Here is a 112857-nt window from a genome sequence, read left to right as displayed (position 1 = left end):
GACCGACACCATCGGCCTGTTCGCCATCAGCATGAACGAGAAGGAGAACGCGACGCGGATTTATCAGAACAGCTATTTCGCGCCCTTTATCGACGCGGTAGTCGATATCTCCAACTCGCGGGGATGCTATGTGCTGATCCATACCGTGTATGCGCCAGGCGACTTTCTCAAGGTCAAGCAGGCGTTTCTCCAGAAGCGTATCGACGGCGGCATTATCGTCGGAACGCAGAAGGACATCGATATCGTCAAGGAAATGGTCTCGCTTGAGGCGCCGCTCGTCCTGATCGATTATGATATCTCGGAGATTATGGCGGAGCATCTTGACAAGAATCATCTGGCCATCGTCAACTCCAAGGATTATGAGGGCACCACGGAAGCGATCGAGTATTTGATCGCTCTCGGCCACCGGGATATCGGCATTATTCAGGGCAGCATGAGCACCTACTCCGGACGGGAGCGGTTCGCGGCCTACAGCGATACGCTGGGCAGGCACGGCCTCGCCGTGAACGAGCGGTTCATTCTTCCCGGCGAATTCCTGAAGGAAAGGGCTTACGCGGAGGTCGTCAAGCTGCTGGATTCGGGCGAACCGCTGCCGACGGCGATCTTCAGCAGCAACGATGATATGGCGATCTCAGCCATTGAAGCGCTTGCCGAGCGCGGCATCTCCGTGCCCGAGCAAATGTCCGTCATCGGCTTCGACGACGTCCAGCTCGCCGCCCGCATTCACCCGAAGCTCACCTCCGTCCGCCTGCCGATCTTTGAAATGTCCAAGGCGGCGGTAGACAAGGTAATGGAGCTGTGCGATTCCCGGCAGCCAACCTTCAGCACCTTCAGCTTCCCGGCGCGTCTGATCGAGCGGGATTCCTGCGCCCGCCCCTTCGTGGACCGCACGCAGGATGACGAACTGGCTTAAGCTAAGCGATACGGTTGATCACTTGATGACCGCAGTACCGAAAGGAAATCCGGCCACCCGGAAGACCGGGTGGCCGGATTTCCGGCGCAGGGGGTGTACCGCCACCCCTTTAACTTTCGGGAACTTTTTCACCTCAAAATAAACGCGCGTTCACAAATGAAAGGGGATTCTTCTGATGAAATTCGGAACCTTTGACGACAATCGCAAGGAATACGTAATCAACACGCCCAAAACGCCTTATCCCTGGATCAATTACCTGGGCAACGAGCAGTTTTTCGGCCTGATTTCCAATACCGCCGGCGGCTACACCTTCTATCGCGACGCCCGCCTGAGAAGACTGACCCGCTACCGCTACAACAACATTCCGCTCGATACAGGCGGACGCTACTATTACCTGTATGACAACGGCGATTTCTGGACTCCGGGCTGGATGCCGGTCAAGCGCGATCTCGACTTCTACGAATGCCGCCACGGCCTCGGCTACACCTCCATTACCGGTGAGCGGAACGGCATTTCCGTGACCCAGCTGGCTTTTGTCCCGATGGGCTACAATGCGGAAGTTCACCGTCTCGTCGTCAAGAATACAGGATCTGTGGAGAAATCGGTTAAGCTGTTCTCCTTCGCCGAATTCTGTCTCTGGAACGCCCAGGACGACATGACCAACTTCCAGCGCAACCTCAGCACCGGCGAAGTTGAAGTCAAGGATTCCGTCATCTACCACAAGACCGAGTACCGCGAGCGCCGCAACCACTACGCCTTCTACTCTGTCAACCGCCCGCTCGACGGGTTCGATACGGACCGCGAGTCCTTCCTCGGCATGTACAATGGCCTGGATGCGCCGCAGGTTGTCGCAAACGGCGAAGCCTCGAACTCCGTCGCCAGCGGCTGGTCGCCGATCGGCTCCCATGCCCTGAATCTGACATTGGCTCCGGGAGAAGAGCAGAGCCTGATCTTCGTGCTCGGCTACATCGAGAACGAGGAAGAAGACAAGTGGGAAGCGCTGAACGTCATCAACAAGAAGCCGGCGCTTGCCATGATCGAGCAGTTCGCCACCGACGAGCAGGTTGACGTGGCTCTGGCAACCCTCGCCGCCCATTGGGACGGCCTGCTGTCCAAGTACCAGATCCAGAGCGGCGACGACAAGCTGAACCGCATGGTCAACATCTGGAACCCGTACCAGTGCATGGTCACCTTCAACATGTCCCGCTCCGCCTCCTACTTCGAATCCGGCATCGGCCGCGGCATGGGCTTCCGCGACTCCAACCAGGATCTGCTCGGCTTCGTGCACCAGATTCCGGAACGCGCGCGGGAACGCATTCTCGACATCGCCGCCACCCAGTTCGAGGACGGCAGCGCCTATCACCAGTACCAGCCGCTCACGAAGAAAGGCAACAACGAGGTCGGCACCGGCTTCAACGACGACCCGCTCTGGCTGATTCTGGGCACCGCTGCGTACATCAAGGAGACCGGCGATGTCAGCATTCTCGATGAGCAGGTATCGTTCGACAGCAATCCGGACAACACGGCTACCCTGTTCCAGCATCTGAAGGTCTCCTTCGAGCATGTTACGAACAACCTGGGGCCGCACGGCCTGCCGCTCATCGGACGCGCCGACTGGAATGACTGCCTCAACCTGAACTGCTTCTCGAAGGAACCGGGCGAATCGTTCCAGACGACTGCGAACATCGAAGGACGCGTAGCGGAATCCGTATTCATCGCCGGCCTCTTCGTCTTTGTCGGACCGGACTATGCCCGGATCTGCCGGATGCGCGGCCAAGAGGCTCTGGCGACGGACGCCGAAGCGAAGATCGAAGATATGCGGCAGACGACGCTGACCCACGGCTTCGACGGCGACTGGTTCCTGCGCGCCTATGACCACTATGGCGAGAAGATCGGCAGCAAGGAGAACGAAGAAGGCCAGATCTTCATCGAGCCGCAGGGCATCTGCGTTATGGCCGGAATCGGCGTGGAGGGCGGCCAGGCCGAGAAGTCGATGACCTCCGTACAGGAGCGCCTCGACACCAAATACGGCATCGTGCTTCAGCAGCCGCCATATTCCAAGTACTACCTGAACCTTGGCGAAATCTCCACCTACCCGCCGGGCTACAAGGAGAACGCGGGCATTTTCTGCCACAACAATCCGTGGATCATGATCGCCGAAACCGTTCTGGGACATGGCGACCGGGCATTCGAGATCTATTCTAAAATCGCTCCGGCCTACCTGGAGGACATCAGCGATCTTCATCGCACCGAGCCTTACGTTTACTCGCAGATGATCGCCGGCAAGGACGCTGTGCGCCACGGCGAAGCGAAGAACTCCTGGCTGACCGGAACGGCCGCCTGGAACTATGTTGCCATCACTCAGGCCATCCTCGGCATCCAGCCGGACTTTGACGGCCTGAAGGTCGATCCTTGCATCCCGGCCGAGTGGGACTGCTTCGAAATCACCCGCGTCTTCCGCGGTGATACGTACGTCATCCAGATCAAGAACCCTAACCATGTCTCCAAAGGCGTGGCTAGCCTGACGCTTGACGGCGCGGCTGTGGAAGGCAACATTATCGCTCCGGTGCTTGACGGCGGCGTTCACCAGGTCGTCGTAGAGCTCGGCTGATCGCAGCATTTCTGCACCTATTACCTATAGCTTGTGCCAAGGAGGCCGCCGGAATTCCGGCGGTTTTTTTGCAATACGAAGAATGCATAAGCAAGTGGTAATGAATATACATATACACGGTCATACGTTCGCATTATAATGAGAGCAGACTACTCCAAGAGGAGCGTGACCCTCATGAAAGAACGCATCATTGTGCTATCGGACTGCCAGAGCTTCTACGCCTCCGTGGAAAAAGCCTCCCAGCCCGCCTACCTCGGCCGGCCGCTCGTCGTCGCCGGCGATCCCGCCCGCCGCAGCGGCATCGTGCTGGCCGCATGCCCGCTGGCCAAGGCGCGCGGCGTCACTACGGCGGAGGCGCTCGGCGAAGCGCTGGCCAAATGCCCGGACCTCGTCGTCGTCCGGCCGCGGATGCAGCAATACATCGACGTCTCCGCCCAGATCACCGCCATTCTGCGCACCTTCAGCGACATGGTGGAGCCCTACTCGATCGACGAGCAGTTCGTCGATATAACCGGCAGCCTCGCGCTCTTCGGAAGCGCGGAGGAGATCGCCGCCGCCATGCAGGAGCAGATCCGCACCGAGACCGGCGTCTATGCCCGGATCGGCATCGGCTACTCCAAGGTGACGGCCAAGATGGCCTGCGATCTGTGGGCCAAGAAGTCGGACAACGGGCTGTTCACCCTGTCCCGGGACCTGCTGCCCTCCCGGCTGTGGCCCCGGCCTATCGGAGACCTGTTCATGGTCGGGCGCCGCATGGCGGCCCACTTCGACAGCATGGGCATCTTAACGATCGGCCAGCTGGCCGAAATGCCGCTGGCCGAGCTGAAATGGAAGATGCGCGAGAAATTCCGCAAGCGGTGCGACATCGACGCCGAGCTCTACTGGCGGATCGCGAACGGCATCGACGACAGCCCCGTACATACGGACACGTACGACGCGCCGCCGAAGAGCGTCGGCCACCAGATGACGCTGCCCCGCGACTACCGCAGCTTCGCCGAGATCAAGGTGGTGCTGCTGGAGCTCTGCGAGCTCGTCTGCCGGCGCTGCCGGAGCCTCGGCATGAACGGCTCCGTCGTGTCCGTCGGGTGCCAGGGCGCAAGCTTCGAGGAGCCGACCGGCTTCTCCAGGCAGACCACCCTGCCCGATCCCTGCAACGCCACGAACCTTGTCTACGAGGCCGCCATCCGGCTGTTCCGGCTGCACTGGGACGACCAGCCGGTGCGCCGGGTCAGCGTCACGCTGTCGGGACTGTCCAGCGAGATGGAATACCAGCTCACCCTGTTCGAATCCAGGCCGAAGTACCGCGAGCTCGAGCGGGCAACCGATCTCCTGAAGAGCAAATACGGAGACGCCATTATCGGCAGAGCTTCCTCCTTCACCGATTCGGGGCAGCTCAGGGACCGGGCCGGCAAAATCGGCGGACACTATAAATGATGAAAAAAAGGCGAATTTTCGAACTTCGACTTGATCTTTTGAGCTCCTCCGGGCACAATCAATATATAACACCCAAGGGGAGGATTAAGAAGGCTTGGACAGTCCCGAGAACAACACCGAAAACAACAACATCTATGAAATTATAGATTTATGCCTGCTCGCCGGCAAAATCATGCTGCAAAACGGCGCGGAGACCTACCGCGTGGAGGACACGATGACGCGCATGGCCGCGGCTCTCGGCTTTCCCGGAGCGCACAGCTATGTGACGCCGACAGTCATCCTGTTCACCACGAGCCGGACGGAGCAGCCGAAGCTGTTCCGCATCGCCGAGCGCACGACCGATCTGCAGAAGGTCGCCCAGGTCAACGACATCTCGCGCCGGCTGAGCCAGCGGAAGCTGACCTCGGCGCAGGCGCGGGAGGAGCTGGCGGCGGTCGATGATTCGGCGCATGCCTATCCGGCCTGGCTTCGGGTCGCCGCGGCCGCGCTTGCGGGCGGCTGCTTCACCATCATGTTCAATGGCCGGTACAGTGACGCTCTGCCCGCCCTGTTCGTGTCGGGCATCGGCTACGCGGCGGCGGCCTATCTGCAGAGGCTGGCGCAGATCCGGTTCTTCGCGGAGCTGACCGCTTCGATTCTGATCGGTCTCCTCTCTTATCTCGCCGTTCAGGCCGGCATCGGCGCGGAGACGGACAAAATTATTATCGGCTCCGTTATGCCGCTCGTGCCGGGGCTGCTCATTACGAACGCGGTCCGCGATCTCATGGCCGGCCATCTTATTTCAGGGCTATCCAAGGGTGCGGAGGCGTTTCTGACCGCTTTTGCCATTGGAACCGGGATTGGCCTCGTGCTGTCCTTTGTTGCTTAAGCTTTATGGAAAGAGGAATATTCTTATGATTATGATCGTTCAGCTCCTGACCAGCTTTATCGCTTCCGCCACCTTCTGCATTCTCTTCAACACGCCAAGACGCATGCTGCTTCCTTGCGGTCTGGCGGGCATGCTGGGCTGGATGGTCTACCTGCTGCTAAGTCCCGATTGGAAGCCCGTGGTGGCGACCTTCTTCGCCACGGTCATCGTGGGAGCTGTGAGCCAGATTTTCGCACGGGTCTTCAAAATGCCCGTTATTATCTTCAGCGTCGGCGGCATCATCCCGCTCGTTCCCGGCGGTCTTGCCTACGACGCCATGCGCCGGTTCGTCGAAGACGATTACATCACCGCCCTGCAGGTTGCCGTTCAGGCGCTGCTGCTCTCGGGAGCCATTGCCGCCGGCCTTGTGCTCAGCGAGGTGCTGGGGCAAATGTTCCGGCGCAGAAGAGTATAAACCAAGAAGAAGCAGAACGGACGGACGGCCGCCATGCTTCTTTTTTTTTCATCATAGAGCAATAGCAATACAGCAGCTTATTTGACCGCCACCGCGCAGATGACCGCTCCTCCAAGCAAGCCCTGAACGACCGGGACGTTCAGTTCGTGATGCATATTCCACAGGACTTCTCGGAGAGCCTTGCCAAGCAGGTACGGCAAATGGAAAGCGTTCGGCCCCCTTCAGGGCATCAATCTGATTATCTCTCTGATTGCTCCGCTGGTCGGGGTTAGCATTTATTTTGCGGTACATGGCTATGGAGCGGAAGCGTTCTTCAAGGTCTGGATGACTCATTCGCTGGAAATGTTCACAGCCATCGAATTCACCATCATCTTCTGCATGCTGGCCGGCCAGGGGGGCATGCTGCTCAACATGCCTCTGCTGCTGACCCAGTCGATCAGTGCCGGTTCGGTCATGACACGGGACATCATGCCGGGATATTACAAGTTCATCAGCTATATTTCGCCTATGTATTATTCGGTTCAGCTGGATTACAATACACTATTCGGCGGAGGGAAATCGGCCGAGTTCGTAATTTCTCTCACGCTTATCGCCGCTGCGGCGCTTGTGCTGAACAGCATCATTCATCTCGTCAGCTCGATTACGTCCGTTCGCTGAAATAGCGTTAACGCACCGGAACCGGCCCAATGCGGCTGGCTCATGCGGTTGGACCGTCCAGTCGGCTCATTCGGTGTGCTCAACAGAAGACAAGGCTCCTCGGCGAACAAAAGGCAGTCAAGGCTTGTTACAAGCCTGTGACTGCCTTTATTGATCATAGATTCGGAGGAATAAGACCTTTGCCGATAACGTTCGCCGACACCGGCTTTTTGCCGATTTCTCTGGACCAGACGGATAATTGCCCCATATGGTGAATCTGGTGAGCAATCATATGGCGCATAACCTCGCCCCAGGTGTCCACCGCAACCGTTCCATCCGGCTGAGGATCATGAAACGGGTGGCTCTCCAGACTGTCATTCCAGGCGTATACAAACGACTCGACTTCCGGACGAAACTCGCGGTCCAGCTGACGGACCTTCTCCAGCGTGCTGTAGCCATCAAAGCTCTCCTGAAAATCCGGCTTGCCCTGCAGGACGCGAACCCAGCTCCACTCCACATCGACAACGTGAAAAAGAGTCTGAAGAATGCTTCCGACACCGCCTGTCCGGCGGCGAAGAAGCTCAGCTTCGGCAACCTCCTCGCACCACTGGTACCACTGCTCCCGGACCATCCAGTTATAACGAAACATCACTTCCATGTCTATCCCTCCGTGTTGTTCAGGCTTAGGCTTTGGCGGTGGCGTGATGGCGAATCCAGGACAGCGCGAGCGTTCCCTCGCCGGCATGAATGCCCGCGACCGGAATGAACGGCATAATCTCCGTCGCCATGCCCGGCGCCATCTCCCGGATCTCTTCATCAAGCCGCTGCGCCTCTTCGACGTTGCCTGCGTGCATGATGCAGACCTCCCGGATCAATGCGGCGTCTTTCTTTAAAATATCGAGGAGCCTGTTCTTCGCTTTCTTAAATGTGCGGATTTTCTCTTCTACAAACACTTTGCCGCCGTCAAACTTCAGGAGCAAATGAATGCGCAGCAGCTGCCCCAGCACAAGCTGGGGACCGGACACCCGTCCGCTGCGATGCAGCCGGGTCAAGCTGGACGGCAGCATATAGAATGACATATTGTGGATCAACTGCTCGATACGATCCTTAATCTCTCTGACATTCAGGCCCATTTGATGCCAATGCACACCGCTCGTGATCATTTCGCGCAGCGGGTAAGCACCGACCTTCGAGTCGATCCCCGTGACCGGGGCCTCCGCGATTTCAGCAGCCTGCATCGAAGTATTAAAGGTGCCGCTCAGCTCGGAGGAGCAGTGAATGGCGATGATTTGATCGTATTTATCCTTCAGCGATTCGTACAGCTCGATAAATTCTCCGATGGGAGGCTGCGAGCTGCCCGCCTGCTCATGATGGCGCATCCGGTCATAGAACTGCTCTGCCGTAATATCGATATTCTCCTTGTAGCACTCGCCGCCGACAATCAGGCGCAGCGGGACTACATAGACATGATTGTCCTTGGCAAAATCGGGATGAAGCGTGCTGGTGCTGTCTGTTACCCAGGCGATGGATGTCATTCGTAACCTCACTTCTCTCTTCTTGGAGTCGGATCATGGCATGCACGAGAAGCCGGTGACAACAACAGACACCAGAGTACGCGCTTACCTTATCCGCAGAAACCGCTTTAGCTGAGCCAAAACGAAAGGTGCGGATGCGGCCGTTCGGGGCGGTTCGTTAATGGCCGCCGGCCACCAGCTTCTGGTAGACGACGATGTCGAGCCACCGGCCGAACTTTTGGCCGATCTCCCGGTAATACGCGCTTTGCTCATATCCGTTTCGTTCAAAAAACTGCCGGCTCGGCCCATTCTCTGAGCAGATGGTGGCCACAAGGGAATGAAAGCCGTTCTCGGCGGCCTTCTGCTCGATAAATTGAAGGGCGGGGCGGCCGATTCGCCGCCCCGTCGCCTCCGGCTTCAGATACACGCTGATCTCCCCGGTGACGTCGTAAGCCTGTTTGTTTTTGTGCCGGGTGATCAGAATATAGCCCTGCATTCTTTCGTCCTGCATGACCGCATAAGAGGCGAAACGCGAATCGCCGTGCAGGGTGTTCCGCGTCATCTCCTCCACCGTCAAAGGCTCCGTATGAAAAGAAACGGTCGTATGCTTTACATAATGATTGTAAATTTCGGTCGCCTCGGCCATATGTTCGGGGCCGATTGTGACAAAAGACAGTTCTTCGGGTTCCATCCTCTAATCCTCCCAAATGGATGTTTCTAGCTGATCCATGAAGCGCCGCAATCCGGCGGCCGCTTTGAAGCTTAGCGCTCCGTCCTCGAACATCCGCTGCACGCTGTCGCGCTGCTCCTGGAAAGCCTCCAGCTTCCCGAGAAACTTGCGGCTTTCCTCCAGTTCCGCCAGCCCTGCCGCCGGCACGCTCTCCAGGCGGTCGATCATCTGCCCGTACTTGGCCGCCACGATCTCGGAGTCTCCCCGGATCTCCGGGTCGTCCTCCCGCTTGACGGCATCGACCGCAGCCCGGCACATCTCGATCCGGGCGCGGCGCACACATTCGGCGGACGAAGCGATGGCGCCGCTGCCTTCTCCGGCGCCCTCTCCTTTGGCCTCCGGCGCCTTCGTGAACAGGCGTGCGAACATCCGGCCGAGCTCCCCAAGCGACTGCCGGAACTGCGAATCGGCATCCCGGGCCAGGAACGCTTCCTTCCGGTCCAGGAATTCGAGCATTGCCCGGCCCGTGTCGGCGGGAACGCTCCCCTCCTCCATCATCGCGAGGAGCTTGCTCCGCTCGGCCTGAAGTCCCGTCAGCTTCGCTTTGGCGCGCTGACGCGCGTGTTTCTCCGCCTCCGGGGAGAGAACCGGAAGCCCGCCGGACCCAAGCAGCCCGGCGTAGACGCTGGCCGCGTCGCCCTGCACTGACGGGACAGGCGTGCCGGACCCCTGCTCTCCAGCAGGTCCGCTGCTCATCGCGGGTGAAGGAGAATACGCGCCGTTCTCCAAGGCGCCATTCTCAGCCACCGCAGCCCCGCTCAGCGCCGGGATGCCGGGACCGAGACTGCGGGCCGCCAGCCCAGCCATACCCGCTATCGCCGCCATTCCGGCTGCGGCAGCTGCTGCCGAGCCGCCCTCTTCCCCCTTGAGAATGGCAACGCATTTCTTCTTGATCTGCGAGCTGATTACCTGGTCGCTCTCCTCCTGCACTTCTTCCTCCTTGCCTGCCATCAGCGGAAGCGCAATGCTTGCGAGCAGCAGCGTCGCCAGGATGACACCTGCGGCGAGGAAGATAATGAGGTCGCGCTCGGGAAAGCGCGAGCCGTCATCCAGATAGAGCGGAATCGAGAAGGCGCCCGCCAAAGTCACGGCTCCCCGGACGCCAGATACGGAGAGAAGCGCGAGCCCCTTAAGCTGAGGCCGGCTTCGCTTGCCGTTCTTGGCGTTGTTCATGACGGCGAACGCGTATACCCACAAGAAGCGCAGCACGATCAGCAGCGCCGTAATCGCCAGCACATACAGGAGGACCGTCGTGTTGTCGAAGGCTTCATCCCGGAGAATAACCGACGCCACATCCGGCAGGGAAACGCCCAGAATGAGAAACACCAGGCCATTGAGAACAAACAGCAGCATGGACCAGATGCTGGCCGACACGAGCTGCAGCTTGTACTGAGGCGAGGTGGTACGGTCCTTCTCCACCGCATGCACGATTCCCCCGGCCACAACGGCCAAAATGCCCGAAACGCCGATTTCCTCGCTGACGAGATAGATCAGGAAAGGGGTCAAAATCTGGAGAAGCACATGCATCGTGACATCCTCCATGCCGAGGCGCTGGAGCAATACGCTCAGGCGTATTAGCAGAAAAGACAGCACCGCTCCCGCCAGCAGCCCGCCGGCTGCGATGAGAATAAAACTCCCCACCGCATGAGAGAAGGAGAACACGCCGGTTACGGCAGCAGCCACGGCGAACTTGAACGCCACCAGGCCGGAAGCGTCGTTCATCAGGGACTCGCCCTCGAGAAGCCGGTGCGTCCCTTTGGGAAGATGCACTCTGCCGGCCAAGGCGCTTACCGCCACCGCATCGGTCGGAGACAGGATCGCCGCAAGGGCGAAAGCTGCCGCAAGCGGAATGGACGGGATCATCCAGTGAATCGCATAGCCCGCGACGACAACGGTCGCGAAGACAAGACCCAATGCCAGCAGCAGAATCTGGGCCCGCAGGTTCCACAGCTCGTCCCGGGGCGTCCTTCTGCCGTCATTGTACAGCAGCGGAGCGATGAAGAGCACGAAGAACAGCTCCGGCTCCAGCGACAGATGTATGCCCACCGGCGCCGCCGCTGCGAGCGCCCCGAGCCCGATCTGGATCAGCGGAACAGGCACAAAAGGAACGAATCGGTTGATAATCTTCGACAGACCGATCAGGACAAGAAGAAGCAGCACTAAGCTGAATAGTTCCACATCACCATCTCCATCTCCATCTATAGATTGTTTGTATTAATAATACACCAAGCTAATGTATCCAGAAAATCAGGCAAATTTATTCCTTGACAAAATTATATATTTGTGTTATAATATATAATTTATCTATTGATTTAACCCTCCGATTCCGTTAAGATAAACTCTGCTTTTATCTTAACGTTTACGGGAGGATGAAGAATGAGAATTGCCGAAGGGCTGGAGATGCTGGAGATTGAAGCGCAGATTATGGGCGGAAGCGAGCGGATTTATCCCGTGCTGATGTGGGACGACGAGCATGTCATGCTCGTCGATACCGGATATCCGGGCATAACAGAGACCTTCCAGGCGGGATTTGCCGAAGCAGGAGTGGCCTGGGACAGGCTGGATACCGTCCTGATTACCCATCAGGATCTGGACCACATCGGCGGCTTACCCGCTATATTGGAGCAGCGGCCTTCCATACGGGTGCTGGCCCATCCCCTGGAACGCCCTTATATCGAAGGCGAACGGATGCTGCTGAAGCATACGCCCGAAGCGATTGCGGCGGCGGAGGCCATGCTCCCTCCGAATGTGCCAGCGGAATGGCGGCGGGCGTTCCTGCATGTGCTCTCCCATCCGCCGCGGGCCAGAGTCGACGCGGAGCTGACAGACGGTGAGGTTCTGCAGGTGGCCGGCGGCGTCACCGTGATCACGACTCCAGGGCACAGCCCCGGGCATGTCAGCCTGTACCACGACGCAAGCGGAACGCTGGTCGCCGGCGACAGCCTGACCGTTAAGGACGGCGAGCTGCATGGCCCCGATCCGCGGGCCACACCGGACATGCCGGCGGCGCTGGCCAGCTTGCGGCGATATGCCGGACTGACCATCCATACGGTCATATGCTATCACGGCGGCCTCTACCGGGGAGATGCCGGGAAGCGAATCGCCGAGCTGGCGGAGGGCAAGTAGGGAATCGGCCGCCAACGGCCACACGGCGCGAAGAACTTCATCCATATAAGTCGAGGTCGCCCAAGCGCTCCAGCCGATGCGAATACCAAACCAATGCCGACATCATATCAATGCCAAGGCAATGTCAAACCAAAGCCAAACAGCCATTTCCCGGCAGTACCGGGAAATGGCCGCATTTATATAAAATCCGCAGATAAGTTAAGGTTGAATCTCCTGTCTGGCTTGGCGCCATTTGTCATTCCAATGATCGAATTCACCCTGCAGGTTCCTGGCGACCGCCAGCTTCTGCACGATATCCCCGCTCCATAAATCGAAGCCCGCTTTGGAAGCAATCGTATATTAATCGCTGTCCAGCTCGATGTTCTCCATTAAAGCGGGTTTGGCGGCGAGGAACTCCTTCAGTTGAGGAAGGGACGGCTCTCTCGTCTTAACCGTCGGGATGAATCCGTTATCGTCGGCGTAGCCCGACTCCTCCAGCAAATACTTGAACCAGGCTTTTGCGGTCTTCATGTTCTTGCTGTTCTTGTTGATTACAAACCAGGCGTCGGAACTCATCAACGCGCTCAGTTTCCCGCTGTCCGATGTCGGAAACGGCTTGAACCCGATGTCCTCCGATTTTACATTCGTGCCGGATGTGCTCAGGATCTGCGGAATGACCCAATTCCCCAAATACATCATCGCCGCTTTTCCTTCGGCAAGCTCCTTCTTGGATTCCTCCCAATGGTTCGTATAAAGATCCGATTCCGTATAACCCTTCTGGATCAGATGCCGGATTATGCCGTAAGATTGTCCGACCGGATTGTCCTCCTGGAACGGGGAATCGGATGTGGTCATGAAATTCAGCACCTTGGCATCTCCCTGAATGACAGGCGCCATATTGACGCCCCACTGCGGCAATGTCCAGCCCGATGCGTAATTCACGTATACCGGAGTGATGCCGGCCTGCTTCAGCTTCTCACAGGCTTCATAGAAGGCGGTAGGCGTCGCCGGGAATTCCTTGATGCCCGCCTTCTCGAAAGCCGTCTTGTTATATACGAGTCCGAGTGCCGAGACACCGACCGTAGCCGCATAATGCTTATCCTCGAACGTCTTTCTATTATTATAGTAGAGCTTGTCCGTCAGTCCCAAATCATCGATGGGCTCAAAATATTCGGGCAAATTCTTGTCTTCCAGATCTCCCGGGAGAAGCAGCACATCTCCATAATCATTCGTCAGTATTTTGATCCGGATATCCGTATCATAATTCTTCATCACCGATACTTTCACATCCGTAACCGCCGGATATTTCTTCTTGAATCCTTCAATATAGCGGTCCATCATCCCGGAGTCCACCATTTCCTGCCGGTTCGTGATAAAAGTAATGCTGCCGCCGACTTCTGCCGAAGTCCCGGTTGTCTCCTGCTGCTTAGTTACGGTTGTCGTATTGCCATCACATCCGCTTATTGTCAATCATGCGGTCACACCCGGAAGGACACCAGTGGTTCCTTCAGGTAGACGGACAACTGATCCAGCTCTGCTGAGAGCTCTACAAGGCGGGCGTTCATGCCCACCTGTTCCTCGCAGACCGTCGCCACCTGCTGGGAGGACGCGGCTGTCTGCTCCGACACGGAGCTTACATTCAGAATGGTCTCATTGAGTTTCCGCTGCGCCCCGTTCAGCTCAGACACCGTATCGGCTACTTGAGCGGACCGGTTGTTGAGCTCCTTCATTCGTTCCTTGACCTGCGACAGGATCGATGAGGTCTCATTGACGGTCTCCACCTGCGACTGGTACAGCGGATACAGGCCGGTTAGAGTGTTGACGGTTGCGCCAACCTCTTCCTGGATTTTATGTGTAATGGTCCCGGCCACTTCAATCGACCGCTTGGTCTGCTCGGCCAGATGGCGAATCTCGTCCTGGCTATGTACGGGAACACGGACGGTCCCATCGACGCTTCATTGAGCCTGTCTTTAAGCCGAACCAGAGGTTTGGCGAACAGCCGGACCATAATATAACCGAGAATAATGGCAATTACCGCAGAAGCGGCAAGCGCGATATAGACGAACACCAGAATCCGGTTGGCGAGGCTCAACAGATCGCGAATCGGCATCTGCCCGGTCAAATACCAGCCTGTTACACTTGATTGGCTGTAAATATTCAGATTATCTTGTCCCGCCGTGTGTTCCATTGTGAATGCTCCTTGCAAGGCGCTGTTACCGCCTTCAGCCTCCGGCAGCACAAAAGAAGTGGGTTTGCCGACTTCTTCGGCCAAGCTTGAATAGACCACCTGCCGGGTCTCAGGATCGAATACCGTTATATCGGGACTACTCTTGGAAGACATCAGCTTCACTTCACCAAGCGGTTTGGACAGGGCATCCGAGTTAATTTCCACAAGCACGATCGCGATTGGCCCCGAATAATCCCTCAGCACCCGGGCATGCCCGATGCTGGACTGTCCGGTTACAAACGTGGAGGAAGCAGGGAGCCAGATGGCTTCGCCTTTGGTCTTGACCGCCTCCTTGAGCCAACTCTGCTTCGGAATAGAGCTTAAAGTTTTGTCAACAGACGATGCGACAGCCTTGCCATCCAGAGTGAACAGCGTCACTGAGCGAACCATCTCGTTGGAAGAAGCTGTATGCTGTAAGTAGGAGGTAATAGCCTTCTGCTGATCCAGATAATCCAGAGAGTTGGAGCCTGATGATACAAAAGCCCGCAGCTGGCCCAGAAAATCCGCATCGGCAATAAATTGCACCGAAAAATCGCGGTATCCGCCCAAAATCAGATCCACGTTCTTCCTGGTCTCATTCAATGTTTGTTCAGCGGAATCCGATACTTCTTCCACAATGGCATTTTTGGAAATCCGGTAAGCATTCCACCCCAAGACGCTGACAATGATAAATACCGATGTGAAAAAGAACAGGAACAGCTTGATCCCTATGCTCTTCCTGGGATTAAAGCGTCTAACTATGCTCGTCCATCCCTTTTTCGTTTCAATCATTCCCTCATGTCTCTTCATATTTGCCCCCCTTATTTTCTATAAAACTCTGTGTTGTTTCTTTATCGGCTTCCAAGTATTCTGATTCAATAGTCCTATATTGTAAATTTCTAGTCCTCTGTTGCGTTTCTTTGCTCCATCAGTATTAGGACTGCGGCAGATGCACAAAAACACCGATGCGATCCATGGATTGCTCCATGGATCGCCCGGTGTTTGCGCAAATGTAATATGAGCTGTCTGGCGAGCGGCCCGAACCCGTTCGGCAGCCGCTTCCTCATTCAAATGACTCGTTTACCGACGTCCCGTTCATCCGTGTTCAGCGTTCGGACCCGACAGTGAACCGTTCGCGAATATGCGCCGGACGCTCGATTTCGTCGGCCACGGCAACCGCATAATCCTCATAGCTTACATAACTTTCTCCCTCGGAATTGAGCAGCAGCCGGTCCTTCCCCGTCTCGTAAGCGCCGGTCCGGCGTCCAAGGGCAAAATTAGCCGATGGACTGATAAACGTCCAATTCAGGCCCTCAGTTCCCCGCAGAATATCCAGATTCTTGGCCTGGTTCAGCGCTATCGGCTTGACGAAATCCGGGAACCCGGGCGTATCAACTACACGGATTGTCTGTGCTTCGTCGGCATATAGACTTCCGGCTCCGCCTACCACGATTAGCCGGATATTCGGCGCATCCTTTAGCGCCCCGATCAAAACGTTGCCGGCCTCCACGTGAAGATGTTCCTGCCCCAGAGGCGCGCCAAAGGCGTTGACAACGGCATCAAATGGGGTGAGGTCTTCCGCGGTCAAGTCAAAAACGTCCTTCATGATAACCCCCGCCCCGCTGTCTGCGGCGCTGCCGGCTTTGCGTACAATTGCCGTTACGTCATGCCCCCGTTCCAATACCTCTTTTACAATCCGACTTCCTGCCTTACCATTTCCTCCGATTACTGCTACCTTCATAATTATAATTGTCCCCTTTACTCGTGATTAAGCCTGCAAGCCTTATGCTGCGACCAGCCGTATTCCGATATGCCACGGATCGTAAACCCCTGGTTCTCCTTCAAATTCCGTGAGCTCGAAGCCGGCATCCACCAGCCGCCGCAGCACCAGGCTGCGATCCTCTTCACTTGGAAGCTGAATCGTGAAATAGTCGATGCCCGGTGCATTCGGCGATGCCGGCTTCGCTCCCTCTCCGGCCCATACGTTAAGACCTATGTGATGATGGTATCCTCCCGCCGATACGAACAGCGCAGAGCCGCCGTACCGGGCGACAAGCTCGAACCCGAGAACTCCGCAGTAGAAGTCTTGGGCTTTCTTAAGATTGCCAACATGGAAATGCACATGCCCGATAACTGTACCCGCCGGAAGACCGTTCCACTGGAGTCCCTCGGAATCGGCAAGCAACCCCTCCACGTCCACCGGGTCGGTTCCCATCACCACATGCCCCTCCAGATCATACTGCCATGTATCGCGCGGGCGGTCCCGGTACAGCTCGATGCCGTTGTTGTCGGGGTCCTGAATATACAGCGCCTCGCTGACGAGATGATCGCCCTGGCCGATCTCGATTCCAGAAGCAATAAGATTGCGCAGCACAAGCCCAAGGGATGGACGATCCGGCAGCAGGATGGCGAAATGATATAAGCCCGCTGCCGAACGGCGGCGCTGTCCCTCGCCTTCCCCGACTTCCCGTAGGATCAACAGCGGCGAGACGCCGTCTGCTGTCAGCTCAGCTCTTCCTTCCTCTCTCCGCAGCACCCGAAATCCGACAGTATCCTGATAAAAAGCCAACGAGCGCTCCAAATGGCTTACCCGAAGCTGTACCGCTCCCAGTTTCAGCCCCTTCGGCAGAACTTCCGTTGTATGCATTACGCTTCCTCCTTCATGTGTCGTTGTATCATAGCTTCTCCAATTGCATGCCGCATCATCATGTAACAAACATAGTTACAAACTAACTATAATTAGTATAGCAGGTATCCTAAAGTTTGTATAGTCGAATTCTTAATACAGTCTGCTGCCTCTGGAGAGTAGCATAAATGCGCAGCAAAAGACCCCTCCTTCAGCTTGAAGGGAGGGGTCAAAGATTGTTAAGACTGCTGGGGCCAGCTATTTCTCGGGTCGTATTCGACATCTGCCCGGGCTTACCGGCGACTACAGATGATCTGAATCGGGCTCAGCCTCCGGCAGCAGCAGCATGGCTGGGAAACTGTCTCTGAAGCTCGATTGCGCGGCATACCTGCCGCCCATTGGCCGCCAACTAAATAAAGCTGTCAGCCAGACTGCGGAACACAAGCTGTTCTCTGAATTCTTCAAGAGTTAACGAATCGGAGAGGTCTTCTTTTCTAACGATCACGATCTTCTGCTCATTCGCAGACAAGTGAAAATAGTTGTCGTCAAATATCGCATCGCTGCCGTTCAGATCGAGCTCAATGAACATCGCAAAGGCTGTGGAGCCGACAATCAGCTCAAAATGCTCCTCTTCCTCTTTGACGCTAACAGACAATTTGGCGGGTTGAAGCTTGAAATGCTTGGCCGGTACAAAAATGGTCTTGCCCGCGCTAAGCGTATGCCCGTCCGATTCGAATGCATATTCCAGGTAGTGGGATCTCAGTTGATCGACCGAGCTCAGCACATCGCTGAAATCGAGCGTTTGGCAGGCGGCTGCGGACAGTCCGGCCGCTGTTGCCCCGATCTCTCCCGATTGAATGACAGAGGAGGCTGAATCGCGAAGCTTCCAGACCACTTTGCCCGCCACATCGTCCAGTGTTTCATTGTTAATATGTAGAGAGACCCGGCTTCCTTCTTCCTCCGCAGAGATCAGCACCGGGGAGTAGAAGCGTTTGGCCGTATAGTGCAGCGCCTTCCATCTTCCGTGATAATCGACGCTGGCCCATGAAGCGACCGGCCAGGAATCATTCAGCTGCCAGTAGATGGCCCCCATGCATCTGCCCCGGTTCCGTCTCCAGTGTTCAACCCCGTAGCGGACGCCTTCGGCCTGAATGAGCTGAGATACATACAGAAAGGATTGAAAATCCTTTGGCATTTTAAAATACTGGGACACATAATGAATCATCGGCGACAGGCCGTCTTCATGCTTCTGGTGATTTTCCATTACAGCTGAGAAGACGTTCCGGTCCTCCGGAAGCGAGAAAGCTTCGACCGTCTTGATGGACGGGAAGGATTGCAGCCCGAATTCGGACATGAACCGCGGATTCCGTTTGCGGAAATCGGTGAACGGCTCGCGCCCATGCCAAATGCTCCAATCATGCATATCCCCGAAGTCCTGGCTGTTCGGACGGTCAAATCCGCCGAAAGAAGAAGGGGAAGCGAGTCCTCTGGTACGTAATTGCCGCCCATAGCGAAAATTTCAAGCCCGTTCACGCAGTAAGCGAAGGATTTGCCCCATTCGTCTCTCTGCTGGTTGACCGTAACGGTGCGAAGCCCGATTCTAAACGCACGTTCATCCAGAATGGCGCCATCGCTGCAAATTTGAACCCGGATCTGATAAAGCGGCTGTTTCCCGAACCCGCTCGGCCACCACAACTGCGGCTGCGCAACATGGAGATCCAGATACCCGGTCGTTTCCGACATGGGGAACTGACATGAAGACAAACGCGCACCATCCGGATCGGTCAATTCAAAACGCACCTCGACCGGGCTCTCCGGCTTGTACTCCAGCCCCACTTTAACATTCAGGTCTACACCCTGGTCCCCCTTATGCTGCTGTGTTACATAGACTTCATCAATACGGGTATGGGACAGGGCAATCAGCTTCACCGGCCGCCAAATCCCCATGTCTGGCAGACTGGGACCCCAATCCCACCCGAACATGAAGTGAGCTTTGCGCAAATAAGGAAATCCCGGAGAGCCATTGACGGACCAGATCGGCTGGGCTTTCGATTTCTCACGGATATACTTCAGCGGCGAACGAAAGATGACGCCAATAGTGTTCTCGCCCTCGCAGATGAATGGCTTAACGTCAAACTCGTAGGTTCTGTGCATGTTATCCGTCCGGGCGATTTCCCGGCCGTTGAGCCGGATTTCAGCCAGTGTATCAAGCCCTTCGAAGCGAAGAACGATCCGCTCTTCGGTCAGGAATTCGGCGCCAATCATAAAGCGCTTCTCATACTCGTAATCATACTCGGACAGCTTGACCGCTTCCTGGTCATTCTCCCGGTAGAAAGGATCTTCCATCTGTCCGGCGTTCAACAAATCACTATAGACCGAGCCCGGAACGGAAGCTTCCGTCCACTCGCTCTGGTCAAGCCGCTTCATCGACCAGGCTCCGTTCAAATCCAAAATATTCATCTCGAATGTCACTCCTGGATCGCAATGTATCATTTTAACCTCTTTCAGCAACAGTCTATCAGAGAATCATATGAAATACTTGTCTTGAACGCTCATATAATGGAAATCTACACATACACCGCTGCATCCCACATGGGTCCGAATACCGAATCCCATCTGTTCACCGTTCCTTCGCTCAGCTATGCCTCTCCCATCCACACCCATGATTTCTTTGAGCTGTTCCTGGTGACCCAGGGGAAAGCCCGCCATATCGTGAATGATGCCTGCCAGCCGGTAACCGTAGGCACGCTTGTCTTTATTCGTCCGGAAGATATTCATTATTATGAACGGGATGGAGACCATGACTGCGAATTCATCAATATATGTTATACCCGGGAAGCGATGAATCATGTTTTTACTTTTCTGGAAAAAGCTATTGATCCCCAAAATCTGTTGGCCACTGTGCTGCCCCCTGTTACCGTTCTTCCGGCGAGCGAAACGGAACGTCTGAAAGACCGGCTTGAACGGATTCGCCTTGTTCCGGACAAGCCACAGGCTGCGGGACTGCTGCGGGCTATGCTGGCCGAGCTGCTCACGCTGTTCTTCTGGAAGCAGCAGCGTACGAGGGAAGATGCGATTCCGCCCTGGCTGGAAGATCTGCTGCTGCAAATGCAGCGGAAGGAGAATTTCGTCGAGGGGGTTCAGCGGATGTATGAGCTATCGGGACGCAGCCCCGGACACCTGAGCCGGGTATTCCGGTCACTGCTTCACACTACGCCGGTTCTGTATATCAATCAGCTTCGGCTGGACTACGCCAAGTACATGCTGGCCACCACCGATCTCGGTATTATGGACATCGCGCTCTCAGCCGGATTTAATAACCTTAGCCATTACTATCATTTGTTCAAAAAGGAATACGGACTGACCCCGCTTGCTTACCGTTCTCTTCATCGTTAAGCTGTTACGAAAAAAAGCATCCGCTCCGTATGCCGGAATGGATGCTTCATGTTGATCTTCATACAGGAAGCTGCGACGAGATTTGGGCGAGCGTTACCTGCTGCAGCACATCCTCCATCGCCTGCTGGGCCATAAGGAACACCGGGATAATCGCCCCTGCTATATTTTGGCCAACCGGACATTCCGGGCTTGGGTGCTCGTGCACAGCGAACAGCGACCCTTCGCCAACGGCATCCACCGCCTGGTAAATTTCCAGCAGTGTTATCTGTTCCGCCGGCCTGGCCAGCTTCGCTCCCGCAATTCCCGGCTTCACTTCGATCAGTCCCGCTTTGCCGAGCATGCTGCTGATCCGGCGGATAACGACCGGATTGGTGCCGACGCTTCCGGCGATCCAGTCCGAGGTGTTCCGCCCTTCCCTGTTGGTGTCAATCAGGGCCAAGATGTGGATGGCGACCGCAAATCGGGTGCTGATATTCATAACAAACTTCTCCTTTGCCTAGTCAATCATTTGAAACCATCATAGTTACGTTAAGATTTGTTGTCAATCCCGGCGAGGATCGCAGCCGTCTGGGGTCCGTATTTGCGGGATAGACGCGATTTGCCGAGATTGGATTTCACAATCCGGATAACGGCGGGATCATCCAGCGAAGCCAGCCGGGACAGCAGCTCAAAGCCCGCTCCCGGCTCGGCGGCTGCCATTACGCTCAGCGCATATTCCAGCCCCTTGCACAGTACGCGGAAGGGTTCCGCTTTGCGCTCCGGTCCGGTTACCTCCACAATGCTCTCCGTGATTTCGCCCGCCAACCCCAGCGCATAGACCGCCGCCTCCCGGTCCTTAAGGAGCGGCGGATGGGCAAGAGCCGCAACGATCGCACGCTGCTCCAGCAAGCTCGCACCGCTCTTCCACTGCGCAAGCACATCGGCGAGCAGCCCGAAATCCGCCTCGCCGATGCACTGAAGGCCCATGGCCGCCGCCTCCCGCGTTCTCCAGCGGGAATCATTCGCAGCAGCGCGAAGAATGGAGGCGATCTCCTGCCTCTGTGCTGGAGACGCGAAGCTGTAATGAGCGCCGAGCGTAAGACAGGCGCAGAACGGCAGGAATTCGCGCGGATCGCCGGTCCCAGCCTCCGCAGATGGCAGCCGCGCCCAATCGGTCAGCATGTCCCACCATTCGCCAGACATGCCGCTGTGAGCAAACCCCGACGCGAAGCGCCCCGCAAGCTCCAAGTTGCCTCTGGGGCCGGGCAGGCGGCTTTCAGCGGTCAGATAAGCCTCCAGCTTCTTCCGATCATCCGGCCCAGGGGACATCTCCAGCGTCATGAACTCTTCGCCAGACTTGCGCTCCGCCCGGCTCATTGTTCTCCTCCGTGGAGGACAATGTCTACTCCCTGCAGCTCGTAAGGATAATCAATCTGCTTCTTCACAGCCCGGGCGGCCTCTTCACCCGCGAGAAGTCCAACAACGTACAGCCCGAGATCGATCGAAGTCGAGACGCCCCCGCCTGTGATCACACGGCCGTCATGCACAATCCGGGCATTGCCGACTTCCCGGCAGTACGGCTTCAGCAGTTCGGAGGCGTTAGGGTGGGTTGTCGCTTTCTTCCCCTCCAGCAGTCCCGCCGCTCCGAGAAGCAGCGATCCGGTGCAGACGGAGACGATCCATTTCGCCTCTCCGGCACCCTTCAGCCAGGAGATGAAGTCCTGATCATAGCGCAGACTCCGGGTACCCCATCCGCCGGGCACAAAGACAAGATCATACCCCGACAGATCCGGAAGCACCCTGCCGGGCCTGATCTCAAGCCCCTGATCATCCTTGACCGAATCGGATGCCGCGCAGACATCCCATTTAAGTTCGGCATAGGACTCGAAATGCCGCAAGCGGATGACAACATCATAGAAACCCGCAAAATCCAGAAAGGTGACTCCGTCAAATAACACGAACGCAATGTTCATCCCGAATAACTCCTTTGATATTTTTGGTGAAAAAATATACAAATGAGCATTTTGCATTTATCCAATAAAGCGATTCCAAAGCCAAGAATATATGGACCGTAACAATTGTATCTGCCTATATATTCCATCTGCGGTTATAATCGAATTATGCAAAATGCTGAAATAAGAGCCATGAACACAATACTGGGTGTAAACGCACAAGGAGGCTTATGTATGGATAGTCTGGAGGAACTCCGGAACAAGCTTGAGGAGCATGAGGTGGAATATGAGCTTCTCACCCACGAGCATACGGCCCGGACCGCGCAGGAAGGGGCGGCGATGCTGGGTATCGAACTGGGCCAGACGGCGCCGACGCTTATTGTGAAGACGCCGGAAGTGTATCTGGCGCTGATCGTCTCCGGCGAGCGCGGCCGGGTTAACCTGGAGGAGGCGGCAGCGCTGATCGGAGCGGCCTCGCTGCGGATGGCAAGTCCCCGGGAAGTGCTGGAAATTACGGGGTATGAGGTCGGCTCCGTTCCTTTTGTGCTGCAGCTGCCCTGCATCCTGGACCGCAAGCTGCTCCGTCATGATTACGTCTACGGCGGCACAGGCAAGGCGGGCACAACCCTCAAGCTGCACCCGCTCGCGCTGGAGACTCTTAACGAAGTGATCGCTTACCTCGATTAAGGCTTCGTCAGAATGATCGGCCGGCCTTTCGTTACAATTATCGTGTGCTCGAACTGGGCGACACGGCTGTTGTCCGGGACGGTCAGTGTCCATCCGTCGCTCTGCTGATCCACGTATTCCGCGCCGGTCGACAGGAACGGCTCGATTGTAATAACCTGATTCGGCTTCAATACCGTGGTCTCCCGCGGATTGAAGTACGGCAGAATTTCATGGGGCTTGTCGTGAAGGGATTTGCCAATGCCGTGGCTGCACAGATTGCGTACGACACGGTAGCCGCGTCGGCGGGCCTCCATCTCCATCGCCTTCCCGATTTCGTTCACGCGCATGCCCGCACGCAGATGGGAAATGACGGCAAGCATCGTCTCCTCAGTGCTTGAGCACAAATGCTGAAGCTTCTGATTGTACGGCGGAAGCTGAAACGACACCCCCGAATCTCCGAAGTAACCGTTCAGTTCAGCGGAGACATCGATATTGATCAAGTCACCGGCCCGGATCACTCTCGGTCCCGGGATGCCGTGCGCTACCTCTTCATTGACGCTGATGCAGGTGTCGCCCGGGAAATCATAGGTTTCCCTTGGAGCTGATTTGGCTCCGAAGCTGCGCAGAATATCCGCGCCGATCTGGTCAAGCTCCAGCGTTGTCATGCCGGGCTTGACGCTTTTTTTCATTTCGGCGATGGTGTGGCCGACCACTCTTCCCACCGCTTTTAGTCCTTCCAAATCCTGTTCTGTCTCGCTTATCATCGTGTTCATCCTTTCTACTCTGCTGCCGGCCGCAGCCGGCTTACCGGACTCTCCCGGTGGCAATGGCAGCGGCATAATCATGTCTGCCGTTCTTCTCCGCCATACAGGCGGCCGACTGCCAGTCGTACGCAATTAGTCTATGCTCCGTCACCCAGCCCGCTTCCGGATTTCTCCGGACCAATACGTAACTGGCGCAGGTTGTTCCCGATTCCATGACATGGGGGAACGGCAGCTCGTCCTCGTATGCGGGGAGTCCTACGCTTCCCGCATTGACAGCCCATCTACCGTCCGGCATGATAATCCTGCGGTAGACGTGGCTGTGTCCGCAGAAAAAGCCCTGATCCCCCAGGGACACCAGCTCATTCTGAAGAGTCAGGCCTGTTTTGTACGAGACGCCGGCTTCGGTTACTTCCTCAAGAAGGTATGTCTTGTTGTCATCAGGGGTTCCGTGGCAGAACAGCAGCCCGTCTTGTCTCCACAAAGGCTGATGCTGCGTGATCCAGTCCTCCATTTCGGCATCAAGCAGCGGCTTGACATGCCTATAGGTCGGGGACTCCGAATGTTCTTCCAGCAGAGCTTCATCGCAATTCCCCATAATATGGACGGCACTGCCGAGCCCGGCAAGCAGCCGGTAGGTTCCGATCGGATCGATTGGCCCAAAGAGGCTGTCGCCAAGGTTGATGACAAGCTCCGCCCCGCAAGCCTCCGCATCCTGAAGTACCGCCCTCAGAGCCGGCGAGTTGCTATGTATGTCGGAAATGACCGCAAGAGTACCGTTCAACAACCGATTCCCCCTCCCGTATACGTCACCTTTCATTATAACAGTCTATTCCGTCAAAATCGAAACCACATATGCAAGGATAAACGCCTGACGGCGTCCTTTAGACGCCATGCGTTTACCGAGAAATAGAAGACCTATTATAAGCAACAACTTATAATGACTTATATTTCGAAAGTCCCCGGCTGTCAACGATAACCGGGGACTTGCAGCAAAGAATCACAGCACTAGCGGACACCAGCCGCCTGAAGCCATGCTTCGGTTATGAGGGCATGTCCCGCGCTCGAAGGATGCACACCGTCGCCCGCCCAGTAAGCGGGAGCGGCTTTCATGGAAGCCGCTGCGAACAGTCTATCCAGGGGCACCAGCTGTGCGCCGTATTCCCGCGCAAGCTTCCGGACAACATCAATCTTTGGATTGAGGTCCTCTCCCCAATCCCGGTCCAGGCCTTCTACCGGCAGCACGAAGGGTTCAATCAGAATAAGCTGCGCATCAAGCGCTTCGCGCGTCCGGTCAAGCAGCAGCCGGTAGTTTCGTTCATACTCTTCCGCCGTCGTCTCCTCGCCATAGTTGTACCGGCGCCAGGTGTCGTTAACACCGATGTAGATCGACACCCAGCTCGGCTTCAGGGCGATGCAGTCCTTCTCCCATCGGCGGACAAGATCGATTGTGCGGTGGCCATTGATACCCCGGTTGTAGAAGGTCAGGTTCTTGTCCGGATACAGCATCCCCAGCTTCGCAGCCACCATCAGCGGATACCCGTGTCCCAGCGAGCCTGGATCCCGGTAATCGCGTCCAACGTCGGTAATGCTGTCGCCAATAAACAGAATTACATCATTGCTCTTGAACGGCATCGCTTCATTCCTCCCCGTTATTTCAAGTAGCCGTCCCAATAGACGAGCCCGCCTGAATAGTTATAGTAAACATCGTGAACATAAGATTTCTGAAGGGCATATGTCTTGAAATAGTGCAGCGGAATAATGACCATTTGATCCATCAGCAATTGTTCGGCCTGGCGGTACAGCTTCATTCGGGCCGAGGGATCGGCGGTCTGCATGGCGGAGCGCATATAGGCGTCGTACTGCGGATTGCTCCAGCCGCTGTCGTTGTCGGTGCTCCATGAGGTGAATATCTCCAGAAATGAGGCAGGATCATTATAATCCGCCGACCAGCCGGCTCTGGCAATGTCGTAATTCAGCGCCATGCGGTTGCTTAACAGCTCTTCCCACGGCTGCTCCTCCATATTGACTTCAATACCGAGGGTCTCTTCCCACATTCTGGTGACAGTAGAAGAAATATATTCATTACCTTCATTATAGATTAGCGTCGTCTCAGGGAACTTCGTGAGTCCCTCCTCCTGAAGACCTTTCTTCAGCAGCTCCCGCGCTTTGGCGGTGTCTTCCTTGAAGTATGCGGCTGTGGCCTCTTCGCGGAACGGTTTCTTGGCGCCCAGGATGCCCGGTGGAACAAAAGCATACGCTGGTGTAGCGCCCGTAACCTGCTCTCTGACAATACTCATAGCCAAGGCCCGCCGGATGTTGACATTGTCAAACGGGGGCTTGGTTACATTGAAGACAAAATAATACGTGCTGGCCGGATTGTAGGTATGCGCGTCATTCCTCATCGTCTTATCCAGGCTGGAGGGGTAGATATTCAATTCGGAAGCCTGCGACCAGTCGATCGAACCGTCCTTATAGCTCGCTAATTCCTTATCCGGATCATTCTGTATGCCAATCCGAACCTGCTTGAAATGAACATCCCCGGCGGAGAAGTACGCTACGTTCTTGGTCAGCACAATCTCTTGGTCTTGCACCCATTTGGTCAGTGTAAAAGGGCCGTTGCCGACGAACGTTTGGGCAGATTCCGCCCAATTCGGGTTCTTCTTGACGACGGCCGGATTGACCGGGAAATACGATCTTGTGGCCGCCAGCTGCAGGAAGTAAGGCGTACGGCTGCGAAGCGTCACTTGAAGAGTAGCATCATCCACCGCCTTAACGCCGATTTGTCCGCTGTCCTTCAGCTTGCCATTATAGTAGTCCTCTGCACCCGCCAGACAAAAAAGCATGTAAGCCTGCGGCGAGCCTGTAGCGGGATTCAGCACTCTTTTCCACGCGTACTCGAAATCAGATGCCTTCACCTTCTGTTTGTTAGTCCACACAGCGGCGCTTCGCAGCTTGAAGGTATAGGTCTTCCCATCCTGGGAAACCGTCCATGATTTGGCAACCGCCGGCTGGATTTCACCATTCTTGCCGGTTCGCACAAGCCCCTCCATAATCCCCCTTATCACTACGTCGCTGGTGCTCTCCGCAGTAAGCGCGGGGTCTAGTGAAATCGGATTCGCGTACAGGTTAAAGCGAAAAATCTGCTCCCTTCCCGCAGCCCAGCTGTCATGTGCAAGTCCTGTCATCACAACAAGCAGACAGAGCACCCAGGTTATGATTCTCTTAATCACCGAACTCCCCCTTTTTTATCATGCAAATACAAATACTGTATGACACCAGGGAGATTTAGGCAATAGAAAAAACAAACTTGCAGGATGTGCGGGAAATATCATTGACTACACCAAATCACTGTGATATGTTTACTAAGTAACTAATAGTAAGTATGTTAACTTAATAAATCAAATTAGTTTTTGTGGAGGTCCTAATCAATGAATACGCAAGCCGCCAACCCTTTCCTGGATATCGTCCAAGCCCGCCGCTCCGCCATGAATTTCGTGGAAGGCATCGCCATTCCGCAGCAGGAGCTGGAAGAAATATTCTCGCTGACAAGACTGGCGCCATCCGCCTATAACCTGCAGCATGCCCGTTATGTCGTCGTATCCGATCCGGCTGCGAAGGAACGCGTCCGGGACAGTGCTTACGGCCAATACAAAATCCATACCGCTTCCGCTGTCATCGCCGTGATCGGGGACATGCATGCTTACAAGCAGGCTCCGGAAATCTATGACGGGTTGAAGCTGCTGGGTGCGATGTCGCCTGAAGAATACGACGGAACGATGAAGGCGATCAACGACGCCTATGAAGGCAACGAGGCCTTCCAGCGGGATGAAGCGATCCGGAACGCCTCTCTGTCCGCCATGCAGTTCATGCTGATTGCCAAAGCCAAGGGCTGGGATACATGCCCGATGATCGGCTTCGACCCTGAAGCGCTTAAAGAGACGCTTGGCCTGCCGGACAACCAGGTTCCGGTTATGCTGATCACGATCGGCAAGGATAACCAGCGCAAAATCAGACCCCGCGGCTACCGCAAGCCCGTTAATGAGTTCGTGGATTTTATCTGATAAGCAGCGGCTGGTGAACTCGATTCATTCCAGATGCGTCAGATACCCGCTTTAACCGAATATGTCTGTAAAAAAACACCCCCTTTCGCAGGAGCTTGGACAAGCTTCCGCGAAAGGGGGTGAATTGATTTAGGCGCGGGCGTTCATCCGCAGATGCCGACAAGCCGCTAGGCGGTTGCGAATTGGCTGTTGTAGAGCTGTGCGTAATACCCGCCTTGACGAAGCAGTTCGTCGTGGGTGCCGCTCTCCGCAATGTCTCCGTCCTTCATGAACAGAATCAGATCGGATTCCCGTATGGTGGACAGCCGATGGGCGATCACGAAGCTGGTGCGGCCGTCCATCATGCGGAGGAACGCCTTCTGGATGACGATCTCGGTCCGGGTGTCGATGCTGCTGGTTGCCTCATCCAGAATCAGCATCGGAGGATCGGCCAGCATGACGCGTGCGATGGTCAGAAGCTGCTTCTGGCCTTGCGACAGGCTCTCGCCGGAACCGCCAATCACGGTATTATAGCCGTCCGGCAGACGCTTGATGAAGCCATGAGCGTTCGAGGCTTTCGCTGCGGCTATGACCTCTTCGTCCGTCGCATCCGATTTGCCGTAAGCAATATTGTCCCTCACGCTGCCTCCGAACAGCCACGTATCCTGAAGCACCATGCCGAAACCGCGTCTCAGACTATCCCGTGTCATTTCCCGGATATCCGTACCGTCGATTACAATGCTTCCTCTGTCTACATCATAGAACCGCATCAGCAGATTGACGAGCGTCGTCTTGCCGGCGCCTGTCTGTCCGACGATCGCAACCCGGGTTCCCTGCTTCACCGTCAGGCTGAAGTCCTTGATCAGCGGACGCTGCGGATCGTAAGCGAAGCCGACCCGTTCGAAGGCGATCGTTCCCTGCTGCGGCTCCCGGTCAAGCGCGTCAACCGCATCCGGAGACTCCGGTTCCAGATCCAGAATGGCGAATATCCGCTGTGCGGAAGCAGTCGCCGACTGAAGCTGCGTCAACACGCCCGTAATTTCATTGAAGGGCTTGGCGAACAGATTGGAGTATATCAGGAAGCCCGTCAGATCGCCCACGCTGAGCCGGCCTGCGATGATAACAAGGCTGCCGATTATCGCGATCACGGAGAAGGTAATATTATTCACGAGCCGGGTAGTCGGTCCCGACAGGGAGCCGTAGAACTGGGATTTGACCCCGGCCTCGTACAGCTCGTCATTCAGCCGCTCGAAGCGTTCATAGGTCTGGTCTTCATAATGAAAAGCCTGCACGATTTTTTGCCCGCCGACGATCTCCTCGACATAACCGTTGAGACCGCCAAGCACTTTGGCCTGATCCCGGAACAGCTGCTGGGACCGGGTCGTGATGAACTTCGCCATATAGTAGGAAGCCGGAGCGGACACCAGCACGACCAGCGTCATCAGCGGACTGATGTACAGCATCAGAATCACCGCGCCAGCGATGGTCACAATGCCGGTGATCAAGGTCTGGAAGCCCTGAAGCAGTCCGTCCGAGACGGCGTCCATGTCGTTCACGAACCGGCTGATCAGGTCGCCCTGCGGATGATTGTCGTGAAACTTAAGCGGCAGGACGCCCAGCTTGTCGAACAGCTCGGTGCGCAGGCCGTTCACCGTCTCGTAGGCAATCCGGTTCGTGAGATAGGTCAGCAGCCAGCCGAGCAGCGATCCAGCCGCATAGATTGCCGCCAGCGCGCCGATTATCGCCAGGAGCGAATGAAAGTCCACCTTCCCGGGACCGACCATGTGATCGACGGCCCGCGAAATGAGAAGCGGACCTACAAGGCTGGCGACGACGCTGAGTACGGCGCACAGCGCAGCCAGTATGGCCTGCGCCCGAAACCGGGCTGTATATGAGATGATTCTCTTCCAAGTCTGTGTTCCGTTCATCTTGCCGCCTCCTCTCCGGTCAGCTGGGAATTGCAGATTTCCCGGTAAATCTCGCAGCTGCCGAGCAGTTCTTCATGCCGGCCCATGCCGGCGATAGCCCCGTCGTCGAAGACGATAATCCGGTCAGCCTGCATGACGGTGCTGACCCGCTGGGAGACGACAAGCGTCGTCTTCCCCGCGCGGCTCTCCTTCAATGCCCGCCGGAGCGCCGCGTCCGTGGCGAAATCCAGAGCACTAGAGGAATCATCAAGAATCAGAATTTCCGGATTTCCGGCAACCGCCCTGGCGATCGTCAGCCGCTGCTTCTGTCCGCCGGACAGGTTCAGCCCGCCTCTTGCGACCGGAGTATCCAGCCCTTCCGGAAGTCTGGAGACGAACTCCTCCGCCTGGGCGATGGAAGCAGCTTTCCGAATCTCCTCATCTGTGGCATCAGTCTTGCCCCAGCGGATATTATCCGCGATGCTGCCTGTGAAGAGCACGGCTTTCTGCGGCACGATACCGACCAGCTCCCGGAGCTGCCGGAGCGGGTAATCCTTCACATTGACTCCGTTCACCCGAATTTCACCCGAGTAAGCCTCGTAGAAGCGCGGAATCAGCTGAATGAATGTCGATTTGCCGGAGCCGGTGCCTCCGATCAGCCCAATCGTCTCTCCCTGCCGAATCGTGAGCGTAATGTCACTCAGTGCAAGCTCGCTGCCTCTGCTGTACCCGAACGATACGCAGTCAAATTCGATGGCCGGAACGGAAGAGCCGGAGACGACCGGGAAGCCGGCAGGCTTCGCCTGCCAGTTCTCCTGCGGGTCTGCGATGGAGCTGACCGTGGAGAGAACCTCGTTCACCCGGGCAAGCGAGGAATTCGCCTTCGTGAAAATAATGACCAGATTCGATACGACAATCAACGCCAGCAGAATCTGGGTAACATAATTAATAAATGCGATGATTTCACCCTGAGACAGCCGGCCGGCGTCAATATGCAGGCCGCCCACCCACAGAATGGCGAGAATGGCGGCATTGACCACAAGCGAGGTCAACGGACTGAGCAGCGCCGAAATGCGTCCGACCCGCAGCGCCGTGGACATCACCTCATCCGAGGATTCGGCGAACCGTGCACGCTCCTTGGCCCGCTTGGCAAATGCCCGGATGACCCGGATGCCGGAGAAGTTCTCGCTGAGCACCTGCGCGATCCGGTCCAGCTTCTGCTGGTAAAGCCGGTACAGCGGAGAAGAACGCGAGATGATCCAGTAAATAAGCACACCGAATACCGGCGCCGCCGCCAGCAGGATCAGCGACAGCCGCAGGTCGAGGAACATCGCCATGATGATGGCGCCGATGACGATGAACGGCGCGCGGATGACGAGCCGGATCAGCATCGCGACCGCAAGCTGCAGCTGGTTGACGTCGCTCGTAATCCGGTTGATCAGGGACGGCGTCCCGAATCGGTCCAGCTCGGCGTAGGACAACGAGGAAATATGCTTGAATATGGCGTTCCGCAGCCGGGTCCCGAAGCCCTGGGACGCCCGGGAGGCCGAGTATTGGCACACCATCGAGCATGCGAAGCCGAGTATGGACATCAGCAGCATGAGGCCGCCCATCCGGTACACATAGGACGAATCATGGCCCCCGATTCCCTTGTTGACGATCAGCGCGACGATTGTCGGCAGCAGAAGCTCCAGAATCGCTTCGAACAGCTTGAAGATCGGCCCGATAATCAGTTGCTTGCGATAAGGTTTAAGAAAGATCGATATTTTATTCATTGCCTGCACTCCACCCATTGGATTCTCACTTCAACACCGTTATGATTATGACATATCCAAATCCATATTAATAATATTGGATTCGTATTTGTTCCATACTTTTTTCATATCTAAAATTCCAAGGGATGAGAGATTACATGGATTTGAGACAGCTTAAATATTTCCTGACGATCGCGGAGGAAGGACAAATCACCTCCGCAGCGCGCAAGCTGCAAATGGCTCAGCCTCCCCTGAGCCAGCAGTTGAAGCAGCTGGAGGAAGAGCTGGGAGTGCAGCTTGTCCAGCGGGGTCCCCGCAGCATCCGGCTGACCGACGCCGGAGTTATGTTGAGAGACCGGGCGAGGCAGATTCTTGAGCTGGCCGACCGGACTGCCAGGGAGCTCGGCGAGCATGTCAAAGGGATGACGGGGACGCTCTCGATCGGAACGGTGTCATCGTCCGGCTCGGCGCTTTTTCAGGACCGGCTCAGCGAGTTCCATCGTGCGTACGAAGGCGTGAAATTCGACATTCATGAGGGGAACACCTTCAAAATCCTCGACCTCCTGAACCGGGGCATCGTGGAAATCGGGATAATCCGCACCCCCTTCCACGCTTCCAGCCTGGAATGCCGGTATGCCGAATCCGAGCCGATGATCGCCGTCATGACCCGCGAGCTCGCGTTCGCAGAGAGCCGTTCTTCCATCGAGTTCGGCGAACTGAAGGACCGGCCGCTTATCATTTACCGCCGCTTCGAGCAGCTGATTACGGACGCCTGCCTGGAGAACGGCTTCGAGCCGGACATCTTCTGTATGAACGACGATGCCCGGACGACACTGACCTGGGCCGGATCGGGCCTCGGCATCGGAATTGTCCCGAGATCCGCTTTCGGACTTGTAAGCCGGGACAATCTGCTCTATAAAGTAATTAACAGCGATTCGCTGCGGACCCGGATTGCCGCCGTACGGATGAAAGGAAGATTCAGTTCGGCGCTGGCCGACCATTTCTTCGAGAGGTTTGGAGAGTAGAAAGGTCTTGGATGAATCCGCTGATCAGGAGGGATTGCACATGGTTCCGTTCATCGTACTGATTGCGTCTTTCGTGCTGCTCCGTCTCTTGGGCCTGCTCGGCCTGGACTACTTGGACGAATGGCAGCATCCGCTGCAGATCGCCTGTGCGCTCATGCTGATCACGGGCGCCTCTGCCCACTTCGGACGGCGGCGCGCCGATCTCGTCGCGATGGTGCCGCCCTCATTATACAAACCCGGCTTCATGGTTACGCTCACCGGCTGTCTCGAAATTGCGGGCGCCTCCGGCTTGCTCATTCCACCGATTGCCCAGTCCGCCTCCTGGTGTCTGGCGATTCTGCTGATCGCCATGTTCCCGGCGAACGTTCATGCGTCGCGGATGGGGCTGAGCATCGGCGGCCGGCCGGTCCCGGCTCTTGAGATCCGCCTGCTCATCCAGCTTCTGTTCATTGCCGCTATCCTTATGGCGGGCTGGCCGGAGCAATGAGCGCCTCTATATTAGACATGCTTCGGTTATGTCCGTGGACCGATCCGTAGAAGGGAATCGACCCGAAGAAGCCTGCCTCGGGGAACGTTCGTCTTACCGCGGCCGGCGGCCGGGTTACATTACAATTGCTTACATATCATGACCCCTTCTTAAGGGCGACACGGCTTCGTCCATTGTTGCAGCGGATGCGGTTGTGCTAAATTAAGGAAAGCGAAACGACACTCATATCTTTCAAGAGGACAGGTGAACAAATTGCAGAAATACGGATTCTCCAGAGTGGCCGCCGCCTCACCCGAGCTGCGGGTGGCCGACTGTTCGTTTAATGCGGGTAAGATCAAGGAAGCAATTGACCTGGCCCGTCAGAGCCAGGTGGAATATCTGGTGCTGCCCGAACTGAGCATAACAGGCTATACCTGCGCGGATTTGTTCATGCAGCGGCGTCTGCTGGATTCCGCGCTGGATGCGCTGCGGGACATCGCAGCCTATACAACCGGACATGACATAATCGTCATTGCGGGTCTGCCGATCGATATCCGGGGCCGTCTCTTCAACTGCGCCGCCGTGCTGCAGAATGGAAGCATTCTCGGAATTGTACCCAAGACCTGCATTCCGGGCTATAGCGAGTTCTATGAGCCCCGCTGGTTCGCGGGCTCCGAGGAGCTGGAGTCGAAGACGATCAAGATTGACGGAGCGGAGATTCCGGTCGGCGCCGACCTGATGTTCGTCTGCGAAGCAAGCAATAATCTGGTCTTCGGCGTGGAGATTTGCGAGGACCTATGGGTTCCCATACCTCCGAGCAGCCGGCTCGCCCAGGCGGGCGCGGTGCTGCTGTTCAACCCGTCGGCCAGCAACGAGCTGGTCGGCAAGGCCGACTACCGGCGCCAGCTCGTTTCGAGCCAATCCGCTTCCTGCGTAGCGGCCTATGTGTATGCCGGCTCCAATACGGGCGAATCCACGACGGATGTCGTCTTCGGCGGACATTCCATCATCGCCGAGAACGGCGTAACGATTGCGGAATCGGAACGGTTCACACATGAGACCCGGCTGACCTACGCCGATATCGACATTCCGAGAATCCAGTATTCCCGGATGGTGATGGGCACGTTCCGTGCCGGCAAGGGAGCGGGCGATTACCGCGAAATATCCTACTCCAATCCGGCCCCTTCGGACGTTGAAGTCCGGGAGCTGGCACGCAGGGTGGTCACCAATCCTTTCGTGCCCGGCAACCCGTTGCAGCGGGACGAGCGCTGCCAGGAGATTATGTCCATCCAGACCTCCGGCTTGATGAAACGCATCCGCCATATCGGCACGAAGCAGGCGGTCATCGGCATCTCCGGCGGTCTTGACTCCACGCTGGCGCTGCTCGTGGCCGTGCGGTCCATGCAGCTGCTCGGCCGTCCGGCGAGCGACGTACTGGCCGTGACGATGCCCGGCTTCGGCACGACGAACCGGACCTACGACAACGCCGTCGGCTTGATCAAGGCGCTCGGCGCAACCATGATGGTCGTGGACATCAAGGCGGCGTGTCTGCAGCATTTTGAGGACGTCGGCCATGACAAGGACGTTCACGACCTGACCTATGAGAATGTCCAGGCCAGAGAGCGCACGCAGATTCTGATGGATCTAGCCAACAAGAACGGCGGCATCGTCATCGGCACGGGCGACCTGTCCGAGCTGGCGCTTGGCTGGTGCACCTATAACGGCGACCATATGTCGATGTACGGCGTCAACTCAGGGATTCCGAAGACGCTCATTAAGTACGTCGTCCAGTGGTACGCCGATCACGAAGCGGATGAGACCGCGCAGAAGTATCTGCATGACATCATCGCGACCGGAATCAGCCCCGAGCTTCTGCCGCCTTCGCCTACCGGCGAGATCGCGCAGCTGACGGAGAATATTCTCGGCCCGTACGATGTGCATGATTTCTACCTGTACTACATGCTTCGCACTGGAGCGCCGCCGGCCAAAATTCTGTATCTGGCCGAGCACGCCTTCAAGGGCATTTTCACCAGAGAACAGCTGGTGCAGTGGATTCGCGTCTTCTACGGCCGCTTCTTCTCCCAGCAGTTCAAGCGCTCCTGCCTCCCTGACGGCCCGAAGGTCGGTACGGTCAGCCTGTCGCCGCGCGGAGACTGGCGCATGCCAAGCGATGCTTCCGCCGCTCTGTGGCTGAAGGAGATTGAGGATCTGTAACGCAGCAAGCCGTACCTACATGTGAATAACGGATTCCGTATTGAGGTGCAAAGAGGTCAACCGATAAGCGTTCTTGCAGCAAATTGGCAATTAATTTTGGTAATTAATTTAGCAGAAAAGCCAGCCGATTATGGCTGGCTTTTTGGCATATAAATTGGTCATTGCAATGAATATTGAATTCAAAGGGAGATTTTTAGTGATCATAGTTTCACCGCCCAAACCCTAATTCATTTCCGTCCAAGTCCTTAATTGTAAATTTTTTAGTGCCCCAGGGTGTATCAAACAAAGGTTCAATAACCTCAACTTTGTCCTTTAGCCTTTCCCAAAGCTCCTCTACCTCATCAACATTAAAATTAAGTCTGCCATAAGATTTTTCACCCTTCACTTCCATTATCGCAAAGGTTGCACCTTCCTCTGATATAAAATCATAACTCAACTTTCGCAGAGCCAAAATCGCTTTAAAGGCAGATACAACAAGGACTTAAACGCATTTGGATAGGCGTCTTGACGAAAATAGAAAAACACCCCTTCGTTTGGTAAAGTGAGAGTGACGAGCAATCACTACCACACAGAAGAGGTGTCTTCTCTATGATAGACCAACAACAGTCACTGGATCAACTGCCAAATGAAATCAAGCCAGCTTTTCAGGAATTGAACGTGCTGAAACACTTGCGTGCGGCGGGTTTCAAGAAGAAGTTCGGCTTTACCTGCGCTTACTTGTTCCGTCTTGTGTTCCTGCTGCTTTTTCACCAGAAAAACTGGTTTCGGCTGCTAGAAAGCAACAAAGCCGAAGCGTTCCCCGCCAAGGATGCGATATACCGATTCTTGAATCACAGCAGCTATGCGTGGCGGCGATTTTTATTCTTGCTGAGCGGCGAAACGATCGCGCGAATGGAAGCCTTGACTTCGGTGAACCGCGTGACCGCGTTCATCTTCGACGATTCCATGTTTGAGCGTAACCGGAGCAAAGCGGTCGAGATGCTGGCGCGGTTCAAGGATCATGCGACCGGCGCGTTCTACAAAGGGTTTCGTATGCTGACCATGGGTTGGTCCGATGGCCATTCCTTCGTCCCTGTGGACTTTGCACTGCTGAGTTCCTCGAAGTCCGCCATCAACGGCATGTCGGATGACATCGACAAGCGTAGTCACGGATACAAGCGCCGGCAAGAAGCGCTGTGCTCGGCCCCACAAGTGATCGCGGCCATGCTGGATCGTACGATACAAGCTGGCCTTTCGGCCTCGTACGTCCTGATGGACAGTTGGTTCACGCATGCGCCGCTGATTGCGGAAGTTCTCCAGCGCAAGCTGCAAGTCATCGGCATGGTGAAAAACGATAACAAGCGCTATCTCGTGGACGGAAAGCGACTCAGCCTCAAGGAACTGTACGCCGCTGCACCGCGTGTGGAGGAAAAGAACCGCAACATTCTTCGCTTAATCCAAACGGAGCTCGCACCGGGAATCCCGGTGAGGCTCTTGTTCGTTCGTCATCGTTCCAAGAAAAATGAATGGCTGGCTCTTCTTTCGACCGACCTGAGTTTGACCGCTCAGGAGATCATCCGGGTTTACCGGATGCGCTGGGACATAGAGGTCTTCTTTAAGTGCGTGAAATCGCTACTGCGCTTGCAAAAAGAGTTTCAGGGCCGCTCGTACGATTTGCTCGTCAGCCACACCACTGTAGTATTTTCGCGCTATATTCTGCTCGCTTGGCAGCATCGGCAGAGCACAGATTCTCGCTCGTTTGGCGGTTTATTTTATTTGCTATGTGACGAAGTCGGAACGCTCGATTGGGTGAGCGCTTTACAACAGTTGCTCGAGTTGATTCAAGAAGTGGCCTCGCAAGCGGGCAAAAAACTTTCGTCCCTGATTGGGCGTCAACTCCAGCATTGGATTGCCGCTTTGCCCAGTTACATCAAGGCTTATCTACCGATTTCAAGCTGCGAAAGTTGAGATCATAATAAGTAGGATTTTCAGGCGGCCAGCCACTATCATATTCAAAACCTAAAATTTCTTCATACCATTTTAAAGCTTGATTAATATCGGACACATTTATTCTTACATGATTAAGTCTTGTTTTCATAAATGCCCTCCCTCGATTAAAATCAGCTTTAATGCACAATACCTGACAACGTTTCTTGTCGCGTACATTAATCTACGGTTTAGCGCCTCATGAATTTATGTATAAAATAGGACTTGTTGTCAAAGAGGTTAGACATGGTGGGTTGGAATAAGCGTGGCTAATGTGATGTGAGCGGCTGGCACGGCATCATGGTGTCCGAGATAAAGAGCTGAACCGCTCATGCGACAAGTTAAAATACTTCCCAATTAGCGTCGTTCGTGAGCGTATCGAGCCTCTTGGAATCGACATTTCCACCTTGATTGAGAAAATGGAGAAGGGCAAATTATTAGCCATTCTCCACAATAAAATCCGAATACCCATTTTTCATCGTATGGATCATTTCATTTATCCGCGAATACATGCATGTACGGGTACGCCCGTTATGGCAGCACATTGCCCGCCGCACGGAAAATTTCGTACCATTCCTCACGGGTCAAAGTGATCTCAGCCGCTGCGCAGCAGTCCTTCAGCCGTTCCAGATTCATGGTGCCGATTACCGGCTGCATCTTTGCCGGATGCCGGAGCAGCCAGGCGATGGCAATCGTTGTCGGCGTAACCTCATATTTGGCGGCAACCGTGTCAATAACCTTGTTCAGCTCGGGGAACTTGTCGTTGCCGAGGAACACGCCCTCGAAGAAGCCGTATTGGAACGGCGACCAGGGCTGAACGGTGATGTCATGCAGTCTGCAATAATCGAGAATGCTGCCGTCGCGGTCGATCGCGGCTTCATTTTCCATATTGACATTAAAGCCGTGTGAAATCATCTTAGCGTTGGTGATGCTGAGCTGAAGCTGGTTCGCTACCAGCGGCTGTTTCACGTATTTCTTCAGCAGCTCGATCTGCATCGGCTTCTGGTTGGATACGCCAAAGTGACGGACCTTGCCCGACTGCTCCAGCTGATCGAACGCCTCAGCCACCTCTTCCGGCTCCACCAATGCATCCGGACGGTGCAGCAGCAGAACATCCAGATAGTCGGTCTTCAGCCGCTTCAGGATGCCGTCTACCGAGTCCAGAATATGCTCCTTGGAGAAGTCGAACATGCCCTTGCGAATCCCGCATTTGGACTGAAGAATGATGCTCTCGCGAACCGAGGCGTTCATGCCGATCGCATCCGCGAAAATCTCCTCGCATTCCCCTGCGCCGTAAATGTCCGCATGATCAAAGAAATTGGCTCCTTCTTCAATAGCAGTCTTCACAAAGGCCTCAGCGCCGGACTTGTCCAGAGAGTTAATGCGCATACATCCGACTGCAACGACAGGGACTTCGAGACTACTCGTTCCCAGCTTGATTGTTCTCATGAACGCAAAATCCTCCTTGTGCCTGTTATCATCGACTCGTCTATTGTTGCACACCGGGACAGGCTTTTTCAAGCATCCGCTTTCATACTGGCATGTCCTTCATGCGGCCGGGAGGATTCGGCGATTCGCCACAAAACATTCAGCCAACCTTCAGTCCATTTTAAGAAAAATATAAGCTCCATCTATTATTATTAACGCATCGGAACCGTTCCAGCGCAACATACCCCGAGGCCGGCGGGAACAGACAAGCCCCGAAGCTTCAGCCTCAACGCCAAACCGTCGTTCTAATCCGACAAAGGTTATGGACGATTGCATCGCGATCTCCGCTCTCACGCAGGGCCGGACCTGGTCCGGATGTTCCTCTTCTCCCTCTGCGGGGGAGCTTTACTATTCGGCTTTCGAATCAGCACGCCTTCCTTGTGAACCCTATCCATGCTCAATGTTTGCTATACGACAAATTCCAGCTATTGACTTGCAATCCGGGGAGATGGTAATCTTTTAGCCATAAAAAGAGCTTTGAGGAGACTTCCATTTTGAAGAAAGTGACCATGAAAGATATTGCGCTCCAGGCCAACGTCTCCGTTGCAACGGTCAGTTATGTGCTGAACAATGTGAACAACCAGACGATTCCCCAGAAGACACGCCTGCAAATTCTTCAGATTGCGGAAGAGCTGCACTACATCCCCAATTTGGCGGCCCGCTCGCTGGTCAATCAGAAGACTGGCCTGATCGGTATTCTCGTCAACGAGACGCCCGATATGCCATTTTGGAAACGCTACGCGCACTCCTCCTTTATCCAGGCGCTGGAGCGTCGGTTAACAAAGGCTGGTTATCACGCGCTGCTGTATTCACTCGATGCCGACCGGCCTTCGCTGGATATTATTCTGGAACGGAAGCTGGAAGCGGCATTTCTGGTTGATGTCCGCGAGGAATATTTCTATACGATTTCCGGACATTTTGTGGAGGGCGTTCCCCTGATCCTGATCGACAGCCTTATCGACGATAAGCTGTTCAAGCAGGTCGTCTATGATTTCAGCGCGGCGTTTCAGCAGCTTCTGCCGGTGGCCGATTCGGAGACTTGTCTGATTACGGAGTCCTTCAACAATGCCGGACTGAACCGCTATATCCAGGACAGTGTTTCTCTCTCTGGTGAAAATGTCTTTCAGGTCCGCAATCCGGAAGAGCTCAACTCGGTCTTGAGTCTTGCGAAATACCGCCAGGCCATCATCGTCAACGAGTTCATCGCGGCCTATGCGGAGAAGTCGGGAGCATTCGGGGAAATGGCGGCAGTGTGCACATGCGGGTGCCGGGAGCTGCTGGGAGCCGGGATTCGTACTTTCGAATTTCGGGAAGACAAAGCGCAAGCATCCTTTGATCTCATGAGTTCTTTGCTGGATGAACCGTCAAGCGGCACAAAGAAAAAAAATCGTATTTATATCGGCTAATTTTTTTTAAGCACTCACTTAAACGATTAAGTTATGGAGGTAGATGATGATGAACGAACCTGTACTCAGCCAATCACAGCCGGTGGAAGGTCAACCCATTTCAGCCCTATGGCGCAACCGCCGGTTTTTGTTCTTATTGGGCTCCTTTGCTGTATCGATTTTCGGGAGCACATTTCACAGCATCGCTCTGAATTTATGGGTGCTGCAGACAACAGGCAGCGCCACGATGATGGCCGTTATCACGGTGTCCAATTTGCTGTTAAGCTCATTTCTGGGATCGATAGCCGGTACGTTCGCCGACCGTTGGAACCGGAGGACCATTATGCTTGTCTCGGATCTGTCTAGCGCCTGCATCGTACTTGGGCTGGCCTTCGCCATTTCCCGGCACGGCGTGCCCTTTATAGTGGTGGTGATCATGTCCTGTCTCGCCACGGTCTGCTCCCTGTTCCAATCCCCCGCCTACCAGTCGTCTATTGTCAGTGTCGTCGGTAAGGAGCATGTCCAGAAAGCTGTTGGAATCTTGAATTTGTCGGAAAATATTTGCCGTACGATCGGCTTCTCGGCCGGCGGCGTCTTCGTAACGGCCTTCGGCGCGCCGGATGCATTCCTCTTTAACGGAGCTACCTTTGTGATCTCATTTCTCCTCATTCTCGGCGTCGGGGCGATTCCCTTGGCTGCCAGGGTGAACACTCCGGCCCGGGAAGAGAGAAAGTTCTTTCAGGATTTGGCCGATGGGGTGCGATACATTTGGAGATTCCCCTTTGCCCGTTCGGTCGTCATCATGCTGCCCGTTCTGACGCTGCTGTTCATGCCGTCGATGATGCTGACACAGGTCATGGCGGTCAAGGTCTGGCATGCCAGTCCCTCTCAATTCGGCCTGATGGAAGCCTCCATCCCGCTTGGCTACATGATTGGCTCCGGAATGATTCTACTGCTGGGGTCCAGAATGAAAAGACGGGGGCTGCTCGTGATGACAGGCCTAACGATCCTCGGTCCCCTGTATGTGCTGCTGTCCATGAGCAGCAGCGCGGTCGCTGCCATCCCTGTCATTCTCCTGATCGGATTCGTGTTCTCGCTCTGCACGATGCTCATCAATATCATTCTGAGACTGGAAGTGTCCGAAGAGCTTCAGGGCCGGGTATTCGGAGTGCTCAGTTCCGTCATGAGCATTGCGCCTTCGGTGGGACTGACAGCCATCTCCTATCTGTCCGACCAGTTCGCTCCCGGTCCCGTCATGGGTGTGATCGGTCTGCTGCTATTGATGTTCGCCCTCGCCTCCTGGAGAGGATTCAAGGTCATTCGCGATTACCGCTGACAGGCTGCTGACATGCCGCTGACAGGCGGCTGACATGCCGCTGGCGGACGGTGCTGCGCATAATGGCGCTCCGAGGATGTCTGGGAACGTCTGGCAACGATCGATCCAGGCTCTGAGGATGTCTGTGACGCTCCAAGGATGCTCAGGGGATTCTCTGAGGATGCTCCAAACAGACTCCGGCGGTCCCGATCACTCGAAGATTCCCATGCTCAAGTAACGCTCGCCGGAATCCGGAGCGATGCAGAGCACGCGCTTGCCTCGGCCCAGCCTTGCCGCTTCCTGCAAGGCTGTCCATACGGCCGCTCCGCCCGACGGCCCGATCAGAATGCCTTCACGGGCAGCCATAGCCCGGACCGTAGTCAGGGCATCTTCATCGGCCACCTGAATGATCTCGTCGTAGACCTGCGTGTTGAGTATGGACGGAATGAAGCCCGGGCTCGTGCCCACCAGCTTGTGCGGCCCCGGTACTCCGCCGGAGAGCACAGGCGAGCCCTGCGGCTCGACGACCAGAACCCGCAGGTCCGGCAGATGCTCCCGGAGCGTCTCTCCGGTGCCGGTAATCGTACCGCCGGTTCCTGACGTCGCAACAAAGGAATCGAGGCGCCCTTCCATCTGCTCCAGTATCTCCACCGCCGTCGTCGTGCGGTGGATGTCGGGATTGGCCTTGTTCTCGAATTGCTGCGGAATGAAGCTGCCCTCGATCCCGCTTCCCAGCTCGACTGCCTTGGCAATCGCCCCCGGCATCCGCTCCGCGGCGGGAGTAAGCACCACCTCGGCTCCATAAGCCTTGAGCAGATTGATCCGCTCCTTCGTCATATTGTCGGGCATAACCATGATCGCCCGGTATCCTTTGGCGGCCGCGTTCATGGCTAGGCCGATCCCGGTATTGCCGCTCGTTGGCTCGATGATCGTGCCGCCCGGCTTCAGCAGACCGTCCTTCTCTGCCTGAAGAATCAGATTGAATGCCGCCCGGTCCTTGACGCTGCCGCTCGGATTGAAGCGTTCGAGCTTCACATACACCTCCGCAACATCCGGCCCGGCCAGACGGTTAAGCCGGACAACCGGCGTATCTCCAATTAACTCTGTAATATGGTTGACTACCTTCGCTCTCATACCTGACTGCATAAATAAACCTCCTCCATGCTCTCTTCACGGAGATCATTGTACTTCGCCGGAGCGCCGCTGTCGAATTTTCCGGCTTATCTGATTTATCCATGCCCTACCGGTTATGAACGCGAAAAAGGAGACCTCCACGGTCTCCCCCTTCAAACTCTCCCAGCCAAAATGACGAAATTCAACCCTCACGCCGCCGGCAGGCTGCTGCCCTTAAGCCCACCAGCAGGCAGCTAGGCAGCGGCCCTTAAGCCGACAGCGCTGCCCGTTCTCCTGCTCCTTCTCCGGACTGTTCCGCCGACCCCTGTTCTTGGGAGGAGTCCGAAGACTCCTCCGCTCCAACGTGGAACCGCTGCACCAACACTTCCAGCCCTGCCGCCAGCTCGCTGAGCGCGCCGGCGGAAGATGCGATCTGCTGAATCGCTGTCCGCTGTTCGCGGGAGGCTTCGGATACGGTATTGGTGCCGGCGGCCGTTTCCTCGGAAATCCGGGTTACCATCGAAATCGACTTGACCGTCTCGTCGGTTGCGGCGGTAATCTCCTCTATAGCGGCTGACACTTCCTGAATCTGACCGGCCAAGGAATCCACGGAGAGACGGATATCGCCAAAAGACTGCCCTGCCTTGCCCAGAATGTCAACGCCCTTGCGAACCTCCTCCGTGCTTCCGCCCATGACGCGGACAGCTTCATCGGCGTCGGATTGAATCTGCTTGGCCAGCGCTGCGATCAGCCCGGCGGACTCGTCGGATTGCTCCGCGAGCTTCCGCACCTGGTCCGCGACGACAGCGAACCCGCGCCCCTGCTCGCCAGCTCTAGCCGCCTCGATCGCCGCATTCAGCGCAAGCATCTGCGTCTGGGAGGCAATTCCTCTGATCGCTCCCACCATGCTGGCGATTTCCTTGGACCGGCTGACGAAGCCGGAAACACGCCCGTCAAGCGAATGGATCGACTCATGAATCAGATTCATCTGGCGCATGGCGCTCTGGATGGACGCATCGCCGGCGCTGGCTGCCTCTGCGGATTGAATGGACGCCCCGGAAATGTCCTGGACGCTTTCGGCAATCTGGCCGATGCCGTCCGAAATTTCCACCAGTGTCGTCATATTCGTCTTCAAGCTGCTCATCTGCTGCTCCGTGCCTTCGGCGACCCCGCTTATGATGCCCGCGATGCGCTCTGTCGCCCGCGCCGTCAGGCCGCTGTCGCCGTTAAGCTGAATGGACGAGGACGCAAGCCGCTCGGCTGACTCCTTCACCTCCCGGATCATGTCGCCCAGATTCTCGGTCATCTTGTTGAAATGTCCGGCGAGTTCACCGGCTTCATCCCGGCTCTTCACCGTAATCCGGCGGGTCAGGTCGGCTCCGCCTTCAGCGATTTCCTTCAATTGGGACGCAACGGCGCGGATCGGCTTCACAATGCGCGATGCCAGCAGCAGGGCGATAACGGCAGCCAGCAGAATGGAAAATCCGGTCAGTCCCAGGCTTAGCGCCATCGCGGTTCCGCGATGCTCGCCTGCTTCCTGCTGCTCGCTTGCAATTTCCTTGGTCAGCATGTTCTGAAATTCCGTCTGGGAGTTCACGACCGAATCCAGCGACAAGGTTATGAAAATCCGCTGCCCTTCCGGAAAATTCCCTTCACCCGCCTGCGCAAAGGCTTCTTTCAGTCCTGTCAGGTATGTATTCCAGTTCTCCTCCAGGCTCTGAATACCGGCCAGCTCCGCTTCACTCAACTTCATCGTCTTAAGCTCGGAGATTGTCTGTGTAATGGCTGGAAGCTCCGCTTCGTATGCCTCAAGATATGCCTTGCGGTCTTCATCCGTATTGCTCATGACATAACGCGAACCCGCCTCATCTGCCTGCCGGATTTGATCCGTCAGGTTCTGCACGGTCGACAGCTTGTTCCAGTTGCGGTTGGCCTGATCCGTCAGCATCGTGACCTTATTTTGAAAAAACATATTGCCAACGATTGCCAACAGGAAGACAACGATCACCGCAGTGAATCCGAAGAGGATTTTGAACCGGATACTTTTAAACATCATTCATCCCGCCTTTACATGATTGTGAATAGTTGGTGTTGCAGGGTGGTTCTAGATTTGTTAACAGCTCCAAAAAAATATCGACAATGACCGGATCAAACTGTGTTCCTCTTCCTTCGATCAGCTGGTTCGCCGCGTATTTCCGGTCATGGGGCTGCTTGCGGTATACCCTTTCCGAAATCATGGCGTCGAAGGAATCGGCCACCGCTATAATGCGGGCGGACTGGGGAATCTCCTGCCCTTTTAATCCACAGGGATACCCGGTTCCGTCAAATCGTTCATGATGATGCAAAATAATGTTCAGTACGCCTTCGCCGAACTCCGGGAACCGGCTTGCCAGGTCATAGCCCTTGGCCGGATGCTGCTTGATCAGTTCGAATTCCTCCGGGTCCAGGCTTGAAGGTTTGTTCAGTATGTATTCGGGTACCGACAGTTTCCCGATGTCGTGCAGCAGGCCGCCTATGTACAGATCGCTCCTCTCATCAAGCGGCAGCTCCAGCTCCGTGCCAATATCGACGGCGTATCGGCTTGTCCGCTCCGAATGTCCGGCATACGGGCCGTTCCACGAATCCAGCAGTTTTAGCAGTGTTTCCATCAGCTCCACACCCTTGCTTAGCACTTTTTACCTAATGCTTATATCCTAAAGGACTGTTCTTAAATTAGTCTGAAATCCGCCTGAAAGTTTGCTTAATCAGGGACAAATGTCTTATGGTGTCCTATGATGTCATTTATTTTCCATTATTTAGGATGAAATAAGAACGGCTGCACCATCCTCACCTGGAGGCGGAGAGCCGTTTTTGCTCAAAATATGGTTCCGTTCAGCCGCATCGCTGCCTTACTAGATTCCACTTATCGGCTGCTCACGCTCTCCCGCCCGCCAAAATAGTCGTCAAGCTTCGCCTCCGCCCTGTATCGGGACCAGTTCAGCGCCGTCCATTCCTGCTTCTGCTGCCTGCCGTTCTGCCATATGCCCTGCAGCCCGCTGTCCAGCATGCCGTTATGCTTCGCACTGAAGTCGACCAGCAAGGGAATCGCCTCATCGGAGAGCGAGAGCAGGTAGTCGGTATCCAACTTGCCGCTGGCTTCATAGCGGGCGATGTTGTTCGAGGCGATGACGGCGTCCATCCGGATATAGTTCATGATGAGATAGGCCGTCATTCCGAGAACAAGATAGCATTTGACGAGCGGGAAGCGCGGGATCGCGATCCGCAGAGCGGCCGCTGCCAGCAGGGCCCCGAGAAAAATCATGAACCCGTGCACCAGAAACCGGATTGTGGTGTAGCCGTAGGCCTCTTCATACATCGCGAGCCGGACATATGCAGAGACCAGCATGGCGCCCGAGCAGACCGTCAGCACATACAACAGAATCCGGACCGCCCGGTTCAACCGATCGCTCCCCTTCATCCCAAGCAGCAAAATTCCGAGCAGCAGCACAAAATTGATGCCCGATACAAGCACAAGCTCGAAAAACCCCCGGCGCGCGTATTCCGCATACGTATCGCCAGTGGGCAGCAGTCCCTGCCAGGCTCCGAACAGATAGGAGAACTGTACCGATACGAACAAAACATAGACCGTGTTAACCGCAGTCAGCACCGTCACGGCTACGACCGAATCAATCCGGAAATCCGGCAGCGTGTCCCGATACTCAGGCTCCGTCTTCTCCAGCGGTACAACCTCGGTTTCCCGGTAAGGATGCACGAAGCCTCTAAGATAACCGAAGAAAAAGACGCCGAGCAGAAGCACCCACAACGTTCTTGCAATACCTTCTCCCAATGAGATTCGAGCCAGTACATCCGGGATATGCGTCAGCACGGCATGAAACACGCCGTCAGCCGACGACAGCAGCACCAGTACAACCGCGAGCAGCGGGACGGACAAGGCGAGTCCGAGCAGCACTCTGCTCAGCACTGGGGCGTTTGCCCCCTCCCGGCGCTCCTTCCGCTTAAACCAATGAGCCAGGCTCGCCAGCTGCCGGATGTTCTGCGGAATCAAATGGTTCAGCGCGCTGGACGACAGCGCCGCCGGTCTGCCCCAGTCGGGTCTTGAATCACTGAGTATGTATGTCAGATGCAGCACAATCAGCACAGGCGCAGCCGCCTGATTAAGCATATAAAAGAATTCATTCGCGAACAGCCCGAAGGTAAGCGACAGCAGCAGAACACAAGCTGCCAAGACCGCGGACGCCGCATTCAGCGGCCTCAGCCTGTCTTTGGCGAACATCAGCATGTAGGCATAGAACAGCAGGGTGAACAGTGGAATCGACAGCCCGTACCGGTTGCCGTAGAACAAATACTGGTGTATGATCGCCAGTCCCAGCGCCGCTGCCAGAACCTTCAGTACCGCGCCTCGGCTTTCCGCCGTCTCTTGCATGGAAATCCCCTCCATTTCTTCTTCCTTCTTCTTTAGGATAGATGATAAAATAAGAATTAAAAGTGAAATAACCTTGCGTTTATTTCCTATTTTAGGCGGGGATTCTATGGCAAAGCTTCATGGACAGTATATACGGCTGAAATCCGGCCTCTCCAGAGATGATGTACAGATCACGCTGGATGAGCTGGCGGCGATTCTGGAATGCACCCACCGGAATGTCCTTCATCTTATCGGCAAAATGCAAAAGCTCGGCTGGATCGAATGGACGCCCAGCCGCGGGCGGGGACAGCGCTCCCGTCTGCGGCTGCTCGCCCCGCTTCAGGAAGTGGCAGCGGAGTCGCTGCGGGAATCGATGGACGGCCGGGGCTCACTGGCCGATACGGCTTCGCTCATCCGCTCCCTCGCCGGAACGGAAACACTCCGGGAATCTCTGCAGATCTGGCTTGCGCTGTATTCCGGGCATCATGTCGAGCGGCGGCATGACCGGGTGCTCGACACGCTGCGCCTTCCGGTGAATCAGCCCATTCAGACGATTGACCCGCTGCGGATGAATCTGCTGGCTGAATCCTTCGTGTCCAGCCATGTATACGACGGGCTTGTCCGGAGAGGTCCCGGAAGCGAAGACATTCTTCCCGGGCTTGCCCATGCCTGGGAGACCGATGCCGGGCGCACCGACTGGCTCTTTCATCTGCGGAAGGAAGTGCCGATGCATAACGGAGCGATGCTGGACGCAGAAGATGTCGCCGCCTCCTTCCGGCGTTTGATTGAAGCGCCGGAAGGACGGCTGTACAGCTTCGTACTTCGGGATATCGAAGAGGTCCGCGTACTGAACCCGCTCACTCTCCGCATCCGCCTCCGGAAGCCGAACGAGCTGTTCCTTTCTTATCTGTGCACGAGCCGGGCGGCGGTCGTTCCGCATGATCCGGAACAGGCGGCGGGGTCGCCCCGTGTCCACAGGCCAATAGGGACTGGTCCATTCAAGGTCGCGGAGTTTACCCGGGATATGTGTGTGCTGGAAGCTTTCTCGCCTTACTTCCTTGGGAGAGCGCATTTGGACCGTGTGGAGATTTTGTATATACCCTGGAGCGCAGAACCGTCCGCTGCGGAGTCCGGCTCCCCCTTCCATGTCATTCCCAATCCGAAAGACGGTCACGCAGGCGGTTGGACCCGCATCCAGCCTGAGACGCTGATCGCGAAATTTATTACCTTCAACACCAAAAAAGCGGGACCGCTAAGCGATCCCGCCATAAGAGCCATGTTGGTATCAGGGCTGAAGAACGGCACTAGTTCCGAATCGATCTCCGGATTGAACCTGACGATAGCGACCATTCCCCAGTACGCCGCAGATGCCGAATATATCGCGTCAGCGCTTGAAGCACTTGGCGTCAGCTCAGAGATCATCGCCGTGACGCCGGACGAATTCAAGGGACCGGTGCGCATGCAGGCCGATCTGATCCTGTTCTCGCTCATCCGCGACCGGGACGAGCAGCTTCGGCGGTTCGACCTGTACCGGTCGCTCGCCGAGCATACGACGCCTGAGCTCCGCTCGGAGATCGAGGCCGCCCTGCATCTGATAGCCCGTGAGCCTTCGCCGGAAATGCGGCCCGGCAGCTTCCGGCGCATCGAAGACCGGCTTATATCAGACCATCATCTGCATATTTTGTACGAGAAGCCGATGGAAACCGCTTATGTGCCGTCGGTTCGGGGCATGAGCTTCAACAGTCAGGGCTGGATCGATCTGCGGCATGTGTGGTTTCCAAGACTGCCCCTGTGAGCGCCTGGAGCGATTACGAAATGGCGGGCCGGATTGGAGATCAGCCCGGCTCCTTGCGGAACCGGGCTGAAAGAATGCTGCGCTGTGTCCATTGCGGACCTGCGTCAGCATACAGGACATCATCTGCTCCTTGCATAGCAGCATGATTATAAAAAAATCATGAAAGCAGCCTCTCGATCGCCTCGCGGCATCGCCCTTTATAGACGCCATGCAGCTCGTCGTTCTCCGACATCAGCCACTGGATCAGACAGCCGTCGATGATGGAGCGAATGACCGGCGCCGTGTCGGCCGGAGACAGGCCGGGATCGTATACGCCCTCCCGCTGGCCCAGCTCCATGATCTCCCTGCTGATACTCCCGCAGTTCGCGTAGAAGCGGCTGTTGATCTCCCGGTAGGCGGGGATGCGGCTTGCACGGGCCAGAAAATCGAGATACACCCGGTAGAAATCCCGGTTCTTCTCCGGAGACACGAAGACGGAATCGAGATAGGCGTCCATTTTGCCACGGGCCGTGGACTGAAGGCTTACCGCCGCAGCTTCTTTGTCATAGATTTTGGCGGTCAGCCAATCCAGCAGATCGACGAGCACCGCCTCTTTATTGTCAAAATAATAATGCACGACGCCTTTGCTCACCTTCGCATAATCCGCAATCGTCTGGAGTGTCACGGCATCATACCCCAGCTTCGACAGCGCCTGAAAGGATGCGTGCAGAAGCAGCTTGCGTTTTTCCTCGGATTTCTTGTAGCGAACCATTTCTCTCCCACCCGTAAAAAAGTTTCAAAACATGCCGCTGTTCATTGACAATATTATTTTGACCGGTCAGAATAAAAATTGTGACATCAAGAAATCGGCAGCATGATTATGTTCCCATACCATTAAAAGGAGCGTACCATTATGTCCCGGACCTTTCAAGCTCTGTTCGTCGACAACGCGGAGCCCTTCAGCGTGGCCGTCAAGCCTGCGGCCTTATCGGATCTCCCTGCTGGAGAAGTGCTCATTAAAGTTTTATATTCCAGTGTAAATTACAAGGATGGCCTGGCCTCTATACCGGATGGCAACATCGTGAAATCCTATCCTTTTATCCCCGGCATCGATCTGTCGGGCGTGGTGGAGAGCTCGGAAGACAGCCGGTTTCAGCCGGGGCAATCCGTGCTCGTGACCGGGTATGGACTCGGAGTGTCGCACTACGGCGGATACAGCGAGTATGCCCGCGTTCCTGCGGACTGGGTTGTTCCGCTGCCGGACGGTCTGTCGCACAAGGAAGCGATGATCTATGGAACGGCCGGATTTACGGCGGCCATGTCCATCCAGGCGCTTGAGGATAACGGCTCCTCACCGGAGAATGGCAAGGTGCTCGTCACCGGTGCGTCCGGCGGGGTCGGCGGAGCCGCTGTCGCCATGCTGGCAAAGCGCGGCTACCACGTGGCAGCGGGGACGGGCCGCATCTCGGAGACCGATTATCTGAAGTCCCTCGGCGCTTCCGAAGTTGTGTCACGGACCGACATCTACGATCCGGAAGCCAAGCAGCGCCCGCTGGACAAGCAGCTGTGGCAGGCTGCCGTCGATCCCGTCGGCGGGAACCAGCTGGCAGCGGTCCTGAGCAAGATCGCCTACCGTGGCTCAGTTGCCGTCAGCGGACTTACTGGCGGTACGAAAGTACCGGCCACCGTGCTGCCGTTCATCCTGCGCGGCGTGAATCTGCTCGGCATCGACTCCGTCTTCTGCCCCGCTGAGCTGCGCAGCCGGGTATGGAGCCGGATGGCCGGCGACTTGAAGCCGGACAATCTGGAGCTGCTCGTTGACCGGGAAATTACGCTGAATGAGCTTCCTCAGGCGCTCGCAGATATTTTACAATCCAAGACGCGAGGCCGGGTCCTTGTAAAAATTTCCTGAAGATTGCCGGAAGAGGCCCTATAATCATGATAGCTAATCCATTTTGGGGAGTGATGTCATGAGATCGCCTGCGAGAAATAATAGGGCTGCTTGCTGCGCGGTTTGGCTAGAACGAAACCGGCCGGGCAGCAGCAAGCACAAAGCCCGCCACGCTAATCCATCCGGAGAAGCATGGCGGGCTTTTATGGTTTTTAGAGCAATCCGGTGGATGTCCTCAGACCCCAGACTCCGCCTTCAACGCTCTTCCAGCCGTCACTTGAACAGCTTATGGAAAGGAAGCTCCAGAACAACCTTGCCGATCAGCTTATCCTTCTCTACGAACGGGGTATCCCACAAATGGGCGTCATAGCTGACATTCCGGTTGTCGCCCAGGAAGAAGTAATGATCCGTTGGTACGGTGACCGGGCCAAACACATAATTCATTTTGGCATTCAGATAAGGCTCTTCCACCTTCGCTCCGTTCCGGTACAAAGCGCCGTCCTTGATTTCGATCGTATCGCCGGGAAGGCCGATCAGGCGCTTGACATACAGCTTCGTTTCTCCAGCAACTGGCGGATGGAAGACCACGATGTCCCCATGCTTCAGAGTAGTAGCCCACAGCATTTTTTCCACAATGAGTCTGTCATCCACCTGAATCGTCGGCACCATGGAATCGGTTGGCACGCTCATGGCCTCCGCGACATAACTGCGGATCAGCAGCGACAACAGGACCGCGACCAGCAGGGTCGGCACCCATTCTCTTATCAGTTTCTTGAACTTCACCATATCCACCAAATCCTCCTCTGTTGATTCCTTTTACGTATGTATGACTTCTTCATACTTCCTCATTCTCTACTCTACCATAGTAGATTTGCCGATTAATTTCAAATGTCTCCCAAATCCGGAGCGGTTAGAGAATTACGCGTACAGCCAAACTGATAAACCAGGCGGCGGGCACAATCAGAAACTGAGCGAGCAGCGTGCCGACGAACCGTGAGCCCATAAGCATCATATATACTTTGCCGAGACGGCTGCGATGCTCCTGGCTGACCGTTGCTTTATCGGTAATGAGCCCCAGCTGGGGATCGATGAAGACCGTAAGCAAAATAGTAGCGATGCCGTTAATAAGCCCTGACGCTTGCGAAATCGCCATACCGTGCTCCGGATGTTTGTAGCCCGCATACAGCGTAGCCAGGACCCCCGTTGTATAAATCCCGGTGACCAGAATGTTGGTGGCAATCAGACGCTTCGGGATATCGAGATAACGGATGGCGTGCAGCCCGAGCCTGGGACGTTTCACATATTTCGGCGTATTTTTGAGCTGGGCGATTGTAACGCTTCCGAGGAGGCGGGGAACGGAGCCCTGAATCTCCAGCTTCGAGATGATGCGGGCGAACAGCGCGGTAAAGGTCGGAAACAGGCCGATTGCGATCAGCGTACCGAGTGAACCACCGAGCAGAATGATTCGCAGGTAGTTAAGAAGCGGAATGGAGGAATCCTTCTTGGCGATATCGACGATATGACCGGTAAGCGGTCCCTGAACCATATTGGCCGTCCGGGAGACAAGTACGATAATTCCCGTCAGGGATAAGGCAATCGCAATCTTGTTCATACGCACCCCGGCATACCGGACCGAGTATGACAGCGTTTCGGCGGTGTGGATAATGACAGTAAGCAGAACAGCAAAAATCAGAAATTGGGTCATGGCGGTCTCCTTCAAAATTCACGGCTCCGCAGGCGGCACAGTAGAGTCGCAGACGGAGATTCCATGATTTGGATGAAAAATCCATCTCACATTGTAGCACATTCCTCCGCTGAAATCTGTCGAAAAACGGCCGCGCAGCGACGACAGACAAGGAGTATTGAACCGGAGATTGTATATGTACACGAAGCATGAACGATACCGTAACGACCTGCTGTCCGGCAAGCAAATCCGGTTTCTGTTCCGGATGCTGGGACGAACGGGAAGCGCCTGGAGAAGAAAAACCCCGAAGCTGAATCAGTTTCAGATCCGGAACTGGGAGTATGTCGTCCGCAAGCTGAATGAGGCGCTTCTGGAGGCCCCGTCTGAGCTGGAGGCTAGAAGCTCTCTCATTTTGCGCTACGAACGGGGGATCGCAAGAGCTTCCGGCGGCGGGGCGCTAACCGGACGCGAAGCATTTGAGACGGCGTTTCATGAATTGGCGAGAATCGGCATCCAGCTGGAGCGGGATTACACGCATGCCGCCTTTGAAACCGGGCGGATTTCGAGAACATCCATGACGGAGCTGAGACGGAATATTACGTTGATGGAGCAGGATCTGAAAGGCAATACGCTGTAAAAGTTCATTAGATTTGAAAAAGACGGCACCCCAAGGATGCCGTCTTTGCGTCTTCCGTTTTTGCGTCTTCCGTTTTTGCGTCTTCCGTCTTTCCGCTTTCGCTCTATAGCAGCTCTAGATTCCCGCAATCTCCGCCGCTCTTCTCCGGGACCGGAACGTTGCCGCCAAATCAGCTAGAAACAGCACAAGCACGACCGGGAACAGCACTCCCCATACAGGCACTGCCAGCTTGTACAGGCCCGACACAAGCGGCTGAATGACCGCCAGCGTGAAGAGAGACAGCACCCACCAGTACAAAGAAAACTCCAGGCAAATATGCCCGCCGAGCTGCCAGCGCTTGGCCGAATAATCCCACCACTGATGCCGGAACAGCGCCTTCAGCATAACCCCGCTGGCGAGTTCCACTACCGAAGGCACAATCAGGGCGGCGGCGAGAAGCCAAGGCAGCGGCATCCGCAGCCCTCCAAGCGCTAGCAGCAGAACCGGAGCGAGGCCGTACATTGGCTTATAAGGACCAAGCATCAGTCCGTCCTTCCGGAACGTACCGGCCGTTGCCCAGTTATACGCTCCTTCCAGCAGCCACCCCAAGACTGAATAAATCATGAAGCAGAAGAACAGTTCGCCCGAACGCCCGTAAGCTGTTTCCTGCGCCCAGGACAGCAGGTTCAATATCAAGTTGTTCCTCTCCTTCCGGCCAGTGTTCTCACGTATCCTCATTACTGCGTCATTAGTATGACTTGAGGGTTCCTTCATTATGCGGACGCCGCTGTTCCCGAAAGCAGAAAAAAAACGGGCTGCCCCTTCTAAGGGGAACCCGTTTCACGAACAAATTAAAATATGAAGGCTTGGCTTATTTTTTCGGATACTGCTCTTTCAGGCCTGGCGACTGGATGCTGCTCTCGCTCAGCCTTCTCAAGGTTTCCAGCTTCATCTCGCTGTGAACACCGAAGCCGGAGCCGCCGTTCTTCTTCTCCGTCAACGATCCCGTGTCGGCTTCTTGAAGCTTCAGCCGGTGGCGGGCATTTCGATTTCGATCGCGCATGTTCGGGTTCCTCCTTAGGTTCAATAGGGTGGCACTCTCCATAGACTGCTGCAATCTGCATGCTGCTCTCACCGGTATATACATCCAGTATACAGGATTTGAAATATAAGAAAAGCTCCTAAAGGCGTCCTTAGAAGGTCCTGATGTTAATTCATGCGATTGTAGAATACTTACTTCTTATAGTAAAATCAGTACGAAATAGTTCGAGGAGGAACCCTATGGAATTCTATAGATTCGATAAAGAAGTTGGCAAAAGAATTTCGAAATACAATTCCGACTTTATAATGTCTCGAATTATTCAAACTGAGAAGGCTGCTCATATTGGGTGTAGTTGAGAGCGAAGAATTGAATCCTTCATCTTGTATGACTTCTAAAGAGGCATCACCAGTCAGTCTCGATCCATATTTCAATTCACCATGATGACGATTCTTTCACGAAACAACAACAGCTGCATATAAATCCGCGTAAAAAAACAGGCTGCCGCTTCAGACAGCCTGTTATTGACGTTAGTCCGGCCCAGGACCTCAGTTCTTGGGCGCTGGATCGGGATGGGAGGTTGCAGCTGGCTTGGCTTCCCATTCGTCCGCCTCGGGCTCGATATCGACCCCGTTCTCCATTTTCTTCTTCTCAGCCAGAGAGTCTCCGTCTTTATTTTCCCGGTTGCGGATGTCCGCTTCGTTCTGGATATAATCCGACATGCTATTCCCTCCTTCAGCAGTAATTAGTAATTGCTGTCGGCAACCAATCAATTCCGGATTGCCCATATCTATAGTTACCCGTTGAGGTGCTTTATAAACGGCCGATTTCGATCGCTGCCATTTAAACTGCGGAAGTGATGAAGGATGACAGCGCAGCGCCGGTTCTATGAATCCGGTCCTGAATCCCTTATCATAAGAAGAATCACCGGGTAAAGGGAGCATGACAATGAAAGTGCTGCATAAGACAGTCGATGAGGGCTGTGAGATCGTAGTGGCGGACACCGATGAGCTGTATGGGGAGAAAGGAAGGTTTCGGGTGCTTCAATTCTCGGAGGAATTGGTGCAGGGAGCGCTGGACCTCGACCGGCCGGACCGCATCGTATTCGAATATCCTAGGGCGATTCTGCATCTGATGGAATGGAATCACCCTGGATACGAGGACGTCTTCATTATAGGTCACGGGATCGGAACCTTGTCTGGAGCCATATCCGGCAAAAACGTAACAACAGCCGAGCTTAGCCAAGCGGTCGCCGATCTCAGCCGCATCTATTTCGGCAGCACCGAAGGCCGGATCGCAATCGGAGACGGCCGGAGGCTGCTCGAGCGGGAGGACGACGGAAGCTTTGATCATATCGTGCTTGATGCGTTCAGCGGAAGCGGAACTCCCCCGCATCTCATCTCCCGGGGCATGTTCGCACTTGCCGCGAAGAAGCTGAACAACCGGGGCATGCTAATCATGAATGCAGCCGGCAGGGGGAAGAATGACCGGCTGATCCGGTCGGTGCATTCCACCCTGGCCTCCGTGTTCCCGCATTCTCTCGCCTTCATCCTGCCTTCTCCCGATCCGGCGGCTCCGAAGAACGTCATTCTGGCGGGAGCGCGCAAGCCGATCGTCTTCAAGACCCGGCTAATGGCGGGCTTCACCGAAATTGTTCTTCCTCCGGGCGAACTGATCAGGGATGCAGACGAAGGACGAGCTACATTTTGACCGCGGCGATTCTCAGCCTTACATAGTCCAGAACCCACTGGCCGTCATGGAATAAACTGCTTCGGGCTTTATCGGCAATTTGGTCATAGACCGGGCCTCTTTCGCTTGCTGGAATCTCCTTGAAGAAATCGTCCGCAAGTCCGTTCAGCCAGTGCGACAGCCCGTTCTCCCCATCCTCCATAGGGGTCGGACGGTCGAAATGAACCGCATAAACGACCCGGAAGCCTTGACGCTCCAGCAGAGTGCTGTATTCGGCGATACTGGGAAAATACCAGGGATTCAGCGAAGCAGAATCGATTCCGTACTTCCCGGACAGCACCTCGCCAATAGACCGGATCACTGTGTCCACATTTCCTTTGCCGCCAAATTCGGCGATGAACCTTCCGCCAGGCTTCAGACTGTCCCATACGCAGGAGATCACCTTCTCCGCATTCTTCATCCAATGCAGTGCAGCGTTGGAGAATACCGCATCGAACGGCTCCCCGAACGCAAAATCCTCGGCATTGCCGGCAACAAACGGGATTTCGGGATACTTCGCTGCCGCTTTCCCGATCATCTCTCCGGAGAGATCCATTCCCGTTACATCTGCTCCGGCCTTGGTCAATTCATAAGCCAAATCTCCGGTTCCGCAGCCCAGATCCAGAATTCGCTCCCCTTCTGCGGGGTTCAACAAGTCAATGACGCCTCTCCCAAATTGTGATACGTACCCCAGCTTGCTGTCGTACAATTCGGATTTCCATACATGAACCGAAGCCATGAATCCCATCTCCTTATGATTGGTGTAGGGATTATTTTGGCATAGATCACTCAATAATTAAAATATATAATTTCTATCTTATTAATAGCTTCAGCCTATAAGACACTCATATTCCGATGCGCGGCGAGATCAACGATGACCTTAATCCGAATCGATACACCCCTGGAGTGCCCTGTCTATTTCGCCCGGAAAAAGAAAAGGAAGACGCTTATGGCGCCTTCCCGAATCATGAACCAACCTAGCCTATTCCTAAAAAAAGGACGCCGCGCCGCGTAATCCCATCAAAATCCGCGGTCACAACGAAAGTTGTGGTCCTGATGAAATACGCGGTCCCGGTGAAACATGTGGTCTCGGTCTCTGAATCGCTCGCCTGATTCGCGTGAGCAATCACAGCGCAGTAACAAGAACGCCTTCGGCCTCCAGTGTCCGCCGGAGCGCTGCCGCAAAGACGGCCGCGCCCGGGCTGTCGCCGTGAATGCAGACGGTGTCCGCCAGCAGCGGAACGGCGCTTCCGTCCAGCGCCGTCACCGCGCCTTCGCGGACCATCCGCAGGACGCGGCGGGCTGCCTCGCCCGCGTCATGAACGACCGCGCCAGGCACGCCGCGCGGTACGAGCGAGCCGTCCGCCATGTAGGCGCGGTCGGCGAACACCTCGCTGGCCGTGCGCAGCCCGGCCGCATTCCCCGCGGCCAGCAGCTCGCTGCCTGCCAGGCCGTACAGGACCATTGCCGGGTCGTAGCGGTAGACCGCCCCGGCAATGGCGTCGGCGAGCGGCCGGGACACCGCCGCCATGTTGTAGAGCGCGCCATGGGGCTTCACATGGCGCAGCCGACCGCCTTCCTGCCGGACGAAGGCGTCAAGTGCCCCGATCTGGTAGGTGACCAGATCGAAGGCTTCTTCGGGAGAAATCTGCATATTTCTCCTCCCGAAGCCGGCGAGGTCCGGCAGCCCCGGATGGGCGCCGATCTTGACGCCGGCAGCCAGCGCCGAGGTGACCGACCGGCGCATAACGCCGGGATCGCCTGCATGGAACCCGCAGGCGATGTTCGCCGACGTGACCTCGCGCAGCAGCTCGTCGTCGTTGCCAATCCTGTAAGCGCCGAAGCTCTCCCCCATATCGCAGTTCAAGTCGATCTCAATCATAGCCGCACTCCTTCCGCTTCTGAACAATCATCATTTCCAGCAGCTTTAATTCCCTTTCCTGCCGGATTAAGAGCGTTTCCGCCTCCCTTAGCGACACTTCTGCAAATCGGATGCGCGTTCCGGGTGCCGCCTGGGCGAGCAATGGCAGATCAACGCTGATGACCTGTGCCGCCTTCGGGTAGCCCCCGAGCGTCTGCCGGTCGGCCAGCAGCACGATCGGCTGCCCGTCCGCCGGAACCTGGACAGTGCCGTGGGAGACCGGCTCCGAGAGATATTCCTTAGGCGATTTTAGGCGGAGAGCCGGTCCCGACAACCGGCAGCCCATCCGGTCAGACTGGGGTGTAACAAGATAGCTCCCGTTCAGGAAGTCCCGGAGACTCTCCGGGGTGAAGTCTTCCCACTGCCGTCCCTGGATGATCCGGATAACGGGACTTTCCCGGTAATTCGGCAGGGCCGAGCGAGAGATTCCCCAGGAAGCAGCACGAAAAGCGCCTGTTAGCGGTTGCTCCCGCAGCGAGGAGACTACCGCCTGTTCAGCCGCCGATTCAACATCAAGTCGCTGCCCTGAGCCTGGATTGGCTGAATCTGCGCCTGGCCCCTTCAATGGAAGCTGGGTCATGCTTCCGATACGGGCTTCATCAGCTTTCGCCGTCATTTCTACAACTGATCTCGCTTCATGTTCCGCCCCTTTGCCACTGGTGTCACTGGAAACACCCGCTCCTGAATCAGAATCCGCCGATGTCTGACCAGCCCCCGGAGCGGCGGTTAACAGCCGCTTCCCTTCACGATTCGCAGCTTCTCCATACTCCGCCGAAATCAGCCCGCTCGCCGGAATCACGTCGCCCGCCCGCAGCGGCCTGCCTTCGAAGCCGCCAATGCCGGCGCGAAGATACGTGCTGCGGCTGCCCATCACGAGCGGCACGGCGAGCCCGCCCGACACCGCCACATATATCCGGCAGCCATAGACCGGACGGCGCAGTGTGAGCCGGCTGCCAGCCGCAACGATGACCGGACGCCACATCGGCACGGGCTGCCCCTCGATTTCGGGCGACATGTCCCCGCCGGTAACAGCAATGATGCAGTCCTCCAAAAACTCCGCCGCGAAGCCGGACATCGTGATCTCAAGCGCGGCGGCTCCTGCCTCATTGCCGACAAGCCAGTTAGCGGCTTTGATTGCGAAGTCATCCACCGCGCCGGAGAGGATGATCCCGTACCGGGAGAAGCCGGTGCGTCCGAGATCCTGAACGGTCGTGAGCAGTCCCGGTTTCAGAATGCGAATGCTCACTGTGACCTCTCCCTTCGGCTTGCGTATTCCCCTGGGCTGATCGGCCGGAAGATGATGGTGTCGCCGCTCTGCAGCAGAGCGGGCGGCATCTCGCCAGGCCGGAATAGCGAGAGCGGCGTCCGCCCAATGATCTGCCATCCACCCGGCGTCTCAATGGGATAGACCCCGGTTTGGTTTCCCGCTATCCCGACCGATCCGGCCGGGATGGACAACCGAGGCGTCTCCCGCCGGGGAGCCGCAATCTTGCCTGACATGCCACCCATATATGGAAATCCCGGTGCGAAGCCAAGGGCATAGACCTGATAGCGGCCTTCGGCATGAATGGAGATAACCTCTTCCTCGTTTAATCCGTTCCACTCCGCCACAAAAGACAGATCAGGCCCAAATTCGCCCCCGTAGCAGACGGGTATCTCGACAACCCGTTGTAATTCCTCAAGTCCGTCATCAGCCGTCTTCATTCTGTCCCGCAGCAGTGCGCATACCTGCTCAAAATATGTAACGCCGGGGTCCGAAGCCTCCAGCTCCGCAGGCCGATAATAGACGGCAAGCGATGCATAGGCTGGCACACATTCCACGAAGCCCGAAAAAGGGCGGCGCCCGATTTCCCGGGCGGCCGCCCTGACGCGCCGGTTGACCGATTCATCAATGACCGTACCGAACTCTACAAGCACCGCTGAATCGCCGAGCGGAAAGAAAGAGCAGTCCATCGTCTCTCCCTCGTTTCTTTTCAGGCGCCCCAAAGCCACAAAGTCAACGCAGTCCTGCGGGGTGCGCCTTTTTTCTATCTAGAATAATGCAAGGCAACCCCTCAGGCAAATGATTTTCACACAAACAGCCTGCTTAGCGTCTCTTTCGCCAATAGCTCCACACCAGAAGGACGAGAGCCAGCATCCCGACACAGAGAAGAACTCTCGTCAATCCGGTCCCGATATGCATCATCGGCATGCTGCGGAAGGAGACCGCCGAAACACTCATGCACATGATGCCCATGCCGATCAGGAGCGCGGCGATCAGCCAGTCGCTTTTTCTCATCACACATCCTCCTGCAGGCCCAATTCGGCAATCCGGTTAAACTCCAGAATAAAAGACGTTCCTTCTCCCTGCTTGCTCGTGACGGAGATCGTGCCCCCGAGCACCTGCACGAGGTTGTACACGATGGCGAGTCCCAGGCCGGTTCCGCCCAGGCTTCGGGAACGCGATTTCTCGACCCGGTAGAACCGCTCGAAGATCAGGGGCAGCTCGTCTTCCGGTATGCCGATTCCCGTGTCCGTTACCTCCAGCCTGACGGCCTCTTCCTGAAAGAACAGCGACAGCGACACCTTTCCCTGCTCCGAGTAACGGATACCATTTTCCAGCAGGTTCAGCACGATCTGCTCCATCCGCGCCCCGTCGGTATAGACCGGCTTTGGCTGGCCTTCACTCCTGAACGTAAGCTCCAGCCCTTTTTCAGATGCCTTGAGTCCAACCTTCTGAACCGCCTGCTCCGCCAGCTCGCCCAGATCGATCCACTCGGGTGAGAGTTGAATCCGTCCTTCCTCCATTTTGGCCAAATCGAACAGATCGTCCACAAGATGCTGGATTCTCCGGGCCTCGCCGTGAATGATGTCCAGATAGCGGTCCCGCTCCTCCTCGTCCGCGAACATCCCCTCTTTCACGACATTCGCATAGCCCTCCAGATAAGTGATCGGCGTCCGCAGCTCATGCGAAATATTGGCAAAAAACTCCTGGCGCGTATCCCGGTACCGCTGCAAATCAGAAGCAAGATCATTAATTGCGCCAGCCAGCGCGCCGATTTCATCACCACTCTTGATATGAACCCGGGTCGCCAGTTCGCCGGCCGCTATCTTCCGGGTCGCCTGTTGCATCTGCAGCAGCGGACGCGACAGAAACTGCGCCACAATCCAGGTACTCCCAAGCGCCAGCAGAAAAGCGCCGATGCCGGACAGAATCAACAGATGCCGCACACCCTGCAGCGATTCCATGACCGATTCCGCCGATGACACCAGATAGAGCGCCGAGACGACTTTGCCTTCCGCTTCGACGGGCTGTCCCGATACGAAATACCGGCCGCCGTCTTCATCATCATACAGGAAGCGGACTTTCTGTCCGCTGAAGATCCGGTCCAATTGCTGACTATGGACAAAAGGGAGAACGGGAGACATCATCATATCCATTCCCGAATGCATGGTCAGCTGGCCTTCCCTGTTCACATTGAACAGGCTGACGCCGGAAAAATCCGCGAACGTCTCCATCATCCCGCCCATACCGGCACCGGATGACTCAGCCATCGATGACTCCGCCATCATCGTAAAATGAGAGGCCAGCTCCTCTGTCTCCTTCTCCATATTGGCATAGTAGAATGAGGAGAACATGCGGTCAACAGCGGTGCCCAGCACGAGCAGCACAATCAGGAACAAGCCTGAGATAACAAGGCCCAGCTTGAGGCCGATCACATTGTTTCTCATTGGATACCGTCCGGGATCTGGAATTTATAGCCGATGCCCCACACTGTCTGCACCGGATTGTAGCCGAGCCCCGCTCTCTGCAGCTTCTCGCGGATATTTTTGATATGCGTATCCACGACCCGGTTGTCACCTTCAAAATCAAAACCCCACACCCGCTCCACCAGTTCCTCACGGCCGAACGCCCGCTGCGGATGTCCCGCCAGAACCGCCAGCAGCTCGAATTCCTTCGGAGTCACATCAAGCACCGTGTTCGCAGCAGTCACAGCCCGGGCATCCGGACGGATGATCAGCCCCGGAAATTCAAGCACCGCCTCTTTGGGAGCTGCCTGGCGCACCAGCGCAGAGCGGCGGATCAGAGAATGAATGCGGGCAACCAGTTCACCCGGCTCGAAGGGCTTGGTCAAATAATCATCCGCTCCCATCTCCAGTCCCCGAATTTTGTCCTTCGTGTCGGAGCGGGCCGTCAGCATCAGGACAGGAACATTATCTTTCTCCCGGATCGCCTCGCACACCTGCCAGCCATCCATATCCGGCATCATAATATCCAGCAGCACAATATCGAACTTCTCACGCGACGCCAGGTTCAACGCTTCCCGCCCTGTCGAGGCCTCCGCGATCTGAAATCCCTCTTTCGTCAAATAAATGCGCAGCAGATTACGCATATTCCATTCATCATCCACGACCAGCGCCTTGAGCTGTGTCATCTATAGTCACCTTCTTTATCTGGCGGCTGCCTGTTTGTGCTTCTTACAAGTGGAAAGAGCCGGGAAGCCCCGGCATCTTTAAATTGCTATTTTATTTGCGGAAGGCGCCAAGCCGCTCCAATTCTTCCTTCATCTGCGCATTCTGCGCCTTCAGCTCATCCAGTTCCCGGCGGACGCCTGAATCCGCGCCTCCACCATGAGCCGCATGATGATGCTGTCCCCGGCCAGAGCCGTGACCGTGCATCCCTTTCATCCCGAACATCATGAACAACATCATCAGCGGGCAGATTAGCACCAGCAACGAAGACCAATTCATCTTTCATCTCTCCCGTTTCATTATGATCGCTTGCATGAGTTCATTATAAGTCCGGGATGTGTGGAAAATATGTCGTCCGCCTCTCTCTGCTTCAGCGCCTGATCAAATCGATCTTCTCCGTCTTGTCGCCCCAAGTGATTTCGGCATGAAGCTTGTCGTCCTCCTGGGTAACGAGGCAGCCTCTGCAGGCGGTTCCGCTATGGTTCAGGACGCCTTTGTCCAGCGCTTGATTGCCCTTGAGCGTGCCGGGCCCGCCTTCAATAACATAGCTGATGCTCTCCGGTGCAGAGTCTCCGCCCAAATAACGGATGGCTTCGCTGTTCCGGGACTGGATGACTGATGTAACAATTACTTCCCAGTTCGGACCCGTTCCCGAGAACGTCAGCGTTTTGCCGATATTGGAACAGGCGGTCAGAATCAGCATGCAGAGCAGCATCAATGCCGCTATTTTTCTCATCGTCATTTCTCCTTCTCTCTTTGAGATCAAGAGGTTATGAACCCTGTCTGCGACCGGTCAAATAGACGCCTGTAAATACCAGCAGCCCGCCCATGATCTGAACCAGCGTCACCGGATTGCCGAGCAGAAGACTCAGTATTGCGGTAAATACGGTAATCAGGTTGAGATAAATGCCCGCGCGGCTCGCTCCGATCTCCCGGATGGACGCATTCCAGAAGATGAATGAGCCCACCGAGGGAAACAATCCGATGTACAGGATGCCAGCTGTTGCTTCCCTGCTGAGCGGCAGCTTCATTCCGGAAGCCAGGAAGAACGGGGAAATGATGAGAAGCGCAAGCACAGCCGATACCGCGGTGGAAGCAATCGGCGGCAGATGCCGGATTTTTCGTCCAAGCAGCGAGTACAGCGTCCATACCACAATGGCAGCCAGCATAAGCAGGTCGCCGGCATTATAGTCGGTCTGCGCAATCATTTGCAACCGGCCTTTGGTCAGCACCAGCAGCACGCCGAAGAGCGAGACCAGGAGTCCGATCACCCGGGTGCGCGTAAGCTTCTCTTTGAACAGCAGCGCGGCTCCCAGCACGATGAGTGCCGGATTCATCGCGTTAACGAGAGCTGCGTTCATGGACGTGGTGAACCGCAGCGCTTCGTAGAGCAGGAAGTTGTAGCCCGCCACCCCGAGCACCGCCATGACAATCAGAATCCGCCACTCGCTCCACACCTTTCTCCAGTCGGGCTTCTCCACTAGCTGCGCGATCGGAAACAACACGCAGACGGCGATCAGCCAGCGGGAGAAGGTCATCTGTATAGGAGACAGCTCGGCGACGACCGACTTGCCGAACACGTAGTTTCCGGCCCAGAAGAGATTGGCTAAGATCAAGAACAGATAGATTTTGTACGATTTCATCGGTGATTCTTCCTCTTTTCCGGACAGCGAAGGGCATAGTCACTTTTTTCCTCTAATTATAATACCCCTTGGCAAGTATGGGCATCACAACAGAAGAAATGGAACCGGACTGACTTTTAAAATGCGAAAATTCCATCATATCCATTTTTTTCATGTTATAATATCCGAGTCCAAGAAAGGAGTGATGTGGTGTTAAGCAAGCTTGCCAGCGATCTGAAGGTGAACCGGAAAGGCCCCATGATTCTGCTTGTCCTCGTAACCTACCGGTTCGGCAACTATCTGTATTATGATTTTCGGGTTCCGATTCTGCGCAGTGTGCTGAACTTGCTGTACAAGCTGATGGATATCCTGTTCATCCGAATCATGAACCAAGGCGAGCTTCCGGCTGAGACGAGGATCGGTTGCGCCCTTCGCCTGCCACATGGGCTGAACGGCATCATTATTAGCTGCAAAGCCGTCATCGGCGACCATGTCTCCATTTACCAGCAGGTCACTATCGGAGCCCGGAACGACAAAGGCGAGCCGGTGATCGGCAGCCATGTCGAGATCGGGGCAGGGGCCAAAGTACTTGGTCCGGTTGTTATCGGCGATCACGTCCAAATCGGGGCTAACGCGGTAGTCGTCAAAAATGTACCTGATTACTCGACGGCTGTCGGCATTCCAGCCCGGAACCTTCCCGGTTCACCGGTGCATGCCGTGCCCGAACGGCAGGGCAGCGTTTTGTAGCCGTCTGCTGTTCCCCACCACATACATACTCTCCTCAGACAGCAGAGTACTTGGAGCATCCCAAGATGCTTATACTGCTCGTCACGTTCTCTCATCATTGCTAAAGACTCATGTAAGGCTGACGAGCAAGCTCATGCTGTTAGCATCTTGCTATTATTCGGATGCGCCACAGAACTTGCGTGCTGACCGGTGCGCATGTTCTGTGGCGTATAAGCGAATAAGCGTATGTTACCGCCTGCCTGCTGCTCTGCCAGAAACTTTTTATACGATGTTACAATATTTACAGTTGCTGTTGGGAGATTGTGTTATTTTATAGAAAGTCAAGCTGTCGTTCCGGCGATTAGGAGATGATGAGAGCAGCGTCGTGCGAAATGTGCAATCGTTTGCATTGAGGTGAGACTAAGATGACCCGGGCAAACGGACCGTGTGCCGTGTCCCGAAGTGCATCTTGCCAGGGTATGTGGATTGTTGAGTATTTCAGAACAGATTAATTGTTAGGGGGCGCCGCATGATCGAAGTATCGGAATTATCAAAGGAGTACAAAATCGTAAAGAAACAGCCCGGCCTGTCCGGGGCCTTGAAATCGTTGTTCCACAGAGAGTACATGACCAAGAAGGCTGTCAGTCAGATCTCCTATTCAATCGATCAGGGTGAACTGGTCGGTTACATAGGCGCGAACGGGGCGGGCAAGTCGACCACCATCAAAATGCTGTGCGGCATCCTGACCCCGAGCGAAGGCAGCATAAGAGTCAACGGCATCGTCCCATACCATGAACGCCAGAAGAACGCCCGTAATATCGGCGCGGTATTCGGCCAGCGGACCCAGTTGTTCTGGGACATCGCGGTGCGCGAATCCTATGATCTGCTGAAGCACATCTACCAGATTCCGGAGGACCAGTATAAGAAGAACATTGAACTGTTCACTGAGGTCCTGCAGCTTGAGCCTTTGCTCGGCATACCGGTCAGACAGCTTTCACTCGGTCAGAAAATGCGCTGTGAACTGGCCGCCGCATTCCTGCACAATCCCTCCGTTGTCTATCTGGACGAACCCACGATCGGTCTGGATGTTGCGGTCAAGGCTCGAATTCGCGCGTTCATCCGGGAAATGAACCAGCTTCATCATACTACCGTTATTCTGACAACCCATGACATGCAGGATATCGAGGAGATATGTAAGCGTATCATTATTATCGATGAAGGCACCATCCTGTATGACGGCAGTCTTCAGTCGATCAAGGACCGCTTCGGCGACAAGCGCGTTATCCACTTCGAACTGGATTTGCAGAGTCCGTTCACAATTCCCGCGGAGCTGTCAGAATATGTGAGCCTTCAGGCCAACGGCGAAGATGAGGAAGGAAGAATCAGCCTGTCCTTCAGCAATCAGGCGATCTCAGGGGCTGATGTGATTTCGGCGATGCTCAAAGAGTACCATATCCGGGATCTTACGATTGCGGATTCGAAGATCGAGACGATTGTTCAGGAAATCTACGAGCGGGGAGTCTGACCATGCGGAAATATTGGGAAATAATGAAAGGCCAGATCAAGCTGGACACGGCCTATGCTGCCTGGTATTGGTCGAGTACGGCTTCGACGATCCTCAAGCTTCTTGTCGTCTACGCTTTCTGGCATGCGGTGTACGAGAACCGGACAACGGTCGGTGCAGTCCCGCTGGATACAATGCTTACCTACGTCGTTCTGGCCATGATGCTGGGCGAATACGTATCCGGAGTCGGCAACCAACTGGCAAGCAGTGTCCGGGACGGCAGCGTGGCCGTCGAGCTTATGAAGCCGTATAATCTGCTCGATAAATTGGTAGCGCTTGATCTTGGTCGAAAAATAACGGCCATTATCCGGGAAACGATTCCGATGCTAGTTCTCGCGTTTCTATTCCTCCATATCAACGGGCCGGTAAGTGCCGGTGCGGGACTGCTGTTTATTCTAAGCTCGGTTCTGGGTATTCTGATCGGCAGCCAGTTGGACTTGATTATAGGCATCGCCGCATTCTATCTGGATTATGTTTGGGGCCTGAGGACGATGCGCGATGCGATTATCTCGTTTTTTTCGGGAGCGCTCGTACCGCTCACGCTGTTTCCGGGCTGGCTCCAGACTGTGGGCTATTTTCTTCCGTTCCGGTCCATGGTGCATGTACCTGTCGCGATCTACACGGGACAGATTACGGGTACTGATGCGCTCTTGGCGATGGGTGTACAGGTATGCTGGCTTGCGGGCATTTTCGCGGGTATCCGGATGATTTGGCGTATCGCGTTAAAACGGGTCACGATATTCGGCGGTTAGGGGGGAATCAGATATGCTGTACAGATATGCCAAGCTGTATTGGCAATTCTTCAAGCTCAGACTCAAAGTAATGATGGAGTATCGGACCGATTTCTTCATCGGTGTCTTCTCGACCGTGCTCACACAAGGCGCGGCCGTGCTCTTCATCGGTATTGTTTTCAGCCATATCGAGTCAATTCACGGGTGGACCTTCTACGAGATTATGTTCATTTATGGAATTTCGATGACGGGAAGGGCGCTGGAGTATATCTTCTTCGATAATCTGTGGGTGATCGGCATGAACTATATTCGTCCAGGGAATTTCGACCGGCTGATGATTCGCCCGATTAATCCGCTGTTCAACCTGATTGCGGATCGCGTCCAGGCCGACGGCTTGGGCCAATTGCTGACCGGGGTGACCGTCCTCCTGACGGCTTCTTCCCAAATCGGATTTGATTGGACAGCGGGCCATATCATCTTCATGCTGATCGCCGTTCTCTCCAGCGGAGTGATCTTCCTGTCCGTCAATCTGTTCTTTGCGACGTTCTCATTCTGGATGACGGACAGTATTCCGATAATGATGGCGGTGCACGGTCTGAGTGATTTCGCCAGATATCCGCTAAGCATTTATCCTCGAGTCATTCAAGTGATCCTGACGTTCCTGATCCCTTACGGGTTCACCGCTTTCTATCCCGCAGCCTTCTTCATGAATGACTCATCATTCAAGACGGTAGCGCTGTGGACGCCCGCCGCCGCAGCCATTTCGCTATTCCTGGCCTATCAGTTCTGGAGACGAGGGCTACGGGCATTCGCGAGCACCGGCAGTTGAATCAAGATTCCGAACAGGCGGCCAGAGGTCGCCTGTTCGGCGTCAGGCAGGGCAATCACATTAACATGCCGCAGGTTCTGCTTCTTCATATTCACTCCGCTCCGCACAACTTCAAGCCAACAGCAGACCCCAGCACCAAAGCGATACATAAGATCCGGAGCAGGCTGCGGGACTCGTTATAAAAGATCATGCCCAATATCGCTCCTCCGGAAGCGCCGATTCCGGTCCATACCGCGTAGGCCGTCCCCATCGGCAAGGTCTTCATAGCCAACGAAAGGAACAGAAAGCTAGAGCCGAAACCGGCGATCAGCACCGTAAATGTTCTCACATTCCGCGCCTGATTAAACTTGGTGATCATGAACACACCCATCATTTCGAATACCCCGGCTAAAATCAAATAAAACCAGCTCATTTAGCTCTCCCCTCCTTCGTTCCTTCCTTGCTAAGCAGCTTCAGACCTATAACGCCAAGGAGCAGCAGCCCGATCATCGCGATTTTCAGAGCATGAATCTCCGCACCGTACAGCAGAATCTCAGCTATAACCGTTCCCGCTGTTCCCAAGCCGACGAACACCGCATACACCGTGCCTGCCGGCAAAGACCGCGACGCCATAATCATCAGGCAAAAGCTGACCGCAAGAGCGATTATCGTTCCGCCCCACTCCCAAAAGCTATCCGCATGCTTCAAACCAATCACCCAGCTAACCTCGAACAAAGCGGCCACCACAACCGCCAACCACGTTCTGTTCATAAAGTCATCTCCTCCGAAGGAAGTAATATTAATGCGGCTATCAAAAAAAGCCTAGGGGATAACCGCATTAATCATGCAGATCATCTCCCAGGCTTTTATCCTTCCGTGTCACAGCCGCTTCGGCTGCGGTCTCCTCTCGGTCCAGACCAGCCTCATGGCTGCGGAACCCTAGACGACTTCATATGCAATTGGCTCCTACTATATGACATAGCGGGTGAGGTGTCAAGGGTGGCGGGTCAATGCAGGGTGGCAGTTATAAGCTCCTCTTCATCTCTATTTCAATTCCTTCATCCATTGCTTTCCATTGTATGTCCATGACTTATTACCGATCTTGACTTCCCATACTGTATAGTTTTGCTGCTTCGTTACTTCCCAATACATCTTATTCAAAGTACCAGTTTTTTGATCTGTAATGGCTTTCCAACTATCACCTTGATCTTCAGTAACATAAAAAAGTGTTGTTTCATCAGATGTATTATTATTTTTAACTCTTAGTAATCCGTAATGGGTTGTAGAAAAGAAAACCGGCAATTCGACAGTATAAGTGGAATTGGCTTCACCTGTTAAATTAAGGTTTTTCCAATTCTTCCCGCCATTATCGGTTCGATGTAATCCAATTTCCCCTTCTCGCGGGCTATTTACAGTTATCCATCCTTTATCGGATGAAGTGAAAAGCATGCCGGAAATTGATTCGCTTGGTAAGTCACCAGATAATGAATCGCTAATTTTTTCCCAAGTCAATCCGCCATCCTTGGTTTTGTAAAGAGTAGTTTCCGCATTAAACATCCCCTGTCCCAAAACCTTCATTTTCCACCCATTAGATTTATCTAAGAAAGATTGAATATAGCTCGCATTTTGAACTGGTTTAGGCACTTCCACTGCTGAAACTTGATCGGCAATAGTGGAACAACTCGACAAAAGAACTGCGATTAACAATAGATTGATTGCAAATTTCATAATCCTTCCTCCACATGAATTGAATAATAAGTCACACCATCAAGTTCTTCCTTGCTCCCCTTTAATACAGCATTTTCTAAGGTAAAAGCTACACAATTAGGATCTTTCGCTTTTTTCTCAATAAAAATCTGTAAAGTAGTAGGATGCTCCGTTTGATAGGGGATTAGCTCTTCATGAACAATTCTATGGTCTAACACAAAAACCAGTCCAGATATTAAATCAGTTGGACCTTCATACTTAATTCCTAAAGCATTGCTAATCTCCTCATCAGAGCTTCCGACTTGAAAAATGACCACTTTATCCCACTTAAAGTCCGTAATCTCCTTGAGTGAAATGTCGGAAACGCCATTCGCATTACTTTTTCTGTCTATTGTCTGAATGATTTGGTCACTTAAAGAGCGCTCCTTTTGACACCCTGCTACGATTAACATCAGGAAAAAAAGGAATATAATTATTAAGCTGCTTTCTCTAATGGACTTAGAAAAATCCCCCACGTTCTTCCTCCTATCAGCTGAAAAGCTGAGTCTTTATGAAAGACCGGTAACTATTCGCTGCAGCCTCTCTTCCAATATGCCTAGACGTTCACCTTTATCCTTTGATGTCACGAGATACAGATTCTGTGCAACAATTTCAACAACATCGCCGTCAAAGTACAATTTTTTAAACTTCTTATACAGCCTCTTTCTCTCCTGCTCCAATTGCTCCTGATAGTCGTATTCGTACACCCACAATAGTTGATAGATAAGCGGCAGTATTAGAAGAATTTGATCCTTTGCATTTTGGCTTATCAATGAATCCGGTGCTGGCTGTCTCGATTCTCTAAACACGAGTTTATCAGCTTGCATTAGGCTTAATAAATTGTCTATCATCATTGTGCACCTCTGCATTACCTTATTTTTCCTCTATCATATCGCAAAGTCGGCCTCAACTACATCAAGGATTTTACCTGAGATCATATAGTATCAACCGGCAGTCGTCAGCATTCCTCCGAAAAAAGAAAAAGCGCACCGACCTCAAAGGCCGGCGCGCTTCATCATTCATATCCATCAGATTTCTTGCAACTGCTTAAATCGAGTTCATCATGCCGCTTCCCGATTTCATCATCCCGCCGGATTTCATCATCGTTCCGGCATTGCCGCCTTGCTGCTGACAGGCATTATGCATCTTCTCCAGCTGCTGATCAGTCAGCTTGGGATGCATTTGCTTCATAGAGGGAAGCATCTGCTGAAAGCTGCTGTTGGTGTCAGCTGCATATACGGCAGTGCCGATGCCCAGCGTCAGAACGATGGCGCCAAGGCTGATCCAGAGCTTCTTTTTCATGGTTATCGCCTCCTTTCAGGTACATCGCAAGAGTGAAAACAACAGTTCCCCGGCTAATGCCCGGAGTGCGGGTTCCCGCCGTCCGCCGGTGAAATCTCCAGCATGTCGTCGATTTCGGACTGGGCCTTGGCGGTGATGGAGTCCTCGCTGCCGGTTATCCAGGCGTGATTGTACGGTCCCTCCGCCGGTGAATCCTTATATTTCGGCATCAGCTCCATCAGGTAACTCATGACGGAATCCGGCATGCCGGAGTTCTGGGTGAACAGAAGCGGCGCATGCTTGCCGAGATGGCTGAACGGAGCGGCGGCGATTGCCAGCGCCGGGGAATCGGTAGTAACGAAGGATACGTTATGGCCAGGTGTTGTGATGCCCCAGCCGAAACCGTTCGACGAATCCTTGAACTTGGCAAAAGCAATCGCATTATCATAAGGATCACTACCCTCGATCCGGGTTACGGTTCCGTAGGCTTGAAGCCATTTCTCCACGTCAGCAGATACGGCGGACTCAGGTCCGAGTATATAAATCGAAGCCTTGCCGGAGCGCTGCTCCAGCGCCTTGGCTGTGGCATCCGGAACCTTGTCCTTGCTTACATACAGCAGCGGCTCAGGCATATGCGCGATCCAGTTCACTGCCGGCAGCGTGTATTCCGGGCTGTCTGACGAGCCGACGATGACTCCCATTGGCAGTTCTCCCGCAACTTTGGCATAATACGCATCAATCGCGGCTGCTACTGCAGCCGGGTCATCGCCTTCGATTTGATCGGTCTTCAGCTTGAGCCCGTCAAGCTGTTTCCTGGCGTTGTCCGACACCGGCCCTACAATGACCAGTTGAATACCGCCGTTCGAATCGGCTCCTTTCGGATTCAGCCGTTTCAGTTCATCCAGCGTCGCCTGCGGTACGTTGTCCTTGTCAATGTAGAGTACCGGGCCATTGCTCGGATGATGGATCAGATCGGTTGCGGCCGCAGCGATCTGCCAATTGTTCACATCCGTCACGACGACGGATGAAGGGCGGCTGCCCTCGGACTGCGCCGTCCACAGCGTCTGCGATACGAGGACCGCCGCTTCCACCGGATCACTTGTGTTAATCCGTGTGGTATTTTTAGTACCGATCCAAGGCGCTGAAATGTCTGAGTTGTTCGCATTTCCGTTCTCTGCGGCCTTGTCCGACTTGCCGCCCGAAGTGCATCCTGCCAGCGCGGCGGCCAGCAGCAGAACGGCAGCTCCCAGCTTCCATTGTTTTTTCATGAGTTGACATCCTCCTGTTCCGTCAGGTTGGCTTCCATGCTTTTAATATATCCTTTAAATATGTGGAAACGATGGAGAGAGCTCCGTCACCGTCTTGTTTTTTCAGCTAGCATTCAACTTCCTTAACTACCATAAAGTAAAACGGAGAGATAAGGAGTATTCTATGCTGCAACGACTGACAGCCAAAGCCTTGTATCTGCTGCTTGCCCTGTTCATGGGGCTCTTCATTGTATCCTCAATGTTCATAAGAGCGAAGTATAACTATGGAGTGTACGACGATACACCGATACTGGAATCCCAGAAGCCCGGAATCCTTATTCTGCTTGTCATCCTGCTTCTCATATCCGGCATTGCTCTCTACCGCCTCTCGTTAAGGCTGAACAAATACCGAATGAGAGTCGTGATTCCAGTTACGCTGCTGATCTCTTTCGCCGTGCAAATCGCGATTGTCTTTCTGTTCCCGAGAGTGCCTACCGACGACTCCGAAACGGTGCTGCAGCTTGCGCTGGATATGTTGTACGACAAGGATTATTCATCCTTTCAATCCGGCGGGTATCTGTACATGTTCCCTTTCAATTTCTCGATCGTGCTATACCTGAAGGCTTTGCTCGCCATTTTTCCGGACAACTATCTCGTGATCAAGACGTTCAACATCCTGTTCACGCTGGCAACGACGCTGATGATTTATTTGATGTACAGAGAGTTGAACGGCAAGTCCGAAGACAAAGCATATGGAGTCCTGATCGCCGCAGCCGCGTTTATCCCGTCATTGTTCATGAACAATCTCATTTATAATGATGTGATTGCAACAGCGTTTCTTACCGCTGCCATCTATACGTGCATCAGGTTCGTCAAGCGCCCATCCATCAAATATGCGGTGCTGTCAGCGATTCTGCTGGCGATCGGCAATTATTTCCGAAGCATTGGCGCGCTTGTGCTCATTGCCGCGTGCATCTATCTTCTTCTGTCACTAAAGTCCATCGGGGTAAAAAAAGGCATTCTCGCCATTTGCATTCTGGGTCTGGCCTTCAACATTCCGAACTGGACGCAAAATGCAGTATTGCAGGCATCCGGCATCGTGGACGAACCTGTAGACGAGAATTCCGCTCCCGTCTATATGTGGCTGAACATGGGGTTCAATCTGGATACTTGGGGCTTCTGGGACAACAGGGAGAGCTACCGCATTTACCAGAATGACGCCAATTACAATAAGGAAGAAAGCACGGTCTTATTCAAAGAATCCATTCAAAACAAGCTGGCTGAAGCCTCTTTTTCCGACATTGTGAAAATGTATTACAAAAAGACCGTCTGGACCTGGACGGAAGGAACCTACCAGCTCGACAGATACGGCATCGGCAATCAAGGTTCCGCCGGCAGCGGGGGAATGAACCGGGGATTTCTGATGGGCAGCTACAGCTACTCCACCGCTGTGACGGAGAGCTTCACCAGCGACTCTGCCTACCGGTCAGGTCTGCTGTGGATCGTCTATGTCATGAACCTGCTGATGTATGTGTTCACGCTTGTCCGGCTGATCGGCGGGATCAGACACCGGAGATTCGGCGAGATCTTTCTGGTTCTGGTAATTCTCGGTTTTATCGGTTTTTATATGCTCTGGGAGATTAAAGCCCGGTACATCTACCCGGTATATCCGCTGTTCATCGTTCTATCGTGCATGGGATTCAAGGACTTCTATAACGCATGGCTGACCAAGTATATTCCCCTGTTCCGGCCGGTCCAAGGAAGCGAGGTGGCAGCATTATGCGATCAAAAATCCGCAAGCTCCTCCTGATTATGCTCGCTGCCAGTACGCTGCTGCTGACTTCTTGTACCGCGATTACGGCGCAGCAGATTACGAGGTCCGATTCCAGCCAAAACCGGATGAACGGCGGTGGAGGCATGGATCGCGGAGGGCGCAGTCCCGGAATGGATAATGGCACATGGGGTAACGGTACAAGAGGCAATGGGACAAGAGACAACGGCGCTGGAAATAATGGCACTGGAAGCCCCGGGGGCAGGAACTAACGGCGCTGGAAGCAGTGGCACAGGACAGTGACGCAGGAAACAACGATGCAGTGATAACAGCAAAGCGACAGGAATGCGCAGCGGCGCAGGTCCGAACACCAGCAGGCAATAACCGCTATTCAATGATCGGCCTGACCGCAAGAAATGTACGTTTTCCAAGAAAGAAGCTCCTCCCGATGACTGTCTCATTTTGGGATGAGCTTCTTTTTGTGTTTTTTACTGTGACAGTCTTAGCTTCGCATTATTTCTGAAGCTCCCGTTTGCATCCATATAGTTTCTATTGTAAACTGTTCATAAAGGTTACTGTTTATAAAAACAACTGTTTCGATTGACAACTATTTCTGAGGTGAATGCTATGAATAATGCCCGCCAAACGACAAGCGTCTACGACTCCTTCTTCTCCGTAGCCCGCCAGCTCAAGCGGCTCGCCCACCAGAGCGCTGCTGAAGTCGGCCTGACCGTCCATCAGCTCGATATTCTCCGGCATATCGTGAAGCGTCCGGGCCTGACGCAGAAGGAAGTGACCGAACGGCTGCGGGTGCCCAAGAGCCGGGTCAGCCTGCATATCGATGCCCTGGTCGAGCAGGGGTTGGCGCTGCGCGAGCCTTCTCCCCAGGACCGCCGGGAGACGCTGCTTACCGCAACCGCGGAAGGAGCAGCCTTGTCCGAACGGTACGAGCAGGAAGATTTGGCGCATCGGGCGCTGGACGCGGCGCTAGATGCTTTTTCACACGAAGAAGTGGAGCTGCTGCTTGCCATGCACAAGAAATTGCTTCAGAAGCTGTAAATGAAATTCCAAAGACTAATCCTGTAAAGCTGGTGATCCATCATGTCAAGAATCGGAGGACCCTCCATGGGAAAAATGAAGTTCGACGATTCCCTCGGCAAGCCTGATTTATCCAGGGCGATGCTGGGAAGAATCGCGGGCTATTTTCTCCCCTACTGGAAGCAGGCGCTTGCTGTGCTGGCCGTTCTGTCGGCGACATCGGTGCTCGGCCTGCTGCCGCCGCTGCTGATTCAGCGGATTGTCGACCATGCCCTGCCGGAGAAAAATCTGCGGCTGCTGGTCTATCTGGTCGGAGCCTCTCTGGGCGCCACAGTCGCCTCGGGCTTATTGGGAGTGCTGCAGAACTACCTTAATGCCTACATTTCGCAGAGCATCGTCTATGATATGAAAAATCAGATGTACCGCCATCTTCAGAGCATGCCGCTGCAATTCTATACGTCGGTGAAACAGGGCGAGGTCATCACCCGGATGACAAGCGATATTTCGGGAATTCAGGGCGTATTCAGCGGGACGATTGTGAATTTTGCAAGCAATCTGCTGATGCTGGTTACAACAGCCGGAACCCTGTTCTGGATGAACTGGAAGCTCGCTCTTGTGAGCCTGTTCGTCGTTCCCCTGTTCGTGGCCCCTACTCGCAAAATGGGCAGTGTTCGCTGGAAGATCGCGAAGGAAACCCAGGAAAAAATCTCGGACCAGAACCACATCATCGAAGAAACGCTATCCCTGAGCGGCTACATGCTGATGAAGCTGTTCACCCGCGAGGGCCGCGAACGCTCCCGCTTCATGACCGCCAATGCGGAGACAACGGCGCTGCAGATCCGCGAGTCGATGGCCGGACGCTGGTTCATGATGCTGGTGAGCACCTTCGCCTCCATCGGTCCGATGCTGATTTATCTGTACGGAGGTTACCTTTTTATTCAGGGTGACATTTCGGTCGGGGCTATTATCGCCTTTGTCGCGCTGCTGGGCCGGCTGTATGCGCCGGTGGGCCAGCTGACGAATCTGTACGTCGATATCAAGCGCTCTGTCGCTCTGTTTCAGCGCATTTTTGATTATTTCGATATGGAACCCAAGATCGCCGACGCGCCGGATGCGGTCTCCGGGACGCTTGCGGGAGGAAGTATCGAATTCCGGAATGTCGGCTTCTCCTACCAGCCTGACAAACCGGCGCTTCAGGGGATATCGTTCAAGGCAGAGCCCGGAACAATGACTGCCCTTGTCGGTCCCAGCGGCGCTGGCAAGACGACGATCACGAATCTGATTCCCCGCCTCTATGACGCGGATTCAGGGCAAATTACGATCGGCGGCAAGGATATTCGTAACCTAACCCTGCACTCTCTGCGGTCCGGCATCGGGCTGGTCACTCAGGACACCTATCTGTTCAACGGTACGATCCGGGAAAATCTCATGTACGCCTCTGAAGATGCCTCCGAAGAGGATTTAATCCGGGCTTGCCAGGCGGCCTATATTCATGAATTCATTATGGGGTTGCCGGAAGGCTATGAGACCGTTGTCGGGAACCGGGGCATCAAGCTGTCGGGAGGAGAGAAGCAGCGGATTTCCATCGCCCGGGTGCTGCTGAAGAATCCGCCGGTTATCATCCTGGATGAGGCAACCTCATCGCTGGATACCGCTTCGGAGTTTTTTGTCCAGCAGGCCATGAATGTGCTCCTTCAGGACAAGACGAGCATTGTAATCGCCCACCGGCTCTCCACAATTATGTCGGCGGACCGCATCCTCGTTGTCAAGGACGGACAAATCGCCGAGCAAGGCCGCCATGAAGAGCTGCTTACTCAGAATGGGGTATACAAAGACCTGTACGACAAGCAGTTCGGCCGACAGGCGGTGCAGCGCACGCATGCCAAAGAGGAGGAAGGCTCCCCAACATGATGCACTCCCCCTCTCCGAGGCTTTTATGAACAAAAAGATCAGGAGTTTCCGGCTTGTAGCAATCTCCCTTTGACAAGCACCAGTTCCACCTCGTTGAGAGAGCCGCTAACGGCTTTTTCCACGATGAATCCATCTTTGCTGACCGCTGGTCTCATCCGTCTGGGTTTCGGGAACTGAACCGAGTCTTTCGTCAGCACATAGAGGGCCACATCCGCCGCTCCCTCAGGGACATCGGCTCCGGTGATGTTCTTCGCCCGGACGGCGAAGCTTTTGTTCGCAGCATCATAGGTGTAGGATACGGGCATGAAGGCGTTGTTGCTCACAATCGGCCTAGGCGGCATCGTCCATGCTCCGTGTTCAAGATCCTCCAGCGTTAATTTAATGATATCCGTCTGCATCAGATCGTCGCCTGTGAGCTTATACAGATGATTCTCCGCATCATAATTGCCGTGAACGCCCAATTGGCCCGCCAGCACGCTAACTGGTATATACAGGGAGTTGTGAACGAGGACGGGAGCCGTGTCCATTTCAACTGCAGAGCCGTTCGTCATTACCGTTCTGGAGCCCGTTTGGAATTGAACGGTTCGATCGTTCATGCTTATAACTGCCGACTTGGCATTCGCGTCATACTCAACCTTGGCGCCCAACAGCTGGCTGACAGAACGAAGCGGAATCATGATCCGCCCCCGGCTGTCCACATAAGGAGCCTTGGGCGCCGTATACAGCACATAGTAATCGTTGATTTTCAAGAGAACGGGGTAAGTCCTCGGTGCTGCTGACGCAGCAAAATATGGAAAAGTTACGGCTTAGTTGCCAAAAAAACAACCGGGGGAATCTAGTCCCGGGACTGAAGCATTTAGTGGATGTCCGTCAAACCCGTCAATCCCGGGGAATACGTACACCACACCAAGATACGATTATGAACCAAACGGCAAAAAACCTTTGGCACGCCAAAGGTTCAAGCCGGAGCCTAATCTGCTCCCATATGCTGTTGGTTGAGCTTGACTTTCTATCCCATTTACTGATTGATGGCACACAGTTTACTGATTAATGGCACACAGTTTACTGATTAATGGCGCCCAACACAGAGCGGCCGTAAGCCGCCTGTCTTCCGCTCGCCCTGGCTACCAAATCCGACAGTGCGGGCAGCTCGCTCAGTTTAACCCCTGTGTCAAGCTGGAAAAGGGTCCGGACAGCGGATGCAACCTCCTCCAGAGCGGCATTTCCCGCCCTCTCTCCGATGCCCGAAACGGTGACGCTCGCCAGTGCCGCGCCAGCCTGAAAGGCGGACAGCGTGTTGGCCGCGGCGAGCCCGAAGTCATTATGGCCGTGAAATTCCACGGGAAGAATCGACCGGTCCGTCAAATACCGGACAGCCCGGAAAGTTTCGAACGGGTCGAGGCAGCCGACCGTATCGGCGAATCTCAGCCGCTCCGCCCCTCCGGCTGCCGCCGCTTCCGCATAGCGCAGCAGAAATTCCGGATCGGCGCGCGAGGCGTCCTCCGCCCCAACGAAGGGAATGCAGCCCAGGCTGCGGGTGAAATCCAGCATATCTTTGAGCCGCTCCAGGACCCACTCCCTGCTCTTGCGAAGCTTATGCTCGATATGCAGGTCCGAGACCGGCAGCGACATATGGACATAGGTGAAGCCGCAGTCGGCCGATGCCTGAATATCGCTTCGCTCCGCCCGGTTCCAGGCGATCAATTCAGCGTCCAGGCGAAGCTCCATCATCGCTCTCAGCGTCTCCCGCTCCTCATTGCCCATTGCCGGAATCCCGGCTTCGATCCAGCGGATACCCGCCCGGCTTAGTCCGGAAGCAATCCAGAGCCGTTCCTCCGGCGAGAAGACGACACCGGCCTTCTGTTCCCCGTCGCGCAGCGTGGTGTCCACGATCTCCGGCCTAACGCCTCTCTCCATCCTCTCCGCGCACCTCCCGATATAGCTCCATCAATTCAAGATCATTGACCGACCGTTTGCGAACCGCTGCCCGTTCCCTGACCTTCGTCAGCAGCAGCGAAGCTTCCTCCGAAGGAAGCGGCTGATTCCACTCCTTGAATTTCAGCCGGAGGGAGGCCGTTCCCGAATGCTTGCCGATGACCAGCTTGCGTTCAAGTCCAACCTCATGGGGAGACAGAGCTTCATACAATCCGGGATGCTTGGAAATCCCGTCCACATGAATACCGGATTCATGAGCGAATACCTGCGGCCCGATCACCGCCTTATCCTCCGCTAGCGGGATGTTCATGGCTGCCAATACGGCCGCGCAATCGGCCGCCAGCGACTCGGTTGGAACCGGCAGCGGCTGCCGCCACAGCGTCTTGAGCACCATCAGCACCTCCTCCATCGCCGCCCGGCCTTTCGGCCCGACACCGGCAACGGAAACGCCGAGTTGCGTGATCCCCGCCTTCAGAGCGGCCAGAGAATTGGCGGTTGCGAGACCGAGCAGATTGCCCCCGCTGAACTCAACCGGACAGATGGCTGACTTGACCAGCTCGTTCATACGGCTTCTGGCAATCAGCGGGTCGAGGCGGCTTCGGCTGTCGCAATACACAAGCCGGACCACCCCATACCGCTGGATAAGCGGCCAGTAGAGGTCGAAGCATCCGCTTCGGCCCGGCGCAGCATCTTCAACAACCAGATAGATCTCTGTCGCGAAATCCCGCGCCGCCTCGAGAGCGGCCTCCAGCTTGAACATCGAAGTCCGGTTCAGGGAGTGGCTCCACAGCACGGCAACCTTGGTGAAGCCCATCGCCCGGGCCAGCGCGAGATCATCGCTTGCGGGACGAACGCGGCAGCGGACGGAGGATGGCAGCTCATCGCTCAGGATGGCGCTTCTGTAGGCATGAACATGCCGAAGGTAGACATCGAACAGAGTGATTCCGTACTTGCGCAGCATCGACATGATGTCGTATACTCCATCCAGCGGCACAGACCGGCGGAGCGCCTCATCGAGGGTGTAGTCGATAAGCTCGATCATTGGTCATTGTCATCCCGCGGCCCGGGGTGGCCTGCTCCTCCGGGATGCCCCGACGCCCCCATATGACCGGGATGCCCCGCAACGCCCGGATGACCGGCTGCTCCCGGGTGTCCGTGGTGGCCCATTCCGCCCGGATGGCCGGGATGGGCCGCTGCCCCAGGGTGTCCGGGATGCCCATGGCCAGCCGGAAAATCCGGAACGGCGTCATTCGCCTTCGCCGTAATATGAACCGGCGTGATCTTAATGACAGCCACGGCATTGCCGTCCATCGCGGAACGGTACTTCTCCACCACGGTCTCGGAAATCGCCCGCTTGTAGAAGCCCGGCGTGAACTTGTCCAGAATCGCCTGCAGCACGCCGGTTGCTTCACCAACATCCTCAACCTTCTCCGCCTGTCCGAAGATCATAACACTCTTGTAGGAGGTATCCGCCTTGCAGGGAACAGAATCGGAGATCGTGCCATTCTCGCGGAAGACGGTGAAGCTGACATTCGGGTTGTCCTTCAAGAGACGCAGCTTCTTGCCCGAGCCCATCCCGTGAAAATAGACCGCCCCGTCATGCCATACATAATTGACCGGTACCGCATACGGATATTGGTCGCCACTGATGCCGACGACGCCGACCCGGGACCCCGACAGGAATTCTCCGATCTGCTCCTGGTCCCTCAGGTCCCTAGCTGTATAGCTGACTTCCTCCATCAGATGATCACCTTTCTTTCCTGTGCATTGGGGTCGCTCGCTTCCAGCCTTGCCAGCAGCTCCGCCATCCACGCGTTGTTCCGCTTCAGATGCTCGGGAGCCCCGCCAAGCACCTGCTCCGGCGTCTGAACATAGGCGGCGGGCTGCATTTCATGCCCGGATTCCCGGATATAACCTTCCACAAGCTCCAGCGTGTTCTCCAGATGGAACTGAAGCCCGATCACGCGCTCTCCGTACAGGAAGGCCTGATGGGAGCAGACCGGGCTGTCCGCCAGCACAACTGCCTCGTCAGGCAGAATGCTGAAGGTATCGTAATGCCATTGAAATACCGTGGACTCCTGCGGGAAGAACGAAAAAAACGGATGCAGCTGCGCCCGTTCATTCCAGCGAACCGTGTGCCAGCCAATCTCCGGCTGCGGCTCCTTCGTAACCTTGCCGCCGATGACATCGGAGATCAACTGGGCGCCGAGGCAGAGGCCCAGCACGGTTTTGCCGTTCTCGATAGCGCTGCGGATCAGCTTCTTCTCCGAAATGAGCCAGGGATATTCTTCTTCCTCGTAAATATTCATGGGTCCGCCCATGATAACCAGCCAATCGAAATCCTCCGGTCCGGGCAAGGAATCCCCTGCAAAAAACCGGGTCCGGGTGATCTCGAATTCCCGCGAACGGGCCCACTCCAGAATGCTGCCGGGATGTTCCAGCTCAATATGCTGCAAATAATGAAGACGCACGTTCTTCCTCCTCCGGTGGTTTCTCTTCAGCCCACTTCCCGCTGGCTGTCCTTAGCATGCAACTTGGCGGATTCAGCCAGGGCTTCGGCGACCGTGACCGGATCGAACAAATCCCGGACCGCTTCGCACATCCCAAGTACCCGGTCCGCATCCTGCGGCTCCGGTGTTCCGTGGAAATAGTCATCCAGCGAACAAATACCGAATATAAAATCAAGCGAGCGAATCTCCTTGGACAGCTCCGCAGGGAACGAAACCACCGTCTCCGCCGCATTCATGAGACAGATATAATTGTGGTTGAGCGGAGGCGCGTCATACAAGTAACACATGGCGACGAGATAGCGCTCCAGCGCCACGCAGGCCACATTGAATACGAGACTGTAACGCTGATCCTGGCTCTTGAACTGCTCCGCTCTGCTATGATAGGATAACGCAGCCCGGTAATTATCCTCAAACGTCTCCTGATCGAGCGGGTTCATGTTGATCCCCATTCCTGTCAGCCTCCTTCAGTTTGATCATGCACACGGCAGCGCTGCACGCCTAACGGGAGTTGCCGGTGACCCGCAAGCGGGAAACCGGCTGTTATAAGAAACATTCCTACCTATAGGCGCACCTTGCATCTGTCGCCCTTCTGAATCTTCATTCCTCTGTCCGGCTTACCAGACGTTCAGCAGCCATTCCTTGTTCTTCTTGTATTCCATATCAGTGAAGAATGTGTTCGCCATTTCCTCGGCGAGCCAGATTGCGCCTTTATAGCCAACAACCGGGTGACGATACAGTCCTGCGCGGTCATAGGTCGGGAATCCGACGCGAACCATTGGGACATTGTAGTCGATCGAGATGAACCGGCCCTTGGAATGGCCGAGAATGAGATCCAGCTCCAGACCATCCTTCAGACGGCTTTCCAGGTCCATCAAGTCCGCGTTCATGATAATTTCCATGTCGAAATCGACATTTTCCTGAAGCGCCTTGATCCGTGGATCGGTTTTGTAGCCCGAATGATCGTCGCCGAGCAGCAGCAGAACGGGTTTCATCTCAAGATCCAGACAAAATTCAGCCAGTCCGATTACAAGATCCGGATGCCCGTAGATCGCTACTTTCTTATCCGCGAGGAACATATGCGTCACGTCGGTGATCGCGTCAATCGCAATCCCGCGCTCCTTGACGAGCGACTGCGGAATCGGCTTGCCAGTCATCGACTTCAGATTCTGCAGGAACGTATCTGTATTGCGGATGCCGATCGGCGTCGGGCCGATGATCGTCGGCAGATCGAATTCGTTCTGCAAATACTTGGCCGCTCTGCCGCCTTCATAGCGGTTCAGCGCGATCGTGCCGATGGCGTTAGCCGTTCCCTGCAAATCCGCGATCGTTGTCGCGCCATGCGACTCGCCGCTCTTGTCAGGCATCAGCGGAGAATCGAACTCCTCGATTTCGAACAGTACGGTTGCGTCAATGTCCATCGCGGACAGCAGGCCTTTCAGAACCGTTACGTCGCCGGGATTGACCCAGCCGGTGATCAGATTCAGCTTGCCGTTCGGCTCGCCCTTCTTGGCAAAATACTGCACGAACGCTTCAACACCTACATCATATCCGGTTACATGACTGCCGACGAAGCTCGGCGTGTGGATAGCGACAAGATGCACTTCGCGTCCGGCATACTTTTCCTTTAAGAGACCGTTGTTCAGCTTCGTAATGACGCCGTCCACGTCATCGCCGATAACCTCGGTCGAGCAGGTGGTAATGATCGGTACTACCTTCACATCCGGGTAACGTATCAGCAGAACGTCAACCGCTGTCTCCACCCGGTCCAATGCGCCGAACACGGCGCCGTCTTCATGCACCGAGGACGAAGCCATCAGGAAATTGTCCTTGAAATGCTGGGAGAACCACAGCCGGACGAACATGACGCAGCCTTGTCCTCCGTGCACGATCCCAATACAGTCTTTGATGCCGATACTGGCAAATTGCGCGCCCGCGGGCTGGCAGGTGAAGATCGGATTGATGACGCCGGCGCGCTCTTTTGGTTTTAAATCGCAAGACATCCGCGTTGCCCCTCTCGATTAATATTGTTTGACTGTCAGTTCCTCGTTCAGGGAACCGGTAATGCACACATAGTCGATGCGTTCCTTCAGTGCAGCTATAAGCTCCTTGATTTCGGCCACATTCATGTCATTCAGCCATTCAAAGCGTTGTTGATACGCTTCAGCCAGACAGATTGCATCGGCATAATAGCACCGGTCCTCGGCCGTTTCCCTGACGACGGTCTCGCCGCACAGAATCTTGGAGGTCATACCCAGAATATTCTCGTTCTGCCGTTCTCTGTCCCAGGCGCGGGAATGGAACTGCCAGAGACATTTCTTCAGAATATAATCCTCCATCAGCGCGATGCGCTCATTCAGCACTTGCTCTTCCACGTTCTTCTCCCTCCCCTTACACGCCGGCAGCAGACTTCTGCTGCTCCAGGTACGGATATGTCTTGTTCCGCAGCTTGGACACCGAATCGAATCCGCCCGTATACTCTCTCATCGTCTCGGAATTGCGGATTTCATCGCTAAGACCTGCGTCGGAGACCATTTTTTGCGTGGCGAAGCCGTTGCCGGTCGGAATTTCATCCTTGCTGATATCAAGGCCCGACAGCTGATGGATCGGCGAATAAATGGCATTGTAGATATCGCGGGCAAACCGCACCCAGCCTTCATATCCCTTGTAAGGACCGTTATGATACGCATGTGCATTGAGGTAAGGAACGCGAACCTTCTTGGCAACTTCGCCCGGACGCTTGCCTGTGAAGATGACATCCGGCTTCAGCTTTTCCATAGCCTCCAGACCTTCCAGTTCGTTCGGATCGTCGATCGCGAGCGCGCCCTCTTCGCAGCGGGCAATCCCTTTCTCCATGTCGCCCTGATGGCCGAATTTCGTGTACACCGAGACAACTTCCACACCCATTTCCTCATGGATGACGTTCGCCCAGTGCCACAGCTTGGAGCCGCCCGGCCACAGGCATACTTTCTTGCCTTTCAGCCGTTCCTTGTACCAGTCAAGCTCTGGCTTCCATCTTGCCGTCTCTTCGTCGATAATCGCCTGCGCACGGTCTTCAATACCGAAGAAGATGCCGATTTTTCGCAGGGAAGCGGATAGAGGCTCGAATCCGAATCCGTCGATGTCAAGACGCGGAATGCCGTATTTGACGCGCAGCTCATTACAAATATATTCAGCCGAACGCGCGCATTCGAGAACGTTGAGATGGGCTCTGTGCATTGCCCGAAGATCATCATATGAGCCATTGCCGGTAAAGGTGGACAGGACCTGAATGCCCATGCGTTTAAAATAGTCCTGCATAACTTCCTGGTCACCCTGGATATTGTACTCACCGACATAGTTGATCACATAATCGCTGGTAATTTCCGGTTCCACCGTGCCAACCTTGTTATTAACCCATGCAATATTGATCTTGTGGTGACCGCCCGATTGGCTCGGTCCAGCGAAGCCGGGGGAGTTACAGACGAAGATGTCCACATCAGGCATTTCATCCATGACTTCCTGGGCAACAGCGCCGATATCGTCACCGATCAGCGCTGTGGCGCAGGTCTGGTAGATAGTCATGCGTTTGATATCCGGGAATGCCTTGAACGCTTCAATAATGTTCTTCTTCAGCAGTCCTTCCGCGCCGAAGACGATATGCTTCTCCTTTACGTCCGTCGCGAAGGTGTTCTTGAGCTGGAAATTGTCATTGTCACTGATATAGCGCTTCGTCTGCCAAGTGTCATACGTGCACCCGACTGGCCCGTGGCTCATGTGAATGACGTCCTTCATCGGCGTGCCGATCACGTGCTTGGCTCCGCAATAGGCGCAGCCGCGTTCCGAGATCGTGCCGGGAATCGTGTTGAGATACCCCAGCGGAAGGGCATCGGTCAGGCCTTCGCCCGGACCCTTGAGCACGGCGTGCTTCTCTCTTTCGGGAATGCAGGTGCTGCAGTCAAAAAGATGATGCGGCATAATCTCTCCTCCTTGTTATTGGTTTAGCCTTAGTCGACGATACCGTATTTGGAGACCATTGCTTCCAGTTGATCCATCGAGAGCGGCTTAGGAATAACGAACATTTCATTCTCGATGATTTTGCGGGCCAGCTCGCCGTATTCATGAGCTTGTTCATGCTCTGCATCGAACTCTACGACTGTCTTCTTGTTGAATTCAGCCTTCTGTACGATGTTGTTACGAGGCATAAAGTGGATCATCTGAGTGCCGATGGCAGAGGTGAATTCCTCCAGGAATTCTCTTTCCTTATCCACGTTCCGGCTGTTACAGATAATGCCGCCGAGGCGAACACCGCTCTGCTTGGCGTATTTCACAAGGCCTTTACAGATGTTGTTGGCTGCGTAGATAGCCATCATTTCGCCCGAAGCAACGATGTATACTTCCTGAGCCTTGCCGTCGCGGATCGGCATTGCGAACCCGCCGCATACAACGTCACCCAGAACGTCGAAGAATACGAAGTCGAGGTCGTCCGTGTAAGCCCCGTTAGCTTCCATCAGGTCGATCGCGGTGATAACGCCGCGTCCTGCGCAGCCTACGCCCGGTTCCGGTCCGCCGGATTCAACACATTGGATATCCAGGTAGCCCGACTTGACAACCTTCTCGGTCGTAATGTTCTCGGCGCCGTCGTCGCGAAGCATATCCATCAGCGTCTTTTGGTTCATCCCGCCGAGAATCATGCGGGTGGAGTCGGCTTTCGGATCACAACCGTGGATGAATACTTTTTTGTTGTGATAATAAGCCATAGCCGCCGCCGTATTTTGCTGAGTCGTGGATTTGCCGATACCGCCTTTTCCGTAAATCGCGATTTTTCTAGTCATTTGAAATAACTCCTCTCAAATTTTAAATTTGAAATCAGGTACTGCGGTTTCTCTCCCTAGTCTTCGTGTGTTCGCGAAACCTCTCCCAACCCTCCGTTCATTTGTTAGTTTTAGTAACTCGACTTGTTATTTGTTTGATGTCTTACGCTTATGTTAGCCCCTGGAGGCTATATCGGACAATAAAAACGAGCGAAATCACCGCTCTCAAAACAGGATATTCAAAATATATGTTATGTTTTATGACATGTACTTTTGTTATTTTGATTTTCGACACTTTCATAGCGCTTTCATGAAAAGGATGGAAATATAGCCGCACTTTCCGTTCTTCCCCTGCTACAAAAAAACCGGATACCATCCTCACTCCCTGCCAGGGGAGCCGGATGGTATCCGGGGTAAATATGCCTGAAAAATAAGGCAGCTTGCTCACTTATTCTTATCCGCTCTGCGAAGGGCCTGAAGCAGCCATAGCGGAGCATCGCCTTTCATCAGACTGAGCAGCCGGTCCAACTGGGGAATAATTTCGGCTTCACTCTCCGTCTTGAGCGTCATGATCCCTTCCTGCCGAAGCCGTTTCTCCGCTTCTCCTCCTATACTGCAGACGAATAGCAGTGTACAATCGCCGATAAGCTGGACTCTGGTCTCCATCCGGCAGTCATGCTCCGCCTCATCCTGCCGCTCGGCGACCGATCGCGATTCCAGCCACCGGTAACGGCCCCCTTTCAATTCAAAAATCGAAAAAGCCGTGCAGAGTCCGAAATGCCCGTCGATATGCCTGCCGTCAATTGAAGCGAAAGCAATCCTCATTCGCCTGTCCTCCTCTCGGCCTGAAGCAGCGCATTCCCGATCCGGCCTAGCAGATCCGTCGTTCCTCCGTATCCGACGCTCACTACAAGCGGAGTCCCCAGCCTGCCCAGCACAGGGAAACCCATAGGCAGAAAAGCCGTGCCCCTGCGCTGCGCTCCTTGTTCACCGTAAGAGCTGCCTATCCATAAATCCGCGCCGGATGATGCCATTTCTTCCATATCTTCCAGATCTCCGATGCGGCATTCCCCGCGAAAATTCGCAAGAACGGGAGATGTGCACGGTGATATCGCTCTGAACGACCGGATGCCGACTTCCTCGAGCCATTCCGACAAGCTCAGCAGGTGATCCGGCTCCAGCGCCGCGATTATCTCCTTGCCACGGAAGACGCTCTGGGCATCCAGCATGCTGTCGAGCAGAATCTGCCGCTGCCACCGATGCTTGACCTGAACCTCAGTCCGGCTAAGCCGGCGAAGGAAGTCAAAGAACTCGTCACAGGCTGCAAGCCCGGTCAGACCCGGAAAGACATGGCAGGGAATGCCCGCAGCCGCCTCGATTTTGCGCCCCGCCCGTTCCATACTGCCTCCGACCGCTATCGTGCAGCTTGAAGTAAGCATTTTGTCCAGATAATCGAGCGGCATGCCCCCTCTTGACAGGCCGGTGCTTCCAACGAGCAGGTGACCGCAAAGCGATGACGACAAATCAGGCAGTGCCAGGACTTCAAGCCCGAATGAGGAAATGATCTCCTTTAGCTCCATGACATCGCCAGGTGTCAGATGCGGGCCCGGCAGCAGGTTCACGCGGTTCCTGCGTTTCTTGCGGGCTGCCCCGCCGCTTCTTCGGATGACAGCCTCCACTACAGCCTCCGTCATGCGGGCATAGCCGGTCTCCAGCGATCCTTCATAATCGGGAAGCTGCAAGGACAGCACCAGCGTCTCCGCATCACCGCCCCCGCTGCTCAGAAATTGTCTGACATCGCTCTCCAGATCCTCGCCTACCATTTCGGTCAGCGAAGTGCCGATAAGCGCAATCAGATCGGGTTTGAACTGCTTCAGCGCAAGCTCAAGCGCCTCCTGGGAGCTCTGCGTTCCGCCAAAGATCAGATTGGAATCGTGGATCGCCACATTCTGCAGCGCGACCGGCTCGCGGAAATGCTGAGAAATCAATTGGCCGACGGCATCGACACAGCCGTGAGCACCGTACAGAATCGGCAGGGAACGAAAAAATCCCTGCAGTGCCAGTACGCCTCCGATGGCTTGACTGACACGGAAAGGATTAACAGACAACGGTTTGACATTCATTTCTCCGGTTAAACTCATCGCTTCATCGCTCCCAAGGCGCACTCTTGCCGCTAAGCTTCCATACCGGCTGCTCCAGAGTGTCCAGGATATCACCGGCAAGCCGGCGCACGCCGGCATATCCGGCGTAAGAGCGATGCCGGTCCCGCGCCAGGTTCAGAAACGGAATTCTCTCTTTGAGCGGCACGTACTCATTCCTTCCGCTGACCAGCATCAGATCCCCACGACGCTCCCTGAAGGTCTGAAGAATTTTGCCATCCCCGCATTCATTCAGGATGACAGTGCCGCCTTCAAGTCTCTCCCGGATCCGGGACATGTCCTCCTGGGTGTTCCGGTTGGTGCCGACTGCCGCAATCTTCAGACCCAGCTCTTGCAGAAGAGTCAAGTATCTCCAGCTCTCGGTTCCGTCGGTATACAGCACAACCGATTTGCCCTTCAGCTCCCTGCGGACATTTGCCAGTTCGGAACGAAGCCGCTCCTCTTCCTTGCGGATGTACCGGTAGAGCTTCTTCTCCAGCTCCGCATCGCCGAAATGGAAAGCAAGCTGACGGATTGTGAAGCGGATCTCACGCTCGCCGTAGAAGGAACCCTCGAAATAAGGAATGTCGTACCGGTCCTTCATCCGTCTGGCGAGCGTAATCATCGCACGGCTGCACACGACCATATTGACCTTCGCCAGATGAGCGCGGCTTACCCTCGAATAGGAGTTCTCGCCGGTAATCTGCGACAGCACCCGAATACCGGTTTTGGCAAGCAGCGCCTCCATATCCGCCCCTTCCTCTCCGCCCTCGTACTCGCCGATCAGATTAATGTCATAAGTACCCGGATGTCCCGGCTCTTCAACCCCCTGTCCGATCACCCTGTCCATCAGCGCTTCTCCCGCCAGTCTCCGGCCCATATTTCCGCTGCTTCCGCTGAAGCCCGGACTGTGAACCGGGATGACGGGTATATTCCAGGCGGTCTCCGCCTCGCTGCAGACAGCGTCGAGATCCTCCATCGAGAGTACAGTAATGCAAGTCGCATACACGAAGATTGCGGGAGGCTTGTAATTCTCGGCGATGTAGCCGATTGCTTTCAACAGCTTTCCTTCACCGCCGAGCGCCATATCCCTGTCATTCAAATACGTGGAGAAGCCATATCCCGCCAGACCGCCATGATGACCCCGATCAGCCGGCTCCAGCCATCCGCTCTCCAGACAGGCGGATGTTCCATGCACCAGATGGGCCGCATCCCTGATTGGCAGAAGAGCGGCAAGCGAACCGGCAACGGGGCAGCCCCGCGAAACTTCGCCCGGTCCCGGACGAACGCAGCCTTTCTTCTCCTGACCGTTATGTTCGCAATCCGGCTCCACGAACAGCGCATTCTTCCCTCTAGGCATTATGCATCCCCCTTTCACCAAGCTATTCCATTGTCTTCAATCTGACTAAGCGCTCTTCTTAACGGCATCCTCCCGCAAAATAATGATAGAACTTGACATTGTCCCGAAGCTGACTGTCGATATCCCCTTTGCAGACGATCGGCATAATACCCGCATGCTTCAGCTTGCTGGCCGGAGCCTTTCCGATTCCGGAACAGAGCAGCATGATGCAGTCCTTGAGCATATGCACCGTCTCTGCAAATATTCGAACTCCGCTGCCTCCTTCATCCTCGCCGCAATCCGCCAGTCCGTTGCAGTATGCCTGCACCTTGCGGACGCCTACGAGACGATGTTCACCCGATTCCCGGGCCTCGTAGATCAGAAACTCGCGTGCATGTCCGAAATGCTGATTGATCTGGCCGGACCCCCTGGTCGCAACGGCCACCTTAACAGCACCATCCCAGCTTCCTTCGGCCAGCTCCACGCTTTTGTTCATCCGGGCGACCAGCATCTCCTGATGCGCGTCTCTTCCGGCCTTGTCGAACAGAACCGCATTCTGGATCAGATCCGGAGCCTGGCTCAGATCGTCGCCCAGCATGCCGACAGCGTCCGCCCGGCACTGGCGGCAGTGGCGCATGACCGGCATAATCTCCGACGATGCCTGCTGCACAGCAGCCGATTCTTCACCGGTAGGCACCCGGTAGCCTTGCTTGGCATAGAAGCTGCCGGGCGAAAGGATCAGCGGCATAATATTATGGCTAAAAGCGCCAAGCTTCTTCACCGTTCGGGTTACCTCGGCCAAATGCTCCCCGTTCACTTCAGGGATGTGCACGGAGTTCACCTTGCAGAGAATGCCCGCTTTGGCAAGCATCTCAATGCCGAGCAACTGCCGATTAATGAGCAGCCGGGCCGCTTCCTCCCCGTTGTACAACACGCCGTCATAGAAGACCTTCTCATAGACGCGAGCGCCGATTGCAGGATCCACCGCATTCATTGTGACGGTGACATGACGGATGCCGAGCTCGGTGATTTGCTCGATATAATCGGGCAGCATCAAACCGTTCGTACTGAGGCATAGATGGAAATCAGGGTCGTGCTCCGACACCAGACGGAAGGTGCGGAATACCGCATCGGCATTGGCCAGCGGATCACCAGGGCCTGCAATTCCGAAAACGGACAGCTGGGGCAGACGGGACATCGTCCAGACTACTTGGTCAGCGGCCTCCTCCGGAGACAGCACCTGGCTGACAACGCCCGGCCGGCTTTCATTGACACAGTCAAACTTCGGGTTGCAGTAGTTGCAGCGAATATTGCATTTGGGCGCCACCGCTGCGTGCATGCGTGCAAAATGATGATGCGCCTGTTCGCTGTAACAGGGATGCTTCAATACAGCCGAATCCGACATGACGGTTCCTCCTCCCGATAAGTCATATTAGTTAACACTAAATATAACTAATTATAACTCATTAAATAAATAATTGCTGATTTTCATCAGAATAATGCGATCATTCGGGAGGGTCAATGAGGAAAAAGACATCACATAGGCATTTTGGAAAATCCGTCGAAAATGATGTTATATAAGTTAACGTATTATTAACACTGATTGAACAGACACTTCGAATAAAAGGCTTTCAGTTTTCTGCCAAAAAAATCCTTCAAAGCCGCCGCTTCTCTCCGGAACCGAACGACCTTGAAGGATCTGGTGTTACTACTTATCAAATGATAATACCGTGCTGAAGCAAAATTTAATCAGGCGAAAGGTGCGGCAGCCGTCTTGATGCAGCTGGTCGGACAGCTGTCGATCGCATCGTTAAGCTCTTCCAGCAGATCGCTTGCAATAAGGGTTACGCCTTTGTTGCCGTCGCCTTCAAAGATCACTTCCGCCAGGCCGTCATCGTCAAAATCGAATATTTCCGGAGCTGCCGATCCGCAGCTTCCACACGCGATACAGGAATCTTTCTTTACCTTTACATATTTGCTCATGATTTCCACTCCTCTTTTTCATCCAAAGTTAGTCCTATTATAAAAAGGGGAATGGCAGAAGAATGTGACATAAGCTATAGCAGCATCAACTCATTGCGCAATTTTCACAATTTTTATCTATTTTCAAGAATAACACGCCAACACCCGCACTCTAAATGTCATTTTATCTGACATGTGAAAATCAGAGTCTGGAATCTGCTTGATGGCGGCTTGCATTCTCCCGGCACTTTACTGGCTTTCGGCTGATGACGGGTCAAACACGTTTGGGGTCAAAGCTGTATAAGAGCTGCCCGCCATATGGGGATAGCTCATAGCAATGCTCTCGAAGGAAGCTGCGATCATGCTGTGAAGCGGATGGCTGGACACAAGGCCCAGTCTGTCTTCAATGACGGCATGTATGCCCGTTGTGCGGAGCGATTCCTGAAGGGACAAAGCCTCCGGATCGCCGGGATGATCAAAGAACAGGGCCGATGCGATAGCCGAGATCAGATTTGGAGTATCCAGCCCGTACTCATAAGCCAGCAGAGCGGGCTTAACCAGACGGTCATTGGGCGACAGCTTGCGAAGCGGGGAACGGGCGACACGTGTGATTTTATCGGAAAAATTGGGGTTGGAGAATCTTGCCATCGTCTTATTGATGTACCGTTCATGGACGGCAGGGTCGAACCCGTGCTTGCGAATGAGCACCTTCCCCGTCTCTTTGAGCACTCCATACACGCGTTGCCGGACACCGGGGTCCGACATCGCTTTCTGTACAGTGGGCCAGCCTTCCAAAAAGCCGAAATAGGCGGCGCAGCAGTGTCCTGTATTCATGGTGAACAGCTTCCGCTCAAGATAGGGGTCGAGAGATTCGACGTAGCGGGCTCCTTTCAGCTCGGGATCGCCGCCGATCAGGCCGCTGCGGGGAATGACCCACTCGCTATAGGGCTCGACCAGAACCTCCAGCGGGTCTTTATTCTTCTGGACAGGAACGATCCGGTCCACCATAACATTCGGAAAAGCGACGCACCGCTCCGCCAGCTCTCTAAGCGGCTTGTTCATATGGCGGTAGACCGATCTTTTGAGCTGCTGGCCGCTTCCGATGCCATTCTCACAGGCCATCACATGCAGGGGCTTGACCTTCATCCCCTCCCTGCTCAATCGCAGCTCAATGCCCCGGGCGATGGTCTCCGCGATGTCCTTGAGAGCGGTGATGCCCACCGCCGTAGTGACTAGCTCCGCTCCGGCGATGGCCTCCGCCACTTCCTCGGTGTCGCTGAGGCGAATGGCGGTCACATTATCCACTGTGAAGCGGTCCCGATTGTCATTGGCCAGCGTGACGGGATAATGGCCCCGTTCCCTAAGCTGGTTGACCTGTCTCTCATTTCTGGCAACAAAACACACTTCGTATCCGGAGTCGGACAGAATCGGCCCGATTAGCCCTCTGCCAATATTGCCCGCTCCAAAATGTACGGCTCTCAATATGGTGTCCCCCTTTGGTTTTAGGATGGCGCCTCTGAGACGTGGCTAGTGCAATCTGTAGTCTGTAGTTTGGTTATACCTGCAGTCCGGGTTCCTGGAAGCACCGGCGGGTAATCACATGGTCAAATTCGAGAAGGTCCAGGCTTTCAATCCTGTGATGCGGGGTGTCAAACGTAAGGAAGCTCGTGATTTCGTTCGGCGTAACGACGCATTTCATTCCTGCAGCCGCAGCCGCACGCGCCCCGTTAGGGGAATCTTCGATCGCCACCGCTTCCTCAGGCGATACGCCGAGGCAGGACAGGGCCTGGAGATACAGTTCGGGGTCGGGTTTCACCCGCTTGACATGATCCGAGGTCCGGATGCAGTCAAAATAGTCGCGGATGCCAAGCTGGTTCAAATAAGTCTCCACCCATTCGGCAGAGGAACTCGATGCAAGACCGATCTTGAGTCCGGTTGCCTTGCCCGCTTCCAGATAACGCTTAATACCGGGCCGCATCTTCTGAAGCTCCATCAGCTCGCGATGTCTGCCCTGAACGGAAATCCGGAACGCCTCCTTGTCGATGGGAAGGTTGAGATCCGTCATTAAATATTCATAGGGGTTAAAGCTGTTCAGGCTTGTTCCGATGCACGTAGAGTACTGTTCAAGCGTCAGCTCTACGCCATGCTTCCGGTAAGCTTCGTTAAAGGCTGTATACCATGCTGTCTCGGTATCGATAATCGTTCCGTCGAAGTCAAATATGAGTGCTTTGATCAAATTGGTCATCTCCTCGTATTTGGTGTGCTGAACGTGCTGTTCTGTAAAAAACCTTAACAAACCCGTTTTGAAAGAGTCAAGAGCGCCCGGCGGCGCCAGGCACTATGATACCGGTTCCAACAGACTCCCCATACATTTCCTTTTCGCTCTCTGGAAAGCGCCATCAAAGACTTCGAGCTGAAAATACGAAGCGGTCTCATAGCGGCCTCAAAACCCTGCCAGCCCTGGATTCTGTTGTAATCCGCCCGGACTGGATCACCCCAAGAATCCGGGTTATTCCCGATCGGGGCTTCCGCACATTTTTAATTTTTTTTATTTTTTTAATCGAAACATGTTTGAAACCCCTTACAAATGGTTTAAATTTTAACCAGTTGGCCATAAAGGATGGCTGGATGGAGCATGGCCCCTCAGTATGGTAAATAAATTCCAAGAAAGCTTTGACTTTTTGAAAGAGGATCGATTATACTTGAATTACGCTTAATTTTCAGATATTTCAATCTGAGAAGCGGGGGAACCAATCAATTGGGGCGAATCACTCCTTCTGGAGTGTAGGGTACCATCTTACCCGAGTCCGTCAGCTAACCCCGTCAGCAGTGGATGGGTCTATTTTTATGCGGTTAATAAACCAGAGACCCTTGTTAAGGGTCTTTTTTTGTTCCCCCACTCTGACGTTTCGATGGCATTGATATGGCTTCCTCACAACCCCAAACGATGAGCGAAGGAGTGATGGAGATGCTGCAAGCACAAGCATATTGCCAGAAAGACATGAATCAAGCGGTCCTGAACGGACTCAACAATGAAGAGCGGTCCAGGAACAAGGACATTCCGGCATACCGGATCCTCGACGAGGATCTCCCGCTTACCGGGTGGGATGATCAGGATGAAATCCTTCGAAAGCTGGTCAACCCGGACGAGGGAGAATTTCTGTAACGATATAACCTGGATTCATTTATAACCTGTCGCATAATCCCGAAGGAGAGACGTTTCATTCCCCTTCGGGATTTTTACAATCCCCCTTAGTTCACAATGACTGTCCCCAGTAACTTCGACTGTTCTTACGTAACTCCGATACCCGTTACCTTTGGTCCCTCTCCGCCGCCGCTGTCTGTTCTGGTTCGGCTTGAGCAAGCACGGGCTTCAACTCATCGCGCACACTGTTCTCCCACAGCGGAACTCCCGACCGGTAGGCCGCTCTGCCATTGAGATGTCCGGCTACAGGAGAGGTAATAAAGACAAAACCAATCACAAGCAGCAGCTTGAAGCTCGCCGTTCCGGACGAGATCCAGTCAAGGATAAAGGCACCTGCCAGCACACCGACCACACCAAGCGTCGCACTTTTGGTCGCCGCATGGGACCGCAGATAGACATCCGGCAGACGCACCAGTCCGAATGCGCTGATTCCGCAGATAACTGCTCCGACCAGCACCAGAACCGCTGCCAGCAGCTCACCTGCGTTCTTCATCGTCTCCAGGCTCAATTACAGCACCCCTTTCGATATATCTCGCCAAAGCTGCCGTTCCGATAAACGTCAAAATGCCGATGACAAGCGCGATCCCGATAAAATCCTTTGTGCCAAGCAGAATGCCCAGAATGGCGATCATGGACAGCAGCAGAATACCGATTGTATCCAGCGCGGCGATCCGGTCGGAAGGCGTCGGACCCTTCAGCAGCCGGTACAGGCAGGCCAGGATTGAGAGCGCAAGCACGCCCATCGATATGTTCAGCACGATATCCTTCATGCCGCCGTCACCTCCGCTATCGCTTGTTCAAACGTGTTTCGGATGTCCTCGCACAGATAACCGGCATCCTGAATATCCATGGCATGAATGTACAGCATCCGTTTGTCTCCCGATACTTCGAGTGTCAGCGTACCCGGCGTCAGGCAGATCAGACAGGATAATATCGTAATTTCCCAATCGGTAGTAAGCTTGGTCTCATAGGCGAAGATGCCCGGTGAAATGTCCAGCTTCGGACGCACAATATTCCGGATCACCGCAACACCCGACTTGACCAGCTCTCTCGAAAAAATGCCCAGCAGCTTCACAACCGCCCAGACCCGTTTGAGATAAAAGGGCTGATTCCCGAATTTGCGAAAAAGAAACAGCAGAGCTGCCCCGATCACATACCCGACGGTCAAGCCCCCTCCCGTCCAGTTGTCATTCAGGACCATCCATAAGACTGCAATCAATACATTTAATCCAATCTGATAGGCCATGATCATCTACTCCTTCAACACAGCTTCAATATAAGCCTGTGGATGGGCCATTACCGCTCCGGCTTCCGCTACATACTCATACACGATCTCCGAGCCTATGCCCATCGCGATAACAATCGCGAGCAGGCCCGCCGCAGCGGCAGTTGCTCCTTTCGCCCGAACCTTCGGATATTCTCTTGCAGGCTCGCTTCTCCAGAAGGCCAGCATAAAGATTTTGATCAGCGAATACAGAACGAGTAAGCTTGAAGCCAGACCAATCAGAGACAGCGTCAGCATCCCATGCTCAAATGCGCCTCTTATGATCAGCACCTTGCCCGCGAAACCGCTGAGCGGAGGAATGCCCGCTACTGCGAGCGCGAGCACCAAGAACATCCAGCCGATCAGGGGGTAACGGCGGAGCATGCCTCCCATATCCCCCAGCTTCTCGCTCCCTGCCAGCATAATGATGATGCCGCCCAGCATGTACATCAGCCCCTTGGACAGCATATCATGCATCAGATAGAACACCGCCCCGTCAAGCGCATCGGGAGTCGCCGCCGCGAGTCCCAGAGCGACAAAGCCAACGCTGATGATGACATTGTAGTTCAGGATGCGGGGGATGTCGGTATAGGCTATCGCCCCCACGCCCCCGAGAATCATGGCTGCCGCACCCATGACTGCAATCCAAGGGTGCGTGAATCCAGGATCATAAGCGAAGATCAGCGTGAACGTCCGGAGAACGGCATACAGTCCCACCTTGGTCAGCAGCGCCCCGAACAGCGCCCTTACAGCCAGCGGCGGCGCGCTATACGATTCCGGAAGCCAGAAGAACAGGAACAATCCCGCCTTCAGCGAGAATACGATCAGAAAGAGCAGGGCAATTACATTCAGCACGCCTCCCTGACCCGTCTCGGCGATGCGCTGCGAGAGCTGGGCCATATTGAGCGTGCCGACTGCAGCATACAGGTAGGCGACCGCAGCTACGAACAGCGTCGAAGACACGATGTTGATCAAGAGGTATTTCACCGTCTCCCGAAGCTGCGCTCTGGTTCCGCCGAGCGAAATCAAGGCGTAGGACGAAATCAGCAGCACCTCGAAGAAGACGAACAGATTGAAGATATCGCCGGTCAGAAACGAACCGTTCACACCGACCAGCAGAAAATGAAAGAACACGTAATAATAGTTTCGCTCCCGCTCGGGACCTATAGTAAAGAACGAATATAGCAGGACGGCGGCTGCCGTCAACGCTGTCGTCAATACGAGCAGTCCGGCCAGCATATCGCCGACGAACACAATGCCAAAGGGCGGGGCCCATCCACCCATATGCAGCGTTTGAATGCCGTGCCGGTGAATCCTGCTGATCAGAATAAGCGCTGCGGCAAGACTCAGAATCGAAGCACACGCGGCAACCAGCCGCTGCGCGCGCTGATTCTCCTTCAAGAAGATTAGAAGAACGGCGGCGCAGAGCGGGATCAGGACAGGCATGATAAGCAGATTGCTCATGGCATCTCCCCTCCTTCTCTTGCTCCGCCTCCGTCATCCTCCGGGGCCGTCTGGTGAGCCCGATAGGCCAGAACCAGGAAAAACGCGGTGACACCAAAGCTGATGACAATCGAGGTCAGGATCAGCGCCTGCGGCACCGGATCGACGTAAGCATCCGCTTCCCCGCCTAGCAACGGTGGCGCGCCCCGCTTCAGTCCAGCCATCGTCAGCAGCAGCAGATGCACGCCATGCGTTAACAGGGAGGTGCCCAGGATGACGCGCAGCAGGCTTTTGGACAGGATGAGATAGACGCCGAGCATGAACAGAATACCGACAGCCACGGCCATAACCAGCTCCATTATCGATCCCTCCCTATCGTTGTGATCATATTCATCGTCACCCCGACGACCGCCAAATACACGCCAAGGTCGAACAGAACGGCGGTGGCCAGTTCCGTATCGCCCAGCAGCGGCAGTTCGAAATGGCCGAAGGCATGGCTCAGAAACGGCGCACCGAAAGCAAAAGAGCCGGCGGAAGTCAGAATAGCGATCACTAGCCCGGCCGCCGTTACAATGCGGTAATTTACGGGCAGCGCCTTGCGCAGCGTATCCAGTCCGTTCACAAATCCGAGCAGAATCAGGGCCGCCGAAGTCATCAGCCCCGCGATAAAGCCTCCGCCTGGATGATTATGCCCCGCAAAGAACAAGTACAAGGCAAACGCCAAAATCAGATAGACAATGACGCTGCTCATCGTGCGCAGAATGACATCATTGCTCCTGGCCGGGAAGTCCGCTTTGCTTAAGAGCGCAGGCCGAAGGCTTCTGGAAGCGGAATCTCCGGGCTCAAGCCGCAGGCGGATCAATCCGTAGACGGCAAGCGACGCGATGCCCAGCACCATGATCTCGAACAAGGTATCGAAGCCGCGGAAGTCGACGAGGATGACGTTGACGACATTTTTGCCGCCCGCCTGGGAATAGCTCATCTTCAGAAAAAACTCCGAAATCGGCTCGAACGGGCTGCTTCCCATGGCTGCGAGGGCGACGAACGTCATAATCAGTCCAACCCCACCCGAAATAATCCAATTGATCGTCTTCACCCTTGCCTTCACCCTCTCGGGCTTCAGCTTCGGCAGATACCGGAAGCATAGCAGGAACAGGATAACGGACACCGTCTCGACCATCATTTGCGTCAGAGCAAGATCGGGTGCCCGGAAGAGCACGAACAGCAGTGTGACCATGTAGCCGACAGCTCCGGAGAGCAGAATGGCGGCGACTCGGGATTTGGCAAAAGGTACGGCAACTGCGGCTCCCAGCATAACGGCGATGATGACATATTCATAAAAAGACACCGGCGCATACGTCTTCAGCCCAAACGACAGACCCGGCTTCAACAGAAGCGTTCCCCCAAGCGCCAGAATGAAAAATCCAAATATATATAGAAGATAATGCCGCCGGGAACCGGTCATATAGAGATCGGTCAGCCGGGCCGAGCCGGACTCCATTCCCTTAAGCGAGATATCGTATAGTCGGCTCAGATAATTCCGCCCGCCGGACTCCTTATTCAACAGTCGCAGACGGCGGTAACCCCGGAACAGCAAGATCCCGGCGGCGATGATTCCAAGAGTCAGGAACAGCTCCGGCGTCCAGCCATGCCAGAAATGAATGGAGACACCAAAGGCTTCCCCGGACGGAATCAGCTCATCGCCAAGTCCCCGGTATATGGACAGCATGGCAGGTTCGATCAGCGAATGCGACAGCAAATTGGGCGCAAATCCGAAGACAAGCGCAAGCGAGACCAGGATGACGGGAGGCAGATAGAGGCCGGGCGAAGCTTCATGCGGAGCCTTGGGCAGCTCTTCTCTCCGCAGCTTCCCGCCGAACGTCCCGAATACGAGAATCATGCTGTACACGAAGGTCAGAACGCTGGCAATCCATGCGATGACGGGGAACGCCAGCATCCAGACCTGAACGTTCAGAATGTCCAGCTCCCGGATATGCAGAACGGCGGCAAGGAACATCTCCTTGCTTAAGAATCCGGCGAACGGCGGCAATCCCGCCATCGAGAATGAACCGATAACCGATACGGTGAACGTAACGGGCATGAGAGACATCAGGCCGCCGAGCTTGCGTATGTCGCGGGTGCCGGTCTCATGGTCGACAATGCCTACTGCCATGAAGAGCGAGCCTTTGAAGACCGCATGGTTGATCAGATGGAACACCGCGGCCGATGCAGCAGCGGTGTAGGCGATCGCCCCCACGTCTCCACGGAAGAAGAAGGCGGCGGAGCCCAGGCCGAGCAGACACATGATGAGTCCAAGCTGGCTGATCGTCGAGTAGGCCAGAAGAGCTTTCAGATCGGTCTGCCGGGTCGCTTTGAACGAGCCGTAGAGAAGCGTCGCGAGGCCCGTCAGCGACACCAGCCAGAACCACTGCGCGTGCCCGCCGAAGACGGGAGTAAGCCGGGCCACCAAATAGAGGCCCGCCTTGACCATCGTCGCCGAATGCAAATACGCGCTGACCGGGGTCGGCGCCTCCATCGCATCCGGCAGCCAGATATGGAACGGGAATTGCGCCGATTTCGTGAAGGCTCCCAGCAGAATGAGCAGCATCGCCGGGATGAACATTGGTTCCGGACTGATCGTCTGCACCTGTAAGATAATCTCCCGGATGCTGTAAGTCCCGCTCATGACATACAGCAGATTGAAGCCGCCGAACATGGCGAGTCCACCGAAGACGGTGATCAGCATCGATTTCAGCGCCCCGTAGCGGGATCTCTCCCTGCGGTTCCAGAAAGCGATCAGCAGGAACGAAGCAATGCTGGTCAGCTCCCAGAATCCGTAAAGTACCATCAAATTGTCTGACAGAACAACGCCCAGCATCGCTCCCATAAACAGCAGCAAATACACATAGAAATTCCGGATGTTCTCTGTTCCTCTATCCAGATAATGAATGGAGTAGATTACAACGAGAATCCCGATCCCGCTGATTAACAGCGCGAACACCATGCTGAGACCGTCGAGCACAAAGCTCAGGTCGATTCCGAGCGACGGCATCCAGCGGATCGTTGCCGACAACGGCTCGCCTTTACGGATATCGGGAAGCCTGGCCGCAAAGTATAGAAACAGCGCCGCCGGGACGGGCAGTGCCACCCAGCCCGTGTGCAGACGCGGCAGACGCCGGGTCAGCGGAATCATCAATCCAGCAGCTAAAAAAGGAAGCAGTACAGCTAAATGCAGCACGAACCCGAACTCCTTTCGACTAGTTATTCACCCACTCGTTCTGAATGATTCTCAAATATTGAGTGTTCCCGTTATTCACTATCTTGAACAGCCCGGTATTAAAGTCGGTATGCAGCTGACGGAAAAACACGCCTTTAAGCGGTTTATCTCCGTCCGGGCTGTCGCTGAGCTCATAATGCTCTCCCCGCTTCACGAGGTAAGCCGTGAATCCCTCCTCATGCGTCTCCTCCAGCATATCGGGGTAACGCTGAACAGCCACAATATGCAGGTCGATCGCTCCGATCCGCTCCATCAGCTCATTAATGAAGCTGCCGCGCGTAATTTCCTGCCACAGCGTCTGGCTGGATTGCCCAAGCACAATTTGGGTAATCCCTCTTTCCTTTGCAGTGTCGGCGATGACGTCCGCCGTTTTCCGCCCTTGGCATTTCCTGACCAGAAATTCACCGCCGGCTTCCCGTGTCTGATTCTCCCATCCGGCAAGGAACATCTCCTTATCGGAGTTGTATTCATTCTCCCCCATTGTATCGACCGTGAGCACACACAACGGTGCACCGATAAGCGCTGCCAGCCGCGCTCCTCTTTGAATCAGCCGCTGCCCATGTGGTCCATAGTGGACACATACCATAATACTTTCCTTACCAGAGATGCTCTCGTTGTCAGAGACACTTGACATCCCGACATCGCCCCTTCCTATTATTTCCATATAATAAAACAAAAAGAGCCCGCTGGTGGCAGGCTCCTCCTCTTAATCCCATATACAATTCTAGGTTATTATACCGATTGGAACATGGATTGTAAAGGTCCGTCATGCCGATTGCATTCCGGCGGATCAGCAGAGAGACAAACGCCGGAATGTCGGCATGAAGCTTATGCCGGAACGCACAGCGGGCAGTGCCTGAATCGGCACTGCCCGCTCCTTATCATTTTATAAGGGATTAAGCTGGTCTCTTATCCTTAACCACAACATGGTTGCTGAAGAGCATCGAATCGCTGCTGAGCCGGTAGCTTGGGAAGGTCTCGTCAGCTTGAAGTCTCATTACATCATCGAATAGAATCTGCTCCTGCCGGTCCACCAGAAAATCGAAATCGGGGGATTCAACCCGCACATCGGTAGGTGAAGGCTCGCTCAGCAGATGAAGAGTAAACACGCCTCCCGCAGAGCATCCCTCCGCTTCGTTAACCAGCTTGATATACGCCGGTGCAGATTTCAGACTTTGACGCAATTTCTCTCCGGTAAGGACATCGTATTCCACTCTCATGTTGAGCTCTCCTCTCTAATGGTCCGTTTCACATGTACAGTTCGAAGTCAGGACGATCTTGATCATCGATGGTCTTTTATTTTTATAAATTATATTGTGTACAATTTATTTATACACAATTTCAAAGAAATTGTCAAGCTCTTCCTCTCTTTTTGCTGCACCAAAACGCCTGCGGCATCGGAATGCTGCAAGCGTCCTGGCTTATTGTTGTATCTATAGAGAGGTAATAAAGTTCTCGCTTCCGCCCAACTCCGATGATCGCAGTCTCTCATGAGTTTCTCATGAGTTACATGATGGTCTGGCTATTTGCTGCGAGTGCTGCTGTACAGCCCCACATTATTCATAAGGAGACTTATCCTCTTGTTCGCCTGCTCCCTTGCGGCAGCTGCCCCATCCTGCAAAATGCGGTCCAGAGCATCCGGTTGACCGATCCATTCTGCATATTTCTGACGAATCGGCTTCAGTTCACGGTTTAATTCCTCGAACAACAGCTGCTTCGCTTCTTTCAGATTCGCAACGTTGTCCGATGGATGTGCATCCGTCAGAGCTCGCAAGTCCGCGATTATGCGAAGGCTCTCCGCCTCATCGGCGCCTTTAATGCGCACAATTTTTTGATACAGATCATCCTCCGAATCCAATAAGGAAATCGTGTTATTGAAGGATTTTGACATTTTCCGGCCATCCAGTCCGCGAACCATTTGGTTCAGATCAGGGAAATACGGGCTTGGCACTGTAAAAATATTTCCGTACATGGAGTTGAATCTTTGAGACAGTTGACTGACAAAATCCAGCCCGGTCTCATGATCCCTTCCGGCAAAGACAAGGTCCGCCCCCATCATGAGCGTATCCGCAGCCATTAATACCGGATAAATGCCGCTAAGCATGTCGATATCTTGGTTAGCGATCAGTTTCATTTCAGCATCAAGCTCATTCACCGAGATCAAGGACATTAAGATTAGCGACACCCAAGCCATCTCCTGAATCTGAGACTGTCTCCATAGAACGGATTGTTGAACATCCAGTCCGCAGGATAAATAGCAAGCGGTAATGGAACGAACATGATCGTTCAGCAATGCCCCGTCCCTTACATGCGGAACCGCATGCAAATCGGCAATCAATTGAAAAATCCGGTATTCCTCCTGCATTCTCAATAATGGCTTGATCGAACCGTAGTAGTTCCCGATATGGGGAAGTCCGGTTGCTCTGATTCCTGTTAATAGGATAGGCTTCATCCGATATTACAACTCCTTGCTTAAGATTATTGCTTTAGAAAAATATGGATTATATTTCTATTCATATTGAATTGAATTGAATGTATATTAATGTCAAGGTATATCAGTAAAAAAAGCCGCCCCTGCCCGGCTTGAAAGTCCGGATAGAGATCGGCATCGGTTATCTTCTAGAATGGGACTGCTTGTCCGAGTGGAAGACACTCCTCGTTCAGGTTATTCATTCATCCTGCTCACATAAATTCCGGACTTATCATCGGACTTCTTAAAGCGCGGATACCGGATGCATTCCGGATCGTCGTTCTCGGTCCCTATCAGCCAGTCGGCATAGGCTTCAAGCCCGAAATCGGCGATCTTCTTCATCAGCATTTCCCGGGCGGGGATCGCCTCGTCCCCGTTCTCCTCTTCAGGATAATAGAGACCGTCCGTATGCAGGAGCAGGCCTGTCAGCTGGATCCGGTTGATTTTGCCATACTCGATAAAATGCTCCGCTTCCGGCCTGCCATTCAGCACGGAGTACCCGCGATCCGTATTCATTCGGGCTTTATTTTGCACAATCAGCGGCTTCACAAGCTCCCACAGTTCATCTCTCGACTGTATTCCCCGGTGAACAGCCTGCTTCCAGATCATCTTCGCTTCCTGATCGATCTGAGCCACATGATCCCTCGTTACAGCACGGATGCTGCCGTCTGCATAAGCAGCCATGATCATACAGTCGCCGGACTGGACATATTCAATATAATGCTCCCTGATCCGCACGATGGCGGCGCCCGATGTCCAGAGCTGATCCTTCTCGTCCACCTGAATCCCACTTTCTACCATCTCTTCACCGAGAAGCCGGTTTGCTTCCTGGAGCAATTGCTCCAGATTCCGCTCATCCTCAGGGCCAATCCCCTCGAAATAACTTTTGAGGAGCTGTGAAGCCATTCTCCCGCCGGTCTCTCCTCCAGGTCCGCGAAAGGGCAACAGCGACGTCGCGCCATCCGCCACCCCGTACAGCTGCGCCGCCTTATGTACAATAAGCGCATCCTCATTCCAAATGCCGCTTCCCTGAACAGATATCGTTTGTAGTTCCATCCTGATCGGCTCCTCTCTGGCTGCTTCCTGCTCTTGATTATAATAGGGAAGTGTCAGAGAAGAGAACCCCGATGTTCCGAATTAACAATTGGACTCAATGTGGGTTGAAGCGATTGATCCGGTTGCTGACCACATCTATGCAGGTTCGCCGGAACCGGCTTTGCTATCAGTTGATATCTCTATTGCTGCGGCTCGGCAGCGGCTGAAGCCAGCTGATTGCCGAAAGCCTGCTTAATTCGTTCAATCTGGGCAAGGTGCGTGTTCACATGCTTGGTAAATCCGGCGATAATATCACGAACCCGTACCGTCTCACCCTTGATGTTAATGCCGCTCTTGTCCAGCTCCGCATCGGTCAGTCTGCCGAACAAAATACCGTTATAGCTAAGCAGTGCCTGAAAAGCGTCCAAAATGTTGTCTGCACTGCTCTCGTTAGCACGCTGCCCGGCAACCCATTTATCCTGTTCGAATGCCGGGAGCTGAGCCTTGGTGTCTGCCAATATGTCGCGAATCCGGAAGGAGACGACAATATTGTGGTCGATCAGATGGGCAAGCACCTCGGTGACACTCCATTTGACTGGGCTTTCCTTCCATTTCAGCTCTTCCTCGCTCAATCCGTCGACAGCCTGAACCAGCAGGCGATGTGTATCCAGATAGGCTTGAATGTCGATGTTGCTCATTTCAAATTCCTCCCGATCATATTGGATTCGTTGTTCAGCGTTCTGAACGCAAGGTTAGCGAAAAAGTCCGCTGCCAGCGGCAGCGCGCGCTCATCCAGCTCGAAGGCCGGATGATGCCACTCCTGCGGTCCCGAGGTCCCGAAGAAGACGAACAGCCCTGGCACCTCCTTCTGGTACACGGCAAAATCCTCGCTCGCCAGGGACGGTACCGGAACCACGGGTTCCAGTCCCAGCCGTTCGGCTTCTTCCCAGGCCAGCTCCGCCAGGACTTGATCGTTGGCGACCGGTGGCGGCCCCACGCTGCAATGCACGCTTGCGCTTGTTCCAAGCGCGGCGGCCACGCCGACGGCCACCTGCTCGAACCGCTCCAGCACATGGGCGCGTACTCCCTCATCGAAGGTGCGGATCGTGCCTTCCAGCACCGCATATTCCGGGATAACGTTCAATGCCGTCCCGCCGCTCAGCTTGGTCACACTGACGACAGCTCTGTCATGCGCGCTGACATTGCGGCTGACAATCGACTGAACCGCTGTGATAATATGCGCCGCCGCCACAATCGGATCAAGACCGGCATCGGGAACGGCAGCATGCGAGCCTTTGCCCTTCACCTCGACCTTGAAGCCGTCCGCCGCCGCCATAAGCGGTCCACCTGTAATGCCGATCGTGCCGACCGGCAGATCCGGCTTGTTATGCAGACCCAGCACCGCGCGGACTCCTTCAAATGCGCCGCTCTCAATGATCTGACCGGCGCCGATCCCCTTCTCCTCCGCCGGCTGAAACAACAGCCGAACAGTGCCCTGCAGCTCGTCCTCGCGCTCCTTCAGCAGGTAGGCGGCGCCGAGAATCGCGGCGGTGTGAAAGTCATGGCCGCATGCATGCATTTTTCCCGGAACGGACGAAGCGAACGGCAGATGCGTCTCCTCCTGTATGGGAAGAGCGTCGATATCCGCCCGCAGTGCAATGACCGGTCCGCCAAGCTTGCCCCCGATCTCCGCAACGACTCCCGTTCGCAGCGGGTACGAGGCAATGGTGATGCCTGCCTCCTCCAGCCAGCCCTTGATTCTCCTCGTCGTCTCGAATTCCTCGCCCGACAGCTCCGGGTAACGATGCAGCTCCTGCCGGATTGCTGACAAACGCTCCGCCAGCCCGGCGACATCCCTTCGCTTCGTCACTTTGCTCATACCCTCATCTCCCTGGTTTTACTCTTCAGGTCTTTACTTCCGCAAAAACTTTGCCCAACAGCTCATAGGAGCGGCAGAACATAAGGAAGAAACTAATTTCAATTTTACCGATTGGTTTTATATGTTTTATAACATATTAATACACACACCCCTTAGCCGACAAGGAGTTTCACTAATAAAATGAAAATTCTCCCATCCGTTATGCGGCTCGGCCTCTCCCGGCTTTCGTTCTTTTCTCAATTGTAAGCGGGGTTAGCAAAAGTGCACCGGCAAGAATCAATCCACCGCTCAGCAGGTATACGGCAAACAGTGAAAATGTTTCTTTCATATAGCCGGAGATGAGCATGCCAATTACCATCATCCCCATAAACACTGGCGTGATCGCCCCAGATACCCGGCCAATAAACGCCCCTTCCGTGTTCCGCACAATAAGTGTCTGGATTCCGCCTTGAATACAAGGGTAAAACAGACCGCTGATCACCAAAAAGATGATTGTAATCCATAGATTGGAGGATGCGCCTATTCCAATTGTGCACACGGCAGCGACAAGCAGTCCTATCATAAGCAGGAGCTGCGGCTTCACCTTCTTGGCTATCCCCATGACCACTATTCCGCCTACCAGCATAGCTGCCCCATTGGCCATCACGAGCCATTGCAGGAATTGTTTGTTAAGCCCCAATTTCTCGATGACGATGAAAATCTGAAGCGGCTGGGTCACGCCTGATGCCAGACCGACGGCTGCGAAAGTCATACTGAGCGTTCTTAAAGCTTTATTGGAACCGACATATCGCAGCCCGGACGCCAACTCCTTCATGAAGCTTCCTGCACCTCCGGATGCTGCTTCCTCGGCATCACTTGGGAGCGATGACAGTATAAATGAAGACCCAAGGAACAAGATTGCGGTCAGGATCAGGGATACATTTATTCCAAACTGCATGAAAATAAACGTACCGATAACCGGACCCAGGACCGTAAATACAGCAACAAGAGTTTGGGACATCGCCATCACGCTCTGCAGCTGTTCCATCGGCACATGCCGCTTGTATAGTTTCATGGCTGAAGGCTGAGAAAATTGAGACAGGCTGGCGGATGCAAATGATCCGGCAAGAAGAGCAATCCACCCACCGTTCATAACAGCAAGCAGCACTGCCACGACCGACAAGGCAGACAGCAGATCGCTCCATACCATCGTACGCTTCGGCCGCCATCGGTCTGCAAAGGTCCCGCCTATAAGACCGAATAGAAAGATCGGAGCAAATTCCGCAACCGAAATCAGGGATACATAAACCGGATTGTTATTTGTCAAATCGGTAACATACAGAAGTACGGCATAATTACGAATCCAAATACCCAACTGCAGAAGCACCCGAGAACAAATAATTGTTCGAACCAGCTTGATCACGAGCTTATGTTGTAAATTAGCACGAATTTCCATCTTCTCCACCTCATTTGTTTTACTAATTTACTAATTTACTAAATTACTGAACCACTCCGTGATTCTATCCCGGATTTCTTTAGAAGTCAATGAGCAAATGCATTCGTTCCACAAAAAAAGGAGCACCTCCCCATGCTCTCGAAGTCAAAACAACGAGAAAGGAGTGCTCCCCTGTTCGTATTCAATGTTTGGCTGTTTTTTCGATGAAACCTATCTTGAGGAGGATATTGCTAACGCCTGGTTAATTTGTTCAGCATCTTGGAGAATGATGTTGCCCGGAAATTCACTTGAAGTTCCGCACACGGATAATTTATAATCCCGGTCAATATCATACTGCTTGAAATAAACCGCGGGGCCGGACTCCCCTTGAATGGAGAAACCGCAGCCATCGCTCCGCCTGCGGATCGCAAAAGAATTCAGCGGGATAGACAAGCCTTTTCCTAGCGCTTTAATGTAACTCTCCTTCAACGTCCATAAATCATAAAAATAAATAATTCGTTCATCAGGATACCGCTGCATTAAATCATCATATTCCTGTTGTGCAAAAAAACGTTGTGCCAAATCCATATCAATGGGCTTTATTTGTTCGATATCGATTCCGACAAAAGCCGTGTCCACGGCGCAAACGACCCAATCACCAGAGTGTGAGACGTTGAAATGTAGTGATGGCAAAGATCGGACGAAAGGCTTGCCGTAGTCATTATGCGAGAAGTTAATCTCTTTGTTATGTACGCCATACTGATTGCAGATGATGGAGCGTACCAAAACATCGGCAATCAAGGTCCGAGTTGCGTCCTCTCGTCTGATGAACCGGTCGATCCGCTGCCTTTTCTCAGGAGAAACCTGCTGTAGTAAGGAGTAGAAAACTTCACTGTCCATGGCATCGGAAATATTTACGGCATAGATTTTCATCGCGTAGTGTAGTTCCTTTCTGTATTGGTACTAAAATCAATTGTAAATACTGGAAGCGAACCGGCATATCGTCCTCGAGGATGATTTTTTCTTGCTGGCTGGCATAACTCCGTACATTTCTTGCCTAATCCTCTTCATGGTGGTTATGATAAGGCTAAATGCGCTGATCTTGTGTATTAAACGATCAAACCACTGGAGTGAAGCCAATGATCCATATTCTAGTTGTGGAAGATGACCGGCATGCCAGAAGACTGCTTGAAGCCGTGCTGAAACGCGAGGGATACCAGGTGTCCACCGCTGAAGACGGCATCCGGGCAATGGACGTGCTCGAACAGCAGCATATCGACCTCATCATCCTTGATATTATGATGCCGAACATGGACGGGTACGAGTTCGCCAAGGAGCTTCGGGATGCCGGCAGCGTGATTCCGATTCTGATGGCTACAGCCAAGCATCTTCCGGAGGATAAGAAGAAGGGCTTCCGCCTCGGGACCGACGATTATATGACCAAGCCAATTGATACCGAGGAGATGCTGCTCCGGATTCAGGCCCTGCTCCGCCGTTCCCAGATTGCCAGTGCCCGGAAGCTGGTTGTAGGCAAGCTGGTACTGGATTACGATGCTTTGACGGTTACGCGCGGCGAGGAGAAACAGACCCTTCCGCAAAAAGAATTCTACCTGCTGTACAAGCTGCTGTCCTATCCGGACCGCATCTTCACCCGCATCCAGCTGATGGACGAAATCTGGGGGATGGAAAGTGAAAGCACGGATACTACGGTCAATGTGCATATCAATCGCCTGCGGAAACGGTTCGAAGGGTATCCCGAGTTCGAGCTGGTGTCCGTCCGCGGTCTCGGATATAAGGCGGTGCGGCATTGATGCGCAGACTGGGCGTATGGATCAGAGCAAAAATCACCCTGTCAGTCTTATTTTCACTGATGGTTTTCTTTATTTTCCTCGTTACCGTCGTGATTACCGGCGTACTGTTTTTTCTGGCGCATTTTTTCGGACTGATCAATGATGAGATCGCCAAAGGCGGAATCGTACTGCCTATCATTATTTTGATATCCTGCATTCTGATCGGGACCACGATATCCGGCTTTGCCAGCCGAAGAATGGTTAAGTCCATCCGCGAATTTATTGAAGCAACCAAGCAGCTGGCTGCCGGCGACTTTTCCACGCGACTGTATTTGAAGAGTCCTCCCGAATACCGGATTCTGTCCGAGAACTTTAACCGGATGGCTGAGGAGCTCGGCGGCATCGAGATTTTACGCACCGACTTTGTGAACAATTTCTCCCACGAATTCAAGACGCCCATCGTCTCAATCAAAGGTTTTGCCGAAATCCTGAAACACGATGATCTCTCCAGGGAAGAACGGGACGAATACCTCGATATCGTCATAGAGGAATCCGCCAGACTCGCCTCGCTGGCCTCAAATGTGCTGGAGCTGTCGAAGATTGAGACACAGACGATTCTGACGGATAAGCAAATGGTTAATGTCGGAGAGCAGATTCGCCAGTGCGTACTGCTGTTAGCTGCCAAAATAGAGAAAAAACATCTGGACCTCGAGCTCAATCTTTATGATTATTCCCTGTCCGGCAGCAAGGAGCTGCTCAATCAGGTCTGGCTTAATCTGCTGGATAATGCGATCAAGTTCACACCTGAACATGGAACGATTACCATAGAGATGAAGCGACCCGCTGGATTGCTGGAAATGGTGTTCCGCAACACTGGAAGCGGGATCGATCCGGAGGCCGTCCCCAGAATCTTCGATAAATTCTATCAGGCAGACACGTCCCACTCGGCGGCGGGCAACGGTCTCGGCCTAACTATTGTGCAGCAAATCGTGAGCCTGCATGGCGGGACGATTGTCTGCGAGAGTGAACCTGACCAAAGCGAACCTGACCAGGCAACCGCATTTATCATCACACTGCCGTCTGAAACCTCAAAATAACCCAAACAGAGCTTTGAAAGAACCGCGAGGTTTTTTCAGAGCTTTTTCTTTTTTCAGAAAAGTTAACGTTCAGTTTATGTTCTTTCGGTACCATTCAATCATCATCATACAAAGGAGTCGGACTTATGGTCAAAATACTTAAATACTTGAACCCGAAGGAATGGGCTCTCTTCGGCGTCAGCATTCTCTTCATCGTTGCTCAGGTGTGGCTGGATCTGGAATTGCCCGATTATATGAGCGAAATTACCCGGCTTGTTCAGACACCGGGAGGCGAAATGAGCGAAATTATTTCCACCGGCGGCTGGATGCTGCTCTGTGCACTCGGGAGTCTGGCGACTTCGATCGTTGTAGCCGGCATCGCCGCCCGGATCGCGGCCAACTTCTCTTCCCGGTTGCGTTCCAAACTCTTCGATAAAGTGCAATCCTTCTCCATGGAGGAAATCAACAGCTTCTCTACAGCCAGCTTGATTACCCGCTCGACCAATGACATTACCCAGGTGCAGATGCTGATTGTCATCGGATTGCAGCTGTTGGTGAAGGCTCCGATCCTTGCGGTGTGGGCGCTGCTCAAGATTACCGGAAGAAGCTGGCAGTGGTCGCTGACGACCGGCATTGCCGTCGGTGTGCTCATCCTGATCGTCGGTATTTGCGTCGTGCTCGTACTGCCGAAGTTCCAGAAGCTGCAGCAGCTGACGGATAACCTGAATCGGGTGTCCCGAGAGAACCTGACCGGACTGCGCGTCATCCGTGCCTATAATGCGGAAGGCTATCAGGAAGACAAGTTCGGCGAGGCCAACCATGAGCTTACCCGGACGAACCTGTTCGCGAACAGCGTGCTGGCCGTGCTCATGCCAAGCATTACCATGATTATGAGCGGTCTTAGCCTCGCGATTTATTGGGTAGGCGCGTCATTGATTCAGGCCGCCGATATGAGCGCCAAAATGGGGCTGTTCTCGGACATGATCGTCTTCTCCTCCTATGCGATCCAGGTCGTTATGGCCTTTATGATGCTGATTATGATCTTCATTCTGATGCCCCGCGCCCATGTCTCGGCTAAACGGATCAACGAAGTGCTCGATACGAAGCCAAGCCTGTCGAATGGATCGCTGACCGCCTCTCCTTCCAAGCTTGCCGGCGAGGTTGAATTCAGAAATGTCAGTTTTAAATATCCCGATGCGGAGGATTATGTCCTCAAAGACATCAGCTTTACAGCGAAGAAAGGCGAAACAGTCGCCTTCATCGGTTCAACCGGCTGCGGCAAAAGCACCGTGGTCAACCTGATCCCCCGTTTCTATGATGCTACCGAAGGAGAAGTGCTCGTCGACGGCATCAATGTCAATCAATACGAACAGGGCGCGCTTCGCAACAAGATGGGCTATGTCTCGCAAAAGGCGGTGCTGTTCGGCGGAACGGTTACTTCCAACATCGCATTTGGCGATAATGGCAGCGATGTTTCCGTCGAAGTGGTGGACGCAGTGTACACCTCCCAAGCTTCGGATTTCGTCGAGAACATGGAAGGAAGCTATGACGCGCATATCGCTCAGGGCGGCTCCAATCTGTCCGGCGGCCAGAAGCAGCGGCTGTCCATCGCCCGAGCTATCGCCCGTCGTCCGGAAATTCTGATCTTCGACGATTCCTTCTCCGCGCTTGACTACAAGACGGACCGCAAACTGCGCAGCGAACTGAAAAAGGGTGCCCGCGGGACCACGATGCTGATTGTCGCCCAGCGAATCGGCACCATCAAGGATGCGGACAAAATTATCGTGCTGGAAGACGGAATCATCGCCGGCATGGGCACACATGAGGAATTGATGAACACCTGCAGCGTCTATCAGGAGATTGCCTATTCGCAGCTGTCCAAGGAGGAGTTGGCATAATGACTGCACACAACAAACAACCCGGCACCTGGAGCAAGCTTCTCCGATATTGCCGAAATCATATTCCAGTAGTATTGATTGCCCTACTCAGCGCGGCCGCCGGTACTGTACTAACCTTACTCGGTCCGGATCAGCTCTCGGAGATGACGGACCTGATTACCCAGGGCATCGCTACAGGCATAGACTTGGATGCCGTCGCTTCCATCGGATTTTTCCTGGTTATTATCTATGGCATCAGCGCCGTTCTCTCTCTATCGCAAGGACTCATCATGTCGTCTGTGACGCAAAAGGTCTCCAAACGCTTTAGAAGCGATCTGTCACACAAAATGAACAGACTGCCGATTTCCTACTACAATAAATCAACGACAGGCGATATTCTGTCCCGGGTGACCAATGATGTGGATACGATCGGGCAAGCCTTGAATCAAAGCGTCGGGACGCTGGTCACTGCCCTCTCACTGTTCGTCGGGTCCATCGTCATGATGCTCAAGACGAATTGGATCATGGCCGTTACAGCGGTAGTCGCTACAATCATTGGCTTTGGCCTGATGGCGGTCATTATGAAGAAGTCCCAGAAGTATTTTCAGAGCCAGCAAGAGTATTTGGGCAAGATCAACGGCCATGTGGAGGAAGTCTATACCGGACATACAGTTGTAAAAGCCTACAATGCTGAAGCGCAGATGCGCGGCGCATTTGAAGATTTGAATCATAATCTGAAAAACAGTGTGTTCAAGGCTCAGTTCCTCTCCGGCATGATGATGCCGATCATGATGTTTATCGGAAATTTGGGCTTCGTGGCCGTCTGTGTCGTAGGCGCTGTACTGGCAACGAACGGAGACATTTCCTTCGGGGTAATCGTCGCCTTTATGATGTACGTCCGTTTCTTCACCCAGCCCCTCTCGCAGATTGCCCAGGCTGCGCAAAGCCTGCAATCGGCTTCGGCGGCTGGCAAGC

Annotated in this window: 113 protein-coding genes, 1 pseudogene and 2 riboswitches (2 of these 116 cut by a window edge); of the genes and pseudogenes, 33 read left to right on the top strand and 81 right to left on the bottom strand. The window is 54.6% G+C overall.

Annotation, left to right across the window (positions count from 1 at the left end; translation table 11 throughout):
* The 6 genes from PSTEL_RS11330 to PSTEL_RS11305 form a co-directional block, all read left to right on the top strand.
* A protein-coding gene (locus PSTEL_RS11330; protein WP_038695385.1) for a LacI family DNA-binding transcriptional regulator crosses the window boundary here: on the top strand, positions 1-913 show its 3' portion. 170 nt of this gene lie to the left of the window's left edge; the window shows 913 of its 1083 coding nt (coding positions 171-1083); its start codon lies off the left edge, out of view; it ends in the stop codon at positions 911-913.
* Between the two features lie 175 nt (positions 914-1088).
* Complete coding sequence (locus PSTEL_RS11325) at positions 1089-3524, top strand: glycoside hydrolase family 94 protein (RefSeq protein WP_038695383.1); 2436 nt, start codon at positions 1089-1091, stop codon at positions 3522-3524.
* A 174-nt stretch (positions 3525-3698) separates the two neighbouring features.
* The gene (locus tag PSTEL_RS11320) at positions 3699-4958 is read left to right on the top strand and encodes a DNA polymerase IV (RefSeq protein WP_038695381.1); all 1260 of its coding nucleotides are present in this window, start codon (positions 3699-3701) and stop codon (positions 4956-4958) included.
* Positions 4959-5052: 94 nt separating this feature from the next.
* Positions 5053-5826, top strand: coding sequence for a threonine/serine exporter family protein (locus PSTEL_RS11315; RefSeq protein ID WP_084064969.1), 774 nt, complete (start codon positions 5053-5055; stop codon positions 5824-5826).
* 31 nt (positions 5827-5857) lie between these two features.
* Positions 5858-6280: a threonine/serine exporter family protein gene (locus tag PSTEL_RS11310; RefSeq protein ID WP_038700696.1), complete on the top strand. Its 423-nt coding sequence runs from the start codon at positions 5858-5860 to the stop codon at positions 6278-6280.
* Positions 6281-6460: 180 nt separating this feature from the next.
* Positions 6461-6937: a hypothetical protein gene (locus tag PSTEL_RS11305; RefSeq protein WP_052098378.1), complete on the top strand. Its 477-nt coding sequence runs from the start codon at positions 6461-6463 to the stop codon at positions 6935-6937.
* 154 nt (positions 6938-7091) lie between these two features.
* On the opposite strand, the gene PSTEL_RS11300 is transcribed toward PSTEL_RS11305, so the two are convergent.
* The 4 genes and pseudogenes from PSTEL_RS11300 to PSTEL_RS28830 form a co-directional block, all read right to left on the bottom strand.
* Positions 7092-7574, bottom strand: a complete 483-nt coding sequence (locus PSTEL_RS11300; RefSeq protein WP_038695379.1) for a DinB family protein — start codon at positions 7572-7574, stop codon at positions 7092-7094.
* Positions 7575-7599: 25 nt separating this feature from the next.
* The gene (locus tag PSTEL_RS11295) at positions 7600-8451 is read right to left on the bottom strand and encodes a DegV family protein (RefSeq protein WP_038695377.1); all 852 of its coding nucleotides are present in this window, start codon (positions 8449-8451) and stop codon (positions 7600-7602) included.
* Positions 8452-8608: 157 nt separating this feature from the next.
* Entirely contained in the window at positions 8609-9121 is a 513-nt protein-coding gene (locus PSTEL_RS11290) for a GNAT family N-acetyltransferase (protein ID WP_038695375.1), read from the bottom strand.
* Between the two features lie 849 nt (positions 9122-9970).
* Positions 9971-11338 (bottom strand): annotated as a pseudogene (locus PSTEL_RS28830) (Na+/H+ antiporter); the annotation flags it as partial.
* 198 nt (positions 11339-11536) lie between these two features.
* Between PSTEL_RS28830 and PSTEL_RS11280 the strand changes: the two are divergent.
* The gene (locus PSTEL_RS11280) at positions 11537-12286 is read left to right on the top strand and encodes an MBL fold metallo-hydrolase (protein ID WP_038695371.1); all 750 of its coding nucleotides are present in this window, start codon (positions 11537-11539) and stop codon (positions 12284-12286) included.
* A gap of 339 nt (positions 12287-12625) precedes the next feature.
* Here PSTEL_RS11280 and PSTEL_RS11275 read toward each other — a convergent pair whose 3' ends face one another.
* From PSTEL_RS11275 to PSTEL_RS28420, 7 genes are all read right to left on the bottom strand, one after another.
* Positions 12626-13735: an ABC transporter substrate-binding protein gene (locus tag PSTEL_RS11275; protein ID WP_052098377.1), complete on the bottom strand. Its 1110-nt coding sequence runs from the start codon at positions 13733-13735 to the stop codon at positions 12626-12628.
* Positions 13736-13743: 8 nt separating this feature from the next.
* Positions 13744-14136 carry a methyl-accepting chemotaxis protein gene (locus PSTEL_RS11270; RefSeq protein WP_038695368.1) on the bottom strand — a complete coding sequence of 131 codons (393 nt, stop codon included), beginning with the start codon at positions 14134-14136 and terminating at the stop codon, positions 13744-13746.
* Positions 14076-15281 carry a cache domain-containing protein gene (locus tag PSTEL_RS11265; protein WP_038695367.1) on the bottom strand — a complete coding sequence of 402 codons (1206 nt, stop codon included), beginning with the start codon at positions 15279-15281 and terminating at the stop codon, positions 14076-14078. The genes PSTEL_RS11270 and PSTEL_RS11265 overlap by 61 nt, the downstream gene beginning before the upstream one ends.
* 295 nt (positions 15282-15576) lie before the next feature.
* Positions 15577-16212, bottom strand: a complete 636-nt coding sequence (locus tag PSTEL_RS11260; RefSeq protein ID WP_038695364.1) for an NAD(P)-dependent oxidoreductase — start codon at positions 16210-16212, stop codon at positions 15577-15579.
* A 42-nt stretch (positions 16213-16254) separates the two neighbouring features.
* Positions 16255-17118 (bottom strand): VOC family protein, encoded by an 864-nt coding sequence (locus PSTEL_RS11255; RefSeq protein WP_038695362.1) that lies wholly within the window; start codon positions 17116-17118, stop codon positions 16255-16257.
* 388 nt (positions 17119-17506) lie between these two features.
* On the bottom strand, positions 17507-18451 hold the full coding sequence (locus tag PSTEL_RS28425; protein ID WP_245625135.1) for a glycoside hydrolase family 2 protein: 945 nt from the start codon (positions 18449-18451) through the stop codon (positions 17507-17509).
* Entirely contained in the window at positions 18361-19557 is a 1197-nt protein-coding gene (locus tag PSTEL_RS28420) for a glycosyl hydrolase 2 galactose-binding domain-containing protein (protein ID WP_052098375.1), read from the bottom strand. Before PSTEL_RS28420 ends, PSTEL_RS28425 begins: the two co-directional genes overlap by 91 nt.
* Positions 19558-19656: 99 nt before the next feature.
* On the opposite strand from PSTEL_RS28420, the gene PSTEL_RS11245 reads away from it, so the two are divergent.
* Positions 19657-20493: a helix-turn-helix domain-containing protein gene (locus PSTEL_RS11245; protein ID WP_038695360.1), complete on the top strand. Its 837-nt coding sequence runs from the start codon at positions 19657-19659 to the stop codon at positions 20491-20493.
* Positions 20494-20551: 58 nt separating this feature from the next.
* Here PSTEL_RS11245 and PSTEL_RS11240 read toward each other — a convergent pair whose 3' ends face one another.
* The 3 genes from PSTEL_RS11240 to PSTEL_RS11230 are packed head-to-tail and all read right to left on the bottom strand — an operon-like array spanning position 20552 to position 22445.
* Positions 20552-20971, bottom strand: a complete 420-nt coding sequence (locus tag PSTEL_RS11240) for an Rrf2 family transcriptional regulator (RefSeq protein ID WP_038695358.1) — start codon at positions 20969-20971, stop codon at positions 20552-20554.
* Between the two features lie 50 nt (positions 20972-21021).
* Entirely contained in the window at positions 21022-21849 is an 828-nt protein-coding gene (locus PSTEL_RS11235) for a hypothetical protein (protein WP_052098374.1), read from the bottom strand.
* On the bottom strand, positions 21846-22445 hold the full coding sequence (locus tag PSTEL_RS11230) for a DJ-1/PfpI family protein (protein ID WP_038695356.1): 600 nt from the start codon (positions 22443-22445) through the stop codon (positions 21846-21848). Before PSTEL_RS11230 ends, PSTEL_RS11235 begins: the two co-directional genes overlap by 4 nt.
* 213 nt (positions 22446-22658) lie before the next feature.
* Here PSTEL_RS11230 and PSTEL_RS11225 point away from each other — a divergent pair, with 213 nt between their 5' ends.
* Complete coding sequence (locus PSTEL_RS11225) at positions 22659-23111, top strand: aminoacyl-tRNA deacylase (protein ID WP_245625134.1); 453 nt, start codon at positions 22659-22661, stop codon at positions 23109-23111.
* On the opposite strand, the gene map is transcribed toward PSTEL_RS11225, so the two are convergent.
* The 4 genes from map to PSTEL_RS11205 form a co-directional block, all read right to left on the bottom strand.
* Positions 23108-23854 carry a type I methionyl aminopeptidase gene (gene map, locus PSTEL_RS11220; RefSeq protein ID WP_038700688.1) on the bottom strand — a complete coding sequence of 249 codons (747 nt, stop codon included), beginning with the start codon at positions 23852-23854 and terminating at the stop codon, positions 23108-23110. The two genes, PSTEL_RS11225 and map, sit on opposite strands and share 4 nt — an antisense overlap.
* A gap of 40 nt (positions 23855-23894) precedes the next feature.
* Entirely contained in the window at positions 23895-24638 is a 744-nt protein-coding gene (locus tag PSTEL_RS11215; protein ID WP_342666566.1) for a metallophosphoesterase family protein, read from the bottom strand.
* Between the two features lie 221 nt (positions 24639-24859).
* Positions 24860-25486 (bottom strand): SGNH/GDSL hydrolase family protein, encoded by a 627-nt coding sequence (locus tag PSTEL_RS11210; RefSeq protein WP_038695354.1) that lies wholly within the window; start codon positions 25484-25486, stop codon positions 24860-24862.
* Positions 25487-25503: 17 nt separating this feature from the next.
* The gene (locus PSTEL_RS11205; RefSeq protein WP_038695353.1) at positions 25504-27084 is read right to left on the bottom strand and encodes a peptide ABC transporter substrate-binding protein; all 1581 of its coding nucleotides are present in this window, start codon (positions 27082-27084) and stop codon (positions 25504-25506) included.
* 198 nt (positions 27085-27282) lie between these two features.
* On the opposite strand from PSTEL_RS11205, the gene PSTEL_RS11200 reads away from it, so the two are divergent.
* Complete coding sequence (locus PSTEL_RS11200) at positions 27283-27915, top strand: nitroreductase family protein (RefSeq protein WP_038695351.1); 633 nt, start codon at positions 27283-27285, stop codon at positions 27913-27915.
* 167 nt (positions 27916-28082) lie between these two features.
* On the opposite strand, the gene PSTEL_RS11195 is transcribed toward PSTEL_RS11200, so the two are convergent.
* Both PSTEL_RS11195 and PSTEL_RS11190 read right to left on the bottom strand, forming a co-directional pair.
* On the bottom strand, positions 28083-29822 hold the full coding sequence (locus PSTEL_RS11195; RefSeq protein WP_038695349.1) for an ABC transporter ATP-binding protein: 1740 nt from the start codon (positions 29820-29822) through the stop codon (positions 28083-28085).
* Positions 29819-31576, bottom strand: coding sequence for an ABC transporter ATP-binding protein (locus tag PSTEL_RS11190; protein ID WP_038695347.1), 1758 nt, complete (start codon positions 31574-31576; stop codon positions 29819-29821). Before PSTEL_RS11190 ends, PSTEL_RS11195 begins: the two co-directional genes overlap by 4 nt.
* Positions 31577-31713: 137 nt before the next feature.
* Here PSTEL_RS11190 and PSTEL_RS11185 point away from each other — a divergent pair, with 137 nt between their 5' ends.
* The 3 genes from PSTEL_RS11185 to PSTEL_RS11175 all read left to right on the top strand — a co-directional run bounded on the left by PSTEL_RS11185 (position 31714) and on the right by PSTEL_RS11175 (position 35260).
* On the top strand, positions 31714-32580 hold the full coding sequence (locus PSTEL_RS11185) for a LysR family transcriptional regulator (protein ID WP_038695345.1): 867 nt from the start codon (positions 31714-31716) through the stop codon (positions 32578-32580).
* Between the two features lie 40 nt (positions 32581-32620).
* Positions 32621-33067, top strand: a complete 447-nt coding sequence (locus PSTEL_RS11180; protein WP_038695343.1) for a DoxX family protein — start codon at positions 32621-32623, stop codon at positions 33065-33067.
* A 243-nt stretch (positions 33068-33310) separates the two neighbouring features.
* The gene (locus PSTEL_RS11175) at positions 33311-35260 is read left to right on the top strand and encodes an NAD(+) synthase (protein WP_245625133.1); all 1950 of its coding nucleotides are present in this window, start codon (positions 33311-33313) and stop codon (positions 35258-35260) included.
* Between the two features lie 208 nt (positions 35261-35468).
* Here PSTEL_RS11175 and PSTEL_RS11170 read toward each other — a convergent pair whose 3' ends face one another.
* The gene (locus PSTEL_RS11170) at positions 35469-35696 is read right to left on the bottom strand and encodes a VOC family protein (protein WP_156995850.1); all 228 of its coding nucleotides are present in this window, start codon (positions 35694-35696) and stop codon (positions 35469-35471) included.
* A 152-nt stretch (positions 35697-35848) separates the two neighbouring features.
* Here PSTEL_RS11170 and PSTEL_RS11165 point away from each other — a divergent pair, with 152 nt between their 5' ends.
* Positions 35849-37207, top strand: a complete 1359-nt coding sequence (locus PSTEL_RS11165) for an IS4 family transposase (protein WP_038695341.1) — start codon at positions 35849-35851, stop codon at positions 37205-37207.
* On the opposite strand, the gene PSTEL_RS26925 is transcribed toward PSTEL_RS11165, so the two are convergent.
* Both PSTEL_RS26925 and PSTEL_RS11160 read right to left on the bottom strand, forming a co-directional pair.
* Entirely contained in the window at positions 37170-37337 is a 168-nt protein-coding gene (locus PSTEL_RS26925) for a VOC family protein (protein ID WP_084064966.1), read from the bottom strand. The two genes, PSTEL_RS11165 and PSTEL_RS26925, sit on opposite strands and share 38 nt — an antisense overlap.
* Before the next feature lie 419 nt (positions 37338-37756).
* A complete protein-coding gene (locus PSTEL_RS11160; protein WP_038695339.1) occupies positions 37757-38674 on the bottom strand; it encodes an aldo/keto reductase in 918 nt (305 codons plus the stop codon).
* A gap of 542 nt (positions 38675-39216) precedes the next feature.
* Between PSTEL_RS11160 and PSTEL_RS11155 the strand changes: the two genes are divergently transcribed.
* The gene (locus PSTEL_RS11155; protein WP_245625189.1) at positions 39217-40119 is read left to right on the top strand and encodes a LacI family DNA-binding transcriptional regulator; all 903 of its coding nucleotides are present in this window, start codon (positions 39217-39219) and stop codon (positions 40117-40119) included.
* Positions 40120-40162: 43 nt separating this feature from the next.
* Positions 40163-41434: an MFS transporter gene (locus tag PSTEL_RS11150; protein ID WP_342666565.1), complete on the top strand. Its 1272-nt coding sequence runs from the start codon at positions 40163-40165 to the stop codon at positions 41432-41434.
* Between the two features lie 189 nt (positions 41435-41623).
* Here the strand turns inward: PSTEL_RS11150 and cysK are convergent, their stop codons facing one another.
* From cysK to PSTEL_RS11130, 4 genes are all read right to left on the bottom strand, one after another.
* On the bottom strand, positions 41624-42547 hold the full coding sequence (cysK, locus tag PSTEL_RS11145; RefSeq protein WP_038700676.1) for a cysteine synthase A: 924 nt from the start codon (positions 42545-42547) through the stop codon (positions 41624-41626).
* A 247-nt stretch (positions 42548-42794) separates the two neighbouring features.
* The gene (locus PSTEL_RS26220) at positions 42795-44582 is read right to left on the bottom strand and encodes a methyl-accepting chemotaxis protein (RefSeq protein ID WP_084064963.1); all 1788 of its coding nucleotides are present in this window, start codon (positions 44580-44582) and stop codon (positions 42795-42797) included.
* Positions 44572-45174: an HD-GYP domain-containing protein gene (locus PSTEL_RS11135; RefSeq protein WP_052098369.1), complete on the bottom strand. Its 603-nt coding sequence runs from the start codon at positions 45172-45174 to the stop codon at positions 44572-44574. The genes PSTEL_RS26220 and PSTEL_RS11135 overlap by 11 nt, the downstream gene beginning before the upstream one ends.
* A gap of 254 nt (positions 45175-45428) precedes the next feature.
* Positions 45429-46949 (bottom strand): DUF4153 domain-containing protein, encoded by a 1521-nt coding sequence (locus PSTEL_RS11130; protein WP_052099206.1) that lies wholly within the window; start codon positions 46947-46949, stop codon positions 45429-45431.
* Positions 46950-47055: 106 nt separating this feature from the next.
* On the opposite strand from PSTEL_RS11130, the gene PSTEL_RS11125 reads away from it, so the two are divergent.
* A complete protein-coding gene (locus tag PSTEL_RS11125) occupies positions 47056-48723 on the top strand; it encodes an ABC transporter substrate-binding protein (protein WP_038695334.1) in 1668 nt (555 codons plus the stop codon).
* 157 nt (positions 48724-48880) lie between these two features.
* On the opposite strand, the gene PSTEL_RS11120 is transcribed toward PSTEL_RS11125, so the two are convergent.
* The gene (locus PSTEL_RS11120) at positions 48881-49474 is read right to left on the bottom strand and encodes a TetR/AcrR family transcriptional regulator (RefSeq protein WP_038695332.1); all 594 of its coding nucleotides are present in this window, start codon (positions 49472-49474) and stop codon (positions 48881-48883) included.
* A 141-nt stretch (positions 49475-49615) separates the two neighbouring features.
* Between PSTEL_RS11120 and PSTEL_RS11115 the strand changes: the two genes are divergently transcribed.
* A complete protein-coding gene (locus tag PSTEL_RS11115) occupies positions 49616-50614 on the top strand; it encodes an acrylyl-CoA reductase family protein (protein WP_038695330.1) in 999 nt (332 codons plus the stop codon).
* Positions 50615-50866: 252 nt separating this feature from the next.
* Here PSTEL_RS11115 and lepB read toward each other — a convergent pair whose 3' ends face one another.
* Both lepB and PSTEL_RS11105 read right to left on the bottom strand, forming a co-directional pair.
* On the bottom strand, positions 50867-51379 hold the full coding sequence (gene lepB, locus PSTEL_RS11110) for a signal peptidase I (RefSeq protein ID WP_038695328.1): 513 nt from the start codon (positions 51377-51379) through the stop codon (positions 50867-50869).
* Positions 51380-51503: 124 nt separating this feature from the next.
* On the bottom strand, positions 51504-52298 hold the full coding sequence (locus PSTEL_RS11105; RefSeq protein WP_038695326.1) for a lipid II flippase Amj family protein: 795 nt from the start codon (positions 52296-52298) through the stop codon (positions 51504-51506).
* Between the two features lie 175 nt (positions 52299-52473).
* Here PSTEL_RS11105 and PSTEL_RS11100 point away from each other — a divergent pair, with 175 nt between their 5' ends.
* Positions 52474-52914: a hypothetical protein gene (locus PSTEL_RS11100; RefSeq protein ID WP_038695323.1), complete on the top strand. Its 441-nt coding sequence runs from the start codon at positions 52474-52476 to the stop codon at positions 52912-52914.
* A gap of 114 nt (positions 52915-53028) precedes the next feature.
* On the opposite strand, the gene PSTEL_RS11095 is transcribed toward PSTEL_RS11100, so the two are convergent.
* The 3 genes from PSTEL_RS11095 to PSTEL_RS27930 all read right to left on the bottom strand — a co-directional run bounded on the left by PSTEL_RS11095 (position 53029) and on the right by PSTEL_RS27930 (position 54654).
* Positions 53029-53589, bottom strand: a complete 561-nt coding sequence (locus PSTEL_RS11095; protein WP_245625132.1) for a putative ABC transporter permease — start codon at positions 53587-53589, stop codon at positions 53029-53031.
* 175 nt (positions 53590-53764) lie between these two features.
* A complete protein-coding gene (locus tag PSTEL_RS11090) occupies positions 53765-53956 on the bottom strand; it encodes a hypothetical protein (RefSeq protein WP_038695321.1) in 192 nt (63 codons plus the stop codon).
* Between the two features lie 524 nt (positions 53957-54480).
* Complete coding sequence (locus PSTEL_RS27930) at positions 54481-54654, bottom strand: hypothetical protein (RefSeq protein ID WP_169744569.1); 174 nt, start codon at positions 54652-54654, stop codon at positions 54481-54483.
* 226 nt (positions 54655-54880) lie between these two features.
* On the opposite strand from PSTEL_RS27930, the gene PSTEL_RS11085 reads away from it, so the two are divergent.
* Complete coding sequence (locus tag PSTEL_RS11085; protein ID WP_038695319.1) at positions 54881-55642, top strand: spermidine synthase; 762 nt, start codon at positions 54881-54883, stop codon at positions 55640-55642.
* On the opposite strand, the gene PSTEL_RS11080 is transcribed toward PSTEL_RS11085, so the two are convergent.
* The 10 genes from PSTEL_RS11080 to PSTEL_RS11035 all read right to left on the bottom strand — a co-directional run bounded on the left by PSTEL_RS11080 (position 55632) and on the right by PSTEL_RS11035 (position 63676).
* On the bottom strand, positions 55632-56399 hold the full coding sequence (locus PSTEL_RS11080; RefSeq protein ID WP_038695317.1) for a class I SAM-dependent methyltransferase: 768 nt from the start codon (positions 56397-56399) through the stop codon (positions 55632-55634). The two genes, PSTEL_RS11085 and PSTEL_RS11080, sit on opposite strands and share 11 nt — an antisense overlap.
* Positions 56400-56786: 387 nt before the next feature.
* Positions 56787-57542: a LamB/YcsF family protein gene (locus PSTEL_RS11075; RefSeq protein WP_038695315.1), complete on the bottom strand. Its 756-nt coding sequence runs from the start codon at positions 57540-57542 to the stop codon at positions 56787-56789.
* Positions 57535-58827: a 5-oxoprolinase subunit C family protein gene (locus PSTEL_RS28140; protein WP_038695313.1), complete on the bottom strand. Its 1293-nt coding sequence runs from the start codon at positions 58825-58827 to the stop codon at positions 57535-57537. The genes PSTEL_RS11075 and PSTEL_RS28140 overlap by 8 nt, the downstream gene beginning before the upstream one ends.
* Entirely contained in the window at positions 58824-59534 is a 711-nt protein-coding gene (pxpB, locus tag PSTEL_RS11065; protein ID WP_038695311.1) for a 5-oxoprolinase subunit PxpB, read from the bottom strand. The genes PSTEL_RS28140 and pxpB overlap by 4 nt, the downstream gene beginning before the upstream one ends.
* 133 nt (positions 59535-59667) lie before the next feature.
* Positions 59668-59859, bottom strand: a complete 192-nt coding sequence (locus tag PSTEL_RS11060; protein ID WP_038695309.1) for a hypothetical protein — start codon at positions 59857-59859, stop codon at positions 59668-59670.
* On the bottom strand, positions 59859-61292 hold the full coding sequence (locus PSTEL_RS11055; protein ID WP_038695307.1) for a sensor histidine kinase: 1434 nt from the start codon (positions 61290-61292) through the stop codon (positions 59859-59861). Before PSTEL_RS11055 ends, PSTEL_RS11060 begins: the two co-directional genes overlap by 1 nt.
* Complete coding sequence (locus PSTEL_RS11050) at positions 61289-61996, bottom strand: response regulator transcription factor (protein WP_038695305.1); 708 nt, start codon at positions 61994-61996, stop codon at positions 61289-61291. The genes PSTEL_RS11055 and PSTEL_RS11050 overlap by 4 nt, the downstream gene beginning before the upstream one ends.
* Positions 61997-62087: 91 nt before the next feature.
* The gene (locus PSTEL_RS11045; RefSeq protein WP_038695303.1) at positions 62088-62312 is read right to left on the bottom strand and encodes a hypothetical protein; all 225 of its coding nucleotides are present in this window, start codon (positions 62310-62312) and stop codon (positions 62088-62090) included.
* A 91-nt stretch (positions 62313-62403) separates the two neighbouring features.
* Positions 62404-62769 (bottom strand): hypothetical protein, encoded by a 366-nt coding sequence (locus PSTEL_RS11040; RefSeq protein WP_038695301.1) that lies wholly within the window; start codon positions 62767-62769, stop codon positions 62404-62406.
* Between the two features lie 34 nt (positions 62770-62803).
* Positions 62804-63676 carry a DMT family transporter gene (locus PSTEL_RS11035; RefSeq protein WP_038695299.1) on the bottom strand — a complete coding sequence of 291 codons (873 nt, stop codon included), beginning with the start codon at positions 63674-63676 and terminating at the stop codon, positions 62804-62806.
* 189 nt (positions 63677-63865) lie between these two features.
* Here PSTEL_RS11035 and PSTEL_RS11030 point away from each other — a divergent pair, with 189 nt between their 5' ends.
* The 4 genes from PSTEL_RS11030 to PSTEL_RS11015 all read left to right on the top strand — a co-directional run bounded on the left by PSTEL_RS11030 (position 63866) and on the right by PSTEL_RS11015 (position 67505).
* Complete coding sequence (locus PSTEL_RS11030) at positions 63866-64402, top strand: serine O-acetyltransferase (protein WP_052098368.1); 537 nt, start codon at positions 63866-63868, stop codon at positions 64400-64402.
* A gap of 508 nt (positions 64403-64910) precedes the next feature.
* The gene (locus PSTEL_RS11025) at positions 64911-65906 is read left to right on the top strand and encodes an ABC transporter ATP-binding protein (RefSeq protein WP_038695297.1); all 996 of its coding nucleotides are present in this window, start codon (positions 64911-64913) and stop codon (positions 65904-65906) included.
* 2 nt (positions 65907-65908) lie between these two features.
* Positions 65909-66697 carry an ABC transporter permease gene (locus PSTEL_RS11020; RefSeq protein WP_038695295.1) on the top strand — a complete coding sequence of 263 codons (789 nt, stop codon included), beginning with the start codon at positions 65909-65911 and terminating at the stop codon, positions 66695-66697.
* 13 nt (positions 66698-66710) lie between these two features.
* Positions 66711-67505: an ABC transporter permease gene (locus tag PSTEL_RS11015; RefSeq protein ID WP_038695293.1), complete on the top strand. Its 795-nt coding sequence runs from the start codon at positions 66711-66713 to the stop codon at positions 67503-67505.
* A gap of 91 nt (positions 67506-67596) precedes the next feature.
* Here PSTEL_RS11015 and PSTEL_RS11010 read toward each other — a convergent pair whose 3' ends face one another.
* The 7 genes from PSTEL_RS11010 to PSTEL_RS10980 all read right to left on the bottom strand — a co-directional run bounded on the left by PSTEL_RS11010 (position 67597) and on the right by PSTEL_RS10980 (position 71779).
* Positions 67597-67917, bottom strand: coding sequence for a DMT family transporter (locus tag PSTEL_RS11010; RefSeq protein WP_038695291.1), 321 nt, complete (start codon positions 67915-67917; stop codon positions 67597-67599).
* Complete coding sequence (locus tag PSTEL_RS11005) at positions 67914-68255, bottom strand: DMT family transporter (RefSeq protein WP_038695289.1); 342 nt, start codon at positions 68253-68255, stop codon at positions 67914-67916. The genes PSTEL_RS11010 and PSTEL_RS11005 overlap by 4 nt, the downstream gene beginning before the upstream one ends.
* An 82-nt stretch (positions 68256-68337) precedes the next feature.
* Positions 68338-68438, bottom strand: a riboswitch (guanidine-I (ykkC/yxkD leader).
* 90 nt (positions 68439-68528) lie between these two features.
* On the bottom strand, positions 68529-69212 hold the full coding sequence (locus PSTEL_RS11000; protein ID WP_038695287.1) for a YCF48-related protein: 684 nt from the start codon (positions 69210-69212) through the stop codon (positions 68529-68531).
* A complete protein-coding gene (locus PSTEL_RS10995) occupies positions 69209-69706 on the bottom strand; it encodes a hypothetical protein (RefSeq protein ID WP_038695285.1) in 498 nt (165 codons plus the stop codon). Before PSTEL_RS10995 ends, PSTEL_RS11000 begins: the two co-directional genes overlap by 4 nt.
* A gap of 33 nt (positions 69707-69739) precedes the next feature.
* The gene (locus tag PSTEL_RS10990; protein ID WP_038695283.1) at positions 69740-70099 is read right to left on the bottom strand and encodes a hypothetical protein; all 360 of its coding nucleotides are present in this window, start codon (positions 70097-70099) and stop codon (positions 69740-69742) included.
* A gap of 178 nt (positions 70100-70277) precedes the next feature.
* On the bottom strand, positions 70278-70532 hold the full coding sequence (locus tag PSTEL_RS10985; RefSeq protein WP_038695281.1) for a hypothetical protein: 255 nt from the start codon (positions 70530-70532) through the stop codon (positions 70278-70280).
* 53 nt (positions 70533-70585) lie between these two features.
* A complete protein-coding gene (locus PSTEL_RS10980; RefSeq protein WP_038700668.1) occupies positions 70586-71779 on the bottom strand; it encodes an ArsR family transcriptional regulator in 1194 nt (397 codons plus the stop codon).
* Between the two features lie 163 nt (positions 71780-71942).
* Here PSTEL_RS10980 and PSTEL_RS10975 point away from each other — a divergent pair, with 163 nt between their 5' ends.
* From PSTEL_RS10975 to PSTEL_RS10965, 4 genes are all read left to right on the top strand, one after another.
* A complete protein-coding gene (locus tag PSTEL_RS10975) occupies positions 71943-73568 on the top strand; it encodes an ArnT family glycosyltransferase (RefSeq protein ID WP_052098367.1) in 1626 nt (541 codons plus the stop codon).
* Entirely contained in the window at positions 73538-73801 is a 264-nt protein-coding gene (locus PSTEL_RS27615) for a hypothetical protein (RefSeq protein ID WP_156995848.1), read from the top strand. Before PSTEL_RS10975 ends, PSTEL_RS27615 begins: the two co-directional genes overlap by 31 nt.
* Positions 73802-74156: 355 nt before the next feature.
* Positions 74157-74588, top strand: a complete 432-nt coding sequence (locus PSTEL_RS10970; RefSeq protein WP_038695279.1) for a MarR family winged helix-turn-helix transcriptional regulator — start codon at positions 74157-74159, stop codon at positions 74586-74588.
* A gap of 66 nt (positions 74589-74654) precedes the next feature.
* Positions 74655-76478, top strand: a complete 1824-nt coding sequence (locus PSTEL_RS10965; RefSeq protein WP_038695277.1) for an ABC transporter ATP-binding protein — start codon at positions 74655-74657, stop codon at positions 76476-76478.
* Between the two features lie 38 nt (positions 76479-76516).
* On the opposite strand, the gene PSTEL_RS26215 is transcribed toward PSTEL_RS10965, so the two are convergent.
* The 17 genes from PSTEL_RS26215 to PSTEL_RS10880 all read right to left on the bottom strand — a co-directional run bounded on the left by PSTEL_RS26215 (position 76517) and on the right by PSTEL_RS10880 (position 93388).
* A complete protein-coding gene (locus PSTEL_RS26215) occupies positions 76517-77227 on the bottom strand; it encodes a copper amine oxidase N-terminal domain-containing protein (RefSeq protein ID WP_052098366.1) in 711 nt (236 codons plus the stop codon).
* A gap of 313 nt (positions 77228-77540) precedes the next feature.
* Positions 77541-78395 carry a beta/alpha barrel domain-containing protein gene (locus tag PSTEL_RS10955; RefSeq protein ID WP_038695275.1) on the bottom strand — a complete coding sequence of 285 codons (855 nt, stop codon included), beginning with the start codon at positions 78393-78395 and terminating at the stop codon, positions 77541-77543.
* Positions 78379-79455, bottom strand: a complete 1077-nt coding sequence (locus PSTEL_RS26210; RefSeq protein WP_052098365.1) for a homocitrate synthase/isopropylmalate synthase family protein — start codon at positions 79453-79455, stop codon at positions 78379-78381. The genes PSTEL_RS10955 and PSTEL_RS26210 overlap by 17 nt, the downstream gene beginning before the upstream one ends.
* Positions 79452-80153 carry a pyridoxamine 5'-phosphate oxidase family protein gene (locus PSTEL_RS10945; RefSeq protein WP_084064951.1) on the bottom strand — a complete coding sequence of 234 codons (702 nt, stop codon included), beginning with the start codon at positions 80151-80153 and terminating at the stop codon, positions 79452-79454. Before PSTEL_RS10945 ends, PSTEL_RS26210 begins: the two co-directional genes overlap by 4 nt.
* The gene (locus PSTEL_RS10940) at positions 80153-80884 is read right to left on the bottom strand and encodes a type 1 glutamine amidotransferase (protein ID WP_052098364.1); all 732 of its coding nucleotides are present in this window, start codon (positions 80882-80884) and stop codon (positions 80153-80155) included. The genes PSTEL_RS10945 and PSTEL_RS10940 overlap by 1 nt, the downstream gene beginning before the upstream one ends.
* 26 nt (positions 80885-80910) lie before the next feature.
* On the bottom strand, positions 80911-81372 hold the full coding sequence (locus PSTEL_RS10935) for a hypothetical protein (RefSeq protein ID WP_038695273.1): 462 nt from the start codon (positions 81370-81372) through the stop codon (positions 80911-80913).
* A gap of 165 nt (positions 81373-81537) precedes the next feature.
* Entirely contained in the window at positions 81538-82923 is a 1386-nt protein-coding gene (gene anfK, locus PSTEL_RS10930; protein WP_038695271.1) for a Fe-only nitrogenase subunit beta, read from the bottom strand.
* Positions 82924-82941: 18 nt separating this feature from the next.
* Complete coding sequence (gene anfG, locus PSTEL_RS10925; RefSeq protein WP_245625131.1) at positions 82942-83295, bottom strand: Fe-only nitrogenase subunit delta; 354 nt, start codon at positions 83293-83295, stop codon at positions 82942-82944.
* Between the two features lie 16 nt (positions 83296-83311).
* On the bottom strand, positions 83312-84877 hold the full coding sequence (anfD, locus tag PSTEL_RS10920) for a nitrogenase iron-iron protein, alpha chain (protein WP_038695269.1): 1566 nt from the start codon (positions 84875-84877) through the stop codon (positions 83312-83314).
* Between the two features lie 29 nt (positions 84878-84906).
* A complete protein-coding gene (gene nifH / locus PSTEL_RS10915) occupies positions 84907-85734 on the bottom strand; it encodes a nitrogenase iron protein (RefSeq protein WP_038695267.1) in 828 nt (275 codons plus the stop codon).
* A gap of 423 nt (positions 85735-86157) precedes the next feature.
* On the bottom strand, positions 86158-86538 hold the full coding sequence (locus tag PSTEL_RS10910) for a NifB/NifX family molybdenum-iron cluster-binding protein (RefSeq protein WP_038695265.1): 381 nt from the start codon (positions 86536-86538) through the stop codon (positions 86158-86160).
* The gene (gene nifN, locus PSTEL_RS10905; protein ID WP_245625130.1) at positions 86535-87854 is read right to left on the bottom strand and encodes a nitrogenase iron-molybdenum cofactor biosynthesis protein NifN; all 1320 of its coding nucleotides are present in this window, start codon (positions 87852-87854) and stop codon (positions 86535-86537) included. The genes PSTEL_RS10910 and nifN overlap by 4 nt, the downstream gene beginning before the upstream one ends.
* Before the next feature lie 4 nt (positions 87855-87858).
* A complete protein-coding gene (locus tag PSTEL_RS10900; protein WP_038695263.1) occupies positions 87859-89211 on the bottom strand; it encodes a nitrogenase component 1 in 1353 nt (450 codons plus the stop codon).
* Positions 89212-89269: 58 nt separating this feature from the next.
* Positions 89270-90595, bottom strand: coding sequence for a nitrogenase cofactor biosynthesis protein NifB (nifB, locus tag PSTEL_RS10895; protein WP_038695261.1), 1326 nt, complete (start codon positions 90593-90595; stop codon positions 89270-89272).
* A 344-nt stretch (positions 90596-90939) separates the two neighbouring features.
* A complete protein-coding gene (locus tag PSTEL_RS10890; RefSeq protein ID WP_038695258.1) occupies positions 90940-91173 on the bottom strand; it encodes a ferredoxin in 234 nt (77 codons plus the stop codon).
* 228 nt (positions 91174-91401) lie between these two features.
* Complete coding sequence (locus PSTEL_RS10885; RefSeq protein WP_052098363.1) at positions 91402-92634, bottom strand: mannitol-1-phosphate 5-dehydrogenase; 1233 nt, start codon at positions 92632-92634, stop codon at positions 91402-91404.
* A gap of 73 nt (positions 92635-92707) precedes the next feature.
* On the bottom strand, positions 92708-93388 hold the full coding sequence (locus PSTEL_RS10880; protein WP_038695256.1) for an HAD family hydrolase: 681 nt from the start codon (positions 93386-93388) through the stop codon (positions 92708-92710).
* A gap of 464 nt (positions 93389-93852) precedes the next feature.
* Positions 93853-93997, top strand: a riboswitch (cyclic di-AMP (ydaO/yuaA leader).
* Between the two features lie 156 nt (positions 93998-94153).
* Here PSTEL_RS10880 and PSTEL_RS10875 point away from each other — a divergent pair.
* A complete protein-coding gene (locus PSTEL_RS10875; protein WP_156995846.1) occupies positions 94154-94318 on the top strand; it encodes a hypothetical protein in 165 nt (54 codons plus the stop codon).
* A 145-nt stretch (positions 94319-94463) separates the two neighbouring features.
* Here the strand turns inward: PSTEL_RS10875 and mnhG are convergent, their stop codons facing one another.
* From mnhG to PSTEL_RS10805, 14 genes are all read right to left on the bottom strand, one after another.
* Entirely contained in the window at positions 94464-94850 is a 387-nt protein-coding gene (gene mnhG / locus PSTEL_RS10870; protein WP_038695252.1) for a monovalent cation/H(+) antiporter subunit G, read from the bottom strand.
* The gene (locus PSTEL_RS10865; protein WP_038695250.1) at positions 94834-95127 is read right to left on the bottom strand and encodes a Na(+)/H(+) antiporter subunit F1; all 294 of its coding nucleotides are present in this window, start codon (positions 95125-95127) and stop codon (positions 94834-94836) included. Before PSTEL_RS10865 ends, mnhG begins: the two co-directional genes overlap by 17 nt.
* Complete coding sequence (locus PSTEL_RS10860; RefSeq protein ID WP_038695248.1) at positions 95124-95603, bottom strand: Na+/H+ antiporter subunit E; 480 nt, start codon at positions 95601-95603, stop codon at positions 95124-95126. The genes PSTEL_RS10865 and PSTEL_RS10860 overlap by 4 nt, the downstream gene beginning before the upstream one ends.
* Before the next feature lie 6 nt (positions 95604-95609).
* Positions 95610-97085: a Na+/H+ antiporter subunit D gene (locus tag PSTEL_RS10855; protein WP_038695246.1), complete on the bottom strand. Its 1476-nt coding sequence runs from the start codon at positions 97083-97085 to the stop codon at positions 95610-95612.
* Positions 97082-97423, bottom strand: coding sequence for a Na(+)/H(+) antiporter subunit C (locus PSTEL_RS10850; protein WP_038695244.1), 342 nt, complete (start codon positions 97421-97423; stop codon positions 97082-97084). Before PSTEL_RS10850 ends, PSTEL_RS10855 begins: the two co-directional genes overlap by 4 nt.
* Positions 97423-100302 carry a Na+/H+ antiporter subunit A gene (locus tag PSTEL_RS10845; RefSeq protein WP_038695242.1) on the bottom strand — a complete coding sequence of 960 codons (2880 nt, stop codon included), beginning with the start codon at positions 100300-100302 and terminating at the stop codon, positions 97423-97425. The genes PSTEL_RS10850 and PSTEL_RS10845 overlap by 1 nt, the downstream gene beginning before the upstream one ends.
* Positions 100303-100321: 19 nt before the next feature.
* Positions 100322-100975, bottom strand: coding sequence for a universal stress protein (locus PSTEL_RS10840; RefSeq protein ID WP_052098362.1), 654 nt, complete (start codon positions 100973-100975; stop codon positions 100322-100324).
* 262 nt (positions 100976-101237) lie between these two features.
* Positions 101238-101561, bottom strand: coding sequence for an iron-sulfur cluster biosynthesis family protein (locus PSTEL_RS10835; RefSeq protein ID WP_038695238.1), 324 nt, complete (start codon positions 101559-101561; stop codon positions 101238-101240).
* Positions 101562-101863: 302 nt separating this feature from the next.
* Complete coding sequence (locus tag PSTEL_RS10830) at positions 101864-102793, bottom strand: tryptophan--tRNA ligase (RefSeq protein WP_038695236.1); 930 nt, start codon at positions 102791-102793, stop codon at positions 101864-101866.
* Between the two features lie 213 nt (positions 102794-103006).
* A complete protein-coding gene (locus PSTEL_RS10825; RefSeq protein WP_038695234.1) occupies positions 103007-103867 on the bottom strand; it encodes a protein phosphatase 2C domain-containing protein in 861 nt (286 codons plus the stop codon).
* 179 nt (positions 103868-104046) lie between these two features.
* Positions 104047-104544: a DinB family protein gene (locus PSTEL_RS10820; RefSeq protein ID WP_038695233.1), complete on the bottom strand. Its 498-nt coding sequence runs from the start codon at positions 104542-104544 to the stop codon at positions 104047-104049.
* Positions 104541-105725 (bottom strand): amidohydrolase, encoded by a 1185-nt coding sequence (locus PSTEL_RS10815; protein WP_038695231.1) that lies wholly within the window; start codon positions 105723-105725, stop codon positions 104541-104543. Before PSTEL_RS10815 ends, PSTEL_RS10820 begins: the two co-directional genes overlap by 4 nt.
* Positions 105726-105924: 199 nt before the next feature.
* Entirely contained in the window at positions 105925-107160 is a 1236-nt protein-coding gene (locus PSTEL_RS10810; RefSeq protein WP_052098361.1) for an MFS transporter, read from the bottom strand.
* A 210-nt stretch (positions 107161-107370) separates the two neighbouring features.
* Positions 107371-108039 (bottom strand): 4'-phosphopantetheinyl transferase family protein, encoded by a 669-nt coding sequence (locus PSTEL_RS10805; RefSeq protein ID WP_245625129.1) that lies wholly within the window; start codon positions 108037-108039, stop codon positions 107371-107373.
* 239 nt (positions 108040-108278) lie between these two features.
* Between PSTEL_RS10805 and PSTEL_RS10800 the strand changes: the two genes are divergently transcribed.
* The 4 genes from PSTEL_RS10800 to PSTEL_RS10785 all read left to right on the top strand — a co-directional run.
* Positions 108279-108950: a response regulator transcription factor gene (locus tag PSTEL_RS10800; RefSeq protein WP_038695227.1), complete on the top strand. Its 672-nt coding sequence runs from the start codon at positions 108279-108281 to the stop codon at positions 108948-108950.
* 59 nt (positions 108951-109009) lie between these two features.
* Positions 109010-110026 (top strand): HAMP domain-containing sensor histidine kinase, encoded by a 1017-nt coding sequence (locus PSTEL_RS10795; RefSeq protein ID WP_245625128.1) that lies wholly within the window; start codon positions 109010-109012, stop codon positions 110024-110026.
* A 125-nt stretch (positions 110027-110151) separates the two neighbouring features.
* On the top strand, positions 110152-111903 hold the full coding sequence (locus PSTEL_RS10790; RefSeq protein ID WP_038695223.1) for an ABC transporter ATP-binding protein: 1752 nt from the start codon (positions 110152-110154) through the stop codon (positions 111901-111903).
* On the top strand, positions 111903-112857 hold the 5' portion of the coding sequence (locus PSTEL_RS10785) for an ABC transporter ATP-binding protein (RefSeq protein WP_038695221.1). It continues 806 nt past the right edge of the window; the window shows 955 of its 1761 coding nt (coding positions 1-955); the start codon lies at positions 111903-111905; its stop codon lies beyond the right edge, outside the window. Before PSTEL_RS10790 ends, PSTEL_RS10785 begins: the two co-directional genes overlap by 1 nt.

The sequence above is a fragment of the Paenibacillus stellifer genome (assembly GCF_000758685.1).
GTDB classification, from domain to species: Bacteria; Bacillota; Bacilli; order Paenibacillales; family Paenibacillaceae; genus Paenibacillus_AQ; species Paenibacillus_AQ stellifer.
Note: the sequence above shows the minus strand (reverse complement) of the source record. Positions and strands in the feature narration are given on the sequence as shown.

What these genes read in the sequence shown, in the direction of transcription:
- PSTEL_RS11325 (WP_038695383.1), top strand. Translation starts at nt 1,089, where the DNA reads ATGAAATTCGGAACCTTTGACGACAATCGCAAGGAATACGTAATCAAC.
- PSTEL_RS11320 (WP_038695381.1), top strand. Translation starts at nt 3,699, where the DNA reads ATGAAAGAACGCATCATTGTGCTATCGGACTGCCAGAGCTTCTACGCC.
- PSTEL_RS11310 (WP_038700696.1), top strand. Translation starts at nt 5,858, where the DNA reads ATGATCGTTCAGCTCCTGACCAGCTTTATCGCTTCCGCCACCTTCTGC.
- PSTEL_RS11300 (WP_038695379.1), bottom strand. Translation starts at nt 7,574, where the DNA reads ATGGAAGTGATGTTTCGTTATAACTGGATGGTCCGGGAGCAGTGGTAC.
- PSTEL_RS11295 (WP_038695377.1), bottom strand. Translation starts at nt 8,451, where the DNA reads ATGACATCCATCGCCTGGGTAACAGACAGCACCAGCACGCTTCATCCC.
- PSTEL_RS11290 (WP_038695375.1), bottom strand. Translation starts at nt 9,121, where the DNA reads ATGGAACCCGAAGAACTGTCTTTTGTCACAATCGGCCCCGAACATATG.
- PSTEL_RS11280 (WP_038695371.1), top strand. Translation starts at nt 11,537, where the DNA reads ATGAGAATTGCCGAAGGGCTGGAGATGCTGGAGATTGAAGCGCAGATT.
- PSTEL_RS11265 (WP_038695367.1), bottom strand. Translation starts at nt 15,281, where the DNA reads ATGAAGAGACATGAGGGAATGATTGAAACGAAAAAGGGATGGACGAGC.
- PSTEL_RS11260 (WP_038695364.1), bottom strand. Translation starts at nt 16,212, where the DNA reads ATGAAGGTAGCAGTAATCGGAGGAAATGGTAAGGCAGGAAGTCGGATT.
- PSTEL_RS11255 (WP_038695362.1), bottom strand. Translation starts at nt 17,118, where the DNA reads ATGCATACAACGGAAGTTCTGCCGAAGGGGCTGAAACTGGGAGCGGTA.
- PSTEL_RS28425 (WP_245625135.1), bottom strand. Translation starts at nt 18,451, where the DNA reads ATGTCCGAATTCGGGCTGCAATCCTTCCCGTCCATCAAGACGGTCGAA.
- PSTEL_RS28420 (WP_052098375.1), bottom strand. Translation starts at nt 19,557, where the DNA reads ATGAATATTTTGGATTTGAACGGAGCCTGGTCGATGAAGCGGCTTGAC.
- PSTEL_RS11245 (WP_038695360.1), top strand. Translation starts at nt 19,657, where the DNA reads ATGGAAATCTACACATACACCGCTGCATCCCACATGGGTCCGAATACC.
- PSTEL_RS11240 (WP_038695358.1), bottom strand. Translation starts at nt 20,971, where the DNA reads ATGAATATCAGCACCCGATTTGCGGTCGCCATCCACATCTTGGCCCTG.
- PSTEL_RS11235 (WP_052098374.1), bottom strand. Translation starts at nt 21,849, where the DNA reads ATGAGCCGGGCGGAGCGCAAGTCTGGCGAAGAGTTCATGACGCTGGAG.
- PSTEL_RS11230 (WP_038695356.1), bottom strand. Translation starts at nt 22,445, where the DNA reads ATGAACATTGCGTTCGTGTTATTTGACGGAGTCACCTTTCTGGATTTT.
- PSTEL_RS11225 (WP_245625134.1), top strand. Translation starts at nt 22,659, where the DNA reads ATGGATAGTCTGGAGGAACTCCGGAACAAGCTTGAGGAGCATGAGGTG.
- map (WP_038700688.1), bottom strand. Translation starts at nt 23,854, where the DNA reads ATGATAAGCGAGACAGAACAGGATTTGGAAGGACTAAAAGCGGTGGGA.
- PSTEL_RS11210 (WP_038695354.1), bottom strand. Translation starts at nt 25,486, where the DNA reads ATGCCGTTCAAGAGCAATGATGTAATTCTGTTTATTGGCGACAGCATT.
- PSTEL_RS11200 (WP_038695351.1), top strand. Translation starts at nt 27,283, where the DNA reads ATGAATACGCAAGCCGCCAACCCTTTCCTGGATATCGTCCAAGCCCGC.
- PSTEL_RS11195 (WP_038695349.1), bottom strand. Translation starts at nt 29,822, where the DNA reads ATGAACGGAACACAGACTTGGAAGAGAATCATCTCATATACAGCCCGG.
- PSTEL_RS11190 (WP_038695347.1), bottom strand. Translation starts at nt 31,576, where the DNA reads ATGAATAAAATATCGATCTTTCTTAAACCTTATCGCAAGCAACTGATT.
- PSTEL_RS11185 (WP_038695345.1), top strand. Translation starts at nt 31,714, where the DNA reads ATGGATTTGAGACAGCTTAAATATTTCCTGACGATCGCGGAGGAAGGA.
- PSTEL_RS11180 (WP_038695343.1), top strand. Translation starts at nt 32,621, where the DNA reads ATGGTTCCGTTCATCGTACTGATTGCGTCTTTCGTGCTGCTCCGTCTC.
- PSTEL_RS11165 (WP_038695341.1), top strand. Translation starts at nt 35,849, where the DNA reads ATGATAGACCAACAACAGTCACTGGATCAACTGCCAAATGAAATCAAG.
- PSTEL_RS26925 (WP_084064966.1), bottom strand. Translation starts at nt 37,337, where the DNA reads ATGAAAACAAGACTTAATCATGTAAGAATAAATGTGTCCGATATTAAT.
- PSTEL_RS11160 (WP_038695339.1), bottom strand. Translation starts at nt 38,674, where the DNA reads ATGAGAACAATCAAGCTGGGAACGAGTAGTCTCGAAGTCCCTGTCGTT.
- PSTEL_RS11150 (WP_342666565.1), top strand. Translation starts at nt 40,163, where the DNA reads ATGATGATGAACGAACCTGTACTCAGCCAATCACAGCCGGTGGAAGGT.
- cysK (WP_038700676.1), bottom strand. Translation starts at nt 42,547, where the DNA reads ATGAGAGCGAAGGTAGTCAACCATATTACAGAGTTAATTGGAGATACG.
- PSTEL_RS26220 (WP_084064963.1), bottom strand. Translation starts at nt 44,582, where the DNA reads ATGATGTTTAAAAGTATCCGGTTCAAAATCCTCTTCGGATTCACTGCG.
- PSTEL_RS11135 (WP_052098369.1), bottom strand. Translation starts at nt 45,174, where the DNA reads ATGGAAACACTGCTAAAACTGCTGGATTCGTGGAACGGCCCGTATGCC.
- PSTEL_RS11130 (WP_052099206.1), bottom strand. Translation starts at nt 46,949, where the DNA reads ATGCAAGAGACGGCGGAAAGCCGAGGCGCGGTACTGAAGGTTCTGGCA.
- PSTEL_RS11125 (WP_038695334.1), top strand. Translation starts at nt 47,056, where the DNA reads ATGGCAAAGCTTCATGGACAGTATATACGGCTGAAATCCGGCCTCTCC.
- PSTEL_RS11120 (WP_038695332.1), bottom strand. Translation starts at nt 49,474, where the DNA reads ATGGTTCGCTACAAGAAATCCGAGGAAAAACGCAAGCTGCTTCTGCAC.
- PSTEL_RS11115 (WP_038695330.1), top strand. Translation starts at nt 49,616, where the DNA reads ATGTCCCGGACCTTTCAAGCTCTGTTCGTCGACAACGCGGAGCCCTTC.
- lepB (WP_038695328.1), bottom strand. Translation starts at nt 51,379, where the DNA reads ATGGTGAAGTTCAAGAAACTGATAAGAGAATGGGTGCCGACCCTGCTG.
- PSTEL_RS11105 (WP_038695326.1), bottom strand. Translation starts at nt 52,298, where the DNA reads ATGACCCAATTTCTGATTTTTGCTGTTCTGCTTACTGTCATTATCCAC.
- PSTEL_RS11100 (WP_038695323.1), top strand. Translation starts at nt 52,474, where the DNA reads ATGTACACGAAGCATGAACGATACCGTAACGACCTGCTGTCCGGCAAG.
- PSTEL_RS11090 (WP_038695321.1), bottom strand. Translation starts at nt 53,956, where the DNA reads ATGCGCGATCGAAATCGAAATGCCCGCCACCGGCTGAAGCTTCAAGAA.
- PSTEL_RS27930 (WP_169744569.1), bottom strand. Translation starts at nt 54,654, where the DNA reads ATGTCGGATTATATCCAGAACGAAGCGGACATCCGCAACCGGGAAAAT.
- PSTEL_RS11085 (WP_038695319.1), top strand. Translation starts at nt 54,881, where the DNA reads ATGAAAGTGCTGCATAAGACAGTCGATGAGGGCTGTGAGATCGTAGTG.
- PSTEL_RS11080 (WP_038695317.1), bottom strand. Translation starts at nt 56,399, where the DNA reads ATGGCTTCGGTTCATGTATGGAAATCCGAATTGTACGACAGCAAGCTG.
- PSTEL_RS11075 (WP_038695315.1), bottom strand. Translation starts at nt 57,542, where the DNA reads ATGATTGAGATCGACTTGAACTGCGATATGGGGGAGAGCTTCGGCGCT.
- pxpB (WP_038695311.1), bottom strand. Translation starts at nt 59,534, where the DNA reads ATGGACTGCTCTTTCTTTCCGCTCGGCGATTCAGCGGTGCTTGTAGAG.
- PSTEL_RS11060 (WP_038695309.1), bottom strand. Translation starts at nt 59,859, where the DNA reads ATGAGAAAAAGCGACTGGCTGATCGCCGCGCTCCTGATCGGCATGGGC.
- PSTEL_RS11055 (WP_038695307.1), bottom strand. Translation starts at nt 61,292, where the DNA reads ATGAGAAACAATGTGATCGGCCTCAAGCTGGGCCTTGTTATCTCAGGC.
- PSTEL_RS11050 (WP_038695305.1), bottom strand. Translation starts at nt 61,996, where the DNA reads ATGACACAGCTCAAGGCGCTGGTCGTGGATGATGAATGGAATATGCGT.
- PSTEL_RS11045 (WP_038695303.1), bottom strand. Translation starts at nt 62,312, where the DNA reads ATGAATTGGTCTTCGTTGCTGGTGCTAATCTGCCCGCTGATGATGTTG.
- PSTEL_RS11040 (WP_038695301.1), bottom strand. Translation starts at nt 62,769, where the DNA reads ATGAGAAAAATAGCGGCATTGATGCTGCTCTGCATGCTGATTCTGACC.
- PSTEL_RS11035 (WP_038695299.1), bottom strand. Translation starts at nt 63,676, where the DNA reads ATGAAATCGTACAAAATCTATCTGTTCTTGATCTTAGCCAATCTCTTC.
- PSTEL_RS11025 (WP_038695297.1), top strand. Translation starts at nt 64,911, where the DNA reads ATGATCGAAGTATCGGAATTATCAAAGGAGTACAAAATCGTAAAGAAA.
- PSTEL_RS11020 (WP_038695295.1), top strand. Translation starts at nt 65,909, where the DNA reads ATGCGGAAATATTGGGAAATAATGAAAGGCCAGATCAAGCTGGACACG.
- PSTEL_RS11015 (WP_038695293.1), top strand. Translation starts at nt 66,711, where the DNA reads ATGCTGTACAGATATGCCAAGCTGTATTGGCAATTCTTCAAGCTCAGA.
- PSTEL_RS11010 (WP_038695291.1), bottom strand. Translation starts at nt 67,917, where the DNA reads ATGAGCTGGTTTTATTTGATTTTAGCCGGGGTATTCGAAATGATGGGT.
- PSTEL_RS11005 (WP_038695289.1), bottom strand. Translation starts at nt 68,255, where the DNA reads ATGAACAGAACGTGGTTGGCGGTTGTGGTGGCCGCTTTGTTCGAGGTT.
- PSTEL_RS11000 (WP_038695287.1), bottom strand. Translation starts at nt 69,212, where the DNA reads ATGAAATTTGCAATCAATCTATTGTTAATCGCAGTTCTTTTGTCGAGT.
- PSTEL_RS10990 (WP_038695283.1), bottom strand. Translation starts at nt 70,099, where the DNA reads ATGCAGAGGTGCACAATGATGATAGACAATTTATTAAGCCTAATGCAA.
- PSTEL_RS10985 (WP_038695281.1), bottom strand. Translation starts at nt 70,532, where the DNA reads ATGAAAAAGAAGCTCTGGATCAGCCTTGGCGCCATCGTTCTGACGCTG.
- PSTEL_RS10980 (WP_038700668.1), bottom strand. Translation starts at nt 71,779, where the DNA reads ATGAAAAAACAATGGAAGCTGGGAGCTGCCGTTCTGCTGCTGGCCGCC.
- PSTEL_RS10975 (WP_052098367.1), top strand. Translation starts at nt 71,943, where the DNA reads ATGCTGCAACGACTGACAGCCAAAGCCTTGTATCTGCTGCTTGCCCTG.
- PSTEL_RS27615 (WP_156995848.1), top strand. Translation starts at nt 73,538, where the DNA reads ATGCGATCAAAAATCCGCAAGCTCCTCCTGATTATGCTCGCTGCCAGT.
- PSTEL_RS10970 (WP_038695279.1), top strand. Translation starts at nt 74,157, where the DNA reads ATGAATAATGCCCGCCAAACGACAAGCGTCTACGACTCCTTCTTCTCC.
- PSTEL_RS10965 (WP_038695277.1), top strand. Translation starts at nt 74,655, where the DNA reads ATGGGAAAAATGAAGTTCGACGATTCCCTCGGCAAGCCTGATTTATCC.
- PSTEL_RS10955 (WP_038695275.1), bottom strand. Translation starts at nt 78,395, where the DNA reads ATGGAGAGAGGCGTTAGGCCGGAGATCGTGGACACCACGCTGCGCGAC.
- PSTEL_RS26210 (WP_052098365.1), bottom strand. Translation starts at nt 79,455, where the DNA reads ATGATCGAGCTTATCGACTACACCCTCGATGAGGCGCTCCGCCGGTCT.
- PSTEL_RS10945 (WP_084064951.1), bottom strand. Translation starts at nt 80,153, where the DNA reads ATGGAGGAAGTCAGCTATACAGCTAGGGACCTGAGGGACCAGGAGCAG.
- PSTEL_RS10935 (WP_038695273.1), bottom strand. Translation starts at nt 81,372, where the DNA reads ATGGGGATCAACATGAACCCGCTCGATCAGGAGACGTTTGAGGATAAT.
- anfK (WP_038695271.1), bottom strand. Translation starts at nt 82,923, where the DNA reads ATGTCTTGCGATTTAAAACCAAAAGAGCGCGCCGGCGTCATCAATCCG.
- anfD (WP_038695269.1), bottom strand. Translation starts at nt 84,877, where the DNA reads ATGCCGCATCATCTTTTTGACTGCAGCACCTGCATTCCCGAAAGAGAG.
- nifH (WP_038695267.1), bottom strand. Translation starts at nt 85,734, where the DNA reads ATGACTAGAAAAATCGCGATTTACGGAAAAGGCGGTATCGGCAAATCC.
- PSTEL_RS10910 (WP_038695265.1), bottom strand. Translation starts at nt 86,538, where the DNA reads ATGAGGATTGCTTTCGCTTCAATTGACGGCAGGCATATCGACGGGCAT.
- nifN (WP_245625130.1), bottom strand. Translation starts at nt 87,854, where the DNA reads ATGAGTTTAACCGGAGAAATGAATGTCAAACCGTTGTCTGTTAATCCT.
- PSTEL_RS10900 (WP_038695263.1), bottom strand. Translation starts at nt 89,211, where the DNA reads ATGCCTAGAGGGAAGAATGCGCTGTTCGTGGAGCCGGATTGCGAACAT.
- nifB (WP_038695261.1), bottom strand. Translation starts at nt 90,595, where the DNA reads ATGTCGGATTCGGCTGTATTGAAGCATCCCTGTTACAGCGAACAGGCG.
- PSTEL_RS10890 (WP_038695258.1), bottom strand. Translation starts at nt 91,173, where the DNA reads ATGAGCAAATATGTAAAGGTAAAGAAAGATTCCTGTATCGCGTGTGGA.
- PSTEL_RS10875 (WP_156995846.1), top strand. Translation starts at nt 94,154, where the DNA reads ATGAATCAAGCGGTCCTGAACGGACTCAACAATGAAGAGCGGTCCAGG.
- mnhG (WP_038695252.1), bottom strand. Translation starts at nt 94,850, where the DNA reads ATGAAGAACGCAGGTGAGCTGCTGGCAGCGGTTCTGGTGCTGGTCGGA.
- PSTEL_RS10865 (WP_038695250.1), bottom strand. Translation starts at nt 95,127, where the DNA reads ATGAAGGATATCGTGCTGAACATATCGATGGGCGTGCTTGCGCTCTCA.
- PSTEL_RS10860 (WP_038695248.1), bottom strand. Translation starts at nt 95,603, where the DNA reads ATGGCCTATCAGATTGGATTAAATGTATTGATTGCAGTCTTATGGATG.
- PSTEL_RS10855 (WP_038695246.1), bottom strand. Translation starts at nt 97,085, where the DNA reads ATGAGCAATCTGCTTATCATGCCTGTCCTGATCCCGCTCTGCGCCGCC.
- PSTEL_RS10850 (WP_038695244.1), bottom strand. Translation starts at nt 97,423, where the DNA reads ATGGAGCTGGTTATGGCCGTGGCTGTCGGTATTCTGTTCATGCTCGGC.
- PSTEL_RS10840 (WP_052098362.1), bottom strand. Translation starts at nt 100,975, where the DNA reads ATGTCAAGTGTCTCTGACAACGAGAGCATCTCTGGTAAGGAAAGTATT.
- PSTEL_RS10835 (WP_038695238.1), bottom strand. Translation starts at nt 101,561, where the DNA reads ATGAGAGTGGAATACGATGTCCTTACCGGAGAGAAATTGCGTCAAAGT.
- PSTEL_RS10830 (WP_038695236.1), bottom strand. Translation starts at nt 102,793, where the DNA reads ATGAAGCCTATCCTATTAACAGGAATCAGAGCAACCGGACTTCCCCAT.
- PSTEL_RS10825 (WP_038695234.1), bottom strand. Translation starts at nt 103,867, where the DNA reads ATGGAACTACAAACGATATCTGTTCAGGGAAGCGGCATTTGGAATGAG.
- PSTEL_RS10820 (WP_038695233.1), bottom strand. Translation starts at nt 104,544, where the DNA reads ATGAGCAACATCGACATTCAAGCCTATCTGGATACACATCGCCTGCTG.
- PSTEL_RS10815 (WP_038695231.1), bottom strand. Translation starts at nt 105,725, where the DNA reads ATGAGCAAAGTGACGAAGCGAAGGGATGTCGCCGGGCTGGCGGAGCGT.
- PSTEL_RS10810 (WP_052098361.1), bottom strand. Translation starts at nt 107,160, where the DNA reads ATGGAAATTCGTGCTAATTTACAACATAAGCTCGTGATCAAGCTGGTT.
- PSTEL_RS10805 (WP_245625129.1), bottom strand. Translation starts at nt 108,039, where the DNA reads ATGGACAGTGAAGTTTTCTACTCCTTACTACAGCAGGTTTCTCCTGAG.
- PSTEL_RS10800 (WP_038695227.1), top strand. Translation starts at nt 108,279, where the DNA reads ATGATCCATATTCTAGTTGTGGAAGATGACCGGCATGCCAGAAGACTG.
- PSTEL_RS10795 (WP_245625128.1), top strand. Translation starts at nt 109,010, where the DNA reads ATGGTTTTCTTTATTTTCCTCGTTACCGTCGTGATTACCGGCGTACTG.
- PSTEL_RS10790 (WP_038695223.1), top strand. Translation starts at nt 110,152, where the DNA reads ATGGTCAAAATACTTAAATACTTGAACCCGAAGGAATGGGCTCTCTTC.